Annotated in this window: 113 protein-coding genes and 1 tRNA gene (1 of these 114 running past the window's edge); 64 read left to right on the forward strand and 50 right to left on the reverse strand. The window is 68.1% G+C overall.

What is annotated here, in order from left to right:
* The coding region (locus C447_RS06580; protein WP_007692109.1) for a hypothetical protein at positions 1-1,382 on the forward strand (1,382 nt) is incomplete at its 5' end.
* A gap of 1 nt (position 1,383) precedes the next feature.
* On the opposite strand, the gene C447_RS18120 is transcribed toward C447_RS06580, so the two are convergent.
* Positions 1,384-1,521 (reverse strand): DUF7503 family protein, encoded by a 138-nt coding sequence (locus tag C447_RS18120; protein ID WP_007692111.1) that lies wholly within the window; start codon positions 1,519-1,521, stop codon positions 1,384-1,386.
* 269 nt (positions 1,522-1,790) lie between these two features.
* The gene (locus tag C447_RS06585; RefSeq protein ID WP_007692112.1) at positions 1,791-1,982 is read right to left on the reverse strand and encodes a hypothetical protein; all 192 of its coding nucleotides are present in this window, start codon (positions 1,980-1,982) and stop codon (positions 1,791-1,793) included.
* Positions 1,983-2,119: 137 nt separating this feature from the next.
* Here C447_RS06585 and C447_RS06590 point away from each other — a divergent pair, with 137 nt between their 5' ends.
* Positions 2,120-2,839: a sugar phosphate nucleotidyltransferase gene (locus C447_RS06590; RefSeq protein ID WP_007692115.1), complete on the forward strand. Its 720-nt coding sequence runs from the start codon at positions 2,120-2,122 to the stop codon at positions 2,837-2,839.
* A 5-nt stretch (positions 2,840-2,844) separates the two neighbouring features.
* Here C447_RS06590 and gcvPB read toward each other — a convergent pair whose 3' ends face one another.
* Together gcvPB and gcvPA are read right to left on the reverse strand one after the other, a co-directional pair.
* Positions 2,845-4,257, reverse strand: coding sequence for an aminomethyl-transferring glycine dehydrogenase subunit GcvPB (gene gcvPB / locus C447_RS06595; RefSeq protein WP_007692124.1), 1,413 nt, complete (start codon positions 4,255-4,257; stop codon positions 2,845-2,847).
* Between the two features lie 55 nt (positions 4,258-4,312).
* A complete protein-coding gene (gene gcvPA / locus C447_RS06600) occupies positions 4,313-5,656 on the reverse strand; it encodes an aminomethyl-transferring glycine dehydrogenase subunit GcvPA (protein WP_029602020.1) in 1,344 nt (447 codons plus the stop codon).
* 169 nt (positions 5,657-5,825) lie between these two features.
* Between gcvPA and C447_RS06605 the strand changes: the two genes are divergently transcribed.
* Entirely contained in the window at positions 5,826-6,179 is a 354-nt protein-coding gene (locus tag C447_RS06605) for a nuclear transport factor 2 family protein (protein ID WP_007692128.1), read from the forward strand.
* A gap of 61 nt (positions 6,180-6,240) precedes the next feature.
* On the opposite strand, the gene gcvH is transcribed toward C447_RS06605, so the two are convergent.
* The 3 genes from gcvH to C447_RS06620 form a co-directional block, all read right to left on the reverse strand.
* Positions 6,241-6,624 carry a glycine cleavage system protein GcvH gene (gcvH, locus tag C447_RS06610; protein ID WP_007692130.1) on the reverse strand — a complete coding sequence of 128 codons (384 nt, stop codon included), beginning with the start codon at positions 6,622-6,624 and terminating at the stop codon, positions 6,241-6,243.
* On the reverse strand, positions 6,621-7,709 hold the full coding sequence (gene gcvT / locus C447_RS06615) for a glycine cleavage system aminomethyltransferase GcvT (protein ID WP_007692132.1): 1,089 nt from the start codon (positions 7,707-7,709) through the stop codon (positions 6,621-6,623). The genes gcvH and gcvT overlap by 4 nt, the downstream gene beginning before the upstream one ends.
* Before the next feature lie 334 nt (positions 7,710-8,043).
* Positions 8,044-9,483 carry a lipase maturation factor family protein gene (locus C447_RS06620; RefSeq protein WP_007692134.1) on the reverse strand — a complete coding sequence of 480 codons (1,440 nt, stop codon included), beginning with the start codon at positions 9,481-9,483 and terminating at the stop codon, positions 8,044-8,046.
* Between the two features lie 98 nt (positions 9,484-9,581).
* Here C447_RS06620 and C447_RS06625 point away from each other — a divergent pair, with 98 nt between their 5' ends.
* Positions 9,582-10,370: an inositol monophosphatase family protein gene (locus C447_RS06625; RefSeq protein ID WP_007692136.1), complete on the forward strand. Its 789-nt coding sequence runs from the start codon at positions 9,582-9,584 to the stop codon at positions 10,368-10,370.
* A gap of 34 nt (positions 10,371-10,404) precedes the next feature.
* Here the strand turns inward: C447_RS06625 and C447_RS06630 are convergent, their stop codons facing one another.
* Entirely contained in the window at positions 10,405-10,632 is a 228-nt protein-coding gene (locus tag C447_RS06630) for a hypothetical protein (RefSeq protein WP_007692138.1), read from the reverse strand.
* An 83-nt stretch (positions 10,633-10,715) separates the two neighbouring features.
* Entirely contained in the window at positions 10,716-12,308 is a 1,593-nt protein-coding gene (locus C447_RS06635) for a S8 family serine peptidase (RefSeq protein ID WP_007692142.1), read from the reverse strand.
* 135 nt (positions 12,309-12,443) lie between these two features.
* Between C447_RS06635 and C447_RS06640 the strand changes: the two genes are divergently transcribed.
* The 5 genes from C447_RS06640 (at position 12,444) to C447_RS06665 (ending at position 16,951) form a co-directional block, all read left to right on the forward strand.
* Positions 12,444-12,794, forward strand: a complete 351-nt coding sequence (locus C447_RS06640; protein WP_007692143.1) for a VOC family protein — start codon at positions 12,444-12,446, stop codon at positions 12,792-12,794.
* A gap of 84 nt (positions 12,795-12,878) precedes the next feature.
* Positions 12,879-13,325: an NYN domain-containing protein gene (locus C447_RS06645; RefSeq protein ID WP_007692144.1), complete on the forward strand. Its 447-nt coding sequence runs from the start codon at positions 12,879-12,881 to the stop codon at positions 13,323-13,325.
* Between the two features lie 38 nt (positions 13,326-13,363).
* Positions 13,364-14,197, forward strand: a complete 834-nt coding sequence (locus C447_RS06650) for a TatD family hydrolase (RefSeq protein ID WP_029602021.1) — start codon at positions 13,364-13,366, stop codon at positions 14,195-14,197.
* A 37-nt stretch (positions 14,198-14,234) separates the two neighbouring features.
* Positions 14,235-14,819: a DUF2150 family protein gene (locus C447_RS06655; RefSeq protein WP_007692146.1), complete on the forward strand. Its 585-nt coding sequence runs from the start codon at positions 14,235-14,237 to the stop codon at positions 14,817-14,819.
* A gap of 1,835 nt (positions 14,820-16,654) precedes the next feature.
* A complete protein-coding gene (locus C447_RS06665; RefSeq protein WP_007692148.1) occupies positions 16,655-16,951 on the forward strand; it encodes a PRC-barrel domain-containing protein in 297 nt (98 codons plus the stop codon).
* Here the strand turns inward: C447_RS06665 and C447_RS06670 are convergent.
* Complete coding sequence (locus C447_RS06670; RefSeq protein ID WP_007692150.1) at positions 16,948-18,387, reverse strand: DHH family phosphoesterase; 1,440 nt, start codon at positions 18,385-18,387, stop codon at positions 16,948-16,950. The two genes, C447_RS06665 and C447_RS06670, sit on opposite strands and share 4 nt — an antisense overlap.
* A gap of 141 nt (positions 18,388-18,528) precedes the next feature.
* Here C447_RS06670 and C447_RS06675 point away from each other — a divergent pair, with 141 nt between their 5' ends.
* The 4 genes from C447_RS06675 to C447_RS06685 are packed head-to-tail and all read left to right on the forward strand — an operon-like array spanning position 18,529 to position 22,176.
* A complete protein-coding gene (locus C447_RS06675; RefSeq protein WP_007692152.1) occupies positions 18,529-19,326 on the forward strand; it encodes a class I fructose-bisphosphate aldolase in 798 nt (265 codons plus the stop codon).
* Positions 19,323-20,225: a class 1 fructose-bisphosphatase gene (locus C447_RS06680; protein ID WP_007692154.1), complete on the forward strand. Its 903-nt coding sequence runs from the start codon at positions 19,323-19,325 to the stop codon at positions 20,223-20,225. Before C447_RS06675 ends, C447_RS06680 begins: the two co-directional genes overlap by 4 nt.
* Position 20,226: 1 nt before the next feature.
* Entirely contained in the window at positions 20,227-20,382 is a 156-nt protein-coding gene (locus C447_RS17890) for a hypothetical protein (RefSeq protein WP_153300729.1), read from the forward strand.
* Positions 20,383-20,442: 60 nt separating this feature from the next.
* Positions 20,443-22,176: an acyl-CoA carboxylase subunit beta gene (locus tag C447_RS06685; RefSeq protein WP_007692156.1), complete on the forward strand. Its 1,734-nt coding sequence runs from the start codon at positions 20,443-20,445 to the stop codon at positions 22,174-22,176.
* 97 nt (positions 22,177-22,273) lie between these two features.
* Here C447_RS06685 and C447_RS06690 read toward each other — a convergent pair whose 3' ends face one another.
* On the reverse strand, positions 22,274-23,788 hold the full coding sequence (locus tag C447_RS06690; RefSeq protein WP_007692158.1) for a fluoroquinolone export ABC transporter permease subunit: 1,515 nt from the start codon (positions 23,786-23,788) through the stop codon (positions 22,274-22,276).
* A complete protein-coding gene (locus tag C447_RS06695; RefSeq protein WP_007692159.1) occupies positions 23,785-24,750 on the reverse strand; it encodes an ABC transporter ATP-binding protein in 966 nt (321 codons plus the stop codon). Before C447_RS06695 ends, C447_RS06690 begins: the two co-directional genes overlap by 4 nt.
* Before the next feature lie 129 nt (positions 24,751-24,879).
* Here C447_RS06695 and C447_RS06700 point away from each other — a divergent pair, with 129 nt between their 5' ends.
* Positions 24,880-25,485, forward strand: coding sequence for a TetR/AcrR family transcriptional regulator (locus C447_RS06700; protein ID WP_237713491.1), 606 nt, complete (start codon positions 24,880-24,882; stop codon positions 25,483-25,485).
* A gap of 213 nt (positions 25,486-25,698) precedes the next feature.
* Positions 25,699-26,451, forward strand: coding sequence for a ribonuclease H-like domain-containing protein (locus tag C447_RS06705; RefSeq protein ID WP_007692164.1), 753 nt, complete (start codon positions 25,699-25,701; stop codon positions 26,449-26,451).
* 113 nt (positions 26,452-26,564) lie between these two features.
* Here C447_RS06705 and C447_RS06710 read toward each other — a convergent pair whose 3' ends face one another.
* Positions 26,565-28,259, reverse strand: coding sequence for a PGF-CTERM sorting domain-containing protein (locus tag C447_RS06710; protein WP_239639165.1), 1,695 nt, complete (start codon positions 28,257-28,259; stop codon positions 26,565-26,567).
* Between the two features lie 172 nt (positions 28,260-28,431).
* The gene (locus tag C447_RS06715) at positions 28,432-28,884 is read right to left on the reverse strand and encodes a MaoC family dehydratase (protein ID WP_007692167.1); all 453 of its coding nucleotides are present in this window, start codon (positions 28,882-28,884) and stop codon (positions 28,432-28,434) included.
* A gap of 177 nt (positions 28,885-29,061) precedes the next feature.
* Between C447_RS06715 and gdhB the strand changes: the two genes are divergently transcribed.
* The 4 genes from gdhB to C447_RS06735 all read left to right on the forward strand — a co-directional run bounded on the left by gdhB (position 29,062) and on the right by C447_RS06735 (position 32,802).
* Positions 29,062-30,342, forward strand: coding sequence for a glutamate dehydrogenase GdhB (gene gdhB, locus C447_RS06720; protein WP_007692169.1), 1,281 nt, complete (start codon positions 29,062-29,064; stop codon positions 30,340-30,342).
* Between the two features lie 39 nt (positions 30,343-30,381).
* Positions 30,382-31,221: an HpcH/HpaI aldolase/citrate lyase family protein gene (locus C447_RS06725; protein WP_029601928.1), complete on the forward strand. Its 840-nt coding sequence runs from the start codon at positions 30,382-30,384 to the stop codon at positions 31,219-31,221.
* A gap of 71 nt (positions 31,222-31,292) precedes the next feature.
* On the forward strand, positions 31,293-32,549 hold the full coding sequence (locus tag C447_RS06730; protein ID WP_007692173.1) for a Glu/Leu/Phe/Val family dehydrogenase: 1,257 nt from the start codon (positions 31,293-31,295) through the stop codon (positions 32,547-32,549).
* 52 nt (positions 32,550-32,601) lie between these two features.
* A complete protein-coding gene (locus C447_RS06735) occupies positions 32,602-32,802 on the forward strand; it encodes a dodecin (RefSeq protein WP_007692175.1) in 201 nt (66 codons plus the stop codon).
* A 466-nt stretch (positions 32,803-33,268) separates the two neighbouring features.
* Here the strand turns inward: C447_RS06735 and rocF are convergent, their stop codons facing one another.
* Positions 33,269-34,165 (reverse strand): arginase, encoded by an 897-nt coding sequence (gene rocF, locus C447_RS06740; protein WP_010612534.1) that lies wholly within the window; start codon positions 34,163-34,165, stop codon positions 33,269-33,271.
* Between the two features lie 253 nt (positions 34,166-34,418).
* On the opposite strand from rocF, the gene C447_RS06745 reads away from it, so the two are divergent.
* Positions 34,419-34,943 (forward strand): Rrf2 family transcriptional regulator, encoded by a 525-nt coding sequence (locus C447_RS06745; protein ID WP_007692179.1) that lies wholly within the window; start codon positions 34,419-34,421, stop codon positions 34,941-34,943.
* Positions 34,944-35,299: 356 nt separating this feature from the next.
* Here the strand turns inward: C447_RS06745 and C447_RS06750 are convergent, their stop codons facing one another.
* A complete protein-coding gene (locus C447_RS06750; protein ID WP_007692181.1) occupies positions 35,300-35,800 on the reverse strand; it encodes a GNAT family N-acetyltransferase in 501 nt (166 codons plus the stop codon).
* A 109-nt stretch (positions 35,801-35,909) separates the two neighbouring features.
* On the opposite strand from C447_RS06750, the gene C447_RS06755 reads away from it, so the two are divergent.
* Positions 35,910-36,752: a DUF502 domain-containing protein gene (locus tag C447_RS06755; protein WP_007692182.1), complete on the forward strand. Its 843-nt coding sequence runs from the start codon at positions 35,910-35,912 to the stop codon at positions 36,750-36,752.
* A 4-nt stretch (positions 36,753-36,756) separates the two neighbouring features.
* Here C447_RS06755 and C447_RS06760 read toward each other — a convergent pair whose 3' ends face one another.
* Together C447_RS06760 and C447_RS06765 are read right to left on the reverse strand one after the other, a co-directional pair.
* Complete coding sequence (locus C447_RS06760; RefSeq protein ID WP_007692183.1) at positions 36,757-37,050, reverse strand: hypothetical protein; 294 nt, start codon at positions 37,048-37,050, stop codon at positions 36,757-36,759.
* A gap of 47 nt (positions 37,051-37,097) precedes the next feature.
* A complete protein-coding gene (locus C447_RS06765) occupies positions 37,098-38,057 on the reverse strand; it encodes a PLP-dependent cysteine synthase family protein (protein ID WP_007692184.1) in 960 nt (319 codons plus the stop codon).
* A 250-nt stretch (positions 38,058-38,307) separates the two neighbouring features.
* On the opposite strand from C447_RS06765, the gene C447_RS06770 reads away from it, so the two are divergent.
* Complete coding sequence (locus C447_RS06770) at positions 38,308-38,907, forward strand: DUF998 domain-containing protein (RefSeq protein ID WP_010612533.1); 600 nt, start codon at positions 38,308-38,310, stop codon at positions 38,905-38,907.
* Between the two features lie 6 nt (positions 38,908-38,913).
* Here the strand turns inward: C447_RS06770 and C447_RS06775 are convergent, their stop codons facing one another.
* Positions 38,914-39,417, reverse strand: a complete 504-nt coding sequence (locus tag C447_RS06775; RefSeq protein ID WP_007692186.1) for a gamma carbonic anhydrase family protein — start codon at positions 39,415-39,417, stop codon at positions 38,914-38,916.
* A 117-nt stretch (positions 39,418-39,534) separates the two neighbouring features.
* Between C447_RS06775 and C447_RS06780 the strand changes: the two genes are divergently transcribed.
* Positions 39,535-40,728, forward strand: coding sequence for an MFS transporter (locus C447_RS06780; protein ID WP_007692187.1), 1,194 nt, complete (start codon positions 39,535-39,537; stop codon positions 40,726-40,728).
* A 27-nt stretch (positions 40,729-40,755) separates the two neighbouring features.
* On the opposite strand, the gene C447_RS06785 is transcribed toward C447_RS06780, so the two are convergent.
* The 3 genes from C447_RS06785 to C447_RS06795 form a co-directional block, all read right to left on the reverse strand.
* Positions 40,756-41,643: a haloalkane dehalogenase gene (locus C447_RS06785; RefSeq protein ID WP_007692189.1), complete on the reverse strand. Its 888-nt coding sequence runs from the start codon at positions 41,641-41,643 to the stop codon at positions 40,756-40,758.
* Positions 41,644-41,698: 55 nt separating this feature from the next.
* Positions 41,699-42,109, reverse strand: a complete 411-nt coding sequence (locus C447_RS06790) for a GIY-YIG nuclease family protein (RefSeq protein ID WP_007692190.1) — start codon at positions 42,107-42,109, stop codon at positions 41,699-41,701.
* A gap of 122 nt (positions 42,110-42,231) precedes the next feature.
* Positions 42,232-42,636, reverse strand: coding sequence for a CBS domain-containing protein (locus C447_RS06795; RefSeq protein ID WP_007692196.1), 405 nt, complete (start codon positions 42,634-42,636; stop codon positions 42,232-42,234).
* Positions 42,637-42,775: 139 nt separating this feature from the next.
* Between C447_RS06795 and C447_RS06800 the strand changes: the two genes are divergently transcribed.
* From C447_RS06800 to C447_RS06820, 5 genes are all read left to right on the forward strand, one after another.
* On the forward strand, positions 42,776-43,150 hold the full coding sequence (locus C447_RS06800; RefSeq protein ID WP_007692198.1) for a VOC family protein: 375 nt from the start codon (positions 42,776-42,778) through the stop codon (positions 43,148-43,150).
* 64 nt (positions 43,151-43,214) lie between these two features.
* Positions 43,215-45,062 (forward strand): DEAD/DEAH box helicase, encoded by a 1,848-nt coding sequence (locus C447_RS06805; protein ID WP_007692199.1) that lies wholly within the window; start codon positions 43,215-43,217, stop codon positions 45,060-45,062.
* Between the two features lie 170 nt (positions 45,063-45,232).
* The gene (locus C447_RS18750; RefSeq protein ID WP_007692201.1) at positions 45,233-48,673 is read left to right on the forward strand and encodes a COG1361 S-layer family protein; all 3,441 of its coding nucleotides are present in this window, start codon (positions 45,233-45,235) and stop codon (positions 48,671-48,673) included.
* 10 nt (positions 48,674-48,683) lie between these two features.
* The gene (locus C447_RS06815; RefSeq protein WP_007692203.1) at positions 48,684-51,137 is read left to right on the forward strand and encodes an efflux RND transporter permease subunit; all 2,454 of its coding nucleotides are present in this window, start codon (positions 48,684-48,686) and stop codon (positions 51,135-51,137) included.
* Positions 51,128-51,898 carry a TrmB family transcriptional regulator gene (locus tag C447_RS06820; protein WP_007692204.1) on the forward strand — a complete coding sequence of 257 codons (771 nt, stop codon included), beginning with the start codon at positions 51,128-51,130 and terminating at the stop codon, positions 51,896-51,898. Before C447_RS06815 ends, C447_RS06820 begins: the two co-directional genes overlap by 10 nt.
* A 22-nt stretch (positions 51,899-51,920) precedes the next feature.
* Here the strand turns inward: C447_RS06820 and C447_RS18755 are convergent, their stop codons facing one another.
* The gene (locus tag C447_RS18755; RefSeq protein ID WP_272942147.1) at positions 51,921-52,046 is read right to left on the reverse strand and encodes a hypothetical protein; all 126 of its coding nucleotides are present in this window, start codon (positions 52,044-52,046) and stop codon (positions 51,921-51,923) included.
* A gap of 57 nt (positions 52,047-52,103) precedes the next feature.
* Positions 52,104-53,210: an aminotransferase class V-fold PLP-dependent enzyme gene (locus C447_RS06825; protein ID WP_007692206.1), complete on the reverse strand. Its 1,107-nt coding sequence runs from the start codon at positions 53,208-53,210 to the stop codon at positions 52,104-52,106.
* A 96-nt stretch (positions 53,211-53,306) separates the two neighbouring features.
* Here C447_RS06825 and C447_RS06830 point away from each other — a divergent pair, with 96 nt between their 5' ends.
* The 8 genes from C447_RS06830 (at position 53,307) to C447_RS06865 (ending at position 61,000) form a co-directional block, all read left to right on the forward strand.
* Positions 53,307-54,101: a creatininase family protein gene (locus C447_RS06830; RefSeq protein WP_007692208.1), complete on the forward strand. Its 795-nt coding sequence runs from the start codon at positions 53,307-53,309 to the stop codon at positions 54,099-54,101.
* A gap of 263 nt (positions 54,102-54,364) precedes the next feature.
* Entirely contained in the window at positions 54,365-55,651 is a 1,287-nt protein-coding gene (gene hflX, locus C447_RS06835) for a GTPase HflX (RefSeq protein WP_007692210.1), read from the forward strand.
* 47 nt (positions 55,652-55,698) lie between these two features.
* Complete coding sequence (gene hisC, locus C447_RS06840; protein WP_007692212.1) at positions 55,699-56,787, forward strand: histidinol-phosphate transaminase; 1,089 nt, start codon at positions 55,699-55,701, stop codon at positions 56,785-56,787.
* Positions 56,784-57,323 (forward strand): adenylate kinase family protein, encoded by a 540-nt coding sequence (locus C447_RS06845; RefSeq protein WP_007692214.1) that lies wholly within the window; start codon positions 56,784-56,786, stop codon positions 57,321-57,323. Before hisC ends, C447_RS06845 begins: the two co-directional genes overlap by 4 nt.
* Positions 57,324-57,345: 22 nt before the next feature.
* Positions 57,346-57,966: a CDP-alcohol phosphatidyltransferase family protein gene (locus C447_RS06850; protein ID WP_007692216.1), complete on the forward strand. Its 621-nt coding sequence runs from the start codon at positions 57,346-57,348 to the stop codon at positions 57,964-57,966.
* A gap of 50 nt (positions 57,967-58,016) precedes the next feature.
* On the forward strand, positions 58,017-58,544 hold the full coding sequence (locus tag C447_RS06855) for a multiprotein bridging factor aMBF1 (protein ID WP_007692218.1): 528 nt from the start codon (positions 58,017-58,019) through the stop codon (positions 58,542-58,544).
* A 64-nt stretch (positions 58,545-58,608) separates the two neighbouring features.
* Complete coding sequence (gene tpiA / locus C447_RS06860; protein WP_007692221.1) at positions 58,609-59,256, forward strand: triose-phosphate isomerase; 648 nt, start codon at positions 58,609-58,611, stop codon at positions 59,254-59,256.
* A gap of 67 nt (positions 59,257-59,323) precedes the next feature.
* Positions 59,324-61,000, forward strand: a complete 1,677-nt coding sequence (locus C447_RS06865; RefSeq protein WP_007692222.1) for an acyl-CoA synthetase — start codon at positions 59,324-59,326, stop codon at positions 60,998-61,000.
* A 13-nt stretch (positions 61,001-61,013) separates the two neighbouring features.
* Here the strand turns inward: C447_RS06865 and C447_RS06870 are convergent, their stop codons facing one another.
* A complete protein-coding gene (locus tag C447_RS06870) occupies positions 61,014-61,640 on the reverse strand; it encodes a uracil-DNA glycosylase family protein (protein WP_007692225.1) in 627 nt (208 codons plus the stop codon).
* 694 nt (positions 61,641-62,334) lie between these two features.
* Here C447_RS06870 and C447_RS06875 point away from each other — a divergent pair.
* Both C447_RS06875 and C447_RS06880 read left to right on the forward strand, forming a co-directional pair.
* On the forward strand, positions 62,335-63,174 hold the full coding sequence (locus C447_RS06875; RefSeq protein ID WP_007692227.1) for a DUF5794 domain-containing protein: 840 nt from the start codon (positions 62,335-62,337) through the stop codon (positions 63,172-63,174).
* A gap of 32 nt (positions 63,175-63,206) precedes the next feature.
* Positions 63,207-63,434 carry a DUF5795 family protein gene (locus C447_RS06880; RefSeq protein WP_007692232.1) on the forward strand — a complete coding sequence of 76 codons (228 nt, stop codon included), beginning with the start codon at positions 63,207-63,209 and terminating at the stop codon, positions 63,432-63,434.
* Between the two features lie 201 nt (positions 63,435-63,635).
* On the opposite strand, the gene C447_RS06885 is transcribed toward C447_RS06880, so the two are convergent.
* Positions 63,636-64,037 carry a GNAT family N-acetyltransferase gene (locus C447_RS06885; protein WP_007692234.1) on the reverse strand — a complete coding sequence of 134 codons (402 nt, stop codon included), beginning with the start codon at positions 64,035-64,037 and terminating at the stop codon, positions 63,636-63,638.
* A 115-nt stretch (positions 64,038-64,152) separates the two neighbouring features.
* Between C447_RS06885 and C447_RS17625 the strand changes: the two genes are divergently transcribed.
* The 8 genes from C447_RS17625 to C447_RS06920 all read left to right on the forward strand — a co-directional run bounded on the left by C447_RS17625 (position 64,153) and on the right by C447_RS06920 (position 69,928).
* Positions 64,153-64,331, forward strand: a tRNA-Trp gene (locus C447_RS17625).
* Positions 64,332-64,664: 333 nt separating this feature from the next.
* Positions 64,665-65,960 carry a DNA polymerase IV gene (gene dinB / locus C447_RS06890; RefSeq protein WP_007692237.1) on the forward strand — a complete coding sequence of 432 codons (1,296 nt, stop codon included), beginning with the start codon at positions 64,665-64,667 and terminating at the stop codon, positions 65,958-65,960.
* Positions 65,961-65,990: 30 nt separating this feature from the next.
* Entirely contained in the window at positions 65,991-66,548 is a 558-nt protein-coding gene (locus C447_RS06895) for a DUF420 domain-containing protein (RefSeq protein ID WP_007692239.1), read from the forward strand.
* A gap of 73 nt (positions 66,549-66,621) precedes the next feature.
* Complete coding sequence (locus tag C447_RS06900) at positions 66,622-67,170, forward strand: NUDIX hydrolase (protein ID WP_007692241.1); 549 nt, start codon at positions 66,622-66,624, stop codon at positions 67,168-67,170.
* A gap of 204 nt (positions 67,171-67,374) precedes the next feature.
* Positions 67,375-68,700, forward strand: a complete 1,326-nt coding sequence (locus tag C447_RS17630) for a HEPN domain-containing protein (protein WP_152416139.1) — start codon at positions 67,375-67,377, stop codon at positions 68,698-68,700.
* Positions 68,701-68,874: 174 nt separating this feature from the next.
* Complete coding sequence (locus C447_RS17140) at positions 68,875-69,153, forward strand: DUF3892 domain-containing protein (protein WP_079255061.1); 279 nt, start codon at positions 68,875-68,877, stop codon at positions 69,151-69,153.
* Positions 69,154-69,232: 79 nt separating this feature from the next.
* Positions 69,233-69,460 (forward strand): hypothetical protein, encoded by a 228-nt coding sequence (locus tag C447_RS06915; RefSeq protein WP_007692256.1) that lies wholly within the window; start codon positions 69,233-69,235, stop codon positions 69,458-69,460.
* Between the two features lie 84 nt (positions 69,461-69,544).
* Positions 69,545-69,928 (forward strand): rhodanese-like domain-containing protein, encoded by a 384-nt coding sequence (locus C447_RS06920; protein WP_007692257.1) that lies wholly within the window; start codon positions 69,545-69,547, stop codon positions 69,926-69,928.
* Here the strand turns inward: C447_RS06920 and C447_RS06925 are convergent.
* The 3 genes from C447_RS06925 to C447_RS06935 are packed head-to-tail and all read right to left on the reverse strand — an operon-like array spanning position 69,925 to position 72,450.
* Positions 69,925-70,152 (reverse strand): Mut7-C RNAse domain-containing protein, encoded by a 228-nt coding sequence (locus C447_RS06925; protein ID WP_007692258.1) that lies wholly within the window; start codon positions 70,150-70,152, stop codon positions 69,925-69,927. The genes C447_RS06920 and C447_RS06925 overlap by 4 nt on opposite strands.
* 53 nt (positions 70,153-70,205) lie before the next feature.
* Positions 70,206-71,993: a helix-hairpin-helix domain-containing protein gene (locus C447_RS06930; RefSeq protein ID WP_007692259.1), complete on the reverse strand. Its 1,788-nt coding sequence runs from the start codon at positions 71,991-71,993 to the stop codon at positions 70,206-70,208.
* A 13-nt stretch (positions 71,994-72,006) separates the two neighbouring features.
* A complete protein-coding gene (locus C447_RS06935; RefSeq protein ID WP_007692260.1) occupies positions 72,007-72,450 on the reverse strand; it encodes a DUF5788 family protein in 444 nt (147 codons plus the stop codon).
* 238 nt (positions 72,451-72,688) lie between these two features.
* On the opposite strand from C447_RS06935, the gene C447_RS06940 reads away from it, so the two are divergent.
* The 7 genes from C447_RS06940 to ppc all read left to right on the forward strand — a co-directional run bounded on the left by C447_RS06940 (position 72,689) and on the right by ppc (position 80,506).
* Positions 72,689-73,603, forward strand: a complete 915-nt coding sequence (locus C447_RS06940; RefSeq protein ID WP_007692262.1) for a rhomboid family intramembrane serine protease — start codon at positions 72,689-72,691, stop codon at positions 73,601-73,603.
* Positions 73,603-74,373 carry an endonuclease V gene (locus tag C447_RS06945; protein WP_007692264.1) on the forward strand — a complete coding sequence of 257 codons (771 nt, stop codon included), beginning with the start codon at positions 73,603-73,605 and terminating at the stop codon, positions 74,371-74,373. The genes C447_RS06940 and C447_RS06945 overlap by 1 nt, the downstream gene beginning before the upstream one ends.
* Before the next feature lie 50 nt (positions 74,374-74,423).
* A complete protein-coding gene (locus C447_RS06950) occupies positions 74,424-75,245 on the forward strand; it encodes an SDR family oxidoreductase (protein ID WP_007692265.1) in 822 nt (273 codons plus the stop codon).
* A gap of 318 nt (positions 75,246-75,563) precedes the next feature.
* Positions 75,564-76,079, forward strand: a complete 516-nt coding sequence (locus C447_RS06955) for a CinA family protein (protein WP_007692267.1) — start codon at positions 75,564-75,566, stop codon at positions 76,077-76,079.
* A 50-nt stretch (positions 76,080-76,129) separates the two neighbouring features.
* Positions 76,130-76,618 (forward strand): metal-dependent hydrolase, encoded by a 489-nt coding sequence (locus C447_RS06960; RefSeq protein ID WP_007692276.1) that lies wholly within the window; start codon positions 76,130-76,132, stop codon positions 76,616-76,618.
* A 75-nt stretch (positions 76,619-76,693) separates the two neighbouring features.
* Entirely contained in the window at positions 76,694-77,740 is a 1,047-nt protein-coding gene (locus tag C447_RS06965; RefSeq protein ID WP_044956163.1) for a PGF-CTERM sorting domain-containing protein, read from the forward strand.
* Positions 77,741-77,782: 42 nt separating this feature from the next.
* Positions 77,783-80,506 carry a phosphoenolpyruvate carboxylase gene (gene ppc / locus C447_RS06970; RefSeq protein WP_007692279.1) on the forward strand — a complete coding sequence of 908 codons (2,724 nt, stop codon included), beginning with the start codon at positions 77,783-77,785 and terminating at the stop codon, positions 80,504-80,506.
* A 13-nt stretch (positions 80,507-80,519) separates the two neighbouring features.
* On the opposite strand, the gene C447_RS06975 is transcribed toward ppc, so the two are convergent.
* A complete protein-coding gene (locus C447_RS06975; RefSeq protein ID WP_394295087.1) occupies positions 80,520-81,281 on the reverse strand; it encodes a PHP-associated domain-containing protein in 762 nt (253 codons plus the stop codon).
* Between the two features lie 109 nt (positions 81,282-81,390).
* Here C447_RS06975 and C447_RS06980 point away from each other — a divergent pair, with 109 nt between their 5' ends.
* Positions 81,391-82,047, forward strand: coding sequence for a hypothetical protein (locus C447_RS06980; protein ID WP_007692282.1), 657 nt, complete (start codon positions 81,391-81,393; stop codon positions 82,045-82,047).
* A gap of 74 nt (positions 82,048-82,121) precedes the next feature.
* Here the strand turns inward: C447_RS06980 and C447_RS06985 are convergent, their stop codons facing one another.
* A complete protein-coding gene (locus tag C447_RS06985; RefSeq protein WP_007692284.1) occupies positions 82,122-82,559 on the reverse strand; it encodes a transcription elongation factor Spt5 in 438 nt (145 codons plus the stop codon).
* 1 nt (position 82,560) lies between these two features.
* Positions 82,561-82,734: a protein translocase SEC61 complex subunit gamma gene (locus tag C447_RS06990; protein ID WP_007692286.1), complete on the reverse strand. Its 174-nt coding sequence runs from the start codon at positions 82,732-82,734 to the stop codon at positions 82,561-82,563.
* 95 nt (positions 82,735-82,829) lie between these two features.
* Here C447_RS06990 and C447_RS06995 point away from each other — a divergent pair, with 95 nt between their 5' ends.
* Positions 82,830-84,356, forward strand: a complete 1,527-nt coding sequence (locus C447_RS06995; RefSeq protein WP_007692293.1) for a NosD domain-containing protein — start codon at positions 82,830-82,832, stop codon at positions 84,354-84,356.
* 111 nt (positions 84,357-84,467) lie between these two features.
* Here C447_RS06995 and ftsZ read toward each other — a convergent pair whose 3' ends face one another.
* Both ftsZ and C447_RS07005 read right to left on the reverse strand, forming a co-directional pair.
* Positions 84,468-85,595 carry a cell division protein FtsZ gene (gene ftsZ, locus C447_RS07000; RefSeq protein WP_007692301.1) on the reverse strand — a complete coding sequence of 376 codons (1,128 nt, stop codon included), beginning with the start codon at positions 85,593-85,595 and terminating at the stop codon, positions 84,468-84,470.
* A 56-nt stretch (positions 85,596-85,651) separates the two neighbouring features.
* Complete coding sequence (locus C447_RS07005) at positions 85,652-86,992, reverse strand: D-aminoacyl-tRNA deacylase (protein ID WP_007692302.1); 1,341 nt, start codon at positions 86,990-86,992, stop codon at positions 85,652-85,654.
* A gap of 82 nt (positions 86,993-87,074) precedes the next feature.
* Here C447_RS07005 and C447_RS07010 point away from each other — a divergent pair, with 82 nt between their 5' ends.
* Together C447_RS07010 and C447_RS07015 are read left to right on the forward strand one after the other, a co-directional pair.
* Positions 87,075-88,205 (forward strand): sodium:calcium antiporter, encoded by a 1,131-nt coding sequence (locus tag C447_RS07010; protein WP_007692304.1) that lies wholly within the window; start codon positions 87,075-87,077, stop codon positions 88,203-88,205.
* Positions 88,206-88,257: 52 nt separating this feature from the next.
* Entirely contained in the window at positions 88,258-89,427 is a 1,170-nt protein-coding gene (locus C447_RS07015; protein ID WP_007692305.1) for a sodium:calcium antiporter, read from the forward strand.
* Positions 89,428-89,429: 2 nt separating this feature from the next.
* On the opposite strand, the gene C447_RS07020 is transcribed toward C447_RS07015, so the two are convergent.
* Positions 89,430-89,942, reverse strand: a complete 513-nt coding sequence (locus tag C447_RS07020; RefSeq protein ID WP_007692306.1) for a type II toxin-antitoxin system RatA family toxin — start codon at positions 89,940-89,942, stop codon at positions 89,430-89,432.
* Positions 89,943-90,053: 111 nt separating this feature from the next.
* Between C447_RS07020 and C447_RS07025 the strand changes: the two genes are divergently transcribed.
* Together C447_RS07025 and coaBC are read left to right on the forward strand one after the other, a co-directional pair.
* Positions 90,054-91,457 carry a NosD domain-containing protein gene (locus tag C447_RS07025; protein WP_007692307.1) on the forward strand — a complete coding sequence of 468 codons (1,404 nt, stop codon included), beginning with the start codon at positions 90,054-90,056 and terminating at the stop codon, positions 91,455-91,457.
* A 542-nt stretch (positions 91,458-91,999) separates the two neighbouring features.
* Positions 92,000-93,157: a bifunctional phosphopantothenoylcysteine decarboxylase/phosphopantothenate--cysteine ligase CoaBC gene (coaBC, locus tag C447_RS18535; RefSeq protein WP_007692308.1), complete on the forward strand. Its 1,158-nt coding sequence runs from the start codon at positions 92,000-92,002 to the stop codon at positions 93,155-93,157.
* Position 93,158: 1 nt separating this feature from the next.
* On the opposite strand, the gene C447_RS07035 is transcribed toward coaBC, so the two are convergent.
* From C447_RS07035 to mbhE, 8 genes are read right to left on the reverse strand one after another with little or no spacing between them, the layout of a single operon-like run.
* Complete coding sequence (locus C447_RS07035) at positions 93,159-94,931, reverse strand: flippase activity-associated protein Agl23 (protein WP_007692309.1); 1,773 nt, start codon at positions 94,929-94,931, stop codon at positions 93,159-93,161.
* Entirely contained in the window at positions 94,928-95,299 is a 372-nt protein-coding gene (mnhG, locus tag C447_RS07040) for a monovalent cation/H(+) antiporter subunit G (protein ID WP_007692310.1), read from the reverse strand. Before mnhG ends, C447_RS07035 begins: the two co-directional genes overlap by 4 nt.
* A complete protein-coding gene (locus C447_RS07045) occupies positions 95,296-95,595 on the reverse strand; it encodes a monovalent cation/H+ antiporter complex subunit F (RefSeq protein ID WP_007692312.1) in 300 nt (99 codons plus the stop codon). The genes mnhG and C447_RS07045 overlap by 4 nt, the downstream gene beginning before the upstream one ends.
* Positions 95,576-96,133: a Na+/H+ antiporter subunit E gene (locus C447_RS07050; RefSeq protein WP_007692315.1), complete on the reverse strand. Its 558-nt coding sequence runs from the start codon at positions 96,131-96,133 to the stop codon at positions 95,576-95,578. The genes C447_RS07045 and C447_RS07050 overlap by 20 nt, the downstream gene beginning before the upstream one ends.
* Positions 96,130-97,713: a Na+/H+ antiporter subunit D gene (locus C447_RS07055; protein ID WP_007692317.1), complete on the reverse strand. Its 1,584-nt coding sequence runs from the start codon at positions 97,711-97,713 to the stop codon at positions 96,130-96,132. The genes C447_RS07050 and C447_RS07055 overlap by 4 nt, the downstream gene beginning before the upstream one ends.
* Positions 97,714-98,067, reverse strand: coding sequence for a sodium:proton antiporter (locus C447_RS07060; RefSeq protein WP_007692319.1), 354 nt, complete (start codon positions 98,065-98,067; stop codon positions 97,714-97,716).
* Positions 98,064-98,537: an MnhB domain-containing protein gene (locus C447_RS07065; RefSeq protein ID WP_007692321.1), complete on the reverse strand. Its 474-nt coding sequence runs from the start codon at positions 98,535-98,537 to the stop codon at positions 98,064-98,066. Before C447_RS07065 ends, C447_RS07060 begins: the two co-directional genes overlap by 4 nt.
* The gene (mbhE, locus tag C447_RS07070; RefSeq protein ID WP_394295085.1) at positions 98,534-100,945 is read right to left on the reverse strand and encodes a hydrogen gas-evolving membrane-bound hydrogenase subunit E; all 2,412 of its coding nucleotides are present in this window, start codon (positions 100,943-100,945) and stop codon (positions 98,534-98,536) included. Before mbhE ends, C447_RS07065 begins: the two co-directional genes overlap by 4 nt.
* Before the next feature lie 312 nt (positions 100,946-101,257).
* Between mbhE and C447_RS07075 the strand changes: the two genes are divergently transcribed.
* On the forward strand, positions 101,258-101,650 hold the full coding sequence (locus C447_RS07075; RefSeq protein ID WP_007692325.1) for a type IV pilin N-terminal domain-containing protein: 393 nt from the start codon (positions 101,258-101,260) through the stop codon (positions 101,648-101,650).
* 51 nt (positions 101,651-101,701) lie between these two features.
* On the opposite strand, the gene C447_RS07080 is transcribed toward C447_RS07075, so the two are convergent.
* Complete coding sequence (locus tag C447_RS07080) at positions 101,702-102,364, reverse strand: helix-turn-helix domain-containing protein (protein ID WP_007692327.1); 663 nt, start codon at positions 102,362-102,364, stop codon at positions 101,702-101,704.
* 114 nt (positions 102,365-102,478) lie between these two features.
* Here C447_RS07080 and C447_RS07085 point away from each other — a divergent pair, with 114 nt between their 5' ends.
* On the forward strand, positions 102,479-102,895 hold the full coding sequence (locus C447_RS07085; protein ID WP_237713359.1) for a hypothetical protein: 417 nt from the start codon (positions 102,479-102,481) through the stop codon (positions 102,893-102,895).
* Positions 102,896-102,917: 22 nt separating this feature from the next.
* On the opposite strand, the gene C447_RS07090 is transcribed toward C447_RS07085, so the two are convergent.
* Positions 102,918-103,499 (reverse strand): J domain-containing protein, encoded by a 582-nt coding sequence (locus tag C447_RS07090; protein ID WP_007692331.1) that lies wholly within the window; start codon positions 103,497-103,499, stop codon positions 102,918-102,920.
* Positions 103,500-103,619: 120 nt separating this feature from the next.
* Between C447_RS07090 and C447_RS07095 the strand changes: the two genes are divergently transcribed.
* Positions 103,620-104,456 carry a phosphatase PAP2 family protein gene (locus C447_RS07095; protein ID WP_007692333.1) on the forward strand — a complete coding sequence of 279 codons (837 nt, stop codon included), beginning with the start codon at positions 103,620-103,622 and terminating at the stop codon, positions 104,454-104,456.
* On the opposite strand, the gene gatE is transcribed toward C447_RS07095, so the two are convergent.
* Entirely contained in the window at positions 104,457-106,331 is a 1,875-nt protein-coding gene (gatE, locus tag C447_RS07100) for a Glu-tRNA(Gln) amidotransferase subunit GatE (protein WP_007692335.1), read from the reverse strand. It lies immediately after the preceding gene.
* Between the two features lie 96 nt (positions 106,332-106,427).
* On the opposite strand from gatE, the gene C447_RS18125 reads away from it, so the two are divergent.
* A complete protein-coding gene (locus C447_RS18125) occupies positions 106,428-106,577 on the forward strand; it encodes a nitroreductase family protein (RefSeq protein ID WP_007692337.1) in 150 nt (49 codons plus the stop codon).
* 331 nt (positions 106,578-106,908) lie between these two features.
* Here C447_RS18125 and C447_RS07105 read toward each other — a convergent pair whose 3' ends face one another.
* Entirely contained in the window at positions 106,909-108,165 is a 1,257-nt protein-coding gene (locus C447_RS07105; protein ID WP_029601842.1) for an NAD(P)/FAD-dependent oxidoreductase, read from the reverse strand.
* A 495-nt stretch (positions 108,166-108,660) separates the two neighbouring features.
* Positions 108,661-109,524: an SDR family NAD(P)-dependent oxidoreductase gene (locus C447_RS07110; protein WP_007692341.1), complete on the reverse strand. Its 864-nt coding sequence runs from the start codon at positions 109,522-109,524 to the stop codon at positions 108,661-108,663.
* Positions 109,525-109,600: 76 nt separating this feature from the next.
* Between C447_RS07110 and ahbB the strand changes: the two genes are divergently transcribed.
* Positions 109,601-110,641: a siroheme decarboxylase subunit beta gene (gene ahbB / locus C447_RS07115; RefSeq protein ID WP_007692343.1), complete on the forward strand. Its 1,041-nt coding sequence runs from the start codon at positions 109,601-109,603 to the stop codon at positions 110,639-110,641.
* 144 nt (positions 110,642-110,785) lie between these two features.
* Here the strand turns inward: ahbB and C447_RS07120 are convergent, their stop codons facing one another.
* Together C447_RS07120 and C447_RS07125 are read right to left on the reverse strand one after the other, a co-directional pair.
* Positions 110,786-111,031 (reverse strand): hypothetical protein, encoded by a 246-nt coding sequence (locus tag C447_RS07120; RefSeq protein WP_007692345.1) that lies wholly within the window; start codon positions 111,029-111,031, stop codon positions 110,786-110,788.
* 119 nt (positions 111,032-111,150) lie between these two features.
* Positions 111,151-112,151, reverse strand: partial view of a threonine synthase gene (locus C447_RS07125; protein ID WP_007692347.1) — the 3' portion only. 190 nt of this gene lie beyond the right edge of the window; 1,001 of the gene's 1,191 nt are visible here — the last part of the coding sequence; its start codon lies off the right edge, out of view; its stop codon occupies positions 111,151-111,153.

Genomic DNA, 112,151 nt, shown 5'->3' on the forward strand with positions numbered 1-112,151 from the left:
CGGGACTCGAATACTCCCTGGACGGCCCTGCCGGCTTCGAGGCCACCGTCGAGCGCACCCTCAAGCGCGCCTTCTTCCTCGACTGTCTCACCAGAACGGAGGGGCTGTACCCCGTGACCCTCCACGAGCGCTCGGTGCTGGAATCGAAGTTGGGACTCGACCTCGCCGAACTCTACGACCGCCCGTTGGCGGCCCGGCTCGAAGCCGCCCTCGACGTCCCCTTCGAGACGATCGAACCACACCTGCCCCAGTGGAAGCTCACCGCCCACGTCGAGCCCACCCCCGACAGCGTCGAGATGCTCCCCTTCCTCGTCGACGACCTCGCCGTCGTTCGCTGTAGCGAGACGGCGGCGGCCGCGGACCGAGCCGAAACCGTTCCGGCCGACGCCGACGTCCGAACCGCCGACCGCTCCGACGTGGCCGGCGCGTTCACCAGGAGCACGAGCCGTGGCGAACCGGCTCGGCGCACCGCCCGAACGGGGTTCGTGAAACCCGACTCCGGCGCGTCGCTCGAACGGACGTGGGTCGGCGACGGGACGCCGGTGGGGGCGAGCAAGGCCACGGTCGAGGCCTACCGGAACCGCCTCGACCGCACGCCGACGGAGGGCGACATCACCGTTCGGGTGGTCTGTAACGACCCGGAGATGGACGAGGAACGGGGGCTGGTCGATACGATCTACGGCGACCGGGACCTCCCGTTCGACGTCGCCGTCGAGCGCGACCTCACCACGCGCGACCTCCGTGCCCTCCTCGAAAAGCGGACCGACCTCCTCCACTACGTCGGCCACGTGGACGACGGCGGTTTCGAGTGCGTCGACGGCACGCTCGACGCCGCGACGCTGGACTCGGTCGGGGTCGACGCCTTCCTGCTCAACGCCTGCCAGTCCTACGAGCAGGGCATGAGCCTGATCCGGAAGGGCTCCATCGGCGGCATCGTCACCCTCTCGGACGTGCTCAACGCCGAAGCCGTCACGATGGGAAAGACGCTCGCGGGCCTGCTCAACGCCGGTTTCCCGCTGCGGGCCGCGCTCGAAGTCGCCCGCGACGAGAGCATCGTGGGCGACGAGTATCTCGTCGTCGGCGACGGTGGCTTCGCGCTGGCCCAACCGGCCGGGAGTTTTCCGAACCTCTGTCGGATCGAACGGACCGGCGAGACGTTCACCGTTGACTACACCATCTACCTGACCTCGAGACAGGGGATCGGGAGCCTGGTCGTCCCCTTTTTCAGGGAGAACGACAAGTACTACGTCTCCTCCGGGCTCGTAGGGACGTTCACGGTCACGAAAGCGGACCTACAGACGTTTCTGGAACTGGAGGACGCCCCCGTCCGGATCGGGAGCGACCTCCGCTGGAGCCAGCGGCTGGACCTCGATACGCTCTGACCTACGGGCCGCTGATACCGCCGTTGTTGCCGGCGGCCACGGGCCCGACCTGCGTCAGGAGGACCATCAGACCGAACAGCGCCGAGAGGGTTTTCGGGTGGTTCTGCAGGTACGTCCGGAGTTCGTCGGTATCGGACATTGCGTTCTACCGGAGACGCGCTCTCGATATGAATATTTTCGAAGATATCCTATAACAACAATTTAGGTCCAACGCATTGAATCGACAGGAGAAATAGACTAAATCAATACAGAGTACGAAAAATGCATGAAGGAAAGACGATAGCTGATAGTCAAGCAGAATGGAACAATGTCTGCACGCTCGTCGGCGTTCGAGCGTGGGTGGGAAATCCGTCGGAGACGCGTGGCTCGACGACGGACGGTGGTTCGGGAGAACGGTGGTTCGAGGCGCTACGCGAGCCGTGTTTCCAGGTCGTCCCAGCAGTCGAGACACACCTGCTGGTCGACGCAGTACCGCCTGATCTGGGTTTCGTCGGCCGTGATCTGGTTCGACGACCGGGTGGTGTCCTCGACCTCGAGGACGACCCGATGACGGGGGCGGCCATCCGGGAGCGGTTCCTCACAGAGTGGACACGGCTTCATTTCATAGCGTTTCGCGTGATACGTACATAAAGCTATTCACCCATCCCGAGGGGGAGAGCGACGGACGGCACCGCCGAGCGGGCGGCCTTGAGGATACCCACCCCAACGGTTTTGGTCGCCGGTCGACAGGCCGAACCGTGAAGGGTGTCGTGCTCGCCGCCGGCGAGGGGACCCGCCTCCGACCGCTCACCGCCGAGACGCCGAAGGGGTTGCTCGACGTCGGCGGTAGGCCGATCCTCACCCACTGTTTCGAGCGGCTCGTCGACCTCGGGGTGACGGAGGTGGTCGTGGTCGTCGGCTACGAAGGTGGTCAGATCCGTGAGCGCTACGGCGAGGCGTTCGCCGGGGTCCCCATCCGCTACGCCGTCCAGCACGAGCGCGACGGGATGGCGCACGCGCTCCTCGCCGCCGAAGAACACCTCGACGGGCCGTTCGTGGTGATGGACGGCGACGGCGTCGTCTCGTGCGACCTCCGGCGGCTGGTCGAGCGCCACCGCGATCCGGCCGTGGACGGGACGGTCCTCGTCGAGGAAGCCCCTGCGAGCGCGGCGCGCGAGAAGATGGTCTGCGTCCTCGACGCGAACGACGAACTCGTCGGCTGGGAGAACAAACCCGAGGACCCGCCCGACCCGAGCCTCGTGGCCGCGAGCGTCCAGACCGCGACGCCGGCGCTCCTCGACGCCTGTCGGGCGGTCGAGCGCTCCTCGCGCGGCGAGTTCGAGATGAGCGACGCCATCGGCCGTCGGATCGCCGACGGCGCGCGGATCGTCGGTGTCCGGTGCGACGGCTGGCTGGTCAACGTCAACACGCCCGCCGACCTCGCGCGGGCGAACGAACTGGTTCGCGAGCGGGACTGAGGGACCTACTCGTCGAGCGCCTGCCAGGAGAGCCGCGGGTTCCGGGCGGCGCTCGCCTGGTCGATCCGCCGTGCCGCCGTTCGTTCCGGGGCGGCTTCGAGGTCGGCATCGCTGTCGGCGGCCGCCCGGTCGAACGCCCGCGCGAGGTGGTCGAGCGAGTCGCGGGTCTCGGCCTCGGTGGGTTCGGTCATCAGCGCCTCGTCGACGGCCTCGGGCCACTTCGTGGTCGGCGGGTGGACCCCGTAGTCCAGCATCCGCCGTGCGACGTCGGCGGCATCGCGGCCGGCGCTCGCGACGAACTCGTGATGGAACGGCGAGAAGGGTATCTCGTAGTCGATCCGGCTCGCGAGGTAGTTCGCGTTCAGCACTGCTTTCGCGCTCGCGTCGGCGAGCCCCGCGTCGCCGAGTCGGGCGATGTAGGCGTAGGTCTTGACCAGGACGAGCCAGTTGCCCGCGAAGCCGTGGACCTTGCCGATGGTCCGTTCGGGTTCGAAGGTCTCGTAGCCCGAATCCGTCGCCCGAACCTGTGGGGTGGGGAGGAACGGCGCGAGGGCCTCGCTCACGCCGACCGGTCCGGCACCCGGCCCGCCGCCGCCGTGGGGCGTCGCGAACGTCTTGTGGACGTTGTAGTGCATCACGTCGAAGCCCATGTCGCCCGGTCTGGCGCGACCGAGCAGCGCGTTGAGGTTCGCGCCGTCGTAGTAGAGCAGCCCGCCGGCCTCGTGGACGACCTCGGCGATCTCCTCGATGTCGCGCTCGAACAGTCCCAGGGTGTTGGGGTTGGTGAGCATCAGCGCCGCGGTGTCCTCGCTCACCGCCGCCCGGAGCGCCTCGACGTCGACCCGCCCGTCCTCGGCGCTCGGGAGTTCGACCACGTCGTAGCCCGCGAGCGCGGCGCTCGCGAAGTTCGTCCCGTGCGCGCTCTCGGGCACGATGATCTCACTTCTTTCCTCGTCGTGGTGTTCGTGGTAGGCCTTCGCCACGAGGATCCCGGTGAACTCGCCGGCCGCCCCGGCCGGCGGTTGGAGGGTGACGCTCTCCATCCCGCCGATCGCCGCGAGATACTCCTGGAGCCGATAGCGGAGTTCGAGGCTCCCCTGCACCGTCCCCTCCGACCGGTCGGGGTGGGTTCCGGCACCGGGCAGAGCGGCGACGTCCTCGGTGAACGTCGGGTTGTACTTCATGGTACAGCTCCCGAGCGGGATCGGGCCGCTCTCGACGCCGTAGCTCATCTGTGAGAGTCGGGTGTAGTGGCGCGCGAGCTCCGGCTCCGAGAGGTCGGGGAGGTCGAGTTCGTCGCGGGTGAGGTCGTCGGGCAGCGGGGAGTCCGCGACCGCGACCTCGGTCGAGCGCTTCTCGGCGAGATGGGGTTCGTAGACCTCCTCGCCTTCGGTCCACCGTGCTTGGTCGTAGTTCACGCGAGACACCTCCGGTGTCGAGCGTGAGTAGAGAGCGGCTTCGCCGCGACAGTGATCACGCGACCACCTCCAGCGCCTCGACGAGGTCGTCGGCGTGCTCGACGTTCGTCTCGGTGACACAGACCTGGATCAGGTGGTCGTCGATCGCGTGAACCGCGAACCCCCGTTCTTCGAGGTCGGCGCGCACGTCCGCGGCGGGTCGGTCGGTTCGCGCCGCGAACTCCCGAACGTGGTGACGGTCGTGGACCGGTGCCGTGATCCCGTCCATTCCGTCGAGCCGTTCGGCGAGGTCGCGGGCGTGTCGCACGCAGTCCTCGGCGAGGCTCACCAGCCCGTCGGGGCCGAGCCAGGCGGCGTGCATCGCGACCCGGAGCGCGACCCACGCCTGATTGGTGCAGATGTTCGAGGTCGCGCGCTCGCGCCGGATGTGCTGTTCTCTGGTCTGGAGGGTGAGCGTGTAGGCCCGCCTCTCACTACGGTCCTCGCTCGCGCCGACGAGCCGCCCGGGGACCTGGCGGAGGAATCCCTCGCGACAGGCGAACAGCCCGAGCCCCATCCCGCCGCTGGTGCCGAGGCCGAGCGCCGCGTCGCCGACCACCACGTCCGCCCCGACCGCTGCCGGTTCGGAGAGCAGGGCGAGCGCGACCGCGTCCGAGCCGAGACAGAACACCGCATCGTCGTCGGCGAGGTCGCCGACCGCCTGGAGGTTCTCCTCGACGGTTCCTCGCACGGTGGGGTTCTCGGCGTAGACCATCGCGCAGTCCCCGTCGACCGACTCCGCGAGCGCGTCGACGTCGACGTTGCCGTCGTCCATCGGGTAGGTCTCGACGACGGCGTCGGTCCCGGTGAGGTAGTTCTCGAGCACCTCGCGACGGCCCGACTGGAGGTGTTCGGGGACGAGGATCCGCGTGCCCGAGACCGACCGCGAGCGGAGCGCGAGCGTCGCGGCCTCGCCGAGCGCGCTCGCGGCGTCGTACATCGAGCAGTTCGCTATCGGTAGACCCGTGAGTTCGACCAGCATCGACTGGTACTCGAAGAGCGCCTGGAGGAACCCCTGGGCGACCTCGGGCTGGTACTGGGTGTACGACGAGAGGAACTCGGAGCGGTCGGAGAGGTGGTCGACCATCGAGGGGACGTAGTGGTCGTAGTGGCCCCGACCGAGGAATTCGGTGAGGTCGTCGTTCCCGTCGAGCAACGACGCCAGCTCGCCCCGAAGCTCGCGTTCGCCACGCGGTTCGATCCCGAGGTCGCCCTCGAAGCGGACCGCCTCGGGGATGTCGAACAGGGCCTCCTCGCTCTCGACGCCGACGGCGTCCAGCATCGCCGCCGTCTCCTCGGCGGTCTGTGGAGCGAACGGGCTCCCGGTTTCGGCACCCGGACCGCGTCGGTCGTGACTCATCGGCGAGACCACCCACAAGTGGCGTGAGACGGCATTGGTAGACCCTTCGTGGGTGGGCATATCAGACCGTCGTTCGAGGCGGGTCGACCATCCCGAACGAACAGTTAAGACCGTGGCGAGCCATCGTTTCGTCCCGTTCCCGAGGCCGAGCGGGAAGGACAGCAATACCATGAGCACGACCGAAGACGTTCTCGACCACCACTTGGAGGCGTTCGGCGACCAGGACATCGAGGCGACGATGGCGGACTACGCCGACGACGCCGTCGTCATCACCCACGGCGAGGTCTACCGCGGGCGCGAGGCGATCGGCGACTGGTTCGAGACCGAACTGTTCACCGAGTTCGAAAAGCCCGACGTGACGTTCACGTTGAACGAAAAGACCGTCGAGGGCGAGTACGCCTACATCACCTGGGAGGCCGACACGCCGGAGACCGACTACGAGTTCGCGACCGACACGTTCGTGGTTCGAGACGGAAAGATCGTCGCCCAGACCCTCGGCGTGCAGGCCACGTCGAAGCATTGAATCGGCTGTAACGACCCGAATCGGGACCCCATTCGGTTGCCCGGTTCGGTGACGACTCGGACTACTCGATCTGGTCGCGGTAGGCGTCGGCGTCCAGCAGGTCGTCGAACTCGCTCCCGTCCTCGAGGTCGATTTCGAGGAGCCAGCCCTCGCCGTACGGGTCCTCGTTGAGGAGCTCCGGTGCGTCGAAGACGTCGTCGTTGACCGCCGAGACGGTGCCCGAGACCGGGGCGTAGAGGTCCGAGACCGCCTTGATCGACTCCACCACGCCGAACTCCTCGTCGTGTGCGACCGCGTCGCCCTCCTCGGGGAGTTCGACGAAGACGATGTCGCCGAGCTCGTCCTGGGCGAACGCGGAGATGCCGATGCGAGCGGTCTCCCCGTCCTTTCGTGCCCATTCGTGACTCTCCAGGTAGTGCCGGTCCTCGGGAACTTCGAAGCTCATCGTTGGTAGAACGGGAGCGGCCTGATACGTGCGTCTTTCGGCTCGCCGCGGACGTGAACCGCGATCGCGGTGTCCGGGTCGGCGAGCGCGCTCGGGACGTAGCCCATCCCGAGCGGGGTCGAGAGGGTCGGACTCATCGTGCCGCTCGTGACGGTGCCCACGACTTCGTTGTCCGCGCTGATCTCGTAGCCGTGACGCGGGATCCCGCGTGCTTCGAGTTCGAAGCCCACGAACCGTTCTTCGGGTCCGGACTCCGCGACCGCCGCGAGCGCGTCCCGACCCACGAACTCGGTGTCGAGGTCGACCGCGAAGCTCACGCCCGCCTCGATGGGGTTTCGGGGGTTCTCGTCGGGGTCGAAGTCCTGGCCCGAGAGCAGGAAGCCCGCCTCGATGCGGAGCGTGTCGCGCGCGCCGAGGCCGCAGGGCTGACAGTCGAAGGCGTTCCAGACCGCGGTCGCATCCTCCCACGGCGCGAGGAGTTCGAAGCCGTCCTCGCCGGTGTAGCCCGTGCGCGCGACGACGACCTCGACGCCGTCGAGGCTCGTAGCCGTCGCCGAGAACCGCCCGAGGTCGGCGAGTGCGTCATCGACCGCTCCTCCGACGAGTTCCACCGCCTTCGGTCCCTGGACCGCCACCATCGCGTAGTCAGTCGTCCGGTTCTCGACGGTGGCCTCCAGCCCCCACTCGTCGCGGTGGTCGACCCACCGGTCTTCCATCTCCCCGTCGTGACCCGCGTTCGGGATGAACAGGAAGTCGGCGTCGCGCTCGGCGGGCAGCCGATAGACGACCGTATCGTCGAGGACGACCCCCTCCGAGTCGGTGATCATCGCGTACTGTGCCGCACCGGGATCGAGGCTCGCCACGTCGTTGGTGGTGAGTCGGTTCAGGAGCTCGGCGGCATCGGGCCCCGACACCTCGATCTGGCCCATGTGCGAGACGTCGAACTTGCCCGCCGACTCGCGGACGGCCGCGTGTTCGGTACGGATCGAGTCGAACTCGACGGGCATCTCCCAGCCGCCGAACTCGGTGGTCTTCGCGCCGCTGGCGTCGTGTTCGTCGCTGAGCGGCGGGTCACGGAGGTCCATGTCGATGGCGTCGTGCCGCGCGACCTAATCGTTTCCACTTCCACTTTTTTACTCCTCGGGTTGGCTCACTCCGTTCGCCAACCACTCGTCGCAAAAACCTGGACTAAAAAGGCTGCTCGCTCCCTCGCTTCGCTCGGTCACTCGCAGTACGACTACTATCACCTCCGCAACCGCCCCGCATCAGCCACACGCCTCCCCAACCGATTCGCTCACTTCGTTCGCTCATCCCTCGCACAGTGTTCGCGGTCGCGCGCTCACGTCCGTTCGCCCACGACTGCGAGCGCGCGCCGACCGCACCCAGACTGACGAGATGCCATTGCGGGTCGAACCTCGGTCAGAACACCCGGGAGCGGCGCGTGCTCCGCGAGGCAGTATCGTAGTAGTCGTTGACGAACTCCCGCCGCCACCAGTCGCCCGTCTCGCGCCTCTCGGCGCGCGAGGTGAACTCGTAGCGGTAGCGCCGAACCCGGATCCGGGCGGGTGGCTCGTCGGGGAACGGGTCGTGCGCGAGCAGCGAGCGGACGTCCTCGTTGCCGTCGAGGAGTTTCTCCACGAAGCGTGGGAACCACTCGCGGCGCGGGCGCGCGGTCATCGCCGCGAACCAGAGCTGCCAGTCGAGCCGGAGGTGGTAGGGAGCCCACTGCGGCGGTCGCCTCCCCGGGTCCGTGGGTTTGCCCTTGAACTCGTAGGTCCGCCACTCGGGATCCTCGCCCTCGTCGCGCGTCCCCTCGACGACGAGTTCGTAGCGCTCTCTCGTTATCGAGCCGAACGCGCCGTAGGTGTTCACCAGATGCAGCGGGTCGAAGCTCCGGTTCATCGACTGCGAACTCGACACGAGGTTCCGAACCGGCCAGTAGCTCAGGACCACGACTAAAAGGAGCAGTCCGTAGACCGCGACCTGCAGCGGGAGCCCGATTGGAGCGAGGTCGGGTGCGGTGAATCCCGCGACTCCCTCGAAGAGCGCGTCGTCGAACGTCGAGAGCGCGAGCACGATGGTGAGGGCGTTGAGCCACGCGAAGTTCCCCGAAACCATCAGCCAGGCCTGATAGACGATGGTCAGCAGGCCAGCCAGCGCGGCGACCCACGCGAACGGTCGGGGGGCGAAGTAGAAGAAGGGAACCACGAGTTCGATGACGTGATGAACCCCGATGCTGGCCCGGTGGAGCGGCCTCGGGAGCTTGTCGAAGGACCAGCTCAGCGGGTTCGGCATCGGCTGGGTCTCGTAGTGATAGAACAGACACGTGAAGTCCCGCCAGCAGGGGTCGCCACGGAGCTTGATCAGGCCCGCGCCGAACATCACCCGGAAGAGCACCCACCGGAGCAACCAGACCACGATGTCGGGCGGGGCGGTGTGCATCCCGCCGAGGAAGACCGCGAGGAAGCCGGTTTCGAGTAGCAGTGACTCCCAGCCGAACCCGTAGAACGTCCGACCGGCGTTCACGAAGGAGAGATAGAGCAGCCAGAGCGCCCCCCAGACGACCATCGAGACGGGGGTGCCGAACGCGTCCGAGAGCCCGGTGACCGCGAGGACCGAGAGCCCGACGCCGGTCCACGCGGAGAGGGCGAGAACCCGGTCGCTCGCGTCGAACTGGAAGAGGCCGGGCGCGTCGCGAAAGTCCACCCGGTCGAGGAAGTCGGCGGCGGGGAGGATACCGTCCTCGCCGTGGAGCGCGGGGTACTGGTTGGCGGCGACGAGGAACGCGACGAGGTAGACCAGCCCGAGGGCACGCCGGAAGCAAAAACGGACGAGCCAGTAGTCGGCGACGTCGACCATCGCGCCGTCGTTCGCCGCCGACGACCAAAGGTGGCGGGGAACGCGACCGCCGGGCGGACACCCGACGGCTTTTGACCGCCTGCGGCCCAACGGTTCCTATGAACGATACGGACCGACGGGCCGACCTCGTGGTGCGCGCGGCGGAAGCCGGCGCGGACCTCGCGCTCGACTCGTTTCGTGGGGAGCTGTCGGTCGAGACAAAGACCGGCAAGACCGACCTCGTCACCGAGACCGACCGTGCGGCACAGGAACGCGTCATCGAGACCATCCGCGAGGGGTTCCCTGACGACGCCATCGTCGGCGAGGAGGACGACGCGCTGAAACGGGTCCCCGACGAGGGACCGTCGTGGGTCATCGACCCCATCGACGGCACGAGCAACTTCGTCCGCGGCCTCCGGATCTGGGGCACGAGCGTGACGGCCGTGGTCGACGGCGAACCGGTCGCCGCGGCGACGGTCCTGCCCGCGCTCTCCGATACCTACGTCGCCGACGGCTCAAGCGCACGGCTCAACGGCGATCCAGTGCGCGTCAGCGGCCGCGAGGACCCCGAGACGTTCGCGGTCGTCCCGATCCTGCTCGGCGAGCGCCGGCTCGAGGACTACACCGCGACGATCGGGGCGCTCGCGAGCCGGTTCGGCGACATCCGGCGGTTCGGCTGCTCGCACGCCACGCTCGCGGCGGTCGCGGGTGGCTCGCTGGAGGCCGCCGTCGCGACCGCCGGGATGAGCCCGTGGGACACGGTCGGCGGCGCGCACATGATCCGCCAGGCCGGTGGTACCGTGACCGACCTCGACGGCGAGCGGTGGCGACACGACAGCGACGGCCTCGTGGCCTCGAACGGCACGGCACACGAAGAGCTGCTCGCGGCCGTCGGTCGCGAGGAATAGGAACGATCGACCCGAACGAACCCGTTCGCCGGGATCAGCTGTTGTGGGGCTGCTCGTCTCGGTGATTGTCGGGGTTCTCGACCTCGCGGGCGGCCTCCTCGCGTTGTTCGGATTCGACCTCGACCTCGCCCTCGGCGGCCTCCTCTCGTTTCCGCTCGGCTTCGGCCTCGCGGGCCTCCTCCGCCTCCTCGGTCTCCTGTTCGGCCTCCTCCTTCTCCTTCGCGAGCGTCACGTCGCGCTCGTGGGGGTTGTCATCGGACATACCTACCCGTTGGGTCACCGTGAGTATCAGTCGTCCGCTTGCCAGTGATGGGCAGATGGGTCGAAAATCGGTGAGGTGGGAAGCTACGTCGACTCGGTGATTGTCAGCGTGTAATCGCCGGCACCGCTGTAGGAGTCGACGTCGATCTGGAGCGCCGTCGACGTGTCGGGGCCGTCGATGGTGACCGTCTCGTCGCTGCCCGGCGAACGGGAGGTGTAGTCGTAGTTCCTCGGCCCGGCGGCCGAACTCGTGCCGGTGTTGAGGTAGAGGTCGAAGTCGGTCCCGCTCGGCCCGTCGAGCTCGACCGTCACCGTGCTCGGCGAGTCGTAGGTCCACGACCCGGTGTAGTCGTCGTAGTCCGCGGAGCCCGAGAGGGACCCGTCGATAGATCCGGTGGTCGACTCGCCATCGTCGCCGCCTCCACCGTCACCGCCGTCCCCGCCGTCGCCGGCGTCCGCGGGGTCGGTCGTGACGGCGTCGCCGGCGTCGACCCGTCCCGAGCCCTGTTCGGTCTCCGAGAGACCAACGTCGATGGCGGTGTTCTTGAGGTGGCTCCGGAGCTCGGTGTTGGTGAGGTCCCACTTCGCGAGCGTGAGCCCCGCCGTGCCGGCGACCACGGGGGTCGCCATCGAGGTCCCCGAGATCGAGTCGTAAGGGGTGCCGGGTTCGGGCCACGTCGAGAGGACGTTGGTGCCGGGCGCGGCGAGCTCGACCGAATCGCCGTACTGGGAGTACGACGCCAGCGATTCGTCGGGGTCGAGCGCCGACACGGCGAGCGATTCGGAGTAGCCCGCGGGGTAGGAGACGCCTTCGGTCCCGTCGTTGCCCGCGGCGGCGACCACCAACGAACCCTGGCCGGTCGCGTAGGACACCGCGTTCTTCATGGTCTGGGTGTAGCCACCGCCGCCCAGCGAGAGGTTGATCACGTCCGCGCCCTGGTCGGCCGCCCACTGGATGCCGTCGGCGATGTCGCTGGTCGACCCTCGCCCGCCCTCGCTCAGCGCGCGCCCCGAGATGACTGTCGAGTTGCCGATACCCGTGACCCCCGCACCGTTGTCGACGTCCGCGGCCGCGATGCCCGCGACGTGGGTGCCGTGGATCTCCTCGGCGAGGTCGTCGGGGTACGGGTCCGAGTCCCCGTCGACGAAGTCCTCGCCCGGGTCCGCGGCCACGTTGCCTTCGAGGTCCGGGTGGTCGTACTTTACGCCCTGGTCGACCACCGCGACGGTGACGTCCGAACTCCCGAGGGTTTCGTCCCAGGCCGTCGGCGCGTTGACCTGCTGGTCGGCGTACTGGTCGTCGTAGCGCGGGTCGTTTGGCCGGTAGAGCGCCTCGTAGGTGGTGTTCTCCTCGGCGTACTTGATGTGGTCCTTCCTCGTGACGGCCTCGATGAAGTTCGTCCGGGCGACCGTGGCCGCCTGGGCCGGGAACTTCACCGCGACGTAGCTCAGCTCCTCGTTCTCGTGGACGACCTCGGCGTTGCCGGGGACCGATCGTTCGACGGCGGTCCGCATCCCGTCCTCGGTCTCCGAGACCCCGACGAGGACCTCGCCCTCCTTCGGTCCGGGTTCGCGCCCCGGCGTCGCCGACGCGACGCCACCGAGACCGCTGAGCAATGCGCCGGCACCGATGGCTTTCAGAAACCGTCGTCGACCGTGACTGGGTCGTTCGACCATTGTTCCACCCCAGTCAATGGACGTGCCAATATTAAATATTACTTAGATTTTTCTAAATAATACCCTGGAGAATTCGAAACGAGAGCGGCGAACGGTGATGAGCCTCGCCGACCAACGGTCGTCGGGAACCCATCCATGAACGTGAATCACGTCAACCTCCCCGTCGACGATATCGAGGGCGCAGGGGGGTTCATGACGACGTACTTCGGGCTGAAACGACGGACGATCAACGAGCGGATCGCGGTGCTCGCGGACGACGACGGGTTCGTACTGACGCTGATGAACGCCGGTGAGGGCGCGGGAGCCGAGTCGCCGAGCCACCTCGGGTTCTATCTCGGGGATCGGGAGACGGTCGACGACCTCCACCAGCGGTTCGCGGACGACGGCTTCGACCCGATGGAGCCGACCGTCCAGCACGGCCGGTACGGCTTCTACGTCGAGGCACCGGGCGGGCTCACCGTCGAGGTCGGCGCACGGGCCGAGTGAGGGGGACCGGCTGACGGGGACTGCCGGTGACACACGCGGGCGAACACCGGCACGGCTTTGAGCGGGGGGAAGCGATCGCGTGCAATGCTCGACTCCCTTCGGGAGGCGGTGTCGACGGGCGAGCGCGAGCCATCGGTCGGGCTGTTCGTCGACGGCCCGAACGTCCTCCGGAACGAGTTCGACGTCGACCTCGACGACGTCCGTGCCGCCGCGCTGGAGATGGGAACCCTCGCGATCACCCGGCTCTACCTCGACGAACACGCCACGCCGGGGCTGATCCAGGCCGCCGAGGCGCGCGGGTTCGAGGTCCGCATCACGAGCGGCGACGTCGACGTCAAACTCGCGGTCGACGCCACCGCCGCGATCGGCGACCTCGACGTGCTCGCGGTGGCCTCGCGGGATACGGACTTCAAGCCGGTGCTCGAACACGCCGCCCGACGGGGGGTGGCGACGCTCGTCATCGCGCCCGGCGAACACGGGCGCTCGGACGCGCTCCGCAACGCCGCCCACGACGCCGTCACGCTCGGGTGAAGGAAAACCGACTTCTCCGCGCCGTCGGTGGGATACGCATGAACCTCGATACGCCGGTTCTCGACAACCACCTCCACCTCGACCCCGACCACGGGCAGGGTCTCGACGCGGTGGCGGACTTCGCGAACGTCGGTGGCACCCACCTCCTCGTGGTCAACAAACCGTCGTGGACCCTCGGCGTCGAGGTCGAAGATGCCGACGACTTCCGGGTCGCGTTCGAGACCACCATCGACGTCGTGGCGGAGGCCACCGAGGTTCTCGACGGGCGCGCGTGGCCCGTGCTGGGCGTGCATCCGGGGCTCGTGACCCACCTCACGGACCGCGGCTTCTCCCCGGAAGCGGCGGGGGAACTGATGCGGTCCGGTCTCGACGTCGCCGCCGAGTACGTCTCGTCGGGCGCGGCGCTCGCGCTGAAGTCCGGCCGGCCCCACTACGAGGTCGGCGACGAGGTGTGGGAGGCCTCGAACGCGGCCCTGCGGCACGCGCTCGCGCTCGGGGCGGAACACGATTGCGCGGTCCAGCTCCACACCGAGGCCACCGACGACCTCACCGAGGTCGCGGAGTGGGCCGAGGAACGCGGGTTACCGGCGCATCGAGTGGTGAAACACTACGCGGGCGGGCGGCTCGCCGGCCCGACGCCGAGCGTGATGAGCGAGAAGGACCGATTGGAGACGGCGGCCGAGGCGGGCGAGCCGTTCCTGATGGAGACGGACTTCATCGACGACCCCGATAGGCCAGGAGCGGTTCTGGGGCCGAAGACGGTGCCGCGACGGGTGCGGTGGCTGCTCGAAAACGGTCACGACGAGGCCGTGCGGCGCGCCCACGTCGAGACGCCGGCACAGGTGTACGGTATTGACACGGACTCGGGCTAACGAAAAGGCCTATCAACAGCAACGCGTTCGTGGAGGTATGAGCGAACCCCCAGTGGCGTACTACACCGACGAACGCTGGCAGAACTGGCTCGACCGCCTGCGCGAGGCCGAGCTCGACCCCGAGGACGAGGACGCCGCGCGCCTGCTCTGGAACCTCCAGGAGGACGCCGCGATCGCGGTCACGAAGGTCATCGCCGACTACGACGACGGCGAACTCGACGACGAGGCCGCGATCGCCGAACTCGCCGACATCCGTGAGATCGTGCTCTCGGAGGTCGAGATCGAGGACGAGGAGACCCTGCTGCTGGTCGACGGCGTCCAGACCTCCCTCGTCTGTGTGTTCTACGCCGCCGAACTCTACGTCGCCGAGGGGGTCGACGAGAACCCGATCGACGAACGGCTCAGCGCCGCGAGCGCCGCCGAGGAGCGCGAGGCGTTCGACGACGCGCTCGAACACTGTGCGCAGGCGGGCACGCGTATCATCGACGGCGCGGCGCTCGAACCCGAGACCGTCGAGGAGATCGGCTACGGGCCGGTCGCCGAGTGGCTCAACGGTCTCGGGAGCCTCGAAAGCGCCTTCGCCGACCCCGAGTTCATCGAGGAAGACGAGGAAGCCGCGTAGGCCCTCGAACCCCAACCACCCGGACGACCCCGGGCCATCCACTCCGCCGCCGACTACCGTACCCGCCGTCGACCGAACGACCCCGCCATGAACGACGACCACCCCCCGCAATGGTCCCGCCGAACCGCCCTCCGAGCCCTCACCGTCGGGAGCCTCGCCGCAGCCGCCGGCTGCCAGTTCGGGACGAACGACGACGGCTCCGAGAACGGAACGGAGACGGACTCCTCGGCACCGACGGGAACCGGATCCGAACGCGCCGACGCGAACGGGACGACGGCCGTCCAGGAGCAGACCATCATCTCCGGGTCGCCGGCGGCGACCGCCGGCAGGCGCGTCGCCACGACCGACGGCCGACCGTCGCCCGCCACCGGATCGGCGACGACGGGAGGACCGGCGACCACCNCCGACCGGACGGCGGCCACCGCGCGAACGGCGTCGTCGACCCCGACGCGGACCGAGACACCGTCGACGGCCACTGAAACAGCGACAGAAACCGACACCGCGACGGCCACCGACACCGCGACGGCCACCGAAACCACGACGGAAACCGACACCGCGACGGCCGAACCGACCGCCACCGAGACCGCGACGTCGACCCCGGAACCACCTGACGACTCGCCCGGCGAGTGGCGCGAGGAAGCGCCCTTACCGGTCGTGGGTAGCGACGCGGGCGGCGGCGTGCTCGACGGCAAACTCCACTTCTTCGGGGGGATCGAGACCGCGGTCGAACTCGACGCGACCGCGCACGCGTTCGTCTACGACCCCGGGGCTGGCTCGGAGGGGGCGTGGGAACGTCTGCCCGACCTCCCGCGGGCGCTCTGGGGGCTCTGCGGTGTGGCGACCGACGATGCGGTCTACAGCTTCGGCGGCGCACCCGACGACGGCCCCTACGGCTCCGGTTCGCCGACCGACCTCGTCTTCCGGTACCGGCCGGACGAGGGCTGGACGAACCTCTCCGAGTCGGCGGGCGTGCGGTGTCCCTACCCCAACTGGGTCATGGGCGGGCTCTACAACCCGCAGGACGGATTGATCTACTGTGTGGGCGGCGGCACCGGCGACCACGAGGCCGAGACCGCCTCCGACCACGGCCTCGACGGCGAAGGGGTCCCCGGCACCTACGACGAGCGCCGACTCTGGACGTTCGATCCCGAAGCCGAACGCGTGGCCGACCCCGACCTCGCCCGGATGCCCGAGGCCAAACGCTGGCCGACGGTCGCGCTGTTCGACGTGGACGGGAACCAGTACCTCCACGCCATCGGCGGTCTCCGCGGAACGACCGGTCCCACGGACTCGAACTTCCGCTACGACCTCGCGGCGGGCGAGTGGGAGTACGCGACCCCGACGCCGATGGCGGGCACCTACGCGACCCACTCGAATCCCGTGATCGACGGTCGGGCGTACCTCACCCACGGCATGTTCTGGCAGGGCGAGTCGACAATCGACCGCTACAAACCCATCGCCCACCGCTACGACCCCGCGAGCGACGCGTTCGAGACCGACCTCCCGGAGCCAACCCACCTCCGGGGCGGGGCGGTCTCGGGCGTGATCGACGGAACGCTCTACGTCGTCGGCGGCCACCTCAAGCGCTTCGGCGAGGACGACCTCCACGACTGCGTCGCGTACAACGAAGCTTACACGCCGGCGCGTGAGTGAGAACGCCGTTCCGTGCCCGCCGTCGTCGAACCCCCCTCCCCACTCCCCATGTGGGATTAACGGTCGACGAGACGATTCCCTTCTTCGACCGGGTGATCCCGGCGTCCACGGCGGCGCTCGGTCGAGGGATCGGCCGACCGCGACTCGCCAACAGTTAAGTTCCCGTCGGGGCACTTCCGGATATGGATGCGACACAGACGGAGATCGGGACGCTCGTCGGCCGTGACGTCTACTCCACGAACGGCACCTACGTCGGCGAGATCGAGGACGTGCGGCTCGACCTCGACACCGAGTTCGTCACGGGGCTCGCGGTCGGCGGGCTGAACCGCGAGGCGCTCTCGGGGCGGGCACGCGGTGCTGCTGGGGTGATCGTGCCGTTCCGGTGGGTCCGGTCGGTGGGCGACATCGTTCTCGTGAGCGACGTGATCGAGCGCCTCCGCGAACCCGACGAGGAGAGCGAGGCCGAGGCCACCGCCTAGTTCCCGTTGTCGTCGACGCCGAGTGCGGCGAAGAGCTTTCGTCTGACCGCCTGCTCGGTGAGCCGGAGCAGCGTCTCGCGGTTGTCGTCGGAGGTCTCGAGCCCGGTGAAGATGCCGAGCGGGATGGTGACCGTGGCGTCGGTCGAGTGGCCCACCGCCTCGCCGAGTTCGTCGAAGGCGTCCTCGAGCACGTTCCGGACGTTGATCCGGATGTCCTTCGAACGCGCCGAGAGGGTGATCCGCTCGTCGTCGATCGCGAAGACCGCGGAGGTGGTCACCCCCTCCAGGTTGAGGAGGTGCTGGGCCGCGCGCGCGAGCGCGTCGCGGTCGTGAATGTAGCCCGCGTTCGAGACGAGGTGTGACCCCTTGACGTCGCGGTTTCTGATGGCTTCGGCGAGCACGTCGAGGGTCTCGGGGCTCATCGAGGGCGATTCGACCTGTTCGAGCGTGTCGTGGTCGGCGAAGGGATAGAGGTACGACGCCGCGGTGAGGTCCGCGGGCGTGGTATCGCGTTTGAAGTCGAGGGTCTCGGCCCGGATCCCGTAGAGCAGGGCGGTCGCGACCGCCTCGTCGAGGTTGAGGTCGAACTCCTGGACGTACTTCGTGAGGATCGTCGAGGTCGAGGAGACGTCGGCGCGGACGTCGACGAACGCCGCCTCGTACTCCTCTTCGGGCTCGTGGTGGTCGATCAACACGTCGATCGGGCGCTCGATCGCCTGCTCCATCGACTGGGCGTGGTCGACGAGCGCGAGGCGGTCGTAGGCGTCGAACTCGACGGCGTCGCGCGCGAGGAGCTCGACCCCGATCAGGTTGACGAACGCGCGGTCCTCCTGGTGGCCGATCTCACCGTCGTAGAGGATGTCGGCTTCGATCCCGCGGGCTTCGGCGATCGCCTGGAGCGCGACCGCGCTCGCGATCGAGTCCGGGCCCGGGTTGTCGTTCGCGAGGATCGCGAGCTGTTCTTCGGTCTCGTCGAGGACGTCGGCGAGCCGGCGGGCCTTGTGTTCGAGTTCGCCGGTTTCGAGCGCGCGGAGCGCGGCGTCGGCGATCACCTTCGAGGGGTTGACCACGGCGTCGGCCCCCGCCTCGCGGAGCTCGTCGGCGGTCACCGGGTCCGACGCCCGGGCGATGATGAACTGCTCGCTGCCGTCGGCCCGGACGTTCTCGATCGCGGCCCGGTTGGCCTCGATATCCGTCGAGAGGATCAGGAGGACGTCGCGGTCGGCGACCGCCTCCGGCACCGCCTCGTCGCCGATGTCCGCGGTCTTGGCGTTCAGGTCCTGGTCACGAAGCGCCTCGACCCGGCCCTCGTCGACGTCGATGATGAGGACGTCCTTGCCCTCGTCGACGAGGTCCTCGGCGACGGCGTAGCCGACGCTTCCGCACCCCAGAATGGCGTAGGTCGACATCGAGGCCATCGTGATGCCGGTGCTCATTATCTGTCCCGTCTGTGACGGGGACACTTATACTCTATCCGTTCCCCGACGTTCCTCACGATCGTTGCGTCGAACCGTCGGGGGCGTTGATTCGGCGGGCTCACACAAACTATTAGTCGGTCCTCGGCGGACGTCCGACCGATGCTTCCGCTCGAGAACTCGCCGCTCGCACGCGACGGCAACATACTGATCCTCGCCTACGACCACGGGCTCGAACACGGCCCCTCGGACTTCACCGACCTCCCCGAACGGATGGACCCGGAGACGGTGTTCGAGGCCGCCACCCACGACGCCGTCACCTCGCTCGCGGTCCAGAAGGGGGTCGCCGAGGGCTACTACCCCTCCTACGAGGACGACGTCTCCCTGCTCGTCAAGCTGAACGGGACCTCGAACCTCTGGATGGGCGAGCCCGACAGCGCGGTGAACTGCTCGGTCGAGTACGCCGCCGAGATCGGGGCGGACGCGCTCGGCTTCACCCTCTACGGCGGGTCGAACAACGAGATCGCGATGGCCGAGGAGTTCCGCGACGCCCAGGAGGCCGCCCGCGACCACGACCTGCCGATGGTGATGTGGTCGTATCCCCGAGGGCAGGGGCTCAAGAACGACACGAGCGGCGACACCATCGCCTACGCCGCCCGCGAGGCGCTCGAACTCGGGGCCGATGTCGCGAAGGTCAAGTACCCCGGCAGCCGCGAGGCCATGGAGCACACCGTCCAGGCCGCCGGCGGCGAGAACGGCATCGAGGTCGTGATGTCCGGCGGGTCGAAGGTCTCCGACGAGGCGTTCCTCAACGACGTGAAGGCCGTGATGGACGCCGGCGGGTCGGGGCTCGCCGTGGGCCGGAACGTCTGGCAGCGCGAGAACCCCACCCAGATCCTCGACGCGCTCGGGGCCGTCATCCACGAGGGCGCGTCGGTCGACGCCGCGCTGTCCGAATGAGCGACACCGTCGAGGCGGTCCTCGACACCCTCGCCGAGACCGCCCCCGAGATCAGGGGGGGACTGGTCGGCCGGCGCGAGTACCAGGACGGCGAGAACCCGAGCGGCGAGACGCAGCTCGCGGCGGACGTCCACGCCGACCGGTTGCTCGAAGAGCGCTTGCTCGCTATCGACGGCGTCGGAAGCTACGCCAGCGAGGAACGCGACGAGGTGATCGAGGACGGCTCGGGGCTCGCGGTCGCGGTCGACCCGCTCGACGGCTCCTCGAACATCAAGCCCAACAACTCGATGGGCACCATCGTCGGGGTCTACGACGCGCCGCTGCCGGCGAGCGGGCACGACCTCGTGGCTGCGGTCTACACCCTCTACGGCCCGATCACGACGATGATGGCCGCCGTCGACGGCACCACCACCGAGTACGTGATCGAGGACAGCGAGGCGCGAAGCGCCTCGGATTCGTCGAGCGGGCAAAGCCCGCGAGACAGCGAGCGCCACGTCGCGACGGAGGGCGTCGAACTCCCCAACGAGCCGACGGTCTACGGCTTCGGCGGGCGCGTGCCCGACTGGACGCCCGAGTTCACCGACTACGCTCGCGAGATAGAGCAAGAGCTCAAGCTCCGCTACGGCGGCGCGATGATCGGCGACGTGAACCAGGTCCTCACCTACGGCGGGGTGTTCGCGTATCCCGCGCTCGAATCCGATCCCAACGGAAAGCTCCGGCTCCAGTTCGAGGCCAACCCGATGGCCGCCATCGTGGAGGCGGCGGGCGGGGCCTCCTCCGACGGCGAGCGCTCGCTGCTCGACGTCGAGCCCGAGGACCTCCACGACCGTGTCCCCGTCCACCTCGGGAACCGCGACCTCATCGACCGGCTCGAAGGCGCGCTCGCGGACGGTGGGTGACGTGGCCGACGACCACGACGCACGAACCCAGGACGACGACCAGCGCGGGCCGTGGGTGCTGGCGCTCGGGGCGCTCGCGATCGGCGGGGTCGCGTTCTCGGTCGAGGCCTACCGTGCGCTCAAGGGCCGACGCGGCGGTCCGGGCGACCGCGAATAGTTCCCGAACGATCGCCGGGAACATGGAAAACGCTTTCCGCAATTCTTGCGGAGGGATGGTATGGAGATCCATATCGGCGGCGGGGCGAGCGACGAGGAAGCGCGCGTCATCGGCAGCGCGCTCGCCGAGCACGTCGGCGAGTCGATCGAGGTCTACGTCGGCGACGGCGACGAACCCGCGACGACCGCCGACCCGCCGGAGTCCGAGGATTCGACTGGTTCCTCTGGATCGGCGGCGACGGAGGAACCGGACCTCGGCCCGACCGAACGAGAGAAACAGCTCAGAAAGGAGATCGCCGAGATCGAGCAGGGCGGCCCCGAGAAGTACAAGGACCGCCTCTCGGACCAGGGAAAGCTCTTCGTCCGCGACCGCCTCGATCTCTGGTTCGATGGCGGACTCTCGTTCGAGGACGGCCGCTTCGCCGAGTTCGACGCCGACGACCAGTTACCCGCCGACGGGCTTCTCACGGGAGGAGCCGAGTTCGAGGGTCGCGACCTGCACGTGATGGCGAACGATTTCACCGTCAAGGCCGGCAGCATGGCCGGCAAGGGCGTCGAGAAGTTCCTCAGGATGCAACAGCGCGCGCTCAAGACCGGGAAGCCGGTGCTCTACCTGATGGACTCGTCCGGGGGACGGATCGACCAACAGACCGGGTTCTTCGCCAACCGCGAGGGCATCGGCAAGTACTACTACAATCACTCGATGCTCTCGGGTCGCGTCCCGCAGATCTGTGTGCTCTACGGGCCGTGTATCGCGGGCGCGGCGTACACCCCCGTTTTCGCGGATTTCACGGTGATGGTCGAGGGAATGTCCGCGATGGCGATCGCCTCGCCCCGGATGGTGGAGATGGTCACCGGCGAGAAGATCGACCTCCAGGACCTCGGCGGTGCGCGGGTCCACGCCGCCGAATCGGGCAGTGCCGACCTCGTGGCCGAGGACGAAGAACACGCCCGCGAGCTCGTCGCCCAGCTCGTCACCTACCTCCCGGACAACTCGGACGAGCAACCGCCGCGCGCCGACCCCCGACCGCCCGCGCGTTCGCCCGCAGGGATCGATTCGGTGGTGCCCGAACGCCCGAACCGGGGCTACGACATGCACGACGTGATCGAGCGCGTCGCCGACCAGGGCTCGATTCTCGAACTCGGTTCCGAGTTCGGCCCCGAGATCGTCACCGCCTTCTGCCGTATCGACGGCCGACCCGTCGGGATCGTGGCGAACCAGCCCGCCCACCGCGCGGGCGCGATCTTCCCCGATTCGGCCAAGAAAGCCGCCGAGTTCGTCTGGAAGTGTGACGCCTACAACGTCCCGCTGCTCTACCTCTGTGACACGCCGGGGTTCATGGCGGGGTCGGGGGTCGAGAAGGAGGGGATCCTCGAAGAGGGCAAGAAGATGATCTACGCCACCTCGTCGGCCACGGTGCCGAAACAGTGTGTCGTCGTCAGGAAGGCCTACGGCGCGGGGATCTACGCCATGTCGGGACCGGCCTACGACCCCGAGGCCACCCTCGGGCTCCCGTCGGGCGAGATCGCCATCATGGGGCCCGAGGCGGCGATCAACGCGGTCTATCGCAATCGACTCGACGAGATCGACGACGACGAGGAACGCGCCGAGCGCGAGGCCGAACTCCGTGAGGAGTATCGCGAGGACATCGACGTCCACCGGATGGCGAGCGAGACGGTGATCGACGAGATCGTGCCGCCGAGCGAACTCCGCGACGAGCTCGCCGCCCGGTTCGCGTTCTACGAGGACGTCGAGAAGTCGCTGCCGGACAAGAAACACGGCACGGTCCTGTAGTCGGACAACGAAAGGGGCGGTTCAGGTTTCCCCACCGCGTCCATATCCTCACCGACGGTACCGATGTCGCTTCGTCTCCGTCGACCGGGATACCACGCTACGGTCTGATCCCCCGACCGAACGCCGCGATGTAGACGGCGCTGGCGACGACGCCCGCGACCAGATAGCCCGCCACCGTCGCGATCGACGCGCCGCCGAGTCCCAGCACGAACGCGGCCAGCGGCCAGTAGAGTGGGAGTGCGCCGGCGAGGAACCCCCACGGCGTCGGGACGAACGCGACGGCGAGCACCGGCACGAGCAGCGTGAACCCGAAGAACTTGCTGACGACGACGCCCTCCACCGAGTTCGACGCGAAGCGCACGAGCAGGAGCGCGCTCCCGACACCCCACAGCGACCCGACCGCTGCACAGGAGACGAGCAGACCGAACGGAACCGAGACGAGACCGACAAGGGGGACGACGAGCACGCTGGAGACGAACGAGAGGAGCGTCACCGACAGCCCTCGATACAGGAGGTAGCCGCGACCCGTCAGTGGCGAGGTCCACAGTGCCGCGAGGACGTTCTGGTCGCGCTCCTCCAGCACGAGAAAGCCCGTCACGAAGCCGTACAGTAAGGGCGTGCTGAACGTGATCAGGGCGAGGACCAGTGGGTAGTACGGTCGCAGGTCGAACCCCGGCGCGAGGAGGTCGGTCGCGGCCGGAACGAGCAGTCGACCGACGAGCGCGTACGCCAGCGGAAGCACGGCGATGAAGGCGAGCAGCGGGTCGCGGAGCCAGTTCTTCAGGTCCGAGACGGCGAGCGTCACCACCGGGCCGTACTTTCGACCCATGCCGACCGACGACCCGCGCGGGACCGCCGTCTCGGAGGTCCCGGTCGTTCCGCCGTGGACGATGTACGTGTCGAACGCCCAGCGGGCGGCGACGGCGGCGACGCCGATCCAGACGACCAGGTAGCCGACGCCGTAGACGAGTTCCCCCGTCGGTACGGGAGAGAACGCCGCGCCGATGAGCACGAGCGACGCCTGCGTGGGGAACAGGGAGAACAGTGGACTCTCGACGATGCCGAGGAAGTCCAGCAGCGGGAGCGCCGTCGGCGCGAGGTAGACCGCCGAGGTCACGAAGTACGCGTTGATGGTGTCGAAGCGGGCGACGGCGACGAAGCCGAACAGCACGAAGAGGACGGACGTGAGGCCGACGCCGAGCACGAGGGCGAGTGGGTCGAAGGCGGGACCGACCGAGAGGAGGGCGAGAACGAGCGACGCGGCGACGGCCAGCAGGGTGAGCGACAGCGTCTTCGACAACAGATACTCGACGCCACTGAGGGGCGAGACGGTGAACGCGTCGACGACGCCCTCGCGTTTTTCGAACAGCACGAGCGCGGCGATGAAGTAGAAGCCGAGGAAGGCGGGGTCGCTGAACACGACGAGCGTCAGCGCGAGCGACTCGAACTCGTCGGGGACCTGCGTGAGTCCGAACACGTACAGCGCGGTGACGACGGCGTAGACGGTGTAGAACCCGTACCGGACCTGCAGTCGAACGTCCCATTCGAGCATCGACGCGAGGCGGTCGAGGGTCGACGACACGCCGTTGGCTGTCACGCTCTCGACGCTCATCGGAGTTGCTCCCCGGTGACGTCGAGGAACACGTCCTCGAGCGTCGCCTCCTCGGTGTGGAGGGTCTCGACGGCACCCGAGGCGAGCAGGCGCTGGAACTCGGGGTCCTCCGCGAGGCCGTCGAGCGGGAAGGTCAGTGGTTCGAGCGAATCGGTTTGGCTCCCATCCCGACTGACTTCGACGCGGACCGTCCGCTTCCCGTGCCGGACCTTCAGCGCCTTCGGTGAGTCGACGACGGGGAGTTCCCCGTCGACCATGAACGCGACGCGGTCGCAGAGTTGGTCGGCGACGTTCATGTCGTGGGTCGTCACGAACACCGTCGTCCCCGACGCCCGCAGCTCGCGGACGACGTCCTTGACGGTCTTCGCGTTCCCCGGGTCGAGACCGTTGGTCGGCTCGTCCAGAACGAGGAGGTCCGGATGGTTCAGCAGTGCTCGCACGAAGTTGAGACGCATCCGCATCCCCTTCGAGTAGGCGCTCACCGGTCGATCCGCGTCGTCGGCGAGCCCGACGAGCTCGAGCAGTTCGTCCGGGTCGCGCGGCTCCCGGTCATACAGCGAGGCGAACAGCGTGAGGTTCTCGCGACCGGTCAGTTTCAGGTAGTGGTTCGGTGCTTCGGCCGAGATGCCGATGCGCTCGTAGTAGTCACCGCCGTGATTCGCCACCTCCTCACCGAACACCCTCACCGACCCCTCGTAGCCATCGAGGAGGCCTGTCAGTACCTTCTGCGTCGTGCTCTTTCCCGCGCCGCTCGGCCCGAGAAAGCCGAATATCTCGCCCTCGCGGACCGTGAAGTCGATCCCCCTGACCGCCGGTTCGTCGCTCCCCGCGTAGGTGTAGGTCAGCCCGCGGATGCGGACGATGGGGTCGCTCGCCACCGGTGTGTCGGTTTCGGGCCCGCCGGCGGGTTCGACGTCGGTCGCGACCGCCGAGACCGTTCTGGCCTGCTCGGGCTCGCTCATACCCTCCCTCACGGCTTGTGAAACCATGAATATTACGTATTCTCATTTTCACAACGTAGCGCTCTTCTCGACGCCGATCGACTCCGTGAAAAACGAAAAACTATCCGTTCGGGAATTCGTCTATCGGACGTGAGGGGGTTCAGTGATGCGGAGCGCGACCGGATTCGGGACGGGTTGGTGGAGACGGGTCGGGAGTTGTTCACCCAGTACGGCGTGCAGAAGACCACTATCGCCGAACTCACCGACCCGGTCGGGATCGCTCCGAGCACGTTCTACCAGTTCTTCGACACCAAAGACGACCTCTACGCTGAAGTCCTCGAGCGCGAGAGCGACGAGATCGTCGGGCCGCTCATGGCGAACTCCTTCGAGTCGACGGACGACCCCGAGACGGCGATTCGACGGTTCCTGCGCTCCATCCTCGACGAGATCGAGACGAACCCGCTGATGCGACAGGTGCTGGTCGACGGGACCGCCCACGAGTACGTCACGCGCGGCACCGAGGGGGAGCGACGAGCGGAGCGCGACGAGGAACTGGCGTTCATCCTCCCGTACGTCGAACGGTGGCACGAACAGGGGGAGCTCGGCGACACGGACCCGAAGGTGGTCGCCAGCGTCATCCGCGCGGCCACGTTCATCACGCTCCACCAGGACGACATCGGCGAGGACCTCTACCCCGACACGCGAAACCGCATGATAGACGCCGTCGCGGCCGGTCTCACTGAATCTTCGCGCTGATCGAACTTCGACCACGCTTTTCACGCGGTCGAACCGCCACGAACGTCCGTCGCCGGTCCCGTTCCTCGCGACGAAAGACGAATCACGGGTCATCGACACCCATGCTCACCGGGGAGTTCCCGCACGACGCCGGGTACCTCCCGGACGAGGGATGTGGGTCTATTGCTGGCGCTCGAGAGAAGCGTTTAGGGTTCCACATCGCGTTCCCCGGTTGTGCGCATCGAGAACAGCTTCCTCCCGGTTCGCGGCGTCGGCGAGAAGACCGAACGCCGGCTCTGGCGCGAGGGGATCACCCACTGGGACGCGTTCGAGGAGTCCGCGGTCGGCGAGGCCCAGGGACGGCGGATCCGCGCGTTCATCGAGCAGGGCCGCGAGCGCCTCGCGGCCGGCGACGCGGAGTTCTTCTACGAGGCCTTCCCCTCCGGAAGCCGATGGCGGCTCTACGAGAACTTCCGCCCGCGAACCTGCTTCTTCGATATCGAGACCACGGGACTGGACGCCCGCTCCAGCGACGTCACCACGGTGAGCTTCCATCGGGCCGGCGAGACCACCACCCTCGTCCGAGGTGAGGACCTCACGCGCGGGGCGCTGGCGACCGAGCTCCGTGCGGCCGATCTCCTCGTTTCGTTCAACGGCAAGCGGTTCGACGTGCCGTTTCTCGAGCAATCGTTCGACCTCGACATCGACCGTCCGCACCTCGACCTGATGTACGCCTGTCGCCAGCTCGACCTCACCGGCGGGCTGAAGACCATCGAGCGTGCGGTCGGTATCGAGCGTGACCGGCCCGACATCTCCGGGCGCGACGCGGTCCGGCTCTGGCGCGCCCACCAACGCGGGGACGAGGACGCGCTCGACACCCTCGTCTCGTACAACCGCGCCGATACGAGGAACCTCGAAACCCTCCTCGACATCGTCGCCGACCGTCTCCACGACGACGTGTTCGTCGCGGCCTGCGACGGCCGATAGGGCATCCGGTACGGAACACGTCCAGCCACTCGATAGCGACGGCGCTCGGTGCTGTGGTCGCGTTCGGAGAACGGAAGGAGAGACGGACCGCGAGGAGAGAAGCAGTACCGAACTCAGCGCCGGCGCACGGCGACCAGCGCGGCCGCGAGAAGCGCGACGACCGCGACCACGACGCCGAAGCCGGGTCCGCCAGCCTCGGTGCCCTGCTCTTCGTCGCCGCTCGTGCCCGCACCGCCCGTCCCTGCGTCACCGCTCGTCGCCGCACCGCCGCTGGTGGTGCCCATCGCGGTCGTCTCGGCGGTTCCCGCGTCCGTTGTCGCGCTCGTCGTTCCCGCACCGGTCGTCCCGTTCGCGCCGGCCGACGACTCGGTGACGGCGAGGGTGGTGTTCTGGACGCTACCGTTGTTGACGACGACACCGACGGTGTAATCACCGGATTCTGGCGGGTTGGTGACGCCGGTGTAGTTCAGCGTGATACGGTCGCCCTCCTCGACGTCGAGCGTGCCGTCGAAGCCAACCGTGAGGTTACGGCCGTCGACGCCGATGTTCGACGTCGTGGTGTTGTTCACGACCTGGTCGCCATCGAGGGTGGCGGAGGCGATGTTGCCGCCGACCAGCCCGATCGAGGCGTTGCTCTCGCCGTAGTTCACCGTCACCGCCGAGAGGTTGCCCTCGGCGTCCGGTCCGGCGACCACGGAGACGTTGTGGAACGCGCTCTCGTTACCCGCCGCCGACGGGCTCGCCACTATCGAGGCGTTGCCGGACGCGTCCGTCGCGTTGGCGGCCGATGCGTTGCTCGCGTTGTCCTCACCCGCCGTCGCGTTCGCGCTTCCGGGTTCCGAAACCGCGAGGGTGGTGTTCTGGACGCTACCGTTGTTGACGCCGACCCCGGTGGTGTACTCGCCCGCTTCGGTGGGGTTGGTGACGCCGGTGTAGTTCAGCGTGATACGGTCGCCCTCCTCGACGTCGAGCGTGCCGTCGAAGCCGACCGTGAGGTTCCGGCCGTCGACGCCGATCGACGAGGTCGTGGTGTTGTTCACCACTTGGTCGCCGTCGAGGGTGGCGGAGGCGATGTTGCCGCCGACCAGCCCGATCGAGGCGTTGCTCTCGCCGTAGTTCACCGTCACCGACGAGAGGTTGCCCTCCGCCTCGGGACCGGCCACGACCGAGACGTTGTGGAACGCGCTCTCGTTGCCGGGCGTCGCGGGGTTCGCCACGATCGAGGCGTTACCCGACGTTTCGTCCGTCGCGTTGGCGGCCGATGCGTTGCTCGTGGTTTCGTTGCTCACCGACTCGTTGGCCGATTCGTCGGCCGTCTCGTTCGCCGCCGAGGCGTTCGTCTCGTTCGTCGCGCCCTCGTCGCCGGTGACCTCGATCGGGACCGTGGCCTCGCCCTCGCCGTCGGTCACGCTCACCGTGAACTCGTACTCGCCGGCGGGCACGCCGCTGAAGTCCATCCCGACGATGTCGGTCCGGTCGAGGTCGGTCGCGTCACTGCCCTCGTCGGTGAAGACTACCTCGTCGAGTTCGTCGTCACTGAGTCCCGACGCGGAGATGTCGAGGTCGTAGGCCCCGTCGAACAGCCCGTAGACGACGTTGAGGTTGAGCACGCCGTCGGCGACCGAGTCGACGGTGGTCCCACAGCAGTTACGGAATCGTACGTTCAGGGGGTCGTCCTCCGACGGGCTGTAGAAGCTCCCGTCGGTCGCGTTCGTGGCGTTCTCGCCGGACTCCTGGGCGGCGGCGGGGCCGGTGAGGGCGACCGCACCGACCGCGGCCGACAGCACCACCAGCACGGCGAGACTCACGCTCCGATATACCTTGGTTCGTGTCATTGTGTGTATAGCAACCGTGAAACGGCAACGTCGGCACGGCAGCGCGGACCGCGGCGGCCGAAACCGCACTCGTCGCCGTATTCGGTATCGGTGGGAACGAAACGCCTGAATAGTATATTCTTTTTGGTATCAATTCGAGCGAAACTCACTCGCGCGGTCGCTTCAACGATAACACGGTGCGGTCGAACCTACAGACGACCTCCTCGTCCTGGTTCAGCGCCTCGACGTGCATCGTCACGACCCCGCGCTCGCCGTCGCTGGTCTCCCGTTTCTCGACCACCGTCGAACGCGCGTGGATGGTGTCGCCGTGGAAGACCGGTCGTGGATGCTCCACGTCGTCGTACGAGAGGTTGGCGACGATGGTGCCGTCGCTGGTCTCGGGGATCGTGAGCCCAACCGCGAGGCTGAGCGTGTAGAGCCCGTTGACGAGGCGCTCGCCGAACTCGGTCCCCGCGGCGAACTCGCTATCGAGGTGGAGGGGCTGCTGGTTCATCGTCATGTCACAGAAGCGCTGATTGTCGCCCTCGGAGATCGTTCGGTGTTTGTCGTGCTCGATGGTCTCCCCGACCTCGAACCCCTCGTAGTAGCGCCCGGTCATAGCAGGATCCGGCACGCCCGAGACGAAAACGCGTCGATCGTGCGAGGATCTGGTATGATACACAACCACACTGTAAAAATATATATGGCCTTGAGGTCGTGATACGGAACACGGACGCCGGCCAGTCATCGGCCCTGACCAACGGTCGTGACCGGCGGGCATCGAACCCGACCCAGCATGACCACGACAGCTCCACCCGAAACCGACGAACCGTTCGAGACCGCAGCCGACACCGCCCGCCGCCAGCTCGACCGTGCCGCGGCGTACATCGACGTCGACCCCGGCACCGTCGAGCGGCTCAAACACCCGAAATCCGTCCACCGGGTATCGGTCCCGATCGAACGCGAGAACGGCGAAACCGAGGTCTACAGGGGGTATCGCGCCCAGCACGACAGCGCGCGCGGGCCGTTCAAGGGTGGGCTCCGCTACCATCCCGGCGTGACCGCCGAGGAGTGCATCGGCCTCTCGATGTGGATGACCTGGAAGTGCGCGGTGATGAACATCCCCTTCGGCGGTGGGAAGGGTGGCATCGTGGTCGACCCCAAGGACCTCTCCGAGAGCGAGATCGAACAGCTCACCCGCCGGTTCGCCGAGGAGCTGCGCAACGTCATCGGACCGATGCGGGACATCCCCGCACCCGACATGGGCACCGGGAGCCGGGAGATGGCCTGGTTCATGGACGCCTACTCGATGCAGGAGGGCGAGACCATCCCCGGCGTCGTCACGGGCAAACCGCCGGTCGTCGGGGGGAGCTACGGTCGCGAGGAGGCCCCCGGTCGGAGCGCGGCGATCATCACCCGCGAGGTGCTCGGGTACTACGACCGGGACATCACCGAGACGACGGTCGCGATCCAGGGGTTCGGGAGCGTGGGCGCGAACGCCGCCCGGCTGCTGGATTCGTACGGCGCGAACGTCGTGGCGGTCTCGGACGTCGACGGCGGGATCTACGACCCCGCCGGGCTCGACACCGAGGCGGTGATATCACACGAGGAACAGCCCGGCATGGTATCCGGTGACGCCGCGTCGGATACGCTCTCGAACGCCGAACTCCTCGAACTCGACGTCGACGTGGTGATCCCCGCCGCGATCGGCAACGTCCTCACCGCCGACAACGCCGACGACGTGCGCGCCGACATCGTGATCGAGGGCGCGAACGGGCCGACGACGACCCACGGCGACGAGATCCTCAACCGACGCGGTATCCCCGTGGTCCCCGACATCCTCGCCAACGCCGGCGGCGTGACGGTAAGCTACTTCGAGTGGCTTCAGGACATCAACCGGCGCGCGTGGTCGATCGAGGTGGTCAACGAGGAACTCGACGACGAGATGGTGTCGGCGTGGAACGACGTCCGCGAGGCGTTCGAGACCCACGACGGCGCGACGTGGCGTGAGGCCGCCTACATCGTCGGGCTCCGACGTGTCGGTGCGGCTCACAGCGCACGCGGCCTCTGGCCCTGAAGCCCGTAGATTAACGTCGTTCGTCCACCTCCCCCCGACATGGCTAGGCGAAGCGTGCTGTTCACGCCGGGTGACCGCCCCGAGATGCTTCGAAAGGCCCCGACGACCGGTGCCGACGTCGTCGTCTTCGACCTGGAGGACGCGGTCGCCCCCGAACGGATGGTCGAGGCCCGCGAGGCGGTCAACGACGTTCTGACGACGGATTTCGACCCGGACTGTGAGGTCTGCGTACGGGTCACCGCCGAGGCGGTCGAGGCGGACCTCGACGTCGTCCTTCGAGGTGACCCCCGCCTCGACGCGGTGATGTGCCCGAAAGTCGACTCCGTGGCGGACGTCGAGCGGGTCGCCGACGCGCTCTCGGACCGCGCCGTCGATCGCCCTATCTTCGCCTTGGTCGAGACCGCTCGGGGCGTACTGGAGGCTCCGGCGATCGCCGCGGCCGACCCGACGACGGCGGTCTGTTTCGGGGCCGAGGACCTCGCCGCCGATATCGGGGCGACCCGGACCTCCGAGGGAACCGAAGTGCTCTACGCCCGCGAGCGGGTCGTGCTCGCGGCGAGCGCCGCCGGGGTGGACGCGGTCGACATCGTCTTCACCGCGATCGAGGACGGCGAGGGATTGGCCGAGGAGACCGCGTTCGGGGCGGGGCTCGGCTACGACGGCAAGATGGTGATCCATCCGTCCCAGGTCGCCGTCGTCAACGATGCCTACACCCCGACGCCCGAGCGGGTCGAGTGGGCCGAACGCGTGCTCGACGCCCGCGACCGGGCCGCGAACGAGGGCCGCGGCGTGTTCCGGGTCGACGACGAGATGGTCGACGCGCCGCTCGTCGCGCAGGCCGAACGGGTAGTCGAACTCGCCCGTGCCGCCGACGCGTGATCAGATCATTATACTATATCCATGATATTCATTCGACGCCCTTAACAGGTGTCTCGACGATCGACTAGAGGATGTCCGAGGACGTGAACCCTTTCGAGAGCCTCCACGAACAGATAGACGACGCCGCCGCGGTCCTCGACGTTGCCCCGGGGGTTCTCGACCGGTTCAAGCACCCAGAACGCGTGCTCGAAACCACGCTTTCGATAGAACGCGACGACGGCTCGCTCGCTACCTTCGACGCCTTCCGCTCGCAGTACAACGGCGACCGTGGCCCGTACAAGGGCGGGCTCCGGTATCACCCGAACGTCACGCGTGACGAGGTGAAGGCGCTCTCGGGGTGGATGGCCTACAAGTGCGCGATGGTCGACATCCCCTACGGTGGCGGGAAGGGCGGGATCACGGTCGACCCGGAGGATTTGTCGGAAAACGAACTCGAACGTCTCACCCGGGCGTTCGGGGCCGAACTTCGGCGGGTCATCGGACCCGACGTCGACGTTCCCGCGCCCGACGTCAACACCGGCCCGCGCGAGATGAACTGGCTGAAGGACACCTACGAGACGCTCGAAAACACCACCGCGCCGGGTGTCGTCACGGGCAAGGCGCTCGAATCCGGCGGGAGCGAGGGGCGGGTCGAGGCCACGGGTCGGTCGGTGATGTTCACCGCGCGCGAGGCGTTCGACTATCTCGACATCGACCTCGACGGCGCGACGGTCGCGGTCGAGGGCTACGGCAACGTCGGCGCGATCGCGGCCCGGCTCCTCGAAGACGAGGGCGCGACCATCGTGGCGGTCTCCGATTCGAGCGGCGGGGTCCACAGCCCGGAGGGCCTCGACGCCCAAGCGGTCAGGGACCACAAGACCGAGACCGGGAGCGTCGAGGGCGCGCCCGACATCGAGGAACGGCTCACCGACGAGGAGCTCCTGACCCTCGACGTCGACCTCCTCATCCCCGCCGCACTCGAAAACGCGATCGACGGCGACCTCGCCGAGGAGGTCGAGGCCGACGTCATCGTGGAGGGCGCGAACGGGCCGCTCACGCCGCGGGCCGACGACGTGTTGAGCGACCGTGACGTCGCGGTCTTCCCCGACGTGCTCGCGAACGCCGGCGGGGTCACGGTGTCGTACTTCGAGTGGGTGCAGAACCGTCAGCGGTTCTACTGGGACGAGGAGCGGGTCAACGACGAGCTCGAGACGGTGATGGTCGAGGCGTTCGAGGACCTCGTCGAGACATACGAGGACCGCGGGCTGCCGAGCTTTCGGACGGCGGCCTACGTGGTCGGGCTCTCGCGACTCCTCGACGCCTACGACGAGGCCGGCACCTTCCCCTGAAGCGCCGGAGAGAGCGGATGTTTATGCCCCCACGCGTCCAACCGAGGGCGCGATGGTCTACAAGAAGATCACGATGATCGGTACCAGCGAGGAGAGCTTCGAGGCCGCAACCGACGCCGCGATCGACCGCGCCGAGGAGACCCTCAACGAAGTGACGTGGGCGACGGCCGAGAACCTCGGGGTCGACATCGGGGACACGGGCGAGCGTGAGTACCAGGTCGAAGTCGAGATCGCGTTCGAACTCGACGAGTAACTCCGACGAGATCCGCCGGCCAGTCGTGCCGGCGGTGCGGTCGCGGTACGGTCGGCGGTCGCGGTGCGGACCTGGTGGATGAAGGGCGAGGTCGTTCGAAAGGCGCGGAGCGCCTTTCGTGATGACGAGAAAGCTTCGCTCTCTCGAACCAACGCGAAGCGTCCGAGGGCTTCGGCGGTGGCGGACGCGGTGTGGGAGGTCAGTGGTCGTACCGCGAGCGACCGGCGGGAGCGAGCGGGCCAAGGAACCCCCGAGCGAAGCGAGTGGGGTGACGCGGTCTGCGTGAGTGGAACGAACGCAGGCTCGGCAGAGCTACGCTCTGCCGGTGGCTTATCCACATTTTGCCAGGGGAGCGAACGGCGCGAGGTTCGACCGAAGGGAGAACCTCGGATGCGAACGGGGAACGGAGTGACCCGTGAGCGAAGTGAGCGACCGCAGCAAAAGGTGGGGCTTGAGGTGGGGGGTTCTAGAGTACTCGTTTCCCGAGCGCGCTCGCGAGGAGTTCGACACCGAGTTCGGCGGTCTCGTTGTGTGAGTCGAGGATCGGGTTGGCCTCGACGACTTCGAGCGAGCGGAGCATGGACTCGCGTTCGGCGACGGTCTCCAGCGCGGAGTGGGCCTCGCGGTAGGTCACGCCGCCCCTGACGGGCGTCCCGACGCCGGGGGCGTGGCGGGGGTCGAGCCAGTCGAGGTCGAGGCTCACGTGAACACCGTCGACGTCACGGGTGGCGATGTCGAGCGCGTCCTCGGTGACGTCGACCACGCCCCGCTCGTCGATGTCGGACATGGTGAAGGCGGTGACGTCGGACTCGCGGATGCGCTCGCGTTCGGGGTCGTCGACGCTTCGGAGGCCGACGAGGACGACGTTCTCCTCGCGGAGGGTCGGCGCGTTGGCCCACGGGGTGTCGGCGAACGAGCCCCAGCCGAGCGCGGCGGCGAGCGGCATCCCGTGAACGTTGCCCGAGGGGGTGGTCTCGGGCGTGTTGACGTCGCTGTGGGCGTCGAACCAGATCGCGCCGAGGCTTGCCTCGCGGGCGCTGCCGGCGAGCGAGCCGATGGCGATCGAGTGGTCGCCGCCGAGCACCAACGGGAGGTCGTTCGTGGCGACCGCGTCGGCGACCTCGTCGGCGAGGCGGCCACAGACCGATTCGATCTCGTCGAGGTACTTCGCCCGGGGGTCGCGGGTCTCGGGGTCGCGCTCCTCGGCGTGGGAGACCGAGAGGTCGCCCGCGTCGGTGTACGACCGGCCGATAGAGTCGAGTGTGGCGGCGAGGCCCGCGTATCGGAGGGCGGAGGGACCCATGTCGACCCCGCGGCGGTCGGCCCCGAGGTCCATCGGTACCCCGATGGTTCTGATTGCCATGGTCGTTCCAGTTCGACCCCCGACGGGCAAAAGTCGTCCCCATCGCCGTCCGTGTGGTGGTTGCATCGTCCCGGTACCGTCGACCGTCCCGGTGTTCGTCTTCAAATTTTTGGTTCGAGATTCGAATCCCGTGCAGGTTCGGGGCCCGAAACCCGAAAACCGTCGTGAGAAAGAGCTCCTCGTTTCCGTTCATCGATAATTACGCACACGGCCACCCGTCGGGTTTAAGGGACCCTGTAACCAACACGGACTTATGTCATCTATCGAACTCACGGACAGTCAGAAGAAGATCCTCCAGGAGCTCGTCGACCTCTACCGGGAGAGCGAAACCGCAGTGAAGGGGGAGGCGATCGCCGAGATGGTCGACCGGAACCCGGGCACGATACGCAACCAGATGCAGAGCCTGAAAGCCCTCCAGCTGGTCGAGGGGGTCCCGGGGCCGAAGGGTGGCTACAAGCCGACGGCGAACGCGTACAACGCGCTCGACATCGAGGAGATGGACGAGCCGGAGTCCGTCCCCCTCAGCCACAACGGCGAGCGCGTCGAGACGTTGATCGTCCAGGAGATCAACCTCCTCAGCGTTCATCACCCCGAGAAGTGCCGGGCCGAGATCCACATCCAGGGGTCGGTACGGGACTTCCACGAGGGTGACAAGGTAACCGTCGGCCCGACGCCGAAATCGAGGCTCGCGATCACGGGTACCGTCGACGGCACCGTCGACACCGACAACACCCTGATCATCAACACCGAGGGCATGGAAGCCCCGGCCGACGGCTAGTACACACGATTCGCCCGACGTATCGAGCGGTACGAGCGACGAACGGCGGTCGCGGTGCGGGTGCGGTGCGACCGCGGTGCGGTCGGCGGCCTGTGGTGGGTGCGGGCCTGGTGTCTCGGCGAACGAATGTGAGCCGAGGCTCAGGAGCGTGTGCTCTCCTGGTGGATGAAGGGCGAGCGAACGAAGTGAGCGAGGGCTTCGGCGGAGGCGATGCTGTGCCAGGGCGGTTGCGGAATTGTTAGTCGTTGTACCGCGAACGAGCGAAGCGAGTGAGCGGCGGTTTTTAGTCCAGGTTTTTGCGAGGAGTGGTTCGCGAGCGCAGCGAGCGAACCCGACGAGGAAAAAAGTGGGTGTGTTCAGCGCCCGCGAACGAAGGCGGAGAGCCGGTCGGCGAGCCCGGCGCGGTCGCCGAGTTTGAGGTAGTAGGCCGCGCCGCCGTCCTCGTAGTAGTGTTCGATGTGGCGCTCGACCTCGAAGCCGATGTGTTTGTAGAACGCGACGGCGGCCTCGTTGGTCGCGCGGGCGTGGCAGGTCACGGTGTCGTGTTCCTCGGCGACGGTGGCGATGAGGCGGCCGCCGAAGCCCTCGCCGCGGTGGTCGCCGTCGATGGCGAGAAAGAGAACGTAGCCGTCGCGTCGGACCGCCGCGAAGCCGATGAGCGAGTCGGCCGCGTCGGCGTCGTGGTCGCCGGCGAACAGGAGGTGGACGGTGGCGCGACGGTAGGCGTCGGTGAAGAAGCCGCGGCGCTGTTTGAGCACACCCTCCCGCTCGCGGATGCGCTCTTTCAGCTCCCACGCCGAACCGACGTGCTCGTCGCTGCCCGACTCGACGATACTGGTCGTGACATCGACGCTCACTGGCTCCCGAATAACACATGGGGGACCATAACTCCACCGCCCAGTCGGCCATCACCCACCCGGCACGGGATTGCACAACGCTTTCGAGTGAAGCCCATCTTCGACGGATATGTCTACACCTCGCGACGCCGAGTCGGCCCAAAGCGGGATCGTCGGGCGGGTTCGAGAGTGGCTCATCAGCGGGGCCGCGCTCACGATCCCCTTCATCATCACGGTGATGGTGCTCGGGTTCGTGCTCAACTTCCTCAGCAACGTCCTCACACCGGTGGTCGAGGCCGCGGGGGTGGTGGGACTCAACGAACCCGTTCGGAGCCTCGCCCGGTCGATCGGACTCGGCCCCGCCTTCGGGTCGGTGTTCATCGAGTTCGGGACGGTACTCGCGTTGGTAGCACTGGTGCTCGTCGTGGGCTTCGCCGCGAACGCCACCTCCTCGAAACACGGCTTCTCGGAGTGGTTCCACACCGCGATGGAGGCCATCCCCGGCGTCGGGTCGGTCTACACGAGTTTTCGCCGGATGAGCGACGTCCTGCTCGAGAGCGACACCAGCAGCTTCCAGGAGGTCAAACTCATCGAGTTCCCGAACGAGGGGACCTACTCGTTCGCGTTCGTGACCGCGACGCCGCCCGATACGATCAACGAGGCGGCGAACCACGACGACCTCCGGACGCTGTTCATGCCGCTCGCGCCGAACCCCGTGATGGGGGGGTTCCTGGTTCACGTCCCGAGCGCCCGGGTCTACGACGTCGATATGACCGTCGAGCAGGCCGTCAGCGCGATCGTCACCAGCGGCGTGGCGATCGGTGAAACCGACGAGGCGGCCGGACTCTCGGCCGACGAACTCGCGGCGCTCGGGCAGTACGACACCGAACGGACCAACCTCGAAGAGGGGCTCGTCGGCGCGCCGGCGGAGCGGGGGTCGGCGAGCGAACGCGAGACGGACGACGACCGGTAACCGGCTACCGAAGGAAGTCGAACGAGACGTCGGCGGGCGTCGTCCGCGCCTCGACCGGGCTCCCGTCCTCGTACTTCACGAAGTTCAGATAGAACAGTTCGCCACAGCCCTCGCCGTCGGTCTCGCTCGCGCCGCAGACGATCTCGACGCCGTCGCTCTCCTCGAAATCGTCGTAGGGCGCAGCGTACTCCCAGCCGTCGAGCGCGAACGGCGTCACGGACTTGTCGGCGAGCGCGGCGTCGCGGTCGAGGGTGACGACGGCATCACACCGCGGGCAGGTGTACCGAACGGCGACCATATCCGACGAAGGGTCTCGCGGCATATAGCTCCCGCGTCGGGGGACGCTCAGTCGAACATCCCGGTCGACATGTACCGCTCGCCGCTGTCCCAGAAGACGGTGACGACGAGCGGGTCGTCGGTGTCGCCAGTGTCGGCTCCCGCCCCGCCGTCGGTTTGGAGTTCGGTCGCTGGCGATGCGTCGTCGGCCAGTCGGCTCGCGACCCGGCGGGCGACGAGGTTCGACGCGCCGCTGGACTGGCCCACCAAGATCCCTTCCTCGCGCGCGAGACGTCGGCATTCGGCTTCGCTCTCCTCGAGGTCGACGGTCTCGACCGAGTCGATGAGGTCGCGGTCGAGGATGTCGCTCACGAACCCTGGCCCCATCCCCTCGAACTCGTCGGTGCCGGCCTCGCCGGTCGAGAGCACCGCGTTGGTCTCTGGTTCGACCGCGACCACGGTCATTTCGGGGAATTCCTCGCGGAGCCGCCGCCCGATGCCGGTGATGGTGCCTCCCGTCCCCACGGCTGCGACGAGCGCGTCGACGGTCCGGTCCCCGACCTGGTCGAGGATCTCCGGCCCGGTTGTGTCGTAGTGGGCCTGCGCGTTCGCCGGGTTCTCGAACTGCCGGAGTTGGACCATCCCCTTCCCCGCTTCGAGTTCGTCGGCGCGATCCTTCGCCTCGGTCATCTCGCCGTCGACGAGTTCGAGCTCCGCGCCGTAGGCCGCCATGACGCGCTGGCGCTCCTCGGACTTCGAGGCGGGCATCACGATGGTGCAGTCGTAGCCCCGGACGGCCGCGACCACCGCCAGCCCGATGCCGGTGTTGCCGCTGGTCGGTTCGACGATGTGGTCGCCGGGTTCGAGCAACCCCGCTTCCTCCGCGGCCTTCACCATCGCGGCCGCCGGACGGTCCTTCGCCGACCCGCCGGGGTTCTTGGATTCGACCTTCGCGGCGACGGTCGTCCCCGGCGGCGAGGCGACCCGCACGAGGGGTGATCCGATGGCGTCGAGGATGCTGTCGTCCATTGGGTTCGGTTGGCTACCGACGCCTAAACCGGTGACGGGACCGGGTGAACGCGTCGTCGGAGTCCCCGAGGTCAGCCGCTCGGGAACGAGACGCGCACGAGGCGGTCTACCGATCGGCGTGTGTGGATCCGATTACCGTGACCGATTGTTACGACCTCGTGTGCTACCCGCGCGAGGACCACGATCCCTCGCGCTCGCTCTCGGCGAAACCGACGACAGCCTGAAGCCGCCGCCGACCCGCGGTCGAACGATGGCGACCACCGAACCGGACCCGCTCGCGAACCCAGGCACCGCCGACCGGGTCGCGGCGGCGTTCGGGGTCTTCACCGTGGTCGTTTCGCTCGGCGGGATCGCGTCCGCGATCGCCCTCTCGACGCGCTTTTCGTTCGCCACGGACGCGCTCTCGGACCTCGGGCGGGCGACCTGGCGCTCCTCGACGGCCTTCAACACCGGGCTCCTCGTGTCCGGCCTGTGTGCGCTGGTTCCGGGGGTCGTACTCGTGAGGAACTCGCGGACCCTGCTCCACGTCGCCGGAAGCCTCGCGTTCTCGCTCTCGGCGGTCTGCCTCGCGCTGATCGGCGTCTTCGCGCTGCCCGCCCCCCAGCACGGCACCGTCGCGGTCGGCTTCTTCCTCGGGTTCACCGTCGCGTTCGTCTGCTACGGCGCGGGCGACGTGCGCTCGGGCGCGCGGCGCTGGGGACTCTTCGCCATCGGGCTCGCGGCGGTCCACGTCGGCGGCTGGGCGGTCTGGATCGCCGCGGGCACGCCCGGCGGCCTCGCGCTCCCCGAAATCGTCGGGTCCGGCTGTGTCTCGGCGTGGATCCTCGGGACCGCCGTCAGACTGTGGTGAGGTCCACTACTCGACCCGCTCGGACGAGCGCTCGTGGCGTTTCGCGAGTTCGACGTAGTGCTCGCCGGCGTGGGTCCACGGCGAGTCCTCGACCTCCGTCTTGGTCTCGGCTGGTGTGCCGGCGACCAGCGTACGTGGAGGAACCTCGGTCCCTTCGGTGACGACACTCCCGGCGGCCACGAGCGCCTCGCTCCCGACCTGTGCACCGTCGAGCACTGTGGCACTCATCCCGACCATCGCGCGCTCGCCGACCGTCGCCGCGTGGACGATGGCGGTGTGGCCGATGGTTGCACCAGAACCGATCTCACAACCCTCGTGACAGACCGCGTTGTCCTGGACGTTCGCGCCCTCGCGGACCACGATCGCGCCCGAATCACCGCGGAGCGTGACGTGCGGCCAGACGCTCGCCTCGGCTTCGATCGTGACGTCGCCGATGACGACCGCGGTCTCGTCGACGCGGGCGGACTCGTGGACGTCGGGTGTGGTGCCCTCGAACGATCGGATGACCATGGTACGGACGCGGGTCCGACCGGGAATAAATCCGCGTGTCGGCACGTCGCGGGCCTGCGCCGGGCGGTGGTCGTGCGGACACCGAATCGGTTTATCCACGACGGCACAACGGGGCGTATGAACACCGACCGCGTGACACTGGCCGCGATGGTCTTCGCGGTGCTCTTCGGTCAGGTGGCGCTCTATCCGGGGGTTCCGGAGCTCGTGCGCGCGCTCGGCGCGACCACGACGCTCGACGCCGGGACGTGGTTTCTGGGGGCCGAGTACGCGGGCTTCGTGCTGTTCGCGGGCGTGTGGGGTGCGGCCAGCGACGCGGCGGGTCGGCGGGTCCCGTTCGTCGTCGCGGGCGCGCTCGGCGGGGTGGCGAGCTACCTCGCGCTGGTCGGCCTCGCAACGGTCACGGACATCGGGTTCGGCGCGATGCTCGTCCTCCGGTTCGTCGAGGGGAGCTTCACCATCGCGGCCTTCTCGCTCTCGATAACCATGCTGATGGACCTGGAGGGGGGCCACGGCCGCAACATGGGTGCGGCGGGGATCGCGATCGGCTCCGGGACGGCGCTCGGCGCGCCCCTCGGCGGCCAACTCTCCGAGGTCGGTCCCCTCGTGCCGATCGCCGTCGCCGCCGGTTTGCTGTGTGTCGTGGCGCTGCTCGCGACCCGACTCACGGATAGAGTGCCGGAAACCACGCGAGGTGGTCTCCGAGCGGCGCTCGATAGCCTCCGGGAGCGTCCCGCCCTCCGCCTCCCCTACGCCTTCGGGTTCGCGGACCGGTTCACGGCGGGCTTCTTCGCGCTCGTCGGCACCCTCTACTTCCGCCAGACCTTCGACCTCGACGCCGGTGCGGCGGGGCTGGTGCTCGCGCTCTTCTTCGCGCCGTTCGCGCTCGGGCAGTACCCCGCGGGCCGGCTCTCCGACCGGATCGGACGTCTCGTGCCCGTCGTCGCCGGATCAGTGCTCTACGGCGTGACGATCCTCGCGGTGTACCTCGCCCCGACGGTCGAACTCGCGAGCGCGACGATGCTCTTTCTGGGCGCGGCGGGCGCGCTGGTCGCCCCCGCCACGATGGCGCTCGTCACCGACCTCGCGACCGACGACCGGGGCACCGCGATGGGTGGGTTCAACATCGCGGGCAGCCTCGGCTTCCTGGTTGGAACCGTCGGCGGCGGTGCCATCGCCGATAGCTTGGGGTTCGGCGCGGCGTTTCTCGCCGCGGCGCTTCTCGAAGCCGGTATCGTCCTCGTGGCGCTCCCTGCACTCCTCCGCCTCGACGTGCCCCGTGCCGGTCCGTTCGGCGGCCGGGAATCCGCCTGAACGGGTTGCCGTGAACTCGCGCCCGCCTCACCTCGTCCGCTCGACGAAGTCGACGATTCGCTCCGCTATCTCCTCGCCGGCGTCCTCTTGGAGGAAGTGACCCCCGCCCTCGATCCAGACGTCCGGTTGCTCGCTCGCCGTCGGAATGAGGTCGCGAAGCGGGTCGCGGTCGGGCGTCGTGATGGGGTCCGAATCCGAGAACAGCACGAACGCCGGCTTCTCCCACGCCGAGAGGCGCTCCGCGGCGGGGCGGGTGATCTCGGTGCCCTCGCCGCCACCCTTTCGGGGAACCATGTCGGGCCAGACCCGCGCACCGGCCTTGTACGACTCCTCGGGGAAGGGAGCCTCGTAGGCCGCGAGGACCTCCTCCGGGATGTCCGTCGAGGTGGCGTTCTCGACGAACAGCGAGACCGGGAGTTCGTCGGCGTCCTCGACGAACTGGCGGAAGGTCTCCCACGCCTCGGGCATCTCCTGGTCCCCGCTCGGGATCCCGGTGTTCATCGGGACGAGCCGTGCGAACCGTTCGGGGTGGTGACCCGCGACCGAGAGACCCAAGATCCCGCCCCAGTCCTGGCAGACGAGGGTGACGTCAGTGAGGTCGAGCGCCTCGACGAAATTCACCAACGAGTCGTAGTGCATGCGGAAGGAGTACTCGGCGGGGTCGTCGTACTTCTCCGACCGGCCGAACCCGACGAAGTCCGGGACCACGACCCGCCCCGCCTCCGCGAGGGTCGGCACTAGCTTTCGATAGAGGTAGCCCCACGTCGGCTCGCCGTGGAGACACAGAAACGTCTCGTCGCCGCTCCCTTCGTCGACGTAAGCCATCTCCGGTCCGCCGACGTCGACGAAGTTCGCCTCGTACGGATAGTCCGGCAAGTCCTCGAACCGGTCGTCGGGTGTGCGAACGAGCGCCATTCTCGGTCGTACTCCCGGCGGTCACATGGCTGTTTTCCCGGCCGGTTCCGGTCGTTCAGGAGCCGTGGTCCCGATGCGCGGTCTCGACGCCCGCCGAGAGTCCGTCGCGGTCCTCGTGAAACGCCAGATGGGACTCACAGTCGCAGTCGGAGGCCCCGAACGCCGGGACCCGTTCGCCGGGAACCGCCCGGGCGATGGCGCACTCGGCGTCGACGGTAGTCGTCACGGCCCGGTCGAGCACCGTCGCGGGGCGGCCGAGCAGATAGTCGATGTGCCAGTGGCGGACGTCGCGCTCGCCGGCGGCGACCTCGCGGTGCCGATCGACCCGTGCGAAGCCGCCCGGGCCGAGCGCGCTGCCCGTGTAGGCGTACCACCCTGCTAGGAGGTCGCGTTCGCCGAGCGCGCCAACCTCGATGGTCGCCGGCGTCGGCAGCTCGATCAGGAGGGTGTAGGTGCCGCTCGTCATGCGGACACCAGCGTGCGGGGGAGGGTAAGTGTCCCGTGTGAGAAGGGAGAGATGTGAAACGAGGGGCGGGAAACGGGAGATGGGGAGAAACGGGAAGCGGAGAGTGAGAGAAAGGAGACCGACTACGACGGGCTCGGGGTCTGGACGTGCGAGAGGTACGAGGTGAGGTCGGCGGTGGTGATGATGCCGATGACGCCGTCGGTGTCGCTCACGACCGGCATGTGGTGGAAGCCGTGTTCGAGCATCGTCTCGGCGACCTCGGTGATCGGGTCCTGGACCGTCGTGGTGATGACGTCCGTGCTCATGTACTTCGCGACCGTGGTCTCGGCCTTCGGGCTGCTCGCGGCGACGATCCCGACGAAGTCGGTTGTCGTGAGGATCCCCTGGAGGTCGTTGTTCCCGTCGACGACCATCACGGAGCCGATCCCCTCTTCCAGCATCACGTTCGCGGCCTCCTCGACGAGCGTGTCCGGGCTCACCGTATGCAGGTCGCTCGACATCAGCCGACCGACGAAGATATCGTCCATGATCCTTCATCAATCGGGGGCAGTATAAACGTTCCCGCCGGGGCGAAACCTGTCGAGAGACCGGTCGCCCGGTTCGTGTGGCCGCTATCCCGGGCGAGGAGGCGGTGGTTTCATGCGGGTCGGTCGGCACGGTGGTGGTATGGACCTGCTCCACACCTGCCTCAACGTCGCCGACGCCGACCGCGCGGTCGAGTTCTACGTCGAGGAGCTCGGTTTCGAGGCGTCGTGGTCGTTCGAGACCGAGGACGGCGAAACCGAGAATCGCTACGTCGCCGCGGACAACGGCGTCGAACTCCAGCTCTCGGAGACGGCGGGCGAGACCGAGTTCGAGCAGGGTACCGCCTGGGACCACGTCGCGGTGGCCGTCGAGAGCGTCGACGAGGCGTTCGCGGAGATCGACCACCACGGCGTGGTTCAGGAGCCCGCCGACAACACCCCCGCCGGGGCGCGTACGGCCTTCGTCCGCGACCCGGACGGGCACGTGGTCGAACTCGTCGAATCGCTCGACGACTGACCCCGCCGAACCCGCCGCTCGCCACCCGCAAGCCGTTTGACGACGGCCCCACACGGTTCTCGTAGTGACGAACGAGCACGACGAGCCAGCCGACGGGACGCCCGCCCCCGACGACCAGCCCCTCTCGGCGACCGAGTTCCGGGCGGTCCTCGAAACCCTGGGCCGACCCGTAACGACCGCGAGCGGGGTCGCGCGGGTTCGGGAGTGGTCACAGACGGCGGCAAGCGATGCGCTCGACGCGCTCGTCGACGCCGGCGACCTCGAACGTCTCGACGTGAGCGACGACCCCCGGGTCTGGTACCCCCGCGAGTTCGCCGACCTCGTCTCCCCGGAGCACGTCGTCGTCTTCCCCGACCGCCGGGAGCTGGTGGTCGAACACCCCGAGCAGTTCACCCGCGCACAGCTGACACAGTTCGCCCACCTCGTCGACTCCTCGGGCGACGGCGCGTACATCTACGAGATCAGGGAGGAGGACGTCTGGTGGGCCCCCTACGACCACGTCGACGACCTCGTTCGGACGATGCGGAACGTGTTGCCCGAGCGCTCGCCGAAGCTGGAGGAGTGGGTCGAATCCCAGTGGCGGCGCGCGCGCCGGTTCGCGCTCACCACCCATCCGGACGGCTACACGGTTCTGGAAGCCGAGAGCCCCGAACTCATGGGCAACGTCGCGCGTCAGAAGCTCGACGCCGACCACCTCCACGCCCCGATCTCCGATACCGAGGGGTGGGTCGTCGAGGGAAAGGAGGGTGAGATCAAGCGAACCCTCTACGACGCGGGCTACCCGGTGCAGGACCTCCGCGACCTCGACGGCGGGGCCGACCTCGACGTCGACCTCGGGCTCGACCTCCGGGACTACCAGCGCGACTGGGTCGAGCGCTTCCTCGGGTCGGGTGCCGGCGTGTTGGTGGGGCCGCCGGGGAGCGGCAAGACGGTGGCCGCGATGGGGGCGATGAGCGAGGTCGGCGGCGAGACCCTCGTGCTCGCGCCGAGCCGCGAACTCGCCGGCCAGTGGCGTGAAGCCCTCCTCACCCACACCGACCTCGACCCCGACCAAATAGGGGAGTACCACGGCGGCGAGAAACGGATCCGGCCGGTGACGATCGCGACCTACCGCACCGCCGGGATGGAGCGCCACCGGAAGCTCTTCGACGAGCGCCGGTGGGGACTGATAGTCTACGACGAGGTCCACCACATCCCGGCCGCCGTCTATCGCAAGAGCGTCGACCTCCAGGCCAAACACCGCCTCGGTCTCTCGGCCACACCCGTTCGGGAGGACGACAAGGGGGCCGAGATATTCACCCTCATCGGCCCGCCCATTGGTACTGATTGGGCCAAACTCTTCGAGGCTGGCTTCGTCGCCGAACCCGAAGTCGAGCTCCGGTTCGTGCCCTGGGGATCGGAGGCCGACCGCGACGAGTACGCGAGCGTGACGGGCCACGAGCGCCGCCGGGTCGCGGGGTCGAACCCCGCGAAGCTCGACGCCATCCGGTCGCTGCTTGACGAGCACGCCGACGCGAAGGCGCTCGTCTTCGTCGAGTGGCTCGACCAGGGCGAGAGCTACGCCGAGGCGCTGGGGATCCCGTTCATCAGCGGCGACACCCCCCATCCCGAACGCGAGCGGCTGTTCGACGAGTTCCGGCGCGGGGAGCGAGCGAGACTGGTCGTCTCGCGGGTCGGCGACGAGGGCATCGACCTCCCGAACGCCGAGGTCGCGGTCGTCGCCTCCGGCCTCGGCGGGTCGCGCCGCCAGGCCTCCCAGCGCGCCGGCCGAACGATGCGTCCCGCGGGGAGTTCGCGGCTCTACGTCCTCGCGACCCGCGGCACCCGCGAGGAGGAGTTCGCGCGCCAACAGCTCCGTCACCTCGCGGGCAAGGGCATCAGGCTCACCGAGACGACGTTCGAGACCGAGTAGCGGTCCGCACCGACCACGGCCGCCTGTCGGTACCGAAGGGGCTATACCGACGGGTTGTTAGTAGAAAGATAGTATGAGCTATATCGTCGAGGGACGGGCCTCGAACCCACACCTCGTTTCGGGAGGAGAACGGCTGTGACGTGCGAATTCGACGACCGGGTCGGGAAACGATGAACCGGTCGGTACTCGCCGTGGTGCTCGTCGGTCTCGTCGTGATGCAGGGCACCGTCGGGGGCGTGCTCGTCGGCGAATCGAACACGGCCGCCAACGCGAACGACACGGGGAACGACTCGTCGGCGCTCTCGGAGCTGAGCAACGCGACGGGCTTCGCCACCGACGCGCTCGATGTGAGTGCGTCGAACGCCGGCAATTCGTCGACCGAAACGGGCAGTTCGACCGATACGGCCGAATCAGCTGAGTCAGCCGAGTCGAACGACTCGACCGAAGCGAGTTCGGGCTCCGACGACGCGTCGGACTCGACATCGGCGACGGGCGGAACGTCGGCCGCCGAAACCTCGGACGGAACGACGGACGAAACCGGGTCCGACGACAGCACGTCCTCGGAAGCCGAATCGGGCGAGAGCGAGGATGCCGAGTCGTCGTCCGAGGCCGAATCGGGCGACGGTGAGGACGCGACGACGGCGGTCACGACGGACGGTGACGCGTCGGCGAGCGAATCGGCTTCGGCCGAAAGCGGTGAGGAGGGGGATACCGGGTCCGCGGAGGGCACGTCGGCCGGATCGTCGAGCACGGCATCGGCCGCCGACGGAGCGGGTAGCGGGGCGGCATCGACGAGCGCGTCGGCCGGTTCCGCGAGCCCGACCAGCAGTGCAGAATCGGAGGGAGCCGCGAGCCAGAGTGCCGCAAGTCAGGGCGCTGCGGGCGGTTCGTCGAGCGCGGCACCGACCACGTCGGGAGCTGCGGGAGCGAGTAGCGGGGCGGCACCGGCCGCGGCGGCCGGTGGCTCGTCCCAGTCCGCACCGAGCGGCGCGAGTGCTGGTGGGGCACCCCAATCAGCGGGTGCAGCAGCACAGAGCCCGGCGGGGAGTGCGGGTGCACAGGGTCAGAGCGCCCAGGGTGCGCCGGGCGCGAGCGCGGCCGGCGGTAGCCAGGCTGCGGCCGGGAGTGGGGCGAGCGCGGTCTCGCCCGACGCCGAGTTCGACATCGTCTCGGTCGATTCCGACGTCGCGACCGGCGAGCCCGGCACCGTCTCGGTGACGATCGAGAACACCGGCGAGGACGCCACCGACGCCGTGGTGAACTTCCAGTCGGGCTCCGGTGACCTCCTGTTCGGCCAGTCGGCGAGTACGAGCCGCTACATCGGCGACTGGGAGGAGGGCGAGAGCCGGACGGTCGACCTCTCGGTCCAGGCGGCCCCGGGCGCCGATAGCGCCGACTACCCGGTCGAGGCCTCGGTCTCCTACGAGGACGACGACGGCGAGGCCGCCCAGTCCGCGAGTTCGACCTTCGGCGTCACGGTCGACGAGGCGAGCGACGACCTCTCGGTGACGAGCGTCGACTCTGACGTCCCCGTCGGCGGCACCGGCAACGTCAGCGTCACGCTCGAGAACACCGGCGAGGACGCGACCGATGCGGTGGTGAACCTCCAGACGCTCTCGGGCGACCTGCTGTTCGACCGGAGCGCGAACGCGACCCGGTACGTCGGCGACTGGGACGCCGGCGAGTCGAGGACCATCGAGGTCACGATGCAGGCGACCCCGAGCGCCGACACCGACACCTACCCGGTTCAGGCCTCGGTCTCCTACGACGACTCGGACGGCGAGGCCGCCCAGCTCGGCCCCGCGACGTTCGGCGTTACCCCCGAGAGCCAACAGGAGTTCTCGCTCGACGACGTGTCGGGCGACCTCGAAGTCGGCTCCTCGGGCACGGTCACGGGCACGGTCACGAACGACGGCCCGAAGGACGCTACCGACGCGGTGTTGACGGTTTCGCCCAACAGCACGAGCGACGTGATACCGCGCCAGAGCCAGTACGTCCTCGGCGACCTCGACGTCGACGAGTCGACCTCGTTCGACCTCCCCGTGCTCGTCAACGACACGACCGAGCCGGGCGAGCGCCAGGTCCAGTACTACGTCCAGTACTACGATTCGGACGGCGACCCGCTCCGGAGCGAGGCGTTGACGGCGACGGTCGACATCGACGAGCAGGAGGACGACTTCGAGGTGGTCTCGACCAGCAGCGACGTCGAGACCGGCGAGGAGGGGAGCCTCACGGTGGTGATGAACAACACCGGCGAGAACGTCACGGACGCGACGGTGTCGTTCCAGTCGCTCTCGGGCGGCGTGCTGTTCGGCGAGTCCGCCAACGCGAGCCAGTTCGTCGAGGACTGGGACACCGGCGAGGAACGGAGCTTCGAGTTCGACGTGACCGCGACGGGCAGCGCGGACACGACCTACCCGATGCAGGCCTCGCTTCAGTACACCGATTCGGAGGACGACGGGGCCCAGGCGGGGCCGTTCGCCTTCGGCGTCACCCCGGGCGAGAGCGAGGACGACTTCGAGGTGGTCTCGACCGACTCGAACGTCCAGGTCGGCGACGAGGGTCCGATCACGCTCACCCTCCAGAACAACGGCGAGAACGCGACCGAGACGACGGTCTCGCTCCAGTCGCTCACCGGCGACATCACGCTCGGCCAGACCGCGAACGCGACGGCGTTCGTCGGCGAGTGGCCGACGGGTGCCCAGCGGACGGTGAGCTTCAACGCCACCGCGACCAACACCACCGACGTCCGTGACTACCCGTTCCAGGCCTCGGTCTCGTACAACGACCCCGACGGCGACCAGGCCAGCGGCGGGCCGTTCACGGTCGGCGTGACGCCGGAGCCGGAGCAGAACTTCAACCTCTCGAACGTCGAGAGCACCCTCCGGGTCGGCTCCGAGGGCAACGTCACCGCGCAGGTCACGAACCAGGGCCCACAGGCCATCGACAACGCGGTCGTCCAGCTGGAGAGCCAGAGCGAGTCGCTGAGTCCCCAGGAGACCGAGGCCGCCGTCGGAAGCCTCGCGCCGGGCGAGTCGGCCAACGTCTCCTTCCCGATCGAGGTGCCCGATAGCGCCGAATCCGGGGCGCGTCAGCTCTCGTTCGTCGTGGAGTACGACAACGAGAACGGCGACACCCGTCGGAGCGGGAGCCTCGACACCCAGGTCGACGTCGCCGGCCAGCGCGACTCGTTCATCGTCGAGCGCGCCAACGCTTCGGTCGGGATCGGCTCCTCGGAGGCCGTGACGCTCAACGTCACCAACAACCGGGATACGGTCGTCACGAACCTCAACGCGAAGGCCTACGCCGACACCCCGCTCTCGCTCTCGAACGACGAGGCCTACATCGCCCGGCTCGCGCCCGGCGAGAGCGAGCAGATCAGCTTCGGCGTGAGCGTCACCGGAAGCGCGAGCGAGGGCCAGTACCCGCTCTCGGTCGACTTCCAGTACGACACGCCGAGCGACGCCGGCCAGCTCTCCCAGGAGTACAACGTCCCAGTCGAGGCGACCGAATCGAGCGGCGGCGGCCTACTGTCGTCGGCACCGGTGATGATCGGCCTCGCGGCGCTCCTCGTCGTGCTCGGCATCGGCGTCGTCTGGTCGCGACGGTGAGCCAGCACTGATGGTCGACCTCGACTACCAGCGCCTCATCGACTGGGCGGACGAGTGGATCACCGAACGGCCGCGGACGGTCGTGCTCCTGTTCGTCGTGCTGACCGCGGTGTTCGCGGTCGGGATGACCAACATCTCGACGAGTTCGGGGACGAGCCAGTTCACCGACGACAGCCCGGCACAGACCGCCCTCGACAACGTCAACGAGGAGTTCTCGCCGACGTTCTCCGAGGCCAACGGCAGCACCCAGCTGATCCAACGCGGGTCGAACGTGCTCTCGAAGGAGGAGCTGCTCGCGATGTTGACCCTCCAACAACGGGCCGAGGAGGACCCGAGCCTCCGGATCGCCTCGACGTCGAGCGCGGCCGCGATCGTCGCACAGACGCTCGACCCGGAGGCCACGACCCTCGACGACCAGATCGACGCGATCGAGGACGCCACGCCCACGGAGATCGATTCGGCGATCGGGACCGCCGCCGAGAACGAGGGGTTCACGAGCCTCCTCAGCAACGACTTCAACGAGCAGTCCGCGTCGGCCTCGGCCACGATCGGCACCATCACGCACGACGTGCCGGGCGGAGTCTCGTCGTCGTCGGCGGGCACCAGCGGCAGTAGCCCGCTGACCGGCTACCAGACCCGCGTGCGTACGATGGCGGACAGCGTCGACAGCGACATCACGGTCTTCGGCAGCGGGATCGTCTCCGACGAGTTCACCAACATCATCTTCGACTCGCTGATCATCGTCGTCCCCGCGGCGGCACTCTTGATCCTGATATTCCTGATCTTCGCCTACCGGGACCCGATCGACCTGCTGCTCGGGGTGATCTCGTTGGTGTTCGCGGTGGTCTGGACCTTCGGCTTCACCGGCCTCGCCGGGCTGCCCTTCTCCCAGATGCTGATCGCGGTCCCGCCGCTCCTGCTCGCGGTGGGGATCGACTTCGGGATCCACACCATCAACCGCTACCGCGAGGAGCGGGTCCAGGAGTACTCGGTCACCAAGTCGATGCGGACCGCGACCGACCAGCTGTTCGTCGCCTTCTTCATCGTCACCGGCACCACCGTGGTGGGCTTCGCCGCCAACGGCGTCAGCAGCCTCCAGCCGATCCGACAGTTCGGGCTGGTGGCGGCGGTCGGGATCGTCTTCACCTTCCTGATCTTCGGGATCTTCCTCCCCGCCGCGAAGGTCTGGGGCGACCACCTCCGGGTTCGATACGGGATCCCGGAGTTCGGGCTCACCCCGCTCGGGGCCGAGGGCTCCCTCCTCGGACGCGTGCTCACGGTGGGGGTTTCGGCCGCCAGGCGCGCACCCTACGCCGTGCTCGTCCTCACCCTGGTGACCTCGGTTGCCGCGGGGGGCTACGCGACGGGCGTCGACACCACCTTCTCACAGGACGACTTCCTGCCGCCGGAGGACCTGCCCGACTACGTTGAGGCGTTGCCGGAGCCGTTCGCGCCGGGCACGTACACGGTCACCGAGACCTCGAACTTCCTCGAAGACAACTTCGCCACCACGCAGGAGAGTTCGGTGACGGTCTATGCGGAAGGCGACCTACGGACCGATTCCGCGCTCGAATCGATACAGCGCGCCAACGAGAACCCGCCGGACCCGGTCGTGACGAGCGGGCGGACGGCGAGCACCGACAGCATCATCACCGTCATCCGGGACTACGCCAACCAGTCGTCGTCGTTCGCGGCGCTCGTGGACAGGAACGACGTCGACGGCGACGGCGTGCCCGACGACAACCTCGGCGAGGTCTACGACGCGCTGCTGGAGTCGCCCTACCGAGCACAGGCGCTGAACTACATCACCGAGGACTACCGGAGCACCCAGGTGGTCTACTCGATCGAGAGCGACGCCACGCAGGACGAGATATCGAACAGCGGCCGAACCCTCGCCAACCGGTATCGGCTCGACGCGACCGCAACGGGACAGACGATCGTGTTGCAGGCGGTGACGGACGCGATCTTCGTCTCGGCGATCCAGAGCCTCGTCGCCGCGCTCATCGTCACCGCGATATTCCTCGTGGTGATCTACTACATCATCGAAGGGCGGCCGTCGCTCGGGCTCGTGAACCTCGTGCCGATCGTGACCTCGGTCGCGCTGCTCGCGGGCTCGATGCGGCTGTTCGCCATCCCGCTCAACGCGCTCACCGCGACGATCCTCTCGATCGCGATCGGGCTCGGAGTGGACTACTCCTCGCACTTCGTCCACCGGTTCGTCGACGAGTACCACGAGTCGGGCGAGGAGGTCTTCGTCGCGCTCGACGACACCGTCAGGGGCACGGGCGGGGCGCTCACCGGGAGCATGCTCACCACCACTACCGGCATCGGGGTGCTCGCGCTCGCGATCACGCCGATCCTCGGCCAGTTCGGGGTGGTGGTGGCGCTCTCTATCTTCTTCGCCTACCTCACCTCGATGCTCCTCACGCCGTCGGTGATCGTGGTCTGGGAGCGGTGGACGTGACCGACCACGACGACGCGGTGGCGGCGCTCAAACGCCTCGGGCTATCGAGCTACGAGGCGAAGGTGTTCGTCGCGCTCCAGCGGATCGGTCGCGGGACGGCCCGCGAGATCGACGACGTCACCGACGTCCCGCGCTCGCAGGTCTACGGCGCGGCGGAGAACCTCGAAAAGCGCGGGCTGATCGACGTCCAGCGCGCCGAGCCGATCCAGTACCGCGCGGTCGACCTCGACGAGGCGCGGCGTCGGCTCCGCGCCCGGATCGACGACGCCGAGGAACGCGCGTTCGGCTACCTCGAAACCGCCCGGAACGAACTCGTCGAGGACGACGAGGCCCGCGAGGAGGTCTGGACCGTCACGGGCCGGGAGGCGATCACCGACCGCGTGATCCGGCTCGCGAGCGGGGCCGAACACCGCGTGGTGTTCGGCACCGACGACGAGCGGCTGGTCACCGACGAGGTCCTCGCAACGCTCGACGACTTCTCGGGCACCATCATCGTGGTGAGCACGAACCCGGCGGTCCGCGAGCGATTCGGGGGGATCGGGGGGGTGGTGACGCCCTCGGCCACGACCCTGGCCGAGATGGGGCCCGACGACCGCAGCAGCCGGATCCTGATCGTCGACGGCGACACCGTCCTGATGAGCGTGCACGGGGAGGGGACCGGGGACTGTACCGAGACCGCGATCTGGAGCGCGAACACGGGGTTCGCGTCGGTGTTCGCCGGGCTGTTCGAGGAGTGGTTGACCGAGTTCTTCGACGGCTGAGGCGGGCGGGCCGTCGGGGCGGTTAGAACGAGAGGACGCCGTAGTACATCGCGCCGAAGAGAACCGTGAAGGCGAGCGCGAGCACCAACAGGAGTACCATCATGTACTGATACGCTCCACCGACCGTCGTGAATCGCGGGAGGTTCATGCCCGAATCGTTGAAGGCGATCCTTTTAGCACTACCGTCATCCGTCCACACCGCCCCTCACAGCGCGTCGAGCAGTGCATCGACGTCGTCGGCGGTGTTGAAGACGTGGACCGACGCCCGGAGCGCCGCCGGCGACGGCAGCGACCGGATCGCAACCTCCGCCTCCGAGAGGCGCTCGACGGCCGCTTCGGGGTCGTCGTCCGCGATAGTCACGAGGCCGGACTCGTACTCCTGCGGGCTCAGCAGGCGGTCGTCGTCGAGGCCGTCCTTCAGCCGGTCGGTCAGCCGCTCGATACGGTCCTCGACGGTCGACAGGCCGATGGATTCGAGCGCGTCGAGCGCGGCCCGGAGGCCGGCGTGCGGGGCGGGCGAGGTCGTACCGACTTCGAGCCGGCGGACGCCCGGTGCGAATTCGTACTCGTCGTCGTCCGGGGCGGCGACGCTACGATAGCCCACCCTGGTCGGTTCGAGTGCGTCGGTCGCGTCGTCGGCGACGTAGAGGAAGCCCGCGCCCCACGGCCCACAGCACCACTTGTGGCCCGCGCCGACCGCGAAGTCCGCACCCCAGTCGGTGATATCGAGGTCGACCTGCCCCGGCGACTGGACGGCGTCGACGAGGGTCAGCGCACCGGCGTCGTGGGCGATATCGGTCAGCTCACCCACCCGAAATCGGGTGCCGTAGTTCCAGGTGATCGAACTCAGACAGAGCAGGTCGGCCCCGTCGAGGACGGCCTTCGCGTCGTCGAGGTCGACCCGTCCCTCGTGGGTTTCGAGCACCCGGACCTCGATCCCGTAGACGTCCCGGAGCCGTTCCCAGGGCAGGATCCCCGCCGAGTGCTCGCAGTCGGTTCTGACGACGACGTCGCCCGCCTGCCAGGGGAGCGCGGTCGCGATCCGGCTGATGCCGTCGGCGGTGGAGTTGGTGAGCGCGACCTCGTCGAGGTCGGCACCCAGAAACCCCGCGACGGCCTCGCGCGAGGTTTCGAGCGAGTCGAAGAGCGCGGGATACATCCCCTCGCCGGCGGGGGCGGCGTAGGACTGGTGTTCGATCTCGTCGGTCGCGGCCTCGACGACGGCGCGCGGCACGGGGCTCGCTGCGCCGGTGTTGAGGTAGGTCACGTCGTCGAGCGCCGGCATCTCCTCCCGGAGGTCGAGCGGCTCCATGGACGGACGAGGACCGCCCCACATGAAGGGCGTTCGCTTGCATCCCGCCCGACTCGAAGTGGACACCGTTATGCGGGAGCCACCCGGCGTGCGAGTATGTATCTCGCGGACCGGACGTGGCCCGAGCTGGGCGAGTACGTCGCGAACGAATCCCTCGCGGTCGTCCCACTGGGGTCGACCGAACAGCACGGCCCCCACCTCCCGCTCGCCACCGATCACCTGATCGCCGAACACCTGGCGCGCGAGGCCGCCGACCGTGCCGAAGTGCTCTGCACACCGACGATAAACATCGGCGTCAGCCCCCACCACCGCCAGTTTCACGGGACCATGTGGGTCGACCCGCCCGCCTTCCGCGACTACGTCGAGAGCCTCTCGCGCAACCTCAGCTATCACGGGATCGACCGGATCGTCTTCGTCAACGCTCACGGAGGGAACATCGTCCACCTCCGGGAGGTGGGCCGTCGGCTCCGCGACGACGGGGTCGCCTACGCGCTCGAATGGATGTGGAACGACTCGATCCCCGACCTCGTCGACGACCTCTTCGAGCACAACGGCCCCCACGGCGGGCCGAAGGAGACCGCGATGATCCAGCACATCGCGCCCGAGCTCGTCCACGAGGAGGAGTTCGAACGGGCGCGCGACGAGGGGGTCGTGGACCTCACCGAGATCGAGATGATGGTCCACGGCTCGCGGACGTTCTACGACGCGATCGACAACACCGAGAGCGGCGTGCTCGGCGACCAGACCGACGCCACCGCCGAGAAGGGCGAACAGCTCTTCGAGGCCGCCGCCGACCAGTTGGTCCAGTTGATCGACTGGGTGACCGACCAGCCGCTCGACGCGCTGCTGGCGAAGCCCCACGTCGACCCGCAACCGGGGAGCGGTCGATAGCGCCACTGTACTCGACCGCGAAAGCGAATCCGAAACCCGTCGATGCTGATCTCACGACCCGGTTGGGACAACACTTTTGTTCGTGGTCCGTTAGTGACCGAGCAGAGGCGACCGATGACCACTTCTCCCCGTTTCTGACCGGGCGACGCGTCCGCGGTAGTCACCGTTCGACAGCGTGGCCGCTCGATCCCAGGTCCAAGTGACTCGATAGCGCCGAGTCAGCGGCATCGCCGACGAACGAATACACACAACCACCACCACCAATGTCAGAAACGGATACAGTGATCGCAGCGCGTGTCGACGGCGACTCGCTCGCCGCCGACGAGATAACGTCACTCGCCGACGCCGCCGGCTACCGAGTCGTCGGCGAATGCACTCAGACTGGACCCGAGGATACGGGGACGTACCTCGGAACGGGGAAGGTCGACGAACTTACTGCTCTAGTCGAACGAACCGCGGCGGAGACGGTGATCGTCGACGGTGAACTCACGCCCGCACAGAACCACGCGCTTCGGACGGCGCTGCCGGACGGAACCCGATTGCTCGACCGCTACCGTCTGGTTCTCGAAATCTTCGACGACCAGGCGGCCACCCGCCGCGCCCAGTTGCAGGTCGAACTGGCTCAGCTCCGCTACGACCTGCCGCGGATGAAGGAATCAGCCGACGGAGGCGGGCTCAACAAACGCGTCGAGAAGGGTTCGCCGATCTACGATGCCCGCGACCGGATTGATCGCCTCCAGCGGAAACTCGACGAGCTTCCGGACCCGGGGACCGAATTCAGACGGCGTCGACGCGAGGAGGGCTTCGACCTCGTGACCATCGCGGGGTATACGAACGCCGGCAAATCCACCCTGCTTCATCGGCTCGCGGACGAACTCGAACTCGGTGGGACGACCCATCCCGACCGAGACGAGACCGCGGCCGTCGAGGATGAGCTGTTCGAGACCCTCGAAACCACCACCCGCCGCGCCACCCTCGACGGTCGGCCGGTCCTGCTCACCGACACGGTCGGCTTCATCGACGACCTTCCCCACTGGCTGGTCGAATCGTTCAGCGAGACGCTCTCGGAGGCCGCGGCCGCCGACTGTGTGGTGCTCGTCGCCGACGCGAGCGACTCGCCCGACGACCTCCGTGAGAAGCTCGCCGTCTCGCTCGACGTGCTCGATTCCCAGGGCGTTTCCACGGACGACGTCGTGACGGTCCTCAACAAAACCGACGTGCTCGACGCCGACGAGCGCGAACGCCGTCTCACGGCTGCGACGGACGTCGTTTCGTCGCCGCTTCCGGTGAGTATCGTCGAGGACGGGAACCTCGACGACCTCGTTACCCGCGTGCTGGCGCACCTGCCGAACGAATCAGCCGAGATCGTGATGCCGAACGGCGACGATGCGATGAGCCTCGTTTCGTGGCTCTACGACCACGCCGATGTCGCGAACGTCGAGTACGTTGATGAGCGGGTCGTGGTTGCGTTCAGCGCTCGGCCCACGATCGTGGAGCGAGCCCGGGCGAAAGCCGAGACCACCGCGAGCGAACGGACCGAACGGCCGTGACGACGATGTGTGAGCACGCTTAAACCCCGCCGTCCGTTGGGTCCGGTATGCAGCCACGCGACCTCTCGGCGCACGCCGTCTACGCGGCGGGCCGGGGGAGCGAGGAGGTCGCCCGCGAACTCGGGCTCGACCCCGAGAGGATCGTCAAACTCTCCTCGAACGAGAACCCGTTCGGACCCAGCCCGGCCGCCGTCGAGGCCATCCGCGAGGCCGCGGGTTCGATCCACACCTACCCGAAGTCCGTCCACACCGACCTCGTGGCCCGGATCGCCGACCGCTGGGACGTCACCTCCCCACAGGTCTGGCTCGCCAACGGCGGCGACGGGGCGCTGGATTACCTCTCGCGTGCGTTCCTCGACCCCGGCGACGGCGTGCTGGTCTCCGAACCCGGCTTCGCCTACTACGCGATGACCGCGCGGTACCACCACGGCGAGGTGCGGACCTACGCGCTCGAAAAGTCCGACGGGTTCGCCCAGACGCCCGAGACGGTCCTCGACTCGTACGACGGCGAGCGGATCGTCTACCTCACCAGCCCGCACAACCCCACAGGTACGGAAGCGGACCTCGCGGCGATCGAACGCATCGCCGACGAGACCGGTGAGGATACGCTGGTGGTCGTGGACGAAGCCTACGGCGAGTTCTCCGAGACGCCGAGCGCGCTCGCGCTCGTGGAGGGGCGAGAGGGATGGGACGCTCGCGACGACGTCGCCGTCCTCCGGACGTTCTCGAAGGCCTACGGCCTCGCGGGCATTCGGCTCGGCTACGCCCTGGTGCCCGACGAGTGGGCCGAGGCCTACACCCGCGTGAACACCCCGTTCGCGGCGAGTTCGCTCGCCTGCCGGGCAGGACTGGCCGCACTCGACGACCGCGAGCACGTCGAGAGGACCACCGAGACCGTCGAGTGGTCGCGCGAGTACATGCACGCCGAGCTCGACGCCCACACCTACCCAAGCGCAGGGAACTTCGTGCTGGTCGACGTCGAGGACGCGAGCGCGGTCGCCGAGGCCGCCAAACGCGAGGGCGTCGTCGTCCGGGACTGTTCGAGCTTCGGTCTGCCCGAGTGCGTTCGAGTGACGTGTGGCACCCGCGAATCGACCGAGCGCGCCGTCTCGGTCCTGAACGAGGTCACGGGATGAGGGTCGCGGTCACCGGGACCCCTGGGACGGGCAAGACGACCGCGACGCGCCGCCTCGAAGCCGATTCTGAGGGCGCGCTCGACGTGGTCCACCTCAACGACGTCGTCCGCGAGGCGGGCTTTTCGACCGGCACCGACGAGGCGCGCGACAGCCTCGTCGCCGACCTCGACGCGGTCGAGGGGTGGCTCGACGAGCGCGATGCGGGCGATGTCGAACTCCTCGAATCCCACCTCGCCCACCTCCTGCCCGCCGACCGGGTGGTGGTGCTCCGCTGTCACCCCGACGAACTCGGGGACCGGCTCACCGAGCGCGGCGAGTCCGAGGCCAGCGTGGCCGAGAATCGCGAGAGCGAAGCCCTCGACGTGGTGCTCGCCGAGGCGGTCGAGCGACACGGTCTCGACTCGGTCTACGAGGTCGACGCCACCGAGCGCTCGCCCGAGGCGGTCGCAGCCGCCATCGAGGCGGTCGTCGCGGGCGAGCGCGAGCCGAGCGCTGGCACCGTCTCGTTCGTGGATTCGCTCGCCGACCATCCCTGATCCTCACAGCCATGACCTACCGATGACCCTCGACCAGTACCGTTCGACCGCCGACCGGCTCCTGAACCCGTTCGTCGGGCTCGCCGCGAGAGCGGGGCTGACCCCGAACGGCGTGAGCGCCATCGCGTTCGTGCTCGCCGCCATGGCGGCCGTCGCCTACTGGCTCGCCGGCGGCGACGCGTGGTGGTACCTCGTCGGCGCGGTGTTGGTGGGGCTCAATGGCGCGCTCGACCTCCTCGACGGTGCGCTCGCCCGACGGCTCGGCACCGCCTCGCCCGCCGGCGACTTCCTCGACCACGTTCTCGACCGGTACGCGGACATCGTGCTCGTGATCGGCCTCGCGCTCGGGGTCGACCGACCGGTACTGGGTCTCGTGGCGGTCTCGGGCGTGTTCATGACCTCGTATCTCGGCACCCAGGCCCAGGCCGTCGGGCTCGACCGGGTCTACGGTGGCCTCCTCGGGCGCGCCGACCGCCTCGTCCTCATTGGCCTCGTCACGCTCGTTTCGGGGGTCGTCGACCTCTCGGTGGCGGGGGTCACGCTCGTCGGCGCGCTGCTCGCGGTGCTCGCGGTCGTCGGCCACGTCACCGCGCTCCAGCGGTGTTACCACGCGCTCTCGGCGCTCTCGACCGGGAGTCGGTGAACCGGGGCGGCGACGGACGGTTTATACACGCGGGCTTCCTTTGACGGGGTATGGTCCAGTGTGAGATGTGCGGTACGGAGACATCTTCCCCGAAGACGGTGAAGATCGAGGGCGCGGAGCTCGACGTCTGTGGGGACTGTGCGGACTTCGGCACCGAGGTCGAACAGCAGTCCACGAGCGGGACCTCCACGAAGTACTCGACCGATTCGAGCGGGTCGTCGGACGCGGGCGGGTCGGGCTCGACCGCCAGCTCCGGCGGGTCGGGCGGCGGCCGGCGACGCGACATGTTCGACGACATGGACGAGATCGTCCAGGACTACGACGAGCAGATCCGGACGGCGCGCGAGAGTGCCGGACTCTCCCAGGAGGAGCTCGCAAAGGAACTCAACGAGAAGGCGAGCCTCATCCGGAAGCTCGAACGCGGCGCGAGCCTCCCGAGCGACTCGGTCCAGACCAAACTCGAACGCCGGCTCGAGATCACCCTCACCGAGGGCGGCGTCGACGACACCGAGTGGGAGGGCGGCGCTTCGACGGGTGCGTACACCCTCGGCGACGTGGTCCAGCGAAAGGACTCCTGAGGTCGCGAACGAACCCCGAACCGCATCGGCAAACACCTTTATCGACGGCCCGACTCCTTCGAGCATGTTCGTTCTCGTCAACCTGAAAGCCTACGCCGCCGACCCGGTCGAGATCGCCACCGTCGCTCACGACGTCGCCGACGAGTCGGGCGTTCGCATCGCGGTCGCACCCCAGACCGCCCACCTCGAACGCGTGGCCGAGACGGGCGTCGAAACCTGGGCCCAGCACGTCTCCCCTGTGGAACACGGTAGCCACACCGGGAGCGCGCTCGCCGAGGCGGTCGCCGACGCCGGCGTGGTCGGCACACTGATCAACCACTCCGAGAAACGGCTGAAGCTCGCCGACGTCGACGGCGCGGTGAACGCGGCCGAGCGCGCGGGCCTCGAAACCGTCGTCTGTGCCAACAACCCGGACCAGGTCGGGGCGGCGGCGGCACTCGGCCCGGACGCGGTGGCGGTCGAACCGCCCGAACTCATCGGCGGCGACGTCTCGGTGAGCCAGGCCGACCCGGACATCGTGGAGGACGCCGTCGCGGCGGCCGAAGCGGTCGACGACTCCGTGGACGTGCTCTGCGGTGCGGGGGTCTCGACGGGCGAGGACCTCGACGCCGCCGGCGACCTGGGTGCCGAGGGCGTCCTGCTCGCGAGCGGCGTCGCGAAGGCCGACGACCCGCGGGCGGCGCTCACGTCTCTCGTCGAACCCCTCTCGTGATTTAGGGGTGCGGGTACGAGTTACACGATAGATACACCTAATTAGCACGCCGACTCACTTCGAGGGGATGGCGACGCACAACCTCCCCGACTACGAGGCCGCGCGCGAGTCGTTCTCGTGGACCGATATCTACGACGAAGCCGACTGGGACGCCCCCGACGAACTCAACATCGCACACGAGGTCTGTGACCGCCACGCCGACGGGTCGGGCCGGGTCGCGCTGGAGTACGCCGGCGTCGAGGGCGAGCGCGAGACGCTGACGTTCGACGACCTCGCCGAGCGGTCGAACCGGTTCGCGAACCTGCTGGAGAACCAAGACGTCGAGCGCGGCGACCGGGTGTTCACCTACCTCCCCCGGATCCCCGCCCACTACGTCGCGCTCGTCGGGACCCTCAAACGCGGCGCGGTCTTCGGCGGGGTCAACGAGCGCTTCGGGCCGGAGGGGATCGCCTACCGGCTCGTCGACTGTGACGCGACGGCGGTCGTGACGACCTCGGCGAACCGCGAGACGGTCGAGCGCGCGCTCGCCGACGTCCCCACGGTGGAGACGGTCGTCACCATCGACCGCGGCGACGGCATTGAGGAGGGCGACGTCGACTACGAACGTGCGATGGCCGACGCGGGGACCGACTACGACCTCGTGCGGACCGGGAGTGAGGACGACGCGCTGCTGTACTACACCTCGGGGACGACGGGGCTGGCGAAGGGCGTGCTCCACAGACACCGCTGGGTTGCGGGGGTCGCCGCCACTCAACGGTATGCGGTCGACCTCCGCGACGACGACCTCTACTGGTCGACCGCCGACCTCGGCTGGCTGACGGGCCCGATCAACACCCTCGGAGCGTGGTTCTGGGGCACCAGCCAGTTCGCCTACGAGGGCGAGTTCAGTCCTCAAGAGTGGGCCAGCCTGCTCTCGGAGTACCCGATCACCGTCCTCTTCTCGGTGCCGACGGCCTATCGGATGCTCCGGGCCAACGAGGACGTCCTCGACGCGGACCTCGACCTGCGCCACGCGCTCTCGATCGGCGAACCGCTCTCGGCGGGAGTCGTCGAGTGGGCCGAGGACGCGCTCGGGGTCACGGTGCTCGACACCTACGGCCAGACCGAGACCGGGAACATGGTGATCAACAACTACCCGACGATGGAGCTCCGGCCGGGGAGCATGGGCAAACCCCTGCCCGGGATCGAATCCGCCATCGTCGACCCCGAGACCGGGGAGGTGCTGCCACCTGGCGAGACGGGCGAGATCGCCCACCGCGGCGACTTTCCCTGCTTTTTCGCCGAGTACTGGAACAACCCCGGGAAGACCGCGGCGTGTTTCGTCGAGGGTTCGGACGGGCGGTGGTACCGCTCGGGCGACCTCGCGCATCGGGACGAGGACGGCTACTTCTGGTTCGAGGGCCGTGCCGACGACGTCATCCTCTCGTCGGGCTATCGCATCGGCCCGTTCGAGGTCGAATCCTCGCTCGGCGAGCACCCCGCGGTGGCCGAGGCCGCCGTGGTACCCAAACCCCACCCCGAGCGCGGCAACATCGTGAAGGCCTACGTCGTGCTCGCCGGGGGTTACGATCCGAGCGACGACCTCGCCGAAGGGATCAGGACCCACGTCCGCGAGGAGCTCTCGGCCCACGAGTACCCCCGCGAGGTCGAGTTCGTCGACGACCTCCCGAAGACGGTCACCGGAAAGATCCGACGGACCGAACTCCGCGACCGCACGGCCGAGACCGATTCGACCGCCGACTGACCGCCACCTTCCGCTACCGGACGAAGTAGGTGTCCTCGTCGGGGAGGAACCGGCCGAGGTCGGTCTCGCGGCGGTAGTCGGTCGCGAGCAGGGTTTCGAGCGCCTCCCGAAGTCGCTCGGCCTCGTCGCCGTCCCACTCGCTCGGGTCCTCGATGGGGATCACGAGCCAGCCACTCCCGCGGATCTCGGTCGCGTGGAGGGCCCCCATCTCGAACGGCTCGATGGTCCGGGCGGTGTAGTTCCGGATCACGTACCGCGTCGCGCGCTCGCCGACCGGCAGGAGGACGTGCGCCCCGATGGCGCGGAGTTCCGCGTCGAAGAAGCGTTCGTTGTCGACGTAGGAGTCGGCCGAGGGCTCGCCGTCGGCCACACAGAGGTGGAGATACGAACAGAACAGGTTCTCGACCTCGGGCGCGTCCGACTCGGGGTCGGAGAGCAGGCCGACGCCCGCGAGCACCCCGAGCAGGCGGCGACCGGCGGCGTTCGTGAACGGCACGCCCGTCTCGACGCCGCCGTGGCTCTCGGGATGGTCGCCGACGAGATGGAAGTCCGCGTTGGCGTCGCCGTAGCCCGGCACGAACCGCTCGCAGGGCGGGCGCATCCCGAACGGGTTGCTGATGCGGTCGGTGACGTTTTCCACGCGGGGTCTGGGCGGGCGGGGGTCAAAACCCCCACCTTTTGCTGCGGTCGCTCACTTCGTTCGCTCCCTAGCAAAATGTGGATCAAAAGCCTCCTCCTTCCTTGCAGTCAGTCGTCGGCCCGCTCACTCGGCTACGGCCTCGTTCGCGGTACGATCACTCCTCACTCCGCTACCGCCCCGCACAACACCGCCCCACGACAGCCACACGCCTCCCCAGCCGACTGTGCTCCTCGTTCGCATCGCTTCGCTCGCTCTCTGTGGTGCTCATCCCTCGCACAGTGTCCGCGGCCGGCCCTCACTGTCGTTCGGACCGGCCGCGAGCGCGCGCCAACGGCACCGGACCACACCCACACCGCAACTGCACCGCACCGCGACCGCCCCCAGAAACCGGGCCGTCGAGGTCGAGGGCGACCGGATGGACGGGGGCGACCACCGCTTACGGGTCGTGTGGCCCAATCTCACAGAACGTTTATGATTGTATCAACGGTATTGATGGTATGGACGTCGCCAGTCCGCTCAGTGTGTGCCGCGTCGGTCGGACGACCTTCGATGCCGAGCCCCTCGCGAAGTTTACCACCACCGCACACACTATTTTCACCACGGCGACGCGAGTCACCGACGCCTGGCACGGCCGGGCTTCCTTGCGACGTGACTCACACCACCCGTCGGTCCCGGGACAGGGCCATCGCTCCCCGTGAGCCACTCCCAACACCCGGTCGCGCTCCGCCTCGAGCGACAGGTCGGCGGCGCGGCCCGTCTCCTCGCGACCGTCCTCGCGCTCCCGCTCGTCGACGGGATCTTCCCCGCGCTCGTGCTCGCGGGCACGCTCACGACGGCCACGGGGATCCTCGAGGTCGGCTTGCTCGTCTTCGGCGGGAGCGCCACGGTCGCGGTCGTCCTCGCCGAGATGGAGGGCTCGCGCCGTGAACGAGCAAAGACCACGCTCGTCGTCGGGATTCCGGTCATCGCCCTCGCGGCGGTCGAGACCGCGCTCGCACCCACAATCGGGAGCCTGATCGACCTCGCGGTCTTCGAGCGCTTCGCCGCGCTGGTGATCCTCGCGGTCGCGGCCAAGACCGCGAGCGCGCAGGTCGGCGAGTATCTCCCCCGACCGGCCGTGATCGTCGGCCTCGGCATGGTCGCGAGCGTCGACCCCGCGAACGCCCAGCTCGTGGTGACGCCCGACCTCGAACTCGTGGCCCGCGGCGCGCTCGCGGCGACCGTCGGGGTCGCCTTCGCGCTCTCGGTCGCCCTCGCCAGCCCGTGGCTCCACGACACCGTACACATCGACCGCTTCCGCTTCGGGAGCGCGGTCGCGCTCGGCGTGCTCGGCCTCTCGGTGCTCGGGCTCGTCCCCAGCGACGCGCCGCTCGCGCTCGCCGTGCTCGCGGTCACGACACTGCTCGCGTTCGACCCCGGTCGCAGCCGCGACGAGCCGGACGAGGACCCCTCGGACGACGACGCAGCGGCGGACCCGGCGGACCCGGCGGCGGACGATTCCGACGTCGGTCCCGACCGCGCGCCGTGGCTGTAAGGGTTTAGGGCCGCAGCCCCTCAGCCCTTCACATGGCCGAAAACCGCGTCGTGGAAGGACGGATGGTCACCCCCAAACGCCTCGCCGCCATCATCGAGGGCGACGACGTGATGGACGCCGAACCGATCGCGGACGCCGACCGGGACTGCCCCGAGTGCGGTAGCAACGTCCTCGAAGTCGGCTACATGCCCTCGGTGGCGGAGTTCGTCACCGGGCAGAAGTGCCAGGAATGCGAGTGGCACGACACCGACCGCGAGTAGCCGGACTATCGACCTCTAGGCCGATATCGGACGCGAGTCCGAACGACCGTGCCGATCACCGAACGCGAGTGGGACGACGGTAAGTTCGACACCGACGAGGACGCCCCGCGAACGGATTCCGTCGGCGACCTACTACCGCCTCGATCGGGTCGAATGGCTTCCGACTGCGGCGGCCCCGGTCCGGTCCGGTTGGAACGGTCGTCACTCCGAGGGGCGGTCCATCCCGACGAGGGTGGGCGCACAGGTCTCGAACCCGAACCGTTCGTAGAATTCCGGCTCGCTCGCGATGAGGTTGACGTAGGCGGTGGGCGGCGCGTTGGCGTCGAGCCACGAGACGAGGCGCTCCATGACCCGCCGCCCGAGGCCGCGGCTCTGATGATCCGGGTCGACCGCGATATCGACGACCTGGAAGACGGTCGCGCCGTCGCCGACCACCCGGCCCATCCCCACGAGGTCGCCGTCCGCACGGACCGAGACCGCGACGCACTCGTTGCCGAGGCCCGTTTCGGCGGCCTCGATAGTCCGATCCCCCATCCCGGCGGCCCGTCGAAGCGCGACGAACTCGCGCGGCGTCGGCGGCTCCTCGGTGAGTTCGTAGTCCATGCCGTTCGCACGCCCGAATCCCGTATAAGCCGCACGTCGTGGGGCGATTTCGCGCGCTCGCCGTCCGGCGAGAGACCGAAATGGGTTTACCTGCGCCGGCATTGCCTTCGCCTGCGGGGTCGTGGCCAAGCCAGGCATGGCGACTGACTCCAGAGGCAACGCGCTCGGTGACGAAACTCCAGACTGATATACAGAGCGGGCGGCTGATCACCACCCGCCGTGACGACCCTCTGGAGGACCGAGGCGCACACCGGAGATATCAGTCGATCGGGGGTTCAAATCCCTCCGACCCCACTTCTTCGCGGCGAGCAATTCCGCGACCCATTCGCTTTCCGACTCGAATCATCACCGAAAACTCACCCCCAGCAGTGCCGTCGTTTCGCGAGCGTTACGGCCTATCGATACGACCGGTGTTGCTCTCCTCGGGCGTGTAGGCCAGCGAGAGCGCACGGCGGATCCGTCGGAAGGGGCGGGACTGGACTGAAACGGCGTCAGACATAGTTCAACGTAGTTAATTATTCGTAATAAGTTTTGTGTCGGTGACTCCCACGGAGGGGGACCGTTCCGAGCAGTGACATACGGAACGAGGGTGCCAAAGCTCATGGTGTCGAGCGGCGTCGGTTCGGTATGGCCGAGCGCGGGGAGGCGCGCCTGCCGGGCGTCGCCGACGGTGATGCCTCGATCGTCTTCCACGTCGATATGGACTGTTTCTACGCTGCCTGCGAGCGCCGCCGCGAGCCCGCACTCGACGGGAAACCTGTCGTGGTCGGGATGGGCTACGAGGACGGCGAGACCCACGGTGCGGTCGCCACCGCGAGCTACGAGGCCCGATCCCACGGGGTCGAGAGCGCCCAGCCCATCTCGACCGCGCTCGAACGCCTCCCGCGCTCCGTGGAATCGGCCGACCCGGACGAGGTCGTCGGCCACTACCGACCGGTCGACATGGACTACTACCAGTCGGTGAGCGAGGAAGTCAGGGGGATCCTCCACGACTGCGCCGACGTCGTCCGGGAGGTGAGCATCGACGAGGCGGCCCTCGACGTCACCGAACGGACCTCGTGGCAGCGCGTCGACGGGCGGGCGCTCGCGACGGGTTACGCCCGGCACGTCAAACAGCGGATCCAGCGGGAGGTCGGGGTGGTCGCGAGCGTCGGCGTCGCGCCGAACATGAGCGCGGCGAAGGTCGCCGCCGACCACGAGAAACCCGATGGGCTCGTGCCGATTCCCCCGGGTGAGGTCGCGGACTTCCTCGCGCCGCTCGACGTCGAGACGGTCTACGGCGTGGGACCGGTGACGGCGCGCGAACTCCACGACATGGGGATCGAGACCGCGGGCGACCTCGCGGCGACACCACTCCGAAAACTCGACGCGGAGTTCGGCGAGCGCGGTCGGGAGATACGGCGGTTCGCCCGCGGCGACGACACGCGGTCGGTGACGCCGGTCGGCCGGCCGAAGAGCCTCTCGCGCGAGTCGGCGTTCACCGAGGCCACCGACGGGGTGGAGGCGAAACGCGAGCGGGTGCGGCGGCTCGCGGCCGCCGTCGCCGAGCGCGCCGAGCGCGAGAACGCGCTCTATCGCACTATCGGGATCAAGGTCGTGACGCCGCCGTTCGACGTCAACACCCGGGCGCGCTCGCTGCCCGGCCCCGTGGCGGACGCCGACCTCGTTCGTGAGGTCGCGCTCGACCTTCTCGGCGAGTTCCGCGAGGCCGAAGTCAGGAAAGTGGGGGTTCGGGTCTCGAACCTCTCGTTCGAATCCGGTGAGCAGGCGAGCCTCGACGGGTTCGAAGCCCAGGGGACGGACCGCGGTCGCGCCGACGGTGGCGTCGACCGCGACCCCGCTACGGATCCCGAAGCCACGACCGGGACGCGAGCACGCCGCGACGGCCAGACGGAGTTCGGCGATTTCGTGCGGGATGAGTAGCTACAAACCCTCCCGACCGTTGTAGCCGACATGGCGTTTCGAACCCGCGACCACGTTCCGGCGGTGACGGGCGTTCTCTCGGTGATATCGCTCGCCCTGGTCTTCGGGGCGGTCCTCGGCGTGTTCGAGACCGTCGCCCCGACCGCGCCCGAGGCGGTCATCGACGCGATTCCACACGTGAACGCCGTCCTCAGCGCGGTCGCCATCGGCACCATCGTCGTCGGCTGGCGCGCGATCCGGCGCGGCGCAGTCGACCGACACCGACGATCGATGCTGGTCACGGTCGGGCTGTTCGTCGCGTTCCTCGTGCTCTACCTCTATCGAGTCTCGCTCGTCGGCCCGTCGCCGTTCCCCGGCCCCGACTCGGTGTACCAGTTCGTCTACCTCCCGGTGCTCGGGATCCACATCCTGCTCGCCATCGTCTGTATCCCGCTGCTCTACTACGTCCTCCTGCTCGCGCTGACCCACGAGGTGGCCGAACTCCCGGCGACGAACCACCCCCGCGTGGGTCGCGTCGCCGCCTCGCTCTGGCTGGTCTCGTTCACGCTCGGGATCGTGGTCTACCTGCTCCTCTACGCCGTCTACTGACGGTCTCGACCCCGAACGCCGATTGGGGGCCCGAGAGCGCCACCGTTTAGCGCTCGGCGGGTGGAGGGGCGGTATGAACGACCCCGCGGACTCGGCCCACGACTGGCGCGTCATCGAGTCGGTCGCCGAGTACGAGACGGGCTGGTACACCGGGGGCTACGACCTGGTCGAACAGCCCGACGGCAGCGAGAAGAAGTACTACTGGGCCGAGCTCCCGGCGGCGGTCGTGGTGGTGGCGCTCGCCGACGACGAACTGGTGATGGTCGACCAGTACCGGCCCGCGATCGGCGAGCAGTGTCTCGAACTCCCCGCCGGCATCGTCGAGGACGGCGAATCCGCGACGACGGCCGGCGCGCGCGAACTCCGCGAGGAGACGGGCTACGAGCCCTCGGGTGTCTCGCTGCTCGAGGATTACTGGGTCGCCACCGGCGTGCTCCGCCACCGCCGCGCGGTGGTGTTCGCCGAGGGGCTCACGCCGACCGACCGCGACCTCGACGAGAACGAGTTCCTGACCGTGACGTCGCTTCCGGTCGCGGAGGCGCTCGACGTCGCCCGAACCGAACCCGCGAACGACGCCACGATCGAGGGGCTGTTGCTGGCGAGCGAGGAGGGGCTGCTGTAACGCGCGAGGACGGTTCCACCCCGTCTAAAGCGGTAGCATGAACGACTTCTAATGGCCGACAACGCTTATCACTCCGACGAGGTCCGCAAGGTATTGCCTGCTTATCCAAACTATGTGAGATAGTGAACGCTGATAATCCAGGGTATCGCGGGTATCACCCGGCCCCTTCAACTTAATATGCGTCTCTTTGTTAATCTTATGTGAATGGAACTCTACGAGATGGTTCAACTCGCGGTTGAGCAAATTGACACTGCTGACCAGAATCGTTTTGTTGACGGTCCTGACGCAAATCTCAATATCATTATCGACGCTATCATAGAGGAAGTCACAGAAGACCATGATGACTTTAACATATCGCATGAAGGATTGCGGTCTCGTGTTCGCGGTATTCTCTCAGAAATTGACGAATCGAACCAAAATCCAGTTTCATCGTTTCATGAGAACTTCGAAACGATGCTGGGAAATATCGAATCCGATCAGTCCGACATCACAGTCTACTTCCCCGTGAATTTTATGTACCGTGAAGGGAGTGTTTTTTCACTTCCGACAACGACATTCAATGTGACATTTGAGAAAGTATCAGACGAAGAATGGGATCAATACGTAGAATATACTGATGAAGACTCGTTTTATCAGAATTTTGTAGAGGATCTTCCTATCCGTCCACCTCATACAAGTCCTTTCAGCACACAGCAGTTCTGGAAATCGACGATTTCTGCCGTTGATGAGCAGTTTGCAGTCGATACTGTCAGTAGTGCTTTATCTATTCTGCTTGGGAAAATCACATTAGCTTCAAATCTTCAGCAGCTCACAGCGACGATCAATTCGTCCTCTTGGAATCAAGGTCAAGCTCTCTTGAGGGAGCCTCTTGGTTACTTCACAATGGTTGGCGGGGTTCCAAGTGGTGTGTTTTCTGACGGAGACTATGATCCTCGGGAAGCGTATCGGCTTGGTCCAGGGCGTCGTAGTCGATTCAACGATGTGTACCTTGACTTACCTGACTTCAATTCACCAAATAGCGAAATTGAGACACATTTGATGACAGGCTTCTCGGCTTTCTTTTCGGCTATGACCGAACCCAGCAATAATCAGGCACTGTTGAACTACTGGCGGTGCCTAGAGGCGATCACTTTCACTGCTGACCAGAATTATGCCTCTGATGAGGCTCTCTGGCGCGCTCAATCCGTTGCTTGGTCAGAACCACACGAAATAGCAGATGTAACCATTGAAAGACTATCTAAAAAGAGAAATCGCTTAGTCCATCGTGGAGGACCAGTGAGTGTTGAGGAGAATGATCTGATTATTCTCAAGCGATTCGCGGAAGGCGCGCTCATATTTGTTGTTGAGCGAAAAGACGAACTTCCGCTCGAAGATTTGAACTTTATATTTGAGTACGCTAGTAAGACGGAGGATAGCCTCTCTCAAGCCAAGTCTTACCGCGAGGGAGAGATTCAGAATTCCGCCTCAAAGATCGAGAAATGGGAACACGAGATCACACTCATAAATAACATTATCAACCGAGATGTATAGGGAAAAATGTTTTTTTACCCTCTAAAGGAGGATATGTACCCCTACTTGCTCGCCCCATTATCCGGGCAATTACACTACATCTACGTAGTATTCGGCTATATAGAATAATAACATCCTCACACCAAATGACTAGAAGAAACAATTACAATTGTTTGGCAAGTACTGTTTACTGCGATGGCATATCAATTGAAATGCGTCAACACGGAAGGCAGCGATCCCGATGACTGCACAGAGATCACGACGATAGGAATTCCAGCACAAGGGGGTGGGACTAACACCTATACGCCGGAACGGATTCACGACAGGATCAAAAACGGCGAGGTGTTCTATGTGAAACACAACGGCAGTAGGACTGATGTAGACGCTGTCACGGAATCAGATGGGACAAAATACGTCCGGACGGCAGCGAACGATACGAAGGACGACAATCTTCTGAAGCAGGACAGTTGCTAACAGAGATGTCGTCCATTCAAACCATTCCCGGCTAATGCTGCCGAGAAGTACATAGGGGACGAGACGAAAGGCCCGCCAGATGAAACCCTCTCCCGCGATAGTCGGCATAGCGACCGTCGTCGTGATCGCCGTCGCCGTCACGAACGTAGAGCTGGCCGCTTCGCTCCACGTGGCGGCCGGTGTGGAGGCCACCGTCCTGCAGCTCGACTGGCTGAACGGCCTCATCCGCAGCATCGACAACACCCTCGAAAACATCCTCGACCTGGTGCGAACCTTCCGGGCGCTGTTCGGCGGCGGTGGCGACTGAGTCCGGTAACTCGACGGAGCGGTTGACAGGAACAGCTCCGGCACCGAACACCGGGTTTATTCACACGAGACCGCTAGTCGGGACGTGAACGCCGACGACGACGAGATCACGCCCGCGGAGCTCGACGACCTGCTCGGAACCGACGACGAGGTTCGCGTCGTCGACATCCGTTCCCCGAGCGCGTTCGACCGCGGCCACATCCCGGACAGCGAGAACGTGCCGTTCGACCAGATCCCGCGGCGGGCCGAGGAGTTCGCCGACGCCGAGCGCGTCGTGACCGTCTGCCCGAAGGGGATCTCCAGCCGCCAGGCGATGCAGTTGCTCCGATCCTCGGAAGCCGTCGATGGCGAAGTCGAGAGCCTCGCCGGCGGCCTCACCGCGTGGCACGACGAGCGCTCGCTCGAAGCCACCGAAACGAGCGACGGGACGGCCAGCGACGAGACGACGACCAGCGACGCCCCGTTCTAGCCGCGTTCCCCCGAGACGGCCGCGAGCGTGTCCCGCATCTCGCGCCAGTGGCTCCCCTTCCAGAAACGCTGGCCACAGTCGACACATCGCCACACCCGCTGGTCCGTGGGATCGGGTGCGTACGCCGGCGTGGGATCGGTCTCCGCGACCACGTCGAGCGAGGGCGCGGAGGCGGTCGTCGTCCTCGACGCCGCGGTCGAGGGGATAGGAGATATCGAGACCATACAGCCGGAGGTAGGCCCGTACCCCCCCCCGCACATCGCGTCGAGCAGGAGCTTCACTCGGCGAGGAACGCCCGCAGTCCCTCGACGTCCCGCGCGTTGAGCACGTCGTCCGCCTCGGCCCAGCCGCGTCGGGCGGTGTGGACGCCGTAGCGCACGAGGTCGTAGCTCGCCGGCCGGTGGGCGTCGGTGTCGATGACGACCGTCGCGCCGGCCTCGATGGCGGTTCCGACCGCCCCGCCCGAGAGGTCGAGCCGGCGGGGGTTCGCGTTGACTTCGAGCGCGACCCCGTTGGTCGCAGCGGCCTCGGCGACGGCCTCGAAGTCGAGTTCGAGCCCCGCACGCTGGTTGAGGTAGCGCCCGGTCGGGTGGCCGACGATGTCCACCTCGGGGTGTTCGATCGCCGCGATGATCCGCTGGGTGCCGTCGCCGTCAAGCCCGCTGTGGGGCGAGGCGACCACGATGTCGAGGCGTTCGAGCACGTCGTCGCGCACCGAGACTCCGCCCTCGGCGTCGATGTTGGCTTCCACACCCGCGAACACGTCGATGTCCGCCGATTCCCCGACCTCGTGGATCGCCTCGGAGTGGTCGAGGAGGTCGTCGTCCTCGACGCCGGTGTCGGCGACGACCCCCGGCCCGCTGGCGTGGTCGGTTATCGCGAGGTAATCGTGACCGAACTCGGCCGCCCCTGCGACCATCTCCTCGATGGTCGCCTTCCCGTCCGAGGCGTCGGTGTGGGTGTGGAGGTCCCCGCGAACCTCGGACTCGTCGAGGAGGTCCGGCAGGTCGCCGTCCGCGGCGGCGGCGAGTTCGCCGCTGTCCTCACGGAGTTCGGGTGGAACCCATGGGAGGCCGACCGCCTCGTAAACTCCGGACTCGGTCTCGCCCGCGACCCGCTCGCCGACGCGCTGACCCGCTTCGATGTCCTCGACCTCGCTGACGCCGTCGGACACGTCCGACGAGCCGTCCGAGCCGAGCTCGGAGACGTCGAACACGCCGTACTCGTTGACCTTCAGGTCCCGGTCGATCGCGCGGTTCCGGAAGCCGATGTTGTGGTCGCGGCTCCCGGTGAAGTACTGGAGCGCGCCGCCGAACTCCTCGGGAACCACCACGCGAAGGTCCACCCGAACCCCGTTGGCCCGGAGGCTCGCCTTCGTCGTCCCCGACTCGATGACGCGCTCGGCGCGCTCCCAGTCGACGAACCGCTCGATCACGGGTTCGGGGTCCTCGCTCGCCACGAGGAGGTCGACGTCGCCGATGGTCTCGCGCCACCGCCGGAGCGACCCCGCGAGTTCGCACTCCGCCACGGCCTCCGACCCCACAATGTACCTCCGGAGGTCCTCGCCGACCGGCCGTGCGTCGCCGAGCAGCGACCGCTGGCTCGCCTGCCGCGCGAACTCGATGCCCGAGAGAACGTTCTCCTCGGTCTTCGCGCCGAACCCCTTGACCTCCCGAATTCGCTCCGCCTCCGCGGCGGCTTCGAGGTCGTCGAGGTCCTCGACCCCGAGTTCGTCGTAGAGCGTCCCCACCGTCTTCGGCCCGACACCCTCGACGCGAGTCAGCGCCGCCATATCGACCGGGAGCTCCGCCCGCAGCTCCTCCAGCTCCTCGATCTCGCCGGTCTCGACGTACTCGACCACCTTCGAGGAGAGCGCGTCGCCGACGCCCTCGATCCCCTCGACCGCGTCCTGGCCCTCGGCGGCGAGCGACTCGATCGCTCCGGGGTGGGCCCGGATGTTCTCGGCCGCCCGGCGGTAGGACTGGGGTTTGTACTCCACTCCCGTGGCTTCGAGCCGGTCGGCGAACTCCTCGAAGCGGTCGGCGACCTCGTCGTTGCGGCTCATCGACCTCCCCCGGTCATCGGCGGCCTCCGGCGCGCCGCCCGCCCGACTCGTTCCCGAGCGCCTGCTGGAGGAACGACACCCAGCGCTTCCGGTCGGCGCGTTCCTGGGCCTCGGCCTCGGCCTCGACGTCGGCGGTTCCGAGGTCCGAGAGCGCGTGGAGCGCGCGGTCGATCCCGATGATGCTCTCGGCGAGCTCCTCGCCACGGTCACGACCGACGTCGCCCTCCTCGATCCGCTCGCGCCGGGCGATCCGCTCGCGTCGGAGGTTTCGCTTCGCCATCTCGATCTCCTCGCGGTCCTCGGCGGGGACCGACTCGCGCGAGCGCGCCTCGAAGACGAACGCCCGGAGTTCGAGCGGCTCCCCTTCGACGGTGATGGTCTCCGGGATCGACGCCCCGATCGTCGCGCCCTCGCGGTCGATCCGCGCGAGGAGCTGTTTTCGTTCGTAGGACTTCATCGCTGACCCCCGTTCGACGGACGGCGGAGCCGTCGTCCGGGTCTCGGTTCGGGGAACATCGTCTGTCCGGCGGTTGGATTCACCGGGCGAAAGGCGTTTCGACGGTCGGGCCGGCCACGCGGTCCCGTCCCATCCTTCGACGGGCGCGGGGTGTTCTGTGTGCCGGAGCGAGCGGCGCGCCGTCGGTTCCGCTCGGGAACCCAAAACCGACTTGAGGCATCGACCCCCATCACGACCAATGGCGACGTGTGACGCGTGTGGGCGAAGCGAGAACATGCCGTACCACTGCCGACACTGCGGCGGCACGTTCTGCGGCGAACACCGGCTCCCGGAAGCCCACGACTGCACGGGGCTCGACGACTGGAACGACCCGTCGGGCATCTTCGACAGCGACTTCGACGAGAGCGTCGACGACCCCGGGACGCGCTCGGGCGGGTTCCTCTCGGACCTCTCGGCCACCGGTGGCCCGCTCGGTTACTTCCGCGGGAACATGACCTACGTCTTCCTCGGGCTGATGTTCATCACGTTCGGGTTCCAGTATCTCGTCTTCCCGGTTCTCGGGATCCCCGTCAACTCGAGCCTCTGGAACGCGGTGTTCACCGTCTCGCCGCAGCATCCCTTCTACGTCTGGACCTGGGTCACCTCGGTCTTCGCCCACTCCGGGCTCACCCACGTCCTCTTCAACGGGATAGTGATCTACTTCTTCGGCCGGCTGGTCGAGGAGTACATCGGCTCGCGGGACTTCACGCTCCTCTTCCTCGGGAGCGGGGTCCTCGCCGGGCTGGGCTATCTGGGGCTGGCGATCCTCCAAGGAAACCCGACCCCCGCCCTCGGCGCGAGCGGGGCCGCGCTCGCGATCATGGGCGTGCTCACGGTGCTCAACCCCGGTCTCCGGGTCTACCTCTACTTCCTGCTTCCCGTCCCGATCTGGGTGCTCACCGGGGCCTACGTCCTCATCTCGGTCTCCGGGATCCTCGGGGTCCCGCTCTTCCCCGGCGTCGCCGACGCCGCCCACCTCGTCGGACTGCTGGTGGGGCTCGCCTACGGCCAGCGGGTCAAGAACCAGTATCGCCTCCCCAACCAGCTCCAGTTCGGCGGCGGCCGCGGCGGCGGTGGCATGGGTGGACCCGGCCGCGGGCGCGGGCCGTTCTGATGGAACCCGTCAACACACGCTTTCTCCCCGACCCGGCCGACTCCCGCGAGGTGATGGAGGACCTCCAGCGCGGGGTCGCCGCCACCGCGCGGTTCACCGACGACTTCGAGTTCGACCTCGATACTGTGTCGGCCACCCCGACGCTCACGAATCATGCCATGGATCCTCCGATCATCGTCGGCGTCGACCAGGCGTTCCTCGACGACCGCGCGGTCGGGGCGGTGGTCGCCCTCCGCGGCGGGGAGGTTGTCGAGCGCGCGAGCGCGGTGGTCGACTGTGACTTCCCCTACATCCCCGGCCTGCTCTCCTTCCGGGAGGCGGGTGCCATCGTCGCGGCGTTCGCGGACCTCGACGTCGAGCCGGACCTCGCGGTCTTCGACGGTAGCGGCCGGATCCACTTCCGTGAAGCGGGCCTCGCGACCCACCTCGGCCTCCTCTTCGACCTGCCGAGCATCGGCGTCGCGAAGGGGTTGCTCTGCGGGACGCCCGACTCGTCGCTCGACGACCTCCCCGAGGGCTCGCGGGTCGCTATCAGGGCCGACGACCGTGTGGAGACCACCGATGGACTCATCGGCTACGCCGTCCAGACCCGCCAGTACGACTCGGGGAGTCGAACCATCAACCCGGTCTACGTGAGTCCCGGCCACCGCGTCGGCCCTCCGACCGCAGCGGACCTCGCCGAACGGCTTTGTGCCGGCTACAAACTCCCCGAACCGACGCGGCTCGCCGACGCCTACGCCGACGAGGTCAAGCGGGATCTCGAGGTGTGAGGCCGATGCGGAACGCCGGAAGTTAACTACCCGCGACGAGAGGTGTCTGCATGGCGAAGACAGTTCTCATCACCGGCTGTTCGTCGGGGATCGGCCGCGCGACCGCCGAGGCGTTCCTCGAAGCCGAGTGGACGGTCTACGCGACCGCGCGCGACGAATCGGACGTCGCGGACCTCGAAACCGCGGGCTGTGCGACCGCCCCGCTCGACGTCACCGACCCCGACGCCATCGAGGCGGTCGTCGAGCGGGTCGTCGACGAGACCGGTCGGATCGACTGTCTCGTGAACAACGCGGGCTACGGTCAGTTCGGGACCGTCGAGGACGTCCCCACCGAACGGGTTCACCACCAGTTCGACACCAACCTCTACGGTCCGCACCGCCTGATCCGGGCCGTCCTGCCCCACATGCGCGACCGCGGCGTCGGCCGGATCGTGAACGTCTCCAGCACCGCGGGCCGGTTCGCGACGCCCGGCAACGGGGTCTACGCGGGCTCGAAGTTCGCGCTCGAAGCCATCAGCGACGCGCTCCGGGCCGAGGTCTCGGACTACGGCATCCACGTCTCCGTGGTCGCGCCCGGCCCGGTCGCCACGGCCTTCGACGACCGTGCCGCCGACGAACTGGACGGGCTCGACCACACCGGGGCCTACGAGTCGTTCTACGCGATGTTCGAGGACGCCCGAACCGTCCTCAACGGCGGCGTCGGTACCGTCCAGCCCGAGAAGGTCGCCGACGCGGTCCTCGACGCGGCAGTCTCGCCCGAGCCGCCGGCGCGCTACCCCGTCGGCCCGCTCGCGAGCGCCGCCGACTACGCCCGTTTCCTGCCCGCCGGGGTTCAAAACACGCTCTACGGGCTGGTTCGACGGGTTACCTAAAATACACCCTCCGCTCTTTTAGACGAGGGAATCGCGCTCGCGCGGATGCAACTTGCACCGTTACACCGCACCCCATCCGCCACGCGCCTCCCCAACCGACTGCGCTCCTCGTTCGCTCGTTTCACTCGCTTCACTGTCGTTCGAAACGGCGAAGCCGTTTCGTGATGACGAGAGAGCGAAGCTCTCTCGAACCACGGTGCTCATCCCTCGCACGAGTCGGCCGTCTCCGACGGCCTCCCGCGCGCCACAGCACCGCACCGTGACAGCTACCCATCCCCGTACCCCGCATCTCATGGCGATCCGGTTCGACGGTCCCATATGGCCGCAGCCGACGACCCGATCGAAGCCCGACTCGGCGACGCGCTTCGCGAGACCGAGGCGACCATCGCGGCCGCCGAATCCTGCACCGGCGGCCTCGTCGGGTCGTTGCTCACCGACGTCCCGGGGTCGAGCGACTACTTCGACCGCGCGCTCGTGACCTACTCCTCGCGCGCGAAGCGCAACCTGCTGGGGGTGAGCCGCGAATCCCTCGACGCCCACGGCGCGGTGAGCGCCGAGGTGGCCATCGGGATGGCCCGCGGCGCGCGCGACACCGCCGACACCACCTGGGGCGTCTCCACGACCGGGATCGCCGGCCCGGATGGGGGAACCGACGAGAAACCCGTTGGAACGGTGTACATCGGTGTAGCCTACGCCGGCCCGTGGGGAACGGGCGAGACGACGGCGAGCGCCGAGCACTACGTCTTCGACGGCGACCGGGGCGCGATCAAGGAGGAGAGCGCGCACCGCGCGCTCGCCACGACCCTCGACGCGCTCGATTCGCGCCGGAGCTGACCCGACACGATTTACTATTCCCGCCACGTCGGGCGATTCGAGGCGAACGGATGAACAAGAAAGGTCACGTGCTCAACGCGGTGGTGTTGAGCATCGGGCTCGCGGTCCTGACCTACCCCGCCGGCGACCTCACGACGGTTCGGGCCGTCCTCGCCATCGCGGTGCCCGTCACCCTCGGGGCGCTCTTTCCCGACGTCGACACCGCCTTCGGCACCCACCGCAAGACGTTCCACAACCTCCCGGTTCTCCTGCTCTTCTTCGTCTATCCGATCTACTTCGGCAACCTCCAGTACGTCTGGATCGGGGTCGCGACCCACTACGCGCTCGACCTCCTGGGTTCGAAACGCGGGATCGCGCTCTTCTACCCGTTCGACAGCGGCGAGTTCGACGTCCCCGTCGGCGTCTCGACCAGAAGCCGCTTCGCGGGCGGGGTGATCCTCGTCGTCACCGCGCTCGAACTCGCGGTCGCCGCCGCGCTCGTCACCGAGTACCCGCGCCGGCTCTTCGAGTACGGGCTCCGGGCGAGCGGGCTGTTCTGAGCGGCCCGGCCCATCGATGCCGCCGCCGGGACCGAGCCGACAGCTATTACGACCCGGCGATCCGACGCGGATACGATGCATCACGGCAGACGTGTCGGTCTCGTTGTTTGTCTCCTCGTGGTCGCGGTTGGGGTCGCCGGCGTCGGCGGGCTCGCGAGCGCACAGTCGACGAACGACACGACGACCATCGACTCGTGTCGTACGATCGCCAACGACGGCGAGTACGCTCTAACCGCCGACATCGAGGACAGCAACCGAACGGTCTGCGTCCAGATCCTCTCCGACGACGTCGTCTTCGACGGCAACGGCCACACGATCGACGGGGTGAACGCCAGCGAGAGCGTCGGCGTGAAGGTCAATAACTCCCTGACCGGGCTCTCGAACGTCACCGTGCGGAACGTCACGACGACGGGCTGGACCGCGGGCGTCTACTATCAGGGCGTCGCGAACGGCTCGCTCGAAGCGGTGAACGCGAGCGCGAACGCCCGCAACGGCGTGCTCCTGCGCGACGCGCCGGAGACGGAGTTACGGAACGTCACCGCCGTCGACAACGACCGCTGGAGCCTCTATACCATCAACTCCTCGGGAGTTTCGGCCGAGCGCTTCGAGACGAGCACCTCGACGCTCTCGTTCGTCGCGACCGACGCCGCGCTGACGGGCGTCGAGAGTGTCCCCGGCGGCCTCCCGAACCGGACGGCCATCGACCAGCACGTCGGGATGGCGGGCACGGGGCAGAACGCCACGATCCGGCTGACCGTCGGATACGACGACGCGAGCGTCGCGGACGCGAACGTCACCGAGAACAGCCTCCGGCTCTGGGGCTACGACCGGAACTGGTCGCAGGTGCCCGGCGTGAACTACGTCAACACCGACCGGAACGTGGTGATCGCGAACGTCTCGGCGCTCGGGAACACGAGCACGTTCGCCCCCGCGGGACAGACCACGACGCCAACGCCGACGGCGACCCGAACCGCAACGGCGACCGCGACCGACGGGCCCGGAGCCGCCGCGACGGGCGGTACCGCCGAAACCACGACCTCGGACGACGGCCCCGGATTCGGCCTCGTGGTCGCGGTCGTCGCCCTCCTCGCGACGGCGCTGATCGCCCGCCGACGGGATTGACCGCACACGAACGATTTTGTCGGTGGCGTGACCAGCGGTAGCATGACACTCCATCGACGGACCGTGGAGCGGGACGTCCGGGAACTCGGCGCGCTGCTCGGCGACGTGATCGAAGCCCAGGCGTCGACGGCGGCCTACGAGGTAGTTGAAGACCTCCGAACCGCGGCGATCGACTACCGGCGTGGCGACGCCGACTCGCGCGACCCCCTCCGTGAGACGGTGGAGGACCTCGATCCGGCGACCGAGAGCGCCGTCGCACGCGCGTTCACGAGCTACTTCGAACTCGTCAACCTCGCCGAGGAGCGCGAGCGCATCCGCGCGATCCGGTCGGCCTCCCAAGAGGGGTCGCTGGCCGACAGCCTCGGCGCGGCGGTCGACGAACTCGCCGCGGCCGACGTCGACGCCGCCACCGTCGAGTCCCTCCTCGACGACGTCCTGATCGAACCGACTTTTACTGCCCATCCCACCGAAGCCCGCCGGAAGACGGTGAAATCGAAGCTCCGTGCGGTCACGCGTCACCTCGAAACCCTCGACGAGCGCCTCCTCACGGACACCGAGGAAGCCCAGGTGAAACGCGACATCGACGCCGAGGTCACGAGCCTCTGGCAGACCGCCCAGGTCCGCGACCGTCGGCCGGAACCGGGTGACGAGGCGCGGAACGTCCAGTGGTACCTCGAGAACACCCTGTTCGACGTCACGGGAGAAGTCTACGCCGAGTTCGAGGAAGCGCTGGGCGAACGGTTCGAGGACGTCTCGATCCCCCAGTTGTTCCAGTTCCGGTCGTGGGCGGGCAGCGACGCCGACGGGAACCCCTACGTCACCCCCGAGGTGACGGCGGAGACCCTCGACCGACAGCGCTCGGTGGTGGTCGAGCGCTACCGCGACGAACTCAAACGCCTCTCGGGGGTGGTGAGCCAGGACGGACGGCGGATCGAAGTCGACGAAACCTTCGAGGAACGCCTCGCCGCCGACCGCGAGCGATTTCCCTCGATCGCCGAGACCGCCGCCGAGCGCTACCCGAACGAGCCCTACCGCCAGAAGCTCCGCCTGATGCGCGAACGCCTCGTCCGGGTCGGTGACGTCCGGCCCGGTGGGTACGGGGAAGCCGACGAACTCGTCGCCGACCTCGACGCGCTCGCGGCCAGCCTCCGGGCGAACGACGCGGGAACCGTCGCGACCGCCCACGTCGACCCGCTGCGCCGCCAGGTCGCGACCTTCGAGTTTCAGCTCGCGAGCCTCGACCTGCGCGACCACCGCGAGAACCACACGACAGCGGTGGCGGAGACCCTCGACCGCCAGGAGGTCGAGTACGGGGAGATGGACGAGGACGAACGGGTCGCGACCCTCACCGACGCGGTCCTGCAGGAGGAGTCAGTGATCGACGTCGACGACCGGGACGGGGTTTCCGATACGACGGGGACGGTCCTCGAACGGTTCGCGAGCCTCGCCGACTGGCAGCGCGAGTACGGCTCCGACGCCATCGACACCTACTGTATCTCGATGACCGAGGAGCCGAGCCACGTCCTCGAAGTCCTCTTTTTGGCCGACCAGGCGGGCGTGGTCTCGCTGCCGGATCATTCGGGACTGGACGTGGTGCCGCTGCTCGAAACCGAGTCCGCGCTCTCCGGAGCGGACCGGATCATGGGGACGCTGTTCGAGAACGAGGCCTACGCGGCGGCGGTCGCCGCCCGCGGCGGCACCCAGGAGATCATGCTGGGCTACTCGGATTCGAACAAGGAGAACGGGTTCCTCGCGGCGAACTGGGAGCTCCACCGCAACCAGCGCCGTCTCGGCGAGATCGTCGCCGAGTACGACGTCTCCCTCCGGCTGTTCCACGGTCGCGGCGGCTCGATCTCGCGTGGCGGCGGCCCGATGAACGAGGCGCTGCGCGCGCTGCCGAACAGTACGGTGACGGGGGAGGTCAAGTTCACCGAACAGGGCGAGGCGATCGCCGAGAAGTACGCCACCCCGCGGATCGCCGAGCGCAACCTCGAACAGATGCTGAACGCCCAACTGCTCGCACGTCACGACGCGGTCGAGCAGCCTACCGAGGAGATCCCCCAAGTATGGACCGACGCGATGGACGCGATGGCGAGCGCCGCGCGCGAGGAGTACCGCGACCTCCTCGAAAGCGAGGGGTTCGTCGAGTTCTTCGGCCAGGCCACCCCGATCGGGGTGATCGAGGACCTGAACCTCGGGTCGCGGCCGGCCTCGCGGTCGGGCGAGCGCACCGTCGAGGACCTCCGGGCGATCCCGTGGGTGTTCTCGTGGACCCAGGCGCGCTGTATTCTCCCCGGGTGGTACGCGCTCGGTACCGGCATCGAGACCTACCTCGACGAGGGATCGGCGGGCACCGACGACACCGACCGCGACGAGCGCGTCGAAACCCTCCGCGAGATGTACGCCGAGTGGCCGTTCTTCCGGACCACCCTCGACAACGCCGCGCTCTCGCTCGCGCGCACCGAGATGGAGGTCGCCGAGAGCTACGCCGGGATGGCCGACGAAGCGCTCGCCGAGGAGTTCTTCCCCAGGATTCACGACGAGTACGAGCGCGCCGTCGGGCGCGTCACCGAAGTGACCGACCGCGACTCGCTCGTGCGGCGCGACTGGCTGCTCGACGGCCTCGACCGCCGGAACCCCTACGTCGACCCGTTGAACGTCCTCCAGACGCATCTCCTCGGCCAGGACGAGCGCACCGAGGCCGAGGAGCGCGCGCTCCGACTCACGGTGAAGGGGATCGCCGCCGGGATGAAAACCACCGGCTGAACCGGGAAACGAGTCAGTAGACCGCGACGTCGTCGAACCGGTTCTCGTAGACCGGCTGTCCGGGATGGGTGGCCTCCATTCCCGGGAGGGCCACCCGGTCGAACTTCTTCAGGCTGTTCTCGTAGCCGAGGTGGGCGAACTCCGCGCGCCGGCGCGCCTCGTGGACCAGCCCATCCCGGTGGCGAACCCGGCGCGGTGCGGCCTCGCGGAACGCCGCGAGGAGGTCGGCCTCGGTGTCGATACGGGCCTCGAACTCGGTCCAGACCTCGCCGACGGTGGCGTGGCGGTGGGCGTACGACGAGCCGAACGTGGGGCGGTCGAGGTCACGGGCGATCTCGCGTGCCCGGCGGTTGTGCCGTGCCCAGTGTTTCGGGTTGTAGACCTCGACGGCGTCGACGAGGTCGCGGTACCGACGGATGGCGGCCTCGTCGAGGCTCACGGTCAGGAACTCGGGATGGGGGACCAGCACCACGGCACCCTGGACCCGGAGTTCGGCCATCGCGCCGTCGAGGGTGGTGAAATCCGGTATCGGACCGTCGAGCCCGAGCGCGAGGACGTGCCGACGGTTTCGCCACGACCCGGTGAAGAGTTCGCGCGCGGGCACCACGAGGAGGTCGTCGTCGGTGTACGCCGCGGCCCGTTCCCGGATCTCGGACAGAGGGGTGAAGTGAGGTGCGTAGACCAGCACGTCGAGCCCGAACCGCTTCGCCTGGCGCACGACCCGGTCGTCGAGGATCTTCACGTGAGGGTCGATGCGAGTGACGGAACGACTCACTGGTTTGGATCGGCGATCGGTCGTATAGCGGGTTTCGATCCGCTTGGATGGCCCCGAGAAGACCCGCTACCGACTAAAATTTATTACAAACGATCGAGTGAATCAACGAATGAACCGCGGTGGCGGACGGCTCGGACGGCGAACGTTCCTCGCGCTCGGCGTGAGTACGAGCCTCGCTGGCTGCGTGGGCGGTGGCGGTGGAAGCTCGAACGATTCGACCACAGCGGGTCAGCGGACACTCGAAGAATCGACGGAGGGCTCGACCGTCGCTCAAGCTCCGTCGAACACGCCCGCGACGACGGGAACAGTGGATGGGGGCTGGGAGCCCGTTCGGATCGACTCGGATCGAGACGAACCGCGGGCGACGGCGATCGTCGGCAGCGGCGAGTCGTTGGGAGGATTCACGGTCTGGAACGACGCCGAAACCACGCGGAAGATCGATATCAGCGTTCGCAGACGGATCACCGAGACACCCTCGTTCGAGGGGAGCTACCGACTCGAATCGGACGCCTACGTCGGTATCGACATCTCGACCGCCGGCGACTACGTCGTCAGCGTCGGGCTCGCCGACGACGACCCGGAACGCATCGAGTTCACCGTCGACGACTGTAACGAACAGGGCCTGAGTGTCGCGGTACGGTCGAGCGGGAAGGTGGAGTGGTCGGGGATATCGACCATGATGGCGTGTATGACGGCCACGCTGACCGGGGGTCGGTATACTTCGACCCACGGACCCCCTTCGGAGGGGTCGGTGACGACGCGATGAATCGGTGACTGGCGCGCGGCCACCGTTCTCTGGAGCCTCGCGGGCCGTTTCTTCCGACCCGACGGTTCGAGGGGCTACCGTTCCTCGCTGTCGAGCACGCGGATCTGGTCGCCGCGAACGGTGACGGGGATCGGGACGGTCGCCTCGTAGAGTTCGACCGTCACTTGATCCTTGCCCTCGTCGATACGCTGGACCTGGGCCTTCTCGCCCTTGAACGGGCCGGCGATGAGTTCGACGATGTCGCTCTCGGCGATCCCCTCGACGTCGGGTTTCGGCGAGAGGAAGTGTTCGACCTCCGCGATCGAGGACTCGCCGGGGACGAGGTTGCGGGCGTGGGGGATCTCATCGAGCACGCGTTCGAGGATCGCGTAGTCGTCGGCCTCGACCATGACGTAGCTCGTGAGCGACTCGGGGGCGAGCGCGGCGTGGACGCTCGACTCCTCGCGGTTCATGATCATGTCCGCGACGGTGCGCTCCTGGCTCGCGGTGGTCTTGACGGCGTACATCCCCATCTCAGAACAGCCCCGGGAGCGTGTTCATGATGGTGAAGATGACGTACCCGATGAACCCGATGAGGACGATACCCGCCCCGGCGATCAGGGCGATCCGGGAGAACTCCTCCCAGGACGGCGTGCTCGCGAGCTTCAACACCCGAGTGTAGCTCCCGAGGTCGTACTTGATGTCCATTTGGGCCCGCTACTTTCCGGAGGGGTATCTATCTTGTGTCATCCCGTCCGCTCCCGTATCGAGAAGTTGATAAGAACTGGTTCGAAACGAGCTCGATGAACCTTCCACGGTCGTCGGAACGCGTGTCGAACCGTCGCGTGACGTTCCTCGCGGTGCTCGTCGTGGTCGCGGCGGCGTTCGTCGGTGCGGGCGTCGCCGGCGCGCAGTCCGGTACCGCCATCGATTCGTGTACGACGATAGACTCGCCCGGAACCTACACACTCGATTCCGACCTCTCGGCCGATTCGACCTGCATCCAGATCACCGCGAGCGACGTCACCCTCGACGGCGACGGGCACACGATCGAGGGTGGGAGCTCCGGGGTCGGCGTCGAGGTATCGGGCGATTCGACCCTCTCCGGGGTCACGGTGAAGAACGTCGAGACCACCGGCTTCACCCGCGGCATCCTGTTCCAGAACGCCGAGGACGGGACGATCGCCGGGAGCACGACGACCGACGCGACCGAGGGCATCACGCTCCTCTCGACCGACGACACCACCGTTCGCGGGAGCACGGCCACCGACAACGCGCTCGGGGTCGAACTCCGGAAGGCGAGCGGGAACACCATCACCGGGACCACCGCGAACGACAACAAGTACGGCCTCCACATCGAGCGCGGCAGCCTCCACAACGAGTTCACCGGCGACACCGCCTCGGGGAACGTGTTCTGGGACTTCTACTCCGACCGCTACAGCCCCGGTGTGGACTCCGATACCACCGTCTCGAACCTCGATATGGGTTCGGTCACCGTCGACCTCTCGGGGACGAACGTCGGGGCACGCGCCGAACCGGTCACGGGTGAGGGTCCCTCGGGCCGAGAGGCCGTCGGCACCGGGGTCCGAACCACCGACTACGGCGAGGGGTCCGATATCTCGCTGACGATCCACTACGCCGACGGCGACACCAGCGGTCTCGTCGAGACCTCGTTCGCACTCTTCAGCACCGACAGCGGCGACTCGTGGTCGGCGCTCGACTCCTCGTCGGTCGACGCCGGCGCGAACACCGTCTCGGCCACCGGCGTCCCCCACCCCGCGACCGTCGCGGTGTTCGGTTCCGCGGGCGGTTCGGGGTCGTCCGGCGATCCCGGTTCGTCGGGTGACACCGGTTCGTCGAACGATTCGGGCTCGGCGGCCACCGACACGGCGACCACGACAGCGACGGCCACCGCGACCGAAACGGCGACGCCGACGACCACCGCGACCGCCACTCCGACCACGACACCGACGGCAACCGCCACACCGACAGCTACCCCTACTGCGACGGTAACAGCAACGGAAACGCCTACCGCGACGCGGACCGCGACAGCAACGACGTCGACTGCGACGGCGGCCGAGCCATCAACCGCGACGACGACGACCGCCACGGCGGCGGACACCGCCGACACGACGGCGGTTTCAGGGTCGGGTTCGACCACCACGGCTGGAACTGAACGAGCCACGGCCACCGAATCGAACGTGAGCGCCGGCGAGAGCGGATCGAACGCCAGCACGACATCGTCGAGCAACGGCCCGGGCTTCGGTCCCCTCGCCGCCCTCGGCGCGCTGCTCGCGGCGGCCGTGCTGGCGGTTCGACGCGACCAGTAGCCACTCGAACTCTTTCGAAAGAGAGCTGACTCGCGTATGCTGGGTTTCGAACTAACGGTATCGCCGCCGTACGCGGACGGAGTTCGTACTCACCGCCCGCGACCGGTTCGATTACTCGACGTAGTCGATGTCGTTGTCGACCTGACCGGCGGTCTCGTTCGCGAGGTCCGAGCGACCGTAGATCTGGGGCGAGTCGACGCCCGTCACGACGATCATGGTCTCCATCTTGCCCGAGAAGCTCTCGTCGACCGACGCGCCCCAGATGATACGGGCGTCGGGGTCGATCCGGTCGTAGATCTCCTCGACGACGCCCTCGGCCTCCTCGACGCTCATGTCGGGACCGCCGACGACGTTGACCAACGCGGAGCTCGCGCCGGTGAACTCGACGTCCAGAAGGGGCGAGCGGAGCGCGGAGCGAATGGAGTCCTGGGCCTTGTTCTCGGAGTCGGACTCCCCGAGACCGATCATCGCGACGCCGCCGTTCTCCATGACGGTTCTGACGTCGGCGAAGTCGACGTTGACCAGTCCGGGTTTGGTGATGAGCTCGGTCATGCCCTTCACCGAGCGCATGAGGACGCGGTCACAGATCGTGAAGGCGTCCTGGAGCGGGAGGTTCGGCGCGTATTCGAGGAGTCGGTCGTTCGGGACGACGATCACCGTATCCGAGACCGCACGAAGGCGTTCGAGGCCCGCGTCGGCGTTCGCCCGCCGGCGCTCGCCCTCGGCGGTGAACGGGATGGTGGCGATCGCGATGGTGAGCGCACCGGCCTCCTGGGCGGCCTCGGCGACCACCGGCGCGGAGCCGGTTCCCGTGCCGCCGCCGAGTCCGGTGGTGACGAACACCATGTCGGAGCTGTCGATCGCGCCCTTGATGTCCTCGATCGTCTCGCGCGCGGCCTCCTCGCCGATCTTGGGGACCGAGCCCGCGCCGCGACCACCGGTTCGATCCCGACCCATCAGGATCTTGGTGTCGGCCTGGACCTGGTCGACGAGGTGCTGGGCGTCGGTGTTGGCGGCGACGAGCTTCGCGCCGTGGATCCCTTCCTTGGCCATCCGCGTCACCGTGTTCGACCCGGCTCCACCACAGCCGAACACCGTGATCTGTGTCCTGAGGTCCTCGACGACGCCCGCGAGCTCCTCGTCGCTCATCGTGCCGGCCCGCTTCTCGCCAGCCGGCGTCTCTCCGCTCCCCTGGCCCTCGTCCGACTCCTCGATGGCGTCCTCGATGATCGAATCCATTTGTGTCGGAGTCGCGGACGCCGCGTATTTATCTTTCCCCTTTTGTCCGAGGAATGTCACTCCCGGCGGGCGAACCGGCGGACGTGCTCGGCGTGGACCGCCTCGGGCGGTATCGTCCGGCCGTCGACCGTCACCGCCTCGCCGTCGGCGAGCGCCCCGAACTCCGGTCCCTCCGGCACGCCCGCTTCCCGCGCCGCCGCCGGATCGAACGCCGTCTCCCGGGCGACCAGCTCGCCATCGTGACGTTCGACGGATGCGTACTTGCCTTCGAGGAGGTCGGCGAACCCCTCGACGATCGAATCGCGGTCGTCCGCCCGAGCGAGCAGCACGCGGTCGGCGAGCCGGGTTCCCGATTCGTGGGTGTCGAACCCGAGCGCGTGCCGTTCGACGACCGCGTGGGCTCCCTCGCGGTCGATGCCCTCGGCCTCCGCCACCAGTTCCGACGGCAGGCGTTCGAGGACCGCTCCCCCGACCCCATCCCCGTCCGTTCGGGCCGGCTCCCCGAACCGGAGGCCATCGTCGACGGTCCCCAGTTCGTCCTCGGCGTGTGCGACGAACGCGAGTGGGACACCGGTCGTCTCCCGGAGCCACGTCTCGCTCACCACCCGATAGCCGAGGTCCTCGACGACCGACCTGAGTTCGGGTTTCGTTCCCTCGACGACGGCTCGGGTCGCGCCGCTACGCTCGAAGGCACGCTCGATGACTTTCTCGTGGTTCTCGGCCGCCCCCATCGCGTCGAGGGCCCAGTCCGCGCCGACGTGGCCCACCGCCCAGTCGGTCTCCCTGACTACCCGCTCGAATCGGGGGACGTAGTGGCCGCCGCCGAACCCCACGACCTGGCGCTCGCGGTGTGGGTCCGTTCCGTCGAGGTCGAGGATGGCCTTCGCCACCGCTCGCGCGCCCGCGGGGTCGTTCCACTCTTCCTCCGAACTCCCCAGCTCGACGAACAGTGAGGGGCGGCCGACGTCGGTGGGCCCGTGATGGGTGCACTCCATCCCGACGTCGTAGTTCGCCGGGGCGTGCTCGGTCAGCACGCGGACGACGCGGGTGTGAACGTTCGGCGCGGCCTCGGCGAAGGCGTTCGCCCCGCCACCGAACTCCGCGGGCCCGAAGTTCCCGGTGTGGTGGGCCGTGAGGAACCGGCCGGTGTCGCCGGCGTGTTTCGAGGCGAACACCACGAGGTCGGGGTCGTCGAACGCCTCGGCGATCCCGTCGATCTCGAGGTGGAGCGCGTCGAACTCGCGGAGCTCGAAGCCCGTAGTGCGAAAGACGGTGCCGCCGCCGTCGCTCTCGGCGCGCGTTTCGTCCTCCTCGGTCGTCCAGTCTGTGAGGTCGCGGAGGTGCTCGCCGATGTGGCTCGACGCTCGGTCGGCACGACTCACGACGATACCGATCATACCGGGAGAAGCCGTCTCGCGGGCTAAAGCCCCGCGATCCGTGGATAGGATCGCTTAATCGACCTGGACGCGAAATTCGGACGTGTTTCCGTCGCCCTCCCTCCCGGTCGCGACGGTGCCGCTCGACCGGGCGGGGGTCCTCGTGGGGTCGTTTCTCCTCCTGCTCGTCGGTGCCGAGGTCTTCACCAACGGCATCGAGTGGCTCGGCCAGCGCCTCGGCATCTCCGAGAGCGCCACCGGGAGCATCCTCGCGGCGCTCGGCACCGCGCTCCCCGAGACTCTGATTCCCGTGATCGCCATCCTCCAGGGCGGCAGCGCGGCCGACGACATCGGTGTGGGCGCGATCCTCGGCGCGCCGCTGTTGCTCGCCACGGTCGCGATGTTCCTCGTCGGCGCGTCGGCCTACCTCTTCGCCGGTCGCCGGGACGCCGACGAGGCGGTCCGCTTTCCTCCGGAGTCCACCGAACGCGACCTCTCCTTCTTCCTGTTCGCCTACGCCCTCGCGGTGGCCGCGGCGTTCGTTCCCTCACAACCGGTTTCTATGGGAATCGCGGTCGTGCTCGTCGGGCTCTACGCGGTCTACGTCTATCGGTCCGTCAGGAGCGGCGACCTCGCCGACGACGAGCTCGACGACCACTACCTCGGGCGGATCGTCGAGAGGGGCCTCGAAGCGGTCGGTATCGAGACCGAACGCGACCACGCGAGCGACCCCCACACGGTCCTCGTCGGGCTCCAGACCCTCCTGGCGCTCGGGTTCATCGTGCTCGGGGCGCGGCTGTTCGTGTCCGAGATCGAGTTCTTCTCCGAGACGGTGCTCTCGGTGCCGGCGGCGGTGGTCTCGTTGTTGCTCGCGCCGCTGGCCACCGAGCTCCCCGAGACGTTCAACAGCGTGCTCTGGATGGCTCGCGGGAGCGACACCCTCGCGCTCGGGAACATCACCGGGGCGATGGCGTTTCAGAGTACGATCCCCGTCACTCTCGGACTCGTGTTCACCTCCTGGGACCTCTCGTTCCAGTGGGGCACCACCGGCTTCCTCAACGCCCTCTCGGCCGTGCTCGCGCTCGTGAGCGGCGGCCTCGTCTACCTCCGGGTTCGGTCGGCCGACGGTCGCGAGCTCCGACCCGCACCGTTCCTGCTCGGCGGGGTCCTCTACGTCGGGTTCGTGGCGTTCGCGCTCTACGCCGTCCTCGTACTCGGTGCGAACGCTGCGTAGCGTCGCGGACGCAAGCGAAACCGCTTAACCGATCCCCAGCAGAGCCGGGGCCATGACTTCGGCGTTCGTGACTTGGCTTCCCCTTGCTATCGTCTCCGGCATCCTCGGCAACACGGTCTTTCTCGTCGGTTCGTTCGTGCTGCTCCTGCTCGGCGCGGAGATCTTCACTAACGGCGTCGAGTGGCTCGGCCAGTATCTCGGCCTCGGCGACAGCGCGACCGGGAGCATCCTCGCGGCGGTCGGCACCGCGCTCCCCGAGACCCTCATCCCCGTCATCGCCATCCTCGGCGCGTACCTCTCGGGCGAGGGCAGCGAGTCCGCGAGCGACATCGGCGTCGGCGCGATCCTCGGTGCCCCGTTCTTGCTCGCCACGATCGCGATGTTCCTCGTCGGGGTGAGCGTGCTGGTCTTCAGCGGTCGGCGCGACCACGGCAGCGAGTTCTACGTCAACGACGAGTCCACCCAGCGCGACCTCTTCTTCTTCTTCGTCGGCTACGTGTTCGCGGTGGCCGCGGCGTTCGTCACCGGTATCGCGACGGTCGCCATCGGCGCGTTCCTGGTCTTCTGGTACGGCCTCTACCTCTATCGCACCATCAGCGCCGACGACATGGTCGAGGGCGAGGAGGAGCTCGACCCGCTCTATCTCGGTCGGATCGTCGAGCGGCTGGGTGGCGACCCGGCCACCGACGACGACGGCCACAGCGAGGACCCCGCCGGCTGGACCGTCGGGCTCCAGACCCTGATCGCGCTCGCGCTGATCATCGGCGGCGCACAGCTGTTCGTCAGCGAGGTGAGCTACTTCTCGAACCAGGTCCTCTCGATCCCCGCCGCGATCCTCTCGCTCCTGCTCGCGCCGTTCGCCACCGAACTCCCCGAGAAGTTCAACAGCATCATCTGGATCGCCGACGACAAGGACACCCTCGCGCTCGGGAACATCACCGGGGCGATGGCGTTTCAGGGCACCCTGCCGGTGACCCTCGGGATCCTCTTCACCACCTGGGACCTCACCCTCCAGTGGGGGACGACCGGCTTCCTCAACGCCCTCTCGGCCGTGCTCGCGCTCGTGAGCGCCGCGATCCTCTACGTTCGGGCGCGTCGCGACACCACGGACTCGATGCATCCAGCCCCGTTCCTGGTCGGCGGGCTGTTCTACGCCCTCTTCATCGGTATCGTGCTCTATCACGTCTTCGTGATCGGGCTCTCGGGCGTGCCCGCACACTGAGGTTAGGTCGTCTCGATGTCGAGGTCGACGGGTCGGCGCTCGCCCTCGATGTCGGCGACGACGCGTTCGACGACGCGTTGGCCCTCGCGCTCGATGACGGGTTTGACCTTCTCGACCACCCACGACAGCGAGACCAGTCGGGGGAGGTCGAAGTTCGAGGGGTTCACCGAGTCCGTGTCGTACTCGACCCGGAAGTGGACTTTCGAGGCATGTTCGCGGTCCTCCGGCGGTTCGTGCTCCTCGACCAGCCAGTAGCCGCTGGCGTCGATGTCCTTCACGACCCGCCAGTCGATACGGTTGGGCGGGTCGGTGTCGGTGACCCGCGAGCGCGCGGTGTAGGTGAGTTTCCACCACGCGAAGTGGAGGTCGTAGGTCGTGCCCGCCGAGCCGTCGCCCTGGCGGTCGACCCCACGCAGGTGCTCCGAGTAGCGCGGATACCGTGGAAAGTCGATAAGCACGTCGTAGACCTCCTCCGGCGGGAGGTAGACGACCGTGCTGATATCGATGGTGTTCACGGCTCAGTCACGACCGCCGAGGGCCTAAGCGTTACCGTGTTCGCGGGTTACGCTCACCCGGCGAACATCGGGAAATAGATAGGGGTTCGCTCACAACCGACTCGATAGCCGATGAACGCCCTCCCTGCCGGTCCGAACAGCAATCAGAGCGTATTTGCCGCCGTCGTCCTCGCGGCGCTCGCCGTCCTCGCCCTCGCCGTCGCCCCGGTCGGCCTCGCGGGCGCACAGCCCACCGGCGCGACCCCGGTGAACTCGTGTATCACCATCGACACCCCGGGACGGTACGTCCTCACGGGGAACGTCACGGGCGACGTCGCCGGCGAGGACGAGGCCTGCATCGAGGTCACGAGCGGCAACGTCACTCTCGACGGCGCGGGCCACTCGGTCACGGGGAGCGGGACGGGCCACGGCGTCGAGGTCGACGGTGCCGCGAAGCCGGTCACGAACGTCACCGTCGAGCGCCTCCACGCGAACGAGTGGACGGTCGGGGTGTTCCTGCTCGGGGTGGACGACAGCACGGTCCGGAACGTCATCGCGAACGGTACGATATCGGGGGTCTCGCTCGCACAGTCGAGTGAGAACCGGATCGTCGACGCCACCGCCTACGGTAACTCGATCGGGGTCGCGGTCGGCGGGACGAGCCACGACAACACGGTGCGGAACGCGGTCGCGGTCGAGAACAAGTGGGGGATCCACTTCGAGCGCGAGAGCGGGAACAACACCGTGCGGGACAGCGTCGCGCGCAACAACACCAACTGGGACTACTACTCGATGCGCAACCGCGGGCCGAACGAGGTCTCGAACCTCGAACTCTCGACGGCCACCCTCTCGTTCACCGAACGGAACGTGGCCTTCAGGTCCATCACCGACCCGCCCGCGCTCCCCGCCGGTACCGCGAACCGCGGGGCCTACGTCGAGGCGTTCGCCGCCGCCGGTCAGTCCTCGCTCTCGCTGACGATGGACGACGGGGCGGGCGGCGGTGCGGCCACCCTCTGGCGCGCGACCCAGGGGAGCTGGTCGCGGGTGCCGGGCGCGACGAGCGACGGCGGCACCGTCTCGGGGGCCACCCTCACGGAGTTCGGGATCTTCGGCGCGCTCTCGGACAGCGGCAACGGCGGGCCGGCGAACGTGACGACCAGCGGCTCGCCGTCGGTCCAGCGCACGATGACCACCGTTCCGGGAAGCGCCGCCACGAACACGGCGACCTCGGCCACCACCGGCGCGACGGCGGCCACTGCCCCTGACTCGAACGCCACGGGGGTCGACGTGGAAGCCAACGGATCGACGACCTCAACCGAGAGCACCGACCGAGCGGGGTCCGAGCCGGGGACGGCCACGTCGGACGAGTCGGGGACTGATACGGCGGCCCCCGAAACCGGGGACGCGGGCGGCCTCCTCTCCTCGACCGTCGGCTGGGCCAAGGTCCTCTTCGCCGCGGCGGCGCTCGTCGCGCTGGTCCTGCTCGGGACGGTCGTCGTCATCCGCCACCGTCGCGGCCGGAATCGCGGGTTCTGAGTTTCACACGGCGAATTGGGGAATTTCGGTTTTCGACCCGTGTCGCCGGGGAAGTCCGGGACAACTGCATCTGTTTTCGTATTGATGCTATCTCGTTAGCCGATTCTGTGGGCGAATCCCGACGCAAACGAGAGACCGCACCGCTACCGTCCCGCGACCGCCACTCGCCCGGTACAAATGAGAACCGCCATCGCCCCGCTCCCGCCCCGCACAGGCCACACACCTCCCCAGCCGACTGCGCTCCTCGCTCGCTCTGCTCACGGGTCACTTCGTTCCCCGTTCGCGACCGAGGTTCTCCTTTCAGTCGAACCTCGCACCGCTCGCTGCGGTGCTCATCCCTCACACGCCGATTCGCGCTCGCACGCTCACGTCCGTTCGCGCACGACCGCGTGCGCGCGCCATAGCATCCTACCGCACCGCACCACCCATCCGTACCGCACTCCGCATCGCACCGCCACATCATCCCAACCGCCACCACACCCGCTATTCACCGCCGCGTTACGACCGACAGTATAACCCGCCGGCGACCGGAGATTCGGGTGATGCTCGAAGGAGCGAACGTCGCGCTCGGGGTCACGGGGTCGATCGCGGCGGTCAAAACCGTCGAACTCGCTCACGAACTCCGGCGGCGCGGGGCCACGGTGCGAGCGGTGATGACCGGGAGCGCGCGGGGGATTATCCATCCGTGGGCGGTCGAGTTCGCCACCGAGAACCCGGTCGTGACGGAGATAACGGGTCAGATAGAACACGTCGACCTCTGCGGTCGCGACGGCTGGGCGGACGTCCTCCTGGTCGCCCCCGCGACCGCGAACACGGTGGGGAAGATGGCGGCCGCGATCGACGACACCCCAGTCACCACGACCGCGACGACGGCGCTCGGAGCGGGCCTCCCGGTCGTGGTCGCGCCCGCGATGCACGAACCGATGTACGACCACCCGGGAGTGAGCGAGGCCATCGACCGGGTCGAGTCGTGGGGCGTCTCGTTCGTCCCGCCGCGGGTCGAGGAGGGCAAGGCCAAGATCGCCTCGGTCGACGCCATCGCGCTCGCGACCGCCCGCGCCGCGAACGACCACCCGCTCGCGGGCCGGCGGGTCGTGGTCACCAGCGGCCCCACCTCGGAGTCCATCGATCCGGTGCGAACGCTCACGAACCGGTCCTCCGGTAAAACGGGGCGGGCCGTCGCGCGGGCGTGCTACCTCCGCGGTGCGGCCGTCACCCTGGTCCACGACGGGCCAGAGGTCCCCTATGCGGACGTCGAACCCGCCGAGAGCGCCGCCGAGATGCTCGCCGCCGTCGAGGGATCGGTCGAGAACGCCGACGCGTTGGTCTCGGTAGCGGCGATCGGTGACTACACCGTCGAGACCAATGCCGAAAAGATCCGCTCGGGCCAGGAAGCGCTGACCCTCGACCTCGAACCGACCCCGAAGGTGCTCGATTCGGTCCGCGAGTCCCATCCGGATCTCACGATGGTGGGGTTCAAAACGGAGACGAGCGGCGACGACGAGGCGATGGTCGCGGCCGCCCGGGAGACCCGCTCACGGGTCGACCTCGCCTTCGTGGTCGCCAACGACGCGAGCGTGATGGGACGCGACCGGACGCGCGCGCTCGTGGTTCGCGAAGACGGCGTCGTGGAGTACGACGGCGACAAGTCGGGCCTCGGCGCGCGGGTCGCCGACGAGCTCGCGGGCGAACTCGACTGACTCAGTTCGCCGCGTTCTCGTCGACGTAAACCTCCATCGTGGATATCGTACAGCCGCTGTCGTAGGAGAAGCGCTGGATCTCGTGGCGTTCGTAGCCCGAGAGCGAGCCCTCGATGTCGGCCACGCTGGCGTAGGACTCCCTACACGAGTCCGTCTCCCCGAACGCGACCACGATCGGCGGGCGGTCCTCGCCCCGGACCAGCCGGTCGAGCGTGGCGGCGTCGTCGGTGCTGTTCGACACCGCGCCGTCGGCCTCGAAGTACCACGAGAGCGGCAGCCGACGGAACCAGTTGAGGTCGGCCGGCGGGCTGTCGTCCGCGGACTCGTTCCCCGCGAGTTCGTCGCCGTCGAACTCCGGATCGTCGCCGTAGTAGAGCACGTCGGTGCCGTCGTTCGTCCGGATCACCGTTTGGAGTTCGCCGAGCAGTGGTTTCATCTCGCTCGACGACTGGGCGTACTGGACCAGCGCGTTGTCGGGGTCCTGGTCGTTCTCGAAGGAGGTATCGTAGACCGCGAGTCCGGTGTGGGCGGCGACCATCACCAGCACGAGACCCGCGAGGAGCCCGGCGAGCGCGTTCCGATCGAGTGTCGGTGAGCCCTCGCGGAGCGCGTCGAGCCCGCCGGCGTCGCGGAGCCCCTGGAGGGCGGCCCGACCGACCGCGGCGACCCCGACGGCGGCGGGGACCACGAGCGGCACCGCCACGTGGATCACCTCCCAGGGGAACGGGTTCGCCACGGCGATGGGGTAGCCGAGGGCGCTCGCGAAGCCCCAGTAGAAGGTGAAGGCCACGACGTCGCGGGGGCGGTCGCCGGTGTAGCGATCGAGGAGGAAGCCCACGACCGCGAAGACGAGCACGAAGAGCGCGCCGGTCCGAAGCGCGGGCCAGAGCGCCCCCGCCGCCGAGAGGTACGACCCGCTGTTGCCCGCCCCCCAGTGGCCGACGAAGGCGATCCACGAGCCGAGGGTGGCCTCGCGGACGAGGTCCGCGAGCAGCGTGGGGTCGGCGAGGGTGTCGCCGACCGTGGGCTGGGCTCTGGCCGCCTCGCCGCGCGGGGCGTAGAAGAAGACGATGATCGCGAGGAACTCGACGAACAGGAACACCGCGTGGGGCCACCACTCCCGGACCCCGTGCCGAACCCGCCGTCCCAGGTCGGCGACCGCCGGACGGACGTCGGCCTCGCGAACCCGACGGATCAGGAGGCGTCGGTCGACCAGCAGCGCCGTCGCGCCGACCCACGTCACCGCGTAGATCACGGCGTTCTCCTTCGTGGTGAACGCGAGCGCGAAGAAGGCCACCCCGAGGTAGACGAGGGCCGGCCGCCGGTCGTCGATCGCCCGGACGAAACAGCCGAACGCGACGAGCATGAACCCCGCGAGCAACAGGTCGTTGCGATAGAAGCGCGAGTAGTAGACGAACAGCGGGGCGGCGGCGAGCACGACCGAAAGCGCCAGCGTCTCCGAATCCCGGAGCCGACGGCGGAAGAGCAGCGCCGTCAGGGGAAGCAGGCCGCCGACCAGCGCGACGACGAGCCGCATCGAGAAGTCGGAGGCCCCGATCAGACTGAACACCCAGCTGTCGACGATGGTGATGAACGGCCCGTGGACCACGGGTCGATACCAGTAGACCCCGTTCTCCATGTAGCGGTAGGCCCAGTAGGCCACCCGGGCCTCGTCCTGATGGGCGACCCGTGCGCCGAGCTCGACCAGCCGAACCACGAGCGCGAGGAGCGTGACGACCCCGACCGCGAGGCTGGTTCGTCGGTCGCGGTTCACCCCTCGTCCTCCTCGCCCGGTGATTCGGGTCGGGATTCGCCGGTGTCGGGCCAGGTCGCCTCGCCAGCGAACTCGACCCCCATCCGTTCGGCGGCCTGCGAGATGACGTGGGCACCCGTGGGGGCGGTGATGAAGAGGAAGACCAGCCCAACGAGCGCGATCAGCCCCGCCCCGCCGGGTGCCGCGGGCCCGAAGTAGACCACGCCCGCGAGGAAGAACGAGGCCGCCCCGAGGGTGGTCGCCTTCGTGGTGGCGTGCATCCGGTTGTAGACGTCGGGCAGCCTGACGAGACCGAGGGTCCCGACGACGAGGAAGAAGCACCCGATACCGATCAACACCGCGACGATGGCTGCGTGGATCGTGTTCATTCGATGATGTCCCCTTCGGTGACGTAGCGGGCGACGGCGATCGTGCTGACGAACCCGATGATCGCGAGTACGAGGCTCACGCTCACGAAGAAGCCCTGGTTGGTCAGGAGCGCGAACAGGAGCGCGACCGAGACCACGTTCGTGGCGATGGTGTCGAGCGCCACCACTCGGTCGGGGGTCGTCGGCCCACGGATCACCCGATAGCCCGCCACGAGCGTCACGAGGGTCGCGACCACGAGTCCCGCCTGGATCACGGTCGTGAGGAACGCGGGCGCTTCAATCGCCACGCGAACCACCTCGTGGGCGGGGCGGCGTGTCGTCGGGACTCGCGTCCTCGTCGAAGATCACGAGGGCGTAGTCCTCCCAGCGGCGGACGGGCTCGATGACCCCCTCGCGGTCGGCCCCGGTAATCCCGTGGACGTAGAGGGTGTTCGCCTCCTCGTCGTAGTCCATCGTGAGCGTCCCCGGGGTCAGGGTGATCGAGTTCGCGATCGTCGTCACCGCGGCGTCGGTCTCGACCCGGAGCGGGATCGCCACCACGTCGGGGTCGATCGGCATCGACGGCGAGAGCACCCGATAGACCACGTCGAGGTTCGCCGCGATGAGCTCCTTGACGAACAGCGCGAGGTACGCGATCGCGGCCGGGAGCACACGGACGGTACTCGCGAACGCGAACTCCTCGGCGTAGAACCGCCGGAAGACGAACGCGATCGGCAGCCCGATCCCGAGCCCGATGACGAACTCGCCGAGGACGTAGTCCACGCCGAGTTCGACGCCCCGGACGAACAGCCAGAGCACGGCGAGCGTGACGCCGACGACGGGCCAGCGCTTCATCCGCCACCCCCGAACACCGCGCCGACGTACTGGCCACGGGCGAGGGTGGCGTCGGCGGCGGCGTTCGCCGCGCGCCAGACCGGGTCGAAGCCGACCCCGACGACGACCAGCGACGCCGCGAGCACCACCACGACGCCCACCAGCACCGACGAGTAGCTCCCGTGGTCGACGGGGGCGGTCGTCGCACCCCAGAAGCCACGGTTCCAGGCGCGCGTGAAGTAGGCCACCGTGAGTATCGCGCCGACCACCGAGAGCGCGAGCGCGAACGTCGCACCCGGCTCGCCGGCCGCGCCGGCGTGGGCGGTGGCCTGGAAGACGAGGAACTTGCCGAAGAAACCGATCAACGGCGGGATGCCGATGAGCGAGAGCATCCCAACCAGGACCGCGATGGCGAGCATCGGGGTGCGTTTCGCGAGGCCGCCGAGTTCGGCGAAGCGTACCGTCCCGACCGCGTCGCCGACCGTGCCGCTCGCGAGGAACAGCATGGCCTTCGCGAGTGCGTGGTTGAGCGCGTAGACCAGCGCGGCGGCGATGCCGAGCGCCCTGAGGCTCGGGACGGTGGCGGCGACCGCGAGCGGGAGCACGACGAACCCGATCTGGCCGATGCTCGAGTAGGCGAGTACGCCGTCGAAGTCGTCACGGCTCACCGCGGCGATCCCCCCGAAGAGGATGCTCGCGGCCGCCACCGCGAAGAGGACGGGCCCGAAGAAGGAGAGATAGGAGTTCCCGACGAAGCCGGGAAGCCCGAGGCCGTCGGGGAGGCGCGCGGCGGCGAAGACGGTGAAGTAGAGCCGGATCACCGCGTAGATGCCGACCTTCTTGACCACGCCCGCGAGCATCGCCGCGATCGGGGCGGGCGCGGCGCGGTAGGCCGCCGGCACCCAGAACTGGAAGGGCACCACGCCGATCTTGAGCGCGAACACACAGAAGAGCAACACGGTGATCCCGAGCACGGGGACGGGGTCGACGCCGTACTGGGCGGGGTTGGCGAGCCGACGCGCCATGTCGGCCATGTTGAGGGTGCCGACCGTGGCGTAGAGGCCGCCGATGGCGACCAGCATCAGCGCGCTCCCGAGGAGGTTGAGCACGGTGTAGGTCAGCCCGGCACGGGTGTGTTCCGGCCCCGAGTAGAACACCACGAGGACGTAGCTCGACAGCAACAGGACCTCGAACCAGACGAAGAGGTTGAAGATATCGCCCGTGAGGAACGCGCCGGTGACGCCGACCACGAGGAGGTGATAGAGCGGGTGATACGAGACCCGCTGGGCGTGCTCGCTCATGAAGCCGACCGAGAAGACCACCGCCGCCAGCGAGACGACGGCGGTGATGACGAGCATGAAGGCCGAGAGCGCGTCCGCGACGAGCGTGATGCCGAAGGGCGCGCGCCACGCCGAGAGCTGGTAGGTCAGGATCGACCGACTGGCGACCTGCTCGACGAGCACGGCGACGCTCGCGAGGTAGGCGAGCGCGCCCGCGAGGCTGACGGCGGTGCGGGCGCGCGGGAAGCGCCGGACGAACAGCGAGACGACCGCCGTGACGAGCGCGACCAGCAGCGGCGCGATCACGACCTGGGTCGCCATTCAGACCTCACCCCCCGTCTCGCCGAGTTTCTGGAGGTCGATCGTGCCGTGCTCCTCGTAGATCCGGTAGGTCAGCACGAGCGCGAACGCGGTGGTACCGAAACTGATCACGATGGCGGTGAGCACCAGCGCCTGCACCAGCGGGTCGGTGACGGTGTCCGGGTTCTCGACGGCGTGGCCCGAGATGATCGGCGCGACGCCCGAGAGCCCGCCCATCGTGATGAGGTAGACGTTCGCGGCCTGGGAGTAGATCACCACGCCCCAGACCACCCGGAGGATGTCGCGCCGGAGCACGAGGAAGGTGCCGAACGCGAACAGGAGCCCGAGGACGACCGCGAGCACGAACTGGGTCACTCCGCACCCACCACCGTGAGCACCGTGAGCAGCGCGCCGACGACCACGAGATAGACCCCCAGGTCGAAGACGAACGCGCTCGCGAGTTCGAGTTCGTGGTAGACCGGGAGGTCGTGGAGGAAGACGACCGTCTGGGTGAGGAAGGGGAGCCCGAACGCCATCGCGACGAGGCCGCTCCCGACGGCGAGCGCGAGGCCGAGCGCGAAGACGAGGCTGTTGTCGGTGACGATCGTGAGGGCGGCGGCGCGGGTGTCGTCCATGTCACGACCGAGGATCTCGTCCTCGATGTAGTCGAAGCCGAAGATGATCATGAGGAGGGCGAAGGCCACCGCGGTGAGCACGCCCGCGATGAACCCGCCGCCCGGCCGGTTGTGGCCCTGGAGGAGGAGCGCGAACGCCGTCAGCAGTATCAACGGGAAGACGATCCGGCTGACGGTCCGGGCGATCACGGTGGCGTCGCGGGCGCTCACGACGACTCACCCCGGCCCCGCATCGCGATCAGGGTGATGACGGAGACCGCCGCCATCGCGACCACCGATATCTCGCCCAACGTATCGAAGGCTCTGAAGTCGACGAGGATCACGTTGACGATGTTCCCGCCACCGCCGCCCTCGGGCAACGGCGCGGTCTCGACGAAGAAGCCCGCGATCGTATCGGGGCTCGGCGCGGTCGCCACCAGCACCGTGAGACAGACCGTGAGCCCGACGCCGGCGGCGAGCACCGCGTCGCGAACCACGTTGCTCCGGCTCGCCTCGCCGTAGAACGCCGGGAGCTTGTCGAGCACCAGCAAGAAGATCACCAGCACGAGGGTCTCGACCACCAGCTGAGTGAGCGCGAGGTCCGGCGCGCTCGCGAGCACGAAAAAGAGCGCCACCATGAACCCGAGGATCGAGAGCGTGAGTACGCCCGCGACGTGCGAGGGGGCGATGCCGATCGCCGCCGCCGCGAGCACCGCCACCGCGAGGATGACCACCACGGGAGCCGTGATCGAGAGGCCGGTGAAGGCGGGGAGCGAAACCCCGGCCGCAGCGTAGCCCGTGAGCACGAGGACGACCGTCGACCCGAGCAACCACACCGCGGCGGTTCTGAACCGTCCCGTCTGGAGCCGCGGGAGCGAGACCGCGCTCGCGTGTTCGAGCCCGACGACCGCACCGTCGTACCACCACGTCGCGGTCGCCGGCCCGCGCGAGAGCCATCGGACCCCGTCGTGGAGCCGGTCGTAGAACGGCGAGAGGGCGATCCCCGCGGCGATGGTGACCGCGCTCATCGCGACCGCGGGCGAGAGGTAGGTCGGGAGGTAGACGCTCATCGAGTGGGCCTCGCCCGCGACGGTGCTCGCGAAGGCCGACTGGACGATGGCGTCGACGGCGAGCTGGGGGTCGATCCCGACGACCATCGCGAGCCCGGCGAGGACGGCCGGCGGCGCGACCAGCGCGTACGACGGGGAGTGGACCTCACCGAGCGAATCGGGCTTCGCGCCCATGAACAGCCAGAGGAAACGGATCGAGTAGAGGAAGGTGAAGACGCTGCCGACGACGGCGACGACGGGGAAGGTCCACGCGAGTCCGCCGAGTTCGTGGGCGGTCTCGTAGGCCGCCTCGAAGAGGAGCTCTTTGGAGTAGAAGCCGTTGAACGGCGGGACGCCGGCCATCCCGAGCGCCGCGATGGCGGTGATCACGCCGACGAGCGGAAGGTCGTGCCGGAGGCCGCCGAGCTCGTCGAGCGCGCGGGTTCCCGCCTCGTGGGCGATGATCCCGGCGACGAGGAAGAGGGTGGCCTTGAACAGCGCGTGGTTCAGGATGTGGAACGCGCCGGTCTCGGCCCCGAGCTGGTTCGTGAAGCCGAAACCGGCGGTGATCAGCCCGAGGTGGGAGGCCGTCGAGTAGGCGAGGAGTTCCTTGATGTCGGTCGCGCCGAGCGCGCGGATCGCGGTGACGGTCATGGTGAGGAGGCCGAGGCTCGCGAAGAGCACCATCCACTCCTCGCCGGTGAGGAGCGGGCGGGTCCGGCCGACGAGGAAGACGCCGGCCTTCACCATCGTCGCGGAGTGGAGGAAGGCCGAGACCGGTGTCGGAGCCTCCATCGCGCTCGGGAGCCAGAAGTGGAGCGGGACCTGAGCGGATTTGGCGGCCGCGCCGAGCGCGACGAGCCCGAGCACCGGGAGGAAGAGGCCGGTCTCCCGGAGGGCGGTCCGCATCGCGTCGGCGTTCGCGATCATCGAGTCCGGGCCGCCGATGAGGGTGAAGGTAGGCGTTCCGAAGGCGACCTCGGAGGCGTACGCGAGCAGGATGAAGCCGACGAGCATGAAGAGCCCGCCCGAAACCGTGACGATGAGCGCCTGGCGCGCTGCGGACTGGGCGCTCTCGGAGTCGCGGTAGTGGCCGACGAGGCCGAAGGAGGTGATCGAGGTGAGTTCCCAGAAGACGAAGAGGGCGATCAAGTCCGACGCGAGCGCGACGCCGAGCATCGAGCCCATGAACGCGAGCAGGGTGGCGTAGTAGCGGGCTTTGCCGGGTTCGTCGTGCATGTAGCCCGCCGAGTAGGTGAAGATCAGGACGCCGACGCCGCTCGCGAGCAGCGAGATGAGGAGGGAGAGCCCATCGAGGTAGAGCGTGAGCGAGATCCCGAGCGTCGGGATCCACGGGAGGGTGACGGCTCCCTGCGCGCCGTACTGGCTCGCCACCAGCCCGAACGAGACCAGCGCGACGAGCGCGGCGAACCACGCCGTCCGCTCGCCGAGGGCACGGTGGACGAGCGGCACGAGGAGCGCGGCGAGGAACGGGAGCCCGAGTGCCGCGAACAGCGCCGTCGCGGCGGGGTCGGTCCCCGCCTGCGCCAGCGTGAATGCGATGCCACCGGATCCGGGACGCCCGACCACCGTCGGGACACCACCGGCGACCGCCGTCGGGAGCGCCACGGAGAGCACGTTAGTAATCGCTTTGCCCCCGACTTAACCGTTCTCAAAATCCTCGCGGAGGCGGGTCCATGGGCGACGGGTCGGTTCGACGTCCGCGCTCGATGAATCAAGGGGATCGTTCGCCGAAGCGAGGCGTATCATCGAGCTACGTTCTGAACGTTTATACCGGATGACGGGGCCACCGACGGCAACGCACCGGCCGGGGGCCGGAGCGCGGTCGTGGCGTGCGCTCGTCGACCCCCGTCGCTGGTGGGTTTACGACAACACGTGAATATGAAGGGAACACACAAACGGTTCGGCGAAGCGAAGCGCGGGGTCAGCCCGGTGATCGGCGTCGTGTTGATGGTCGCGGTCGTGGTGATACTCGCGGCCGTCATCGGGGCGTTCGTGCTGGGGCTCGGCGGCGAGCAGCAGACGACGCCACAGGCGAGTTTCAGCGTCCAGGACGGAACGCTGGTCATGAGCGGGGGCGATACACTCGACGGCGAGACCATCGCCATCGAGGGCGACGGCGTCGCCTCCTCCAGCGCCACCGGCGAGATCACGGCCGGCACCGAAGTCGCCGAACTGAGCGACACGGGCGCGGTGAGAGTGATCTACACCGGCAACGGGCAGTCCTCGGTCATCTGGCGGACCACCCTCGACGGCGGCGGTGGCGGCGAGTAACGGACCGACCACGACGGCTCGTCGCCCGTCGACTCACCGTCACCGCGGCGCTCACCGTCCCATCCGACCGATGATCAGCGCGTTCTCGATCAGGGTCTTGTGGCCGCGGTGGAGACGTTCGGAGAGCGCCTGGTGGGTGATGCCGAGGTCGTCGGCGAGTTCGTCGAGGGTCGCCTGCTGTGGGATGTCGAAGTAGCCCGCCTCGACGGCCGCGACCAGGGTCTCGTGCTGGGTCTCGGTGAGCCCGTACTCGTCACGGTGTTCGCCGTCGAGTTCGTGGATCCGGTTGACCGTGAGCGTGAGCTCCTCCTCGGTACAGTAGTCGTAGGTCGCCGAGAGCGAGTCGCGGTCGGGAAACAGGATCCGGAGCTCCCACACGTCGTTGCGGCCGCTGGCGTTCAGGACCGTGGCCCCCTGTTCGAGCAGAACGTGGAGCACCACCCGGATGTCGGTGACCCACTCCATCCGGTAGAACCACTCCCCGTCGTAGGCGGCGAGTCGGGTCACGTTGTCGACGCTCGGGTCGTCGGCCATCGTCTCGTCGAGGGTTTCCCGGTCGATACGCTCGCTGGTGGCCCAGACGAACGGCATCACACGGTCGGTCTCGTGAGCGACCATGCGTTCGATCTCGAACTCGACGTCCGGGTGGGCTTCGAGCGTCTCGTGGAGGGCGAACTCCGAGCCCGGAAGACTGACTTCGGCGATCGTGCTCATCGGCGTCGGCTACTCCAGCCCACTGTATAATCCTCGTGGTGCGAAAGTGGGCCGTCGGTGGGGATCGACGTCGACCGGGTCGTTTTTCGACCGAGCGCGCGAACACGGAGCCGAATGGAGCCGTCCCAGCGTCTCGCCCACAACCTCGTCGCCGAGTCGAAGGCGTACGGCTACACGCTGGCGATCTGGGGGGCGGGTGCGCTGTTGATCCACGAGTTCGGCACGCCCGACGCCCTCGAGGTCGGCCTCTACATCGGCGGTGCGCTCGCCGCCATCGCCGTGCTGACGGCGGTGGCGTTCGGCGGCGTGCTCACCGAACACGAGCGCGACGGCCAGCGGGTCGTGGCGGCCTCGATGGTCCACATCCTCGCCACCGGCGGCAATCTCGCCGTGAGCTACGCCCTGGTCGTGCTCGTCGAACGCATCGGGCTCCCCGAACCCGTCCCGTTCGTGCTCGTCGGCTTCCAGACCACGTGTCTCTACAACGTCTTCCTCCTGTTCGAACACGCCGTGGTCGAGGTCTTCGAGTAACGCGCCCGCAGCAGCTACCACCTCAGCCGGCGTGTTCCTTCGCGGTGGTGTAGGCCTCCCGGACCCGGCGGAACTCGTCGCGGTCGCCGCCGTGGTCGGGGTGGACCTCCTTCACCTTCTCCCGATAGGCCGCTCTGACGTCCGCGAGGCTCGCTCCGACCGGAAGCCCCAGCACGGCGAAGGCGGCGGTCGTGGGGTCGTCGACCGGTCCATCGAGCGCGGGGACGTCGAAGGGAAGGCGCGCGCCGAGGTGGGAACCGGGGAGTTCGTGTTCGACGAGCACGGCGGTGGTCGGCGTTCGTTGGAGCCGGTAGTACGTCCGGGGGTCGAACGTCACCGCGACGTCGTGGTCGGGGAAGTAGAAGGCGACCTGCAGGCCGTCGAGCGAGTGGTCCTCGACGAACGGCTGGTCGACGGCCCCGAGATAGGTGCGGATCTCGCGGCGGCGCTTCTCCTCGCCGCTCACGCGCCGTGAGCGGTTCGGCGGGTCGGGGAACAGCCGCGCGCCGGCGACGAACACGCAGGCCACCGCGACGAACGCCGCGACGCCGAGGCCGGCGGTGACGACCCACTCGGGCTGGGAGCCGACCACCTCGTGAAACACGCGGTCGATAGCCGACGGCGGCTAATAAGCCCCCCGCCGGTCGATCCCGGCACTGTTGTGGGCTCCGTATGGGGTCGTATCACAACGGCTTTGTGCGCTATCGGTCGTAGTGGTCTCCCAATGGTCCCCGCGGTTCCACCGGCGATGGCGTACACGCTGCTCGTCGCCACCGGGTCGATCCTCGCGCTCGTCGGCTGTGCGGCGGTGTTCCTCCCCGACCACCGGCCGGTCGCCTTCGCGAAGGAGCTCGTGCGTACCGACTGGAAGTACCTCGGCGTCGCGTGGCTCGTGACGGCGGGAGTCAACGAAGTCGCCCACCAGTTCCACGCCCCGGGGACGTTCACGTGGGTCATCTACGAGGTCGAAGGCTCGCTGGTCGCGAACGTCCAGACGATCGCGAACCCGGTGCTCACGGTGTTCTTCGTCGCGATATATCTCATCGGCCTCCCGACCATCGTGCTCTTCACCTACTTCAAGGTGAAGGCCCACGACGAGCACGAGTCCAGACGCTACGCCCTCGGTTACCTCACGCTCGTCTCGCTCGCGGTGCCGTTCTTCATCTTCGTGCCGGTCGGCATCCCGTCGCTCTACACCCCCGCCGAGGTCAGACCGCTCGCGTTCGGGGTCAGCCCGGTCATCACCGCGGGGATGTTCGCCACCGACACGATGGTGAAGGCGCTCCCGAGCCTCCACACCGGGCTCGCCGCGCTCGCGGTGCTCTACGCCAGAAAGGCGAGCCGGCGCTACACCGTCTTCGCCACCGGGCTCGCCGCGACCGTCGTGTTCTCGACGTTCTACCTCGGCATCCACTGGTTCGTCGACGCCGCGTTCGCGCTCGTGCTCGTCGGCGTCGCCTACGTCATCTCCCGGCGGGTCGACCCCGAACGCGTGCTGCCGGTGCCCGACGTCTTCGGGCTCCGTCCGAAGGTGTTGAGCCCCGACCGCGAGACGGAGTGATCAGGCTCGTTTCCCGATCTCCTCGCGCAACAGCTCGCTGACCACGTCGCCCTCCGCCCGACCGCCGAGCGCGCCCATGCACTCGCCCATCAGCCCCGAGAACGCGCCCATCCCCTGTTCTCTCACCTGGTCCTCGTTTCGCTCGACGACCTCGACGACGGCCTCGCGCACCTCGTCGTCGCCCGCGCTCCCGAGTCCCTCCCGTTCGGCGGCCTCCGCCGCCGACAGGTCGGGATGTTCCGCGAGCGCGACGAGCAGGTCGTCGATAGCCTCCGTCGTGACCTCGCCAGCCTGGTAGAGCTCGAAGAGGTCGAGGAACCGCTCGTCGCGCACGTCGTCGACGGGGACTCCATCACGCCGGAGTTCGGTCGCGGTGCTTTCCACTGTGCCCGCCGCGAGCGTCGGGTCGACACCGCGTTCGACGGCCGCCTCGAACAGCGGCATTCGCCGACCGTAGGCGACCTGACGCGCGAGGCCGGGGTCGAGGTCGAGCTCGGACTGGTAGCGCTCGACCTTCTCGGTGAGGAGTTCCGGCACCTCGATCCCCTCGAAGTCGAGCTCCACAGGAGGAACGTCGGTTTCGGGGTACATCCGGGCCGCGCCGGGCAGCGGGCGGAGGTAGCGCGAGGTGCCGTCGGGGGTCACGTCCCGAGTCTCCTCGGGAACACCCGAGAGAGCGGTTCGCGCTCGGTCGGCCACCGCGTCGATGGCCGCGGTCGCACTCCGGGGGTCGGCGGCCACCATCGCCACCGCGTCGTCCTCGCCCGCGTCGACCGCGTCTTCGAGCGCTTCGACCTCCTCGCTCGTCACGCCGTAGGCCGGGAGTTCGTCGGTGTGGAAGATACCACCGACGCCGTGGTGCTTCGCGTGGTCGGCGAACTCGGTGCCCAGCCGGCGGTCGTCCTGGAGTTCACGTCCGACGAGGCCGTCGAAGCCATCCAACCGGACCGCCATCGCCCGGCCGTCGCCCGAGAGCGCGCCGCCGACCACGCCGCTGTCGGTCTCCGCGAAGACCTCGGTGACGTCGACGGGGTCGCTCACGCCCGCCTCTCGCTCCGCGAGTTCGTCGCGGATCGCGACGAGTTCGACCTGGCGCTGGACCTCGTTCTCGACGATGTCGTCGATGTCGTCGAGGCGCTGGACGCCTTTGAGCTCGACCCGTGCGCCGTCGGCGATCGAGACGTTGACGTCCTGGCGGATGGTGCCGAGACCGCGTTTGACCTCGCCCGTCGAGCGGAGGAGCATCCCGATCCGCTGGGCGGCCTCCTTGGCCTGTTCGGGCGAGCGGATGTCGGGTCCCGTGCCGATCTCGACGAGCGGGATCCCGAGCCTATCGAGCGCGTAGCGCACGCCCGAGTCGGTCTCCTCGACGCGTGCGGCGCTCTCCTCTTCGAGCTCCATGTCCTCGATCGAGACCGGCCCGTCGTCGGTGCTGATCGCGCCGTCGCCCGCGACGAGCGCCGAGCGCTGGAAGCCCGACGTGTTCGAGCCGTCGACGACGATCTTCCGCATCACGTGGGCCTGGTCGACGGGGTCCATGTCGAGCAGGGCGGCGATCTCGAGCACCACCTCGACCGCCTCGTCGTCGAGCCGGCCGGGCGGTTCCTCGTCGGCCTCCACGAGGCAGGTCGAATCGAAGCCGAGATACTCGAACTCGCGTTCGGCGGCGGCCTCTTCGAGCGCCGCGACGTCGACCTCGCCGAGTTCGCTGCTGGTCGGGTGGAGGAAGCGTTCGAAGGTGTGAGTCGATTCCTCGGGCTCGCGTCGGTCGGTCGGACAGCCACAGAACAGCTTCGAGTCGGTATCGAGCTGCTGGTGGATCTCGAGGCCGGCGACGAGACCCAGCTCGTCGTAGTCGAACGGCGACGTGCTCATTGTGGGTCCTGCGGCGCGGACGACCAAAAACCGTCGCGGTTCGCATCCGCCATCCGGTAGGTTTGTCCTGCCGAGCCGACGATCACCATTCAACCGATGGACCGAACCGACGACGAGTACGCCGTCGAGGTCATGGCCGCCGTCGGGATCCAGGACGATTCGGCCGACGTGGACGAACATCCGACCGACCGGAAACCACTGGACGAAGTCGTCTTCGACGGCGATTTCACGCCGGACGAGGACTGAACCGCGAAGACGAATCGAGAACGATCGGAGCGGTTGGCGCGCGCTCGCGGTCGTGCGTGAACGGACGTGAGCGCGCGACCGCGAACACTGTGCGAGGTCCGCGCGAGCAACGCGAGCGCGGGCTTGGCAGAGCAAAGCTCTGCCAGTGGATGAGCACCGCAGGGAGCGAGCAAAGCGAACGACCGAGGAGCGCAGTCGGCTGGGGAGGCGTGTGGCTAATGCGGGGCGGTGGCGGTGCGGGGCGGTTCTCGTTTGGACCGGGTATTGCCGGAGCGCTCGTATCGTGGCTGACCCAGACACCGATTCGAAGACACAACACAAACGAACCAGATCACGCCGAATCGAGCACCGTCCGTGCCGCGGTCCGCCCGCTCCCGATCGCGCCGTGGATCGACGACCAGTTGGTGTAGTCACCGGCGAGAAAGACCGGGCCCTCGGGCGCATCGGCCGCTGGAAGCCCTCGATAGAACCCCGGCGGTTGGGCGAACTGCGCGAACTCGATCCTGTCGGTAGCGACCGGGGAGAGGTCGAACCGGCGGTCGGGGTACCACGACGCGAGCGCCCGGCGGACGCGGTTCGCGAGGGCGTCGTCGCTCTCGTCCCGCGTCCCGAGGAACGTCGCGCTGAGGAGGTCCCGACCCGAGGGCGCGTACTCGGGGGCCACGTTCGAGAGCGGGGCGACGTGGTTGGGTTCGTCGCCGGCGGCGTTGAGCAGGAGCTTTCCTCCAGTGGGGAGCCGCTGGTCCGAGGGGTACGAGAGGTACTGTGTCACGCACCCGCGAGCGTCGGTCGGGATCGACTCGACGCCAGTGAGGTCGCGGGCCGTCGGCGGGTCGGTGGCGACCACGACCGCGTCGGCCTCGCGGGTTTCGGTCCCGAGCTCGACCGTCGCGTCGTCGTCGGTGGGCTCGACCGATTCGACGGTCGTCCCGAGGGTGAGCTGTGCGCCGGCGGCCCGCGCGCCGTCGGCGAGCTGGGCCGTGACCGCGCCCATCCCGTTCACGGGCACCGCGATGTCGCCCGCCGCGAGCATCCGGAAGGTGTACTCGAACACCGCCGCCGAGGTCGAGAGGTCGCGGTCGAGCGTGATCCCGCCGTAGAAGGGCGCGAAGAACGACTCGACGAACCGCTCCGAGAACCCCCGTTCGTCGAGGTAGTCGGCCACCGACCGGTCCGGACCGGCGAACGCCTCGCTCTCCCGTCGGTCGGCGAGCGCACGCCAGAGCCGGACGACCCGGAGTTTGTCCCCGAGGGTCGCATCGGGAGCCGCGGCGGTCGCGGGAAGCGAGCGTGGGTCGCGCCGGGGGTCCGCGAGGGGACGGGTGGATCCGGGGCGTGCGAGCGTCGCACCGGGGGTGAAGGACCGGAGGTCGAGGGAGGCGAGGTCGAGTTCGCGCCGCACACCGGGATAGGCGGTGAACAGCACCTGGAACCCGCGGTCGAGGGTGTAGCCGTCCACGATGCGGCTCCGGACCCGCCCACCGGCGGTGTCGTGGCGCTCGATGAGTTCGACGTCCAGCCCGCCGGCGGCGAGGTGACGCGCCGCGACCAGCCCCGCGAGCCCGCCGCCGACCACGATGACGTTCATGAACCGATTCGTGGTGCGAGGGGCAAAACCGCTGGCATACTCGAAGCCGGTCGTGGCGTGCTTCGATTCGTCGGTTTGCACGGATGACTGAAGCGTCGACGACAAGTCCCGACACAACTGAGAGACCGCCACCGCTCCGCCCCGCATCGGCCACACGCCTCCCCAGCCGATTCGTTCCGCTCGTTGTACTNACGACAAGTCCCGACACAACTGAGAGACCGCCACCGCTCCGCCCCGCATCGGCCACACGCCTCCCCAGCCGATTCGTTCCGCTCGTTGTACTCGCTCCACTCATCCACTGGCAGAGCTTCGCTCTGCCAAGCCCGCGCTCACGTTGCTCGCGCGGACCTCGCACAGTGTCCGCGGCCGGCCCTCACTGTCGTTCGAACCGGCCGCGAGCGCGCGCCGACCGTATTCGGACCGCTAAGCATCCGCACCGAACCGCCACAGCTCCGCACCGAACCGCGACCGCGGACGAATAGCGGCGCGCTCGATTCAGGGCCAATCGGGGTCGACACCGACCATCGCGGCGCTCTGGGTCCAGAGGCGCTCGCGGAGCCGTTCGTCGTGGGCGCGCGGGTCCGGCTCGGTGGGTCGGGTGCCCTCGTAGTAGGCTCCCGAACGGGTCGCGGCGGCGGGCGCGACGGCGGCGTAGACCAGCCCCTCGGCCCCGTCCTCGACCGAGGTACCGACCCCGGGAAGGCGGGCCGCGAGACGGGTGCCCGTTCGAACCGAGAGCGAGGCGTCGCGGTAGAGCCCGCTCCCGGGAACGAATCCGGGATGCACGACGCTCGCGGTTACGCCCTTGCCGAGCCGTGCGGCGAGTTCGGTCGCGAAGAGCACGTTCGCGAGCTTCGAGCGGGCGTAGGCGTCGAGCGGGTCGTAGCCCGAATCCAGTCGAAGGTCGTCGAAGTCGAGCTCCCCGCGTCGATGCAGGGTCGAGGCAGTCGTGACCACCCGAGCCGGCCCGCTCGCGGCGAGCAGGGGAAGTAAGTCGTGGGTCAGACGGTACGGGGCGAGGTGGTTGACCGCGAACGAGCGCTCGTGGCCGTCGTCGGTGAGGCGGCGCTCGCCCGGCGAACACGCCGCGTTGTTCACCAGCACGTCGAGCCGGTCGTAGCGCTCGCGCACGGCGTCAGCCAGCGCCGCCACGGTCTCGACGTCGGCGAGGTCCGCCCGGAGAAACGTCGCCTCGCCACCCGTCTCCTCGACTTCTTCGACGGTTCGGCGACCGCGCTCGGCATCGCGACCCGTCACTGCGACGGTCCAACCAATGCTCCCGAGCCGACGTGCCGCCGCCCGCCCGATGCCGCTGGTCGCGCCGGTGACGAGCGCCACCCGCTCCGGGTTCGTGTCCATATCGACAGCGGGTGCGCGTGACGAATAAGCGCCCGGAACCGACAGACCGTAGTTTCCCCGGGCCGTAGATGGGGCAATGAGTTCGCTGGCGGACGACTGGCGGGCCGACCTCGACCCCGTCGACGTCCGGCTGATCGACGAGTACCAGAGCGGCTTCCCGGTTCGCGAGCGGCCGTTTCGCGTCGTGGGCGCGGAGCTGGGGGTGAGCGAGGACGAGGCGCTCGCCAGGATCACGCGTCTGCGCGAGACGGGTATCTTCCGACGGTTCGGCGCGGTGTTGAACCCGCCCGTGATCGGGTCGTCGGCGCTCGCCGCGGTCCAGGCCCCCGCGGAACGGTTCGACGAGGTGGCGGCGGTCGTCAACGAGTACCGCCAGGTCAACCACAACTACCGCCGCGACCACGACTGGAACCTGTGGTTCGTCGTCACCGCGGGCACGCGCGGGACCCGTGATGCGATCCTCGCGGAGATCGAGAAACGAACCGGCTGTCCCGTGCTCTCGCTCCCGATGCTCACGGACTTCTACATCGACCTCGAATTTCCCGTGGTGAACGCCGACCGCTTCGCCCGCGAGTCGGCCGTCGGTCGGGACGCGGTCGAGGCGACCCGGATGAGCGAGTCGGCGGCGGGCGACCTCTCCGCGCTCGATGCCGACCTCCTACTCGCGATTCAGGAGGGGTTCCCGCTGACGACGACGCCCTACCGCGACATCGCGAGCGAGGTCGGCGCGCCGGTCGAGGACGTCCTCGCGGCGATAGAGCGACTCCTCGAAACGGGCTGTCTCAAGCGGGTCGGCTGCGTGGTGAACCACGTCGCGACGGGCTTCGACGCCAACTGCATGGTGGTCTGGGACGTCCCCGACGACGAACTCGACACCAGGGGAACGGAGGTCGGCGCGCTCCCCGCGGTGACGCTCTGCTATCACCGGCCACGCCGCCCGGAACTCGACTGGCCCTACAACCTCTTTACCATGATCCACGGGCGCGACCCCGAGGCCGTGGCCGAACAGATCGACCTGCTCGAACGGGAGTACCTGCCCTACGACCACGAGCGCCTCCGATCGACCCGAACCCTGAAACAGACCGGCGCGCGCTACGACGACCTCCTCGGGGCCTGACCCGGTCTCTGCCGATAGCTCCTTCCTCGTCAGGAGTCGCACGAACCGTCGCCGGTTTCGGTCGATATTGCTCCGCCCACCACGGAGACGCCAGCCTCTATCGACGGCATCCCATCGGAAAAAGTGACGCGAGTCGAGCCCCCTCTACAGGTTTCGGAGACGAACGTGCTCGTCGCTCACCGTCTCCACGTCGTCGTGGCGGAGTTCGTGCGTCTCGTCGTCGTCGTTCCAGCCGAGCGCGGATGTGACCGTGTCGAGGACACCCGAATCGCTTCCACTCGTGTCGACGAGCGCGGTGTCGTCCCGAACGTCGTCGACGGTCCCAACGCGATTGCCGTCGTGGTCGACGACCGAGAGACCGCGGTCGTCGTCGGTGAAGTCTCGTGCCATCGCTATCGATCGCCGACGGCCGCGGGCAACTGCGTTGGCCACGCGAGAGCAAGCTACCGAAGGGAGTGAGTGCAAGTTTCAGGTCCTGTCGCGGTCACGAGCACCGGCGCGAGACGGTTCTACAGCCCTTTGCCCATCAGGTGACTCCGGAGGATGTCGTCCTCCTTGTTGCCGGTCGCGGTGTTCATCAGGACCACCGTATCGTCGTCGTCGAACACGCCCTCCTCGGCGAGTTCCCACGCACCGCTCGCCGCCGCCGCACAGGTCGCGCCCATCTCCAGGCCCGTGTGCTGGGCCACCGTGATCGCGCTGTCGAGGATCTCGTCGTCCGGCGTCGCCACCGCACCGCCGTCGGACTCCCGGAGCGCGTCGAGGATCAACGGGCTCGCGCCGGGGTCGGGGATCTCGATCCCGCCGCAGATCGTGTCCGGCACCTCCCACTCGTCGTGGCGGTCCGAACCCCTCTCCCACGCCTCGACGACCGGGGCACAGCCGCTCGACTGGGCGGCGTACATCGCGGGTAGCCCGTCGATGAGGCCCAGGTCGCGGAACTCCTTGGCCCCCTTGTGCATCCCGACGAGCCCGACCCCGCCGCCGGTGGGGTAGACGACCCTGTCGGGGACCTCCCAGCCGAGCTGTTCGACGATCTCGTAGAGCATCGTCTTCTTGCCCTCGTGGCGGTAGGGCGTCGAGAACGAACTCGTCGAGTACCAGTCCTCGCCCTCCATGGCGTCGGCACAGGCCGCGGCGGCGTCGGTGAACCGTCCCTCGACGACGTTCATATCGCCGCCGTGGACGTTGATCATCGCCTTGTTGACGAAGCTCGCGCGCGAGGGGACGAAGACGTGCGAGTCGAGCCCCGCGCGGGCGGCGTAGGCCGCGGCGGACTGGCCCGCGTTGCCGGCGGACGCGAGCGCGACGTCGCTCGCGCCGTGTTGGACCGCCGCCGAGACCGCGAGCGCGTGGCCCCGGTCCTTGAAGCTCCCCGTGGGGTTGCGGCCCTCGTCTTTCACGACCACGCGCCCGACGCCGAGTTCGTCCGCGAGTTCGGGACACTCGACCAGCGGGGTGGTGCCCTCGTCCATCGTCACCGCCGCGTCCCGGGGGAAAGGAAGCAACT

This window comes from Halococcus hamelinensis 100A6 (assembly GCF_000336675.1).
In the GTDB taxonomy this organism is placed as follows: Archaea; Halobacteriota; Halobacteria; order Halobacteriales; family Halococcaceae; genus Halococcus; species Halococcus hamelinensis.

What these genes read in the sequence shown, in the direction of transcription:
- C447_RS18120 (WP_007692111.1), bottom strand. Translation starts at nt 1,521, where the DNA reads ATGTCCGATACCGACGAACTCCGGACGTACCTGCAGAACCACCCGAAA.
- C447_RS06585 (WP_007692112.1), bottom strand. Translation starts at nt 1,982, where the DNA reads ATGAAGCCGTGTCCACTCTGTGAGGAACCGCTCCCGGATGGCCGCCCC.
- gcvPA (WP_029602020.1), bottom strand. Translation starts at nt 5,656, where the DNA reads ATGAGTCACGACCGACGCGGTCCGGGTGCCGAAACCGGGAGCCCGTTC.
- C447_RS06605 (WP_007692128.1), top strand. Translation starts at nt 5,826, where the DNA reads ATGAGCACGACCGAAGACGTTCTCGACCACCACTTGGAGGCGTTCGGC.
- gcvH (WP_007692130.1), bottom strand. Translation starts at nt 6,624, where the DNA reads ATGAGCTTCGAAGTTCCCGAGGACCGGCACTACCTGGAGAGTCACGAA.
- gcvT (WP_007692132.1), bottom strand. Translation starts at nt 7,709, where the DNA reads ATGGACCTCCGTGACCCGCCGCTCAGCGACGAACACGACGCCAGCGGC.
- C447_RS06620 (WP_007692134.1), bottom strand. Translation starts at nt 9,483, where the DNA reads ATGGTCGACGTCGCCGACTACTGGCTCGTCCGTTTTTGCTTCCGGCGT.
- C447_RS06625 (WP_007692136.1), top strand. Translation starts at nt 9,582, where the DNA reads ATGAACGATACGGACCGACGGGCCGACCTCGTGGTGCGCGCGGCGGAA.
- C447_RS06630 (WP_007692138.1), bottom strand. Translation starts at nt 10,632, where the DNA reads ATGTCCGATGACAACCCCCACGAGCGCGACGTGACGCTCGCGAAGGAG.
- C447_RS06635 (WP_007692142.1), bottom strand. Translation starts at nt 12,308, where the DNA reads ATGGTCGAACGACCCAGTCACGGTCGACGACGGTTTCTGAAAGCCATC.
- C447_RS06640 (WP_007692143.1), top strand. Translation starts at nt 12,444, where the DNA reads ATGAACGTGAATCACGTCAACCTCCCCGTCGACGATATCGAGGGCGCA.
- C447_RS06645 (WP_007692144.1), top strand. Translation starts at nt 12,879, where the DNA reads ATGCTCGACTCCCTTCGGGAGGCGGTGTCGACGGGCGAGCGCGAGCCA.
- C447_RS06650 (WP_029602021.1), top strand. Translation starts at nt 13,364, where the DNA reads ATGAACCTCGATACGCCGGTTCTCGACAACCACCTCCACCTCGACCCC.
- C447_RS06655 (WP_007692146.1), top strand. Translation starts at nt 14,235, where the DNA reads ATGAGCGAACCCCCAGTGGCGTACTACACCGACGAACGCTGGCAGAAC.
- C447_RS06665 (WP_007692148.1), top strand. Translation starts at nt 16,655, where the DNA reads ATGGATGCGACACAGACGGAGATCGGGACGCTCGTCGGCCGTGACGTC.
- C447_RS06670 (WP_007692150.1), bottom strand. Translation starts at nt 18,387, where the DNA reads ATGAGCACCGGCATCACGATGGCCTCGATGTCGACCTACGCCATTCTG.
- C447_RS06675 (WP_007692152.1), top strand. Translation starts at nt 18,529, where the DNA reads ATGCTTCCGCTCGAGAACTCGCCGCTCGCACGCGACGGCAACATACTG.
- C447_RS06680 (WP_007692154.1), top strand. Translation starts at nt 19,323, where the DNA reads ATGAGCGACACCGTCGAGGCGGTCCTCGACACCCTCGCCGAGACCGCC.
- C447_RS06685 (WP_007692156.1), top strand. Translation starts at nt 20,443, where the DNA reads ATGGAGATCCATATCGGCGGCGGGGCGAGCGACGAGGAAGCGCGCGTC.
- C447_RS06690 (WP_007692158.1), bottom strand. Translation starts at nt 23,788, where the DNA reads ATGAGCGTCGAGAGCGTGACAGCCAACGGCGTGTCGTCGACCCTCGAC.
- C447_RS06695 (WP_007692159.1), bottom strand. Translation starts at nt 24,750, where the DNA reads ATGAGCGAGCCCGAGCAGGCCAGAACGGTCTCGGCGGTCGCGACCGAC.
- C447_RS06715 (WP_007692167.1), bottom strand. Translation starts at nt 28,884, where the DNA reads ATGACCGGGCGCTACTACGAGGGGTTCGAGGTCGGGGAGACCATCGAG.
- gdhB (WP_007692169.1), top strand. Translation starts at nt 29,062, where the DNA reads ATGACCACGACAGCTCCACCCGAAACCGACGAACCGTTCGAGACCGCA.
- C447_RS06725 (WP_029601928.1), top strand. Translation starts at nt 30,382, where the DNA reads ATGGCTAGGCGAAGCGTGCTGTTCACGCCGGGTGACCGCCCCGAGATG.
- C447_RS06730 (WP_007692173.1), top strand. Translation starts at nt 31,293, where the DNA reads ATGTCCGAGGACGTGAACCCTTTCGAGAGCCTCCACGAACAGATAGAC.
- C447_RS06735 (WP_007692175.1), top strand. Translation starts at nt 32,602, where the DNA reads ATGGTCTACAAGAAGATCACGATGATCGGTACCAGCGAGGAGAGCTTC.
- rocF (WP_010612534.1), bottom strand. Translation starts at nt 34,165, where the DNA reads ATGGCAATCAGAACCATCGGGGTACCGATGGACCTCGGGGCCGACCGC.
- C447_RS06745 (WP_007692179.1), top strand. Translation starts at nt 34,419, where the DNA reads ATGTCATCTATCGAACTCACGGACAGTCAGAAGAAGATCCTCCAGGAG.
- C447_RS06755 (WP_007692182.1), top strand. Translation starts at nt 35,910, where the DNA reads ATGTCTACACCTCGCGACGCCGAGTCGGCCCAAAGCGGGATCGTCGGG.
- C447_RS06760 (WP_007692183.1), bottom strand. Translation starts at nt 37,050, where the DNA reads ATGGTCGCCGTTCGGTACACCTGCCCGCGGTGTGATGCCGTCGTCACC.
- C447_RS06765 (WP_007692184.1), bottom strand. Translation starts at nt 38,057, where the DNA reads ATGGACGACAGCATCCTCGACGCCATCGGATCACCCCTCGTGCGGGTC.
- C447_RS06770 (WP_010612533.1), top strand. Translation starts at nt 38,308, where the DNA reads ATGGCGACCACCGAACCGGACCCGCTCGCGAACCCAGGCACCGCCGAC.
- C447_RS06775 (WP_007692186.1), bottom strand. Translation starts at nt 39,417, where the DNA reads ATGGTCATCCGATCGTTCGAGGGCACCACACCCGACGTCCACGAGTCC.
- C447_RS06780 (WP_007692187.1), top strand. Translation starts at nt 39,535, where the DNA reads ATGAACACCGACCGCGTGACACTGGCCGCGATGGTCTTCGCGGTGCTC.
- C447_RS06785 (WP_007692189.1), bottom strand. Translation starts at nt 41,643, where the DNA reads ATGGCGCTCGTTCGCACACCCGACGACCGGTTCGAGGACTTGCCGGAC.
- C447_RS06790 (WP_007692190.1), bottom strand. Translation starts at nt 42,109, where the DNA reads ATGACGAGCGGCACCTACACCCTCCTGATCGAGCTGCCGACGCCGGCG.
- C447_RS06795 (WP_007692196.1), bottom strand. Translation starts at nt 42,636, where the DNA reads ATGGACGATATCTTCGTCGGTCGGCTGATGTCGAGCGACCTGCATACG.
- C447_RS06800 (WP_007692198.1), top strand. Translation starts at nt 42,776, where the DNA reads ATGGACCTGCTCCACACCTGCCTCAACGTCGCCGACGCCGACCGCGCG.
- C447_RS18750 (WP_007692201.1), top strand. Translation starts at nt 45,233, where the DNA reads ATGAACCGGTCGGTACTCGCCGTGGTGCTCGTCGGTCTCGTCGTGATG.
- C447_RS06815 (WP_007692203.1), top strand. Translation starts at nt 48,684, where the DNA reads ATGGTCGACCTCGACTACCAGCGCCTCATCGACTGGGCGGACGAGTGG.
- C447_RS18755 (WP_272942147.1), bottom strand. Translation starts at nt 52,046, where the DNA reads ATGAACCTCCCGCGATTCACGACGGTCGGTGGAGCGTATCAGTACATG.
- C447_RS06825 (WP_007692206.1), bottom strand. Translation starts at nt 53,210, where the DNA reads ATGGAGCCGCTCGACCTCCGGGAGGAGATGCCGGCGCTCGACGACGTG.
- C447_RS06830 (WP_007692208.1), top strand. Translation starts at nt 53,307, where the DNA reads ATGTATCTCGCGGACCGGACGTGGCCCGAGCTGGGCGAGTACGTCGCG.
- hflX (WP_007692210.1), top strand. Translation starts at nt 54,365, where the DNA reads ATGTCAGAAACGGATACAGTGATCGCAGCGCGTGTCGACGGCGACTCG.
- hisC (WP_007692212.1), top strand. Translation starts at nt 55,699, where the DNA reads ATGCAGCCACGCGACCTCTCGGCGCACGCCGTCTACGCGGCGGGCCGG.
- C447_RS06845 (WP_007692214.1), top strand. Translation starts at nt 56,784, where the DNA reads ATGAGGGTCGCGGTCACCGGGACCCCTGGGACGGGCAAGACGACCGCG.
- C447_RS06850 (WP_007692216.1), top strand. Translation starts at nt 57,346, where the DNA reads ATGACCCTCGACCAGTACCGTTCGACCGCCGACCGGCTCCTGAACCCG.
- C447_RS06855 (WP_007692218.1), top strand. Translation starts at nt 58,017, where the DNA reads ATGGTCCAGTGTGAGATGTGCGGTACGGAGACATCTTCCCCGAAGACG.
- tpiA (WP_007692221.1), top strand. Translation starts at nt 58,609, where the DNA reads ATGTTCGTTCTCGTCAACCTGAAAGCCTACGCCGCCGACCCGGTCGAG.
- C447_RS06865 (WP_007692222.1), top strand. Translation starts at nt 59,324, where the DNA reads ATGGCGACGCACAACCTCCCCGACTACGAGGCCGCGCGCGAGTCGTTC.
- C447_RS06880 (WP_007692232.1), top strand. Translation starts at nt 63,207, where the DNA reads ATGGCCGAAAACCGCGTCGTGGAAGGACGGATGGTCACCCCCAAACGC.
- C447_RS06885 (WP_007692234.1), bottom strand. Translation starts at nt 64,037, where the DNA reads ATGGACTACGAACTCACCGAGGAGCCGCCGACGCCGCGCGAGTTCGTC.
- dinB (WP_007692237.1), top strand. Translation starts at nt 64,665, where the DNA reads ATGGCCGAGCGCGGGGAGGCGCGCCTGCCGGGCGTCGCCGACGGTGAT.
- C447_RS06895 (WP_007692239.1), top strand. Translation starts at nt 65,991, where the DNA reads ATGGCGTTTCGAACCCGCGACCACGTTCCGGCGGTGACGGGCGTTCTC.
- C447_RS06900 (WP_007692241.1), top strand. Translation starts at nt 66,622, where the DNA reads ATGAACGACCCCGCGGACTCGGCCCACGACTGGCGCGTCATCGAGTCG.
- C447_RS17630 (WP_152416139.1), top strand. Translation starts at nt 67,375, where the DNA reads ATGGAACTCTACGAGATGGTTCAACTCGCGGTTGAGCAAATTGACACT.
- C447_RS17140 (WP_079255061.1), top strand. Translation starts at nt 68,875, where the DNA reads ATGGCATATCAATTGAAATGCGTCAACACGGAAGGCAGCGATCCCGAT.
- C447_RS06915 (WP_007692256.1), top strand. Translation starts at nt 69,233, where the DNA reads ATGAAACCCTCTCCCGCGATAGTCGGCATAGCGACCGTCGTCGTGATC.
- C447_RS06925 (WP_007692258.1), bottom strand. Translation starts at nt 70,152, where the DNA reads ATGGTCTCGATATCTCCTATCCCCTCGACCGCGGCGTCGAGGACGACG.
- C447_RS06930 (WP_007692259.1), bottom strand. Translation starts at nt 71,993, where the DNA reads ATGAGCCGCAACGACGAGGTCGCCGACCGCTTCGAGGAGTTCGCCGAC.
- C447_RS06935 (WP_007692260.1), bottom strand. Translation starts at nt 72,450, where the DNA reads ATGAAGTCCTACGAACGAAAACAGCTCCTCGCGCGGATCGACCGCGAG.
- C447_RS06940 (WP_007692262.1), top strand. Translation starts at nt 72,689, where the DNA reads ATGGCGACGTGTGACGCGTGTGGGCGAAGCGAGAACATGCCGTACCAC.
- C447_RS06945 (WP_007692264.1), top strand. Translation starts at nt 73,603, where the DNA reads ATGGAACCCGTCAACACACGCTTTCTCCCCGACCCGGCCGACTCCCGC.
- C447_RS06950 (WP_007692265.1), top strand. Translation starts at nt 74,424, where the DNA reads ATGGCGAAGACAGTTCTCATCACCGGCTGTTCGTCGGGGATCGGCCGC.
- C447_RS06955 (WP_007692267.1), top strand. Translation starts at nt 75,564, where the DNA reads ATGGCCGCAGCCGACGACCCGATCGAAGCCCGACTCGGCGACGCGCTT.
- C447_RS06960 (WP_007692276.1), top strand. Translation starts at nt 76,130, where the DNA reads ATGAACAAGAAAGGTCACGTGCTCAACGCGGTGGTGTTGAGCATCGGG.
- C447_RS06965 (WP_044956163.1), top strand. Translation starts at nt 76,694, where the DNA reads ATGCATCACGGCAGACGTGTCGGTCTCGTTGTTTGTCTCCTCGTGGTC.
- ppc (WP_007692279.1), top strand. Translation starts at nt 77,783, where the DNA reads ATGACACTCCATCGACGGACCGTGGAGCGGGACGTCCGGGAACTCGGC.
- C447_RS06980 (WP_007692282.1), top strand. Translation starts at nt 81,391, where the DNA reads ATGAACCGCGGTGGCGGACGGCTCGGACGGCGAACGTTCCTCGCGCTC.
- C447_RS06985 (WP_007692284.1), bottom strand. Translation starts at nt 82,559, where the DNA reads ATGGGGATGTACGCCGTCAAGACCACCGCGAGCCAGGAGCGCACCGTC.
- C447_RS06990 (WP_007692286.1), bottom strand. Translation starts at nt 82,734, where the DNA reads ATGGACATCAAGTACGACCTCGGGAGCTACACTCGGGTGTTGAAGCTC.
- C447_RS06995 (WP_007692293.1), top strand. Translation starts at nt 82,830, where the DNA reads ATGAACCTTCCACGGTCGTCGGAACGCGTGTCGAACCGTCGCGTGACG.
- ftsZ (WP_007692301.1), bottom strand. Translation starts at nt 85,595, where the DNA reads ATGGATTCGATCATCGAGGACGCCATCGAGGAGTCGGACGAGGGCCAG.
- C447_RS07005 (WP_007692302.1), bottom strand. Translation starts at nt 86,992, where the DNA reads ATGATCGGTATCGTCGTGAGTCGTGCCGACCGAGCGTCGAGCCACATC.
- C447_RS07015 (WP_007692305.1), top strand. Translation starts at nt 88,258, where the DNA reads ATGACTTCGGCGTTCGTGACTTGGCTTCCCCTTGCTATCGTCTCCGGC.
- C447_RS07025 (WP_007692307.1), top strand. Translation starts at nt 90,054, where the DNA reads ATGAACGCCCTCCCTGCCGGTCCGAACAGCAATCAGAGCGTATTTGCC.
- coaBC (WP_007692308.1), top strand. Translation starts at nt 92,000, where the DNA reads ATGCTCGAAGGAGCGAACGTCGCGCTCGGGGTCACGGGGTCGATCGCG.
- mnhG (WP_007692310.1), bottom strand. Translation starts at nt 95,299, where the DNA reads ATGAACACGATCCACGCAGCCATCGTCGCGGTGTTGATCGGTATCGGG.
- C447_RS07050 (WP_007692315.1), bottom strand. Translation starts at nt 96,133, where the DNA reads ATGAAGCGCTGGCCCGTCGTCGGCGTCACGCTCGCCGTGCTCTGGCTG.
- C447_RS07055 (WP_007692317.1), bottom strand. Translation starts at nt 97,713, where the DNA reads ATGGCGACCCAGGTCGTGATCGCGCCGCTGCTGGTCGCGCTCGTCACG.
- C447_RS07075 (WP_007692325.1), top strand. Translation starts at nt 101,258, where the DNA reads ATGAAGGGAACACACAAACGGTTCGGCGAAGCGAAGCGCGGGGTCAGC.
- C447_RS07080 (WP_007692327.1), bottom strand. Translation starts at nt 102,364, where the DNA reads ATGAGCACGATCGCCGAAGTCAGTCTTCCGGGCTCGGAGTTCGCCCTC.
- C447_RS07085 (WP_237713359.1), top strand. Translation starts at nt 102,479, where the DNA reads ATGGAGCCGTCCCAGCGTCTCGCCCACAACCTCGTCGCCGAGTCGAAG.
- C447_RS07095 (WP_007692333.1), top strand. Translation starts at nt 103,620, where the DNA reads ATGGTCCCCGCGGTTCCACCGGCGATGGCGTACACGCTGCTCGTCGCC.
- gatE (WP_007692335.1), bottom strand. Translation starts at nt 106,331, where the DNA reads ATGAGCACGTCGCCGTTCGACTACGACGAGCTGGGTCTCGTCGCCGGC.
- C447_RS18125 (WP_007692337.1), top strand. Translation starts at nt 106,428, where the DNA reads ATGGACCGAACCGACGACGAGTACGCCGTCGAGGTCATGGCCGCCGTC.
- C447_RS07105 (WP_029601842.1), bottom strand. Translation starts at nt 108,165, where the DNA reads ATGAACGTCATCGTGGTCGGCGGCGGGCTCGCGGGGCTGGTCGCGGCG.
- C447_RS07110 (WP_007692341.1), bottom strand. Translation starts at nt 109,524, where the DNA reads ATGGACACGAACCCGGAGCGGGTGGCGCTCGTCACCGGCGCGACCAGC.
- ahbB (WP_007692343.1), top strand. Translation starts at nt 109,601, where the DNA reads ATGAGTTCGCTGGCGGACGACTGGCGGGCCGACCTCGACCCCGTCGAC.
- C447_RS07120 (WP_007692345.1), bottom strand. Translation starts at nt 111,031, where the DNA reads ATGGCACGAGACTTCACCGACGACGACCGCGGTCTCTCGGTCGTCGAC.